General features: G+C 73.1%; 112 protein-coding genes, 1 tRNA gene and 1 riboswitch (2 of these 114 only partly in view). Of the genes, 57 read left to right on the forward strand and 56 right to left on the reverse strand.

Annotated features, from left to right (window positions below):
• Positions 1-73, reverse strand: the beginning of a protein-coding gene (locus GA0070609_RS26265; protein ID WP_088996268.1) for an FUSC family protein. 1,208 nt of this gene lie to the left of the window's left edge; the window shows 73 of its 1,281 coding nt (coding positions 1-73); the start codon lies at positions 71-73; its stop codon lies off the left edge, out of view.
• A 49-nt stretch (positions 74-122) separates the two neighbouring features.
• Here GA0070609_RS26265 and GA0070609_RS33710 point away from each other — a divergent pair, with 49 nt between their 5' ends.
• Positions 123-785, forward strand: a complete 663-nt coding sequence (locus tag GA0070609_RS33710) for an HD domain-containing protein (protein WP_172899408.1) — start codon at positions 123-125, stop codon at positions 783-785.
• On the opposite strand, the gene GA0070609_RS33715 is transcribed toward GA0070609_RS33710, so the two are convergent.
• The gene (locus GA0070609_RS33715) at positions 730-1,041 is read right to left on the reverse strand and encodes a DUF4031 domain-containing protein (RefSeq protein ID WP_172899409.1); all 312 of its coding nucleotides are present in this window, start codon (positions 1,039-1,041) and stop codon (positions 730-732) included. The two genes, GA0070609_RS33710 and GA0070609_RS33715, sit on opposite strands and share 56 nt — an antisense overlap.
• 66 nt (positions 1,042-1,107) lie before the next feature.
• Between GA0070609_RS33715 and GA0070609_RS26275 the strand changes: the two genes are divergently transcribed.
• Positions 1,108-2,508 (forward strand): FAD-binding oxidoreductase, encoded by a 1,401-nt coding sequence (locus tag GA0070609_RS26275; protein ID WP_088996269.1) that lies wholly within the window; start codon positions 1,108-1,110, stop codon positions 2,506-2,508.
• Between the two features lie 60 nt (positions 2,509-2,568).
• On the opposite strand, the gene GA0070609_RS26280 is transcribed toward GA0070609_RS26275, so the two are convergent.
• Both GA0070609_RS26280 and GA0070609_RS26285 read right to left on the reverse strand, forming a co-directional pair.
• Positions 2,569-3,099: a hypothetical protein gene (locus GA0070609_RS26280; RefSeq protein ID WP_088996270.1), complete on the reverse strand. Its 531-nt coding sequence runs from the start codon at positions 3,097-3,099 to the stop codon at positions 2,569-2,571.
• 84 nt (positions 3,100-3,183) lie between these two features.
• Positions 3,184-5,004, reverse strand: coding sequence for a glycerol-3-phosphate dehydrogenase/oxidase (locus GA0070609_RS26285; RefSeq protein WP_088997977.1), 1,821 nt, complete (start codon positions 5,002-5,004; stop codon positions 3,184-3,186).
• 79 nt (positions 5,005-5,083) lie between these two features.
• On the opposite strand from GA0070609_RS26285, the gene GA0070609_RS26290 reads away from it, so the two are divergent.
• From GA0070609_RS26290 to GA0070609_RS26300, 3 genes are all read left to right on the forward strand, one after another.
• On the forward strand, positions 5,084-7,546 hold the full coding sequence (locus tag GA0070609_RS26290) for a S8 family serine peptidase (RefSeq protein WP_088996271.1): 2,463 nt from the start codon (positions 5,084-5,086) through the stop codon (positions 7,544-7,546).
• 74 nt (positions 7,547-7,620) lie between these two features.
• The gene (locus tag GA0070609_RS26295; protein ID WP_088996272.1) at positions 7,621-8,544 is read left to right on the forward strand and encodes a GNAT family N-acetyltransferase; all 924 of its coding nucleotides are present in this window, start codon (positions 7,621-7,623) and stop codon (positions 8,542-8,544) included.
• Between the two features lie 88 nt (positions 8,545-8,632).
• Positions 8,633-8,878: a hypothetical protein gene (locus GA0070609_RS26300; protein WP_088996273.1), complete on the forward strand. Its 246-nt coding sequence runs from the start codon at positions 8,633-8,635 to the stop codon at positions 8,876-8,878.
• A 58-nt stretch (positions 8,879-8,936) separates the two neighbouring features.
• Here the strand turns inward: GA0070609_RS26300 and groL are convergent, their stop codons facing one another.
• The 3 genes from groL to GA0070609_RS26315 form a co-directional block, all read right to left on the reverse strand.
• Positions 8,937-10,559, reverse strand: a complete 1,623-nt coding sequence (groL, locus tag GA0070609_RS26305) for a chaperonin GroEL (protein WP_088996274.1) — start codon at positions 10,557-10,559, stop codon at positions 8,937-8,939.
• Between the two features lie 274 nt (positions 10,560-10,833).
• Positions 10,834-11,739, reverse strand: coding sequence for a hypothetical protein (locus GA0070609_RS26310; RefSeq protein ID WP_157748301.1), 906 nt, complete (start codon positions 11,737-11,739; stop codon positions 10,834-10,836).
• Between the two features lie 499 nt (positions 11,740-12,238).
• A complete protein-coding gene (locus tag GA0070609_RS26315; RefSeq protein ID WP_013288855.1) occupies positions 12,239-12,442 on the reverse strand; it encodes a cold-shock protein in 204 nt (67 codons plus the stop codon).
• 219 nt (positions 12,443-12,661) lie between these two features.
• Between GA0070609_RS26315 and GA0070609_RS26320 the strand changes: the two genes are divergently transcribed.
• Positions 12,662-13,192: a GNAT family N-acetyltransferase gene (locus GA0070609_RS26320; protein ID WP_088996276.1), complete on the forward strand. Its 531-nt coding sequence runs from the start codon at positions 12,662-12,664 to the stop codon at positions 13,190-13,192.
• Between the two features lie 238 nt (positions 13,193-13,430).
• Here the strand turns inward: GA0070609_RS26320 and paaN are convergent, their stop codons facing one another.
• The 4 genes from paaN to GA0070609_RS26340 all read right to left on the reverse strand — a co-directional run bounded on the left by paaN (position 13,431) and on the right by GA0070609_RS26340 (position 19,154).
• Positions 13,431-15,104, reverse strand: coding sequence for a phenylacetic acid degradation protein PaaN (gene paaN / locus GA0070609_RS26325; RefSeq protein WP_172899410.1), 1,674 nt, complete (start codon positions 15,102-15,104; stop codon positions 13,431-13,433).
• A gap of 52 nt (positions 15,105-15,156) precedes the next feature.
• Complete coding sequence (locus tag GA0070609_RS26330; RefSeq protein ID WP_088996278.1) at positions 15,157-16,176, reverse strand: GNAT family N-acetyltransferase; 1,020 nt, start codon at positions 16,174-16,176, stop codon at positions 15,157-15,159.
• Between the two features lie 488 nt (positions 16,177-16,664).
• Positions 16,665-17,951 (reverse strand): threonine synthase, encoded by a 1,287-nt coding sequence (thrC, locus tag GA0070609_RS26335; RefSeq protein WP_088996279.1) that lies wholly within the window; start codon positions 17,949-17,951, stop codon positions 16,665-16,667.
• Positions 17,952-17,962: 11 nt separating this feature from the next.
• Positions 17,963-18,098: riboswitch (SAM riboswitch) on the reverse strand.
• A 75-nt stretch (positions 18,099-18,173) separates the two neighbouring features.
• Entirely contained in the window at positions 18,174-19,154 is a 981-nt protein-coding gene (locus GA0070609_RS26340; protein ID WP_088996280.1) for a DMT family transporter, read from the reverse strand.
• A 91-nt stretch (positions 19,155-19,245) separates the two neighbouring features.
• Between GA0070609_RS26340 and GA0070609_RS26345 the strand changes: the two genes are divergently transcribed.
• Together GA0070609_RS26345 and GA0070609_RS26350 are read left to right on the forward strand one after the other, a co-directional pair.
• Positions 19,246-19,572 carry an ArsR/SmtB family transcription factor gene (locus tag GA0070609_RS26345; protein WP_088996281.1) on the forward strand — a complete coding sequence of 109 codons (327 nt, stop codon included), beginning with the start codon at positions 19,246-19,248 and terminating at the stop codon, positions 19,570-19,572.
• A 345-nt stretch (positions 19,573-19,917) separates the two neighbouring features.
• Complete coding sequence (locus GA0070609_RS26350) at positions 19,918-20,586, forward strand: DUF4232 domain-containing protein (RefSeq protein WP_088996282.1); 669 nt, start codon at positions 19,918-19,920, stop codon at positions 20,584-20,586.
• Positions 20,587-20,681: 95 nt separating this feature from the next.
• Here GA0070609_RS26350 and GA0070609_RS26355 read toward each other — a convergent pair whose 3' ends face one another.
• The 3 genes from GA0070609_RS26355 to GA0070609_RS26365 all read right to left on the reverse strand — a co-directional run bounded on the left by GA0070609_RS26355 (position 20,682) and on the right by GA0070609_RS26365 (position 27,044).
• The gene (locus GA0070609_RS26355; protein ID WP_088996283.1) at positions 20,682-23,114 is read right to left on the reverse strand and encodes a choice-of-anchor D domain-containing protein; all 2,433 of its coding nucleotides are present in this window, start codon (positions 23,112-23,114) and stop codon (positions 20,682-20,684) included.
• 154 nt (positions 23,115-23,268) lie between these two features.
• A complete protein-coding gene (locus GA0070609_RS26360; RefSeq protein WP_088996284.1) occupies positions 23,269-24,174 on the reverse strand; it encodes an ABC transporter permease in 906 nt (301 codons plus the stop codon).
• Positions 24,174-27,044 carry an alpha/beta fold hydrolase gene (locus tag GA0070609_RS26365; RefSeq protein WP_088997978.1) on the reverse strand — a complete coding sequence of 957 codons (2,871 nt, stop codon included), beginning with the start codon at positions 27,042-27,044 and terminating at the stop codon, positions 24,174-24,176. The genes GA0070609_RS26360 and GA0070609_RS26365 overlap by 1 nt, the downstream gene beginning before the upstream one ends.
• Positions 27,045-27,426: 382 nt before the next feature.
• On the opposite strand from GA0070609_RS26365, the gene GA0070609_RS26370 reads away from it, so the two are divergent.
• From GA0070609_RS26370 to GA0070609_RS26415, 10 genes are all read left to right on the forward strand, one after another.
• Positions 27,427-28,617, forward strand: a complete 1,191-nt coding sequence (locus GA0070609_RS26370; protein WP_088996285.1) for a hypothetical protein — start codon at positions 27,427-27,429, stop codon at positions 28,615-28,617.
• The gene (locus GA0070609_RS26375; protein WP_088996286.1) at positions 28,604-31,546 is read left to right on the forward strand and encodes a sensor histidine kinase; all 2,943 of its coding nucleotides are present in this window, start codon (positions 28,604-28,606) and stop codon (positions 31,544-31,546) included. The genes GA0070609_RS26370 and GA0070609_RS26375 overlap by 14 nt, the downstream gene beginning before the upstream one ends.
• Positions 31,543-32,019 (forward strand): roadblock/LC7 domain-containing protein, encoded by a 477-nt coding sequence (locus GA0070609_RS26380; protein ID WP_088996287.1) that lies wholly within the window; start codon positions 31,543-31,545, stop codon positions 32,017-32,019. Before GA0070609_RS26375 ends, GA0070609_RS26380 begins: the two co-directional genes overlap by 4 nt.
• Positions 32,016-32,489 carry a DUF742 domain-containing protein gene (locus tag GA0070609_RS26385; RefSeq protein WP_088996288.1) on the forward strand — a complete coding sequence of 158 codons (474 nt, stop codon included), beginning with the start codon at positions 32,016-32,018 and terminating at the stop codon, positions 32,487-32,489. Before GA0070609_RS26380 ends, GA0070609_RS26385 begins: the two co-directional genes overlap by 4 nt.
• Before the next feature lie 175 nt (positions 32,490-32,664).
• Entirely contained in the window at positions 32,665-33,216 is a 552-nt protein-coding gene (locus GA0070609_RS26390; RefSeq protein ID WP_088997979.1) for a GTP-binding protein, read from the forward strand.
• Between the two features lie 43 nt (positions 33,217-33,259).
• Positions 33,260-33,865 carry a hypothetical protein gene (locus GA0070609_RS26395; RefSeq protein ID WP_088997980.1) on the forward strand — a complete coding sequence of 202 codons (606 nt, stop codon included), beginning with the start codon at positions 33,260-33,262 and terminating at the stop codon, positions 33,863-33,865.
• A 38-nt stretch (positions 33,866-33,903) separates the two neighbouring features.
• Complete coding sequence (locus GA0070609_RS26400) at positions 33,904-36,252, forward strand: AAA family ATPase (protein WP_088996289.1); 2,349 nt, start codon at positions 33,904-33,906, stop codon at positions 36,250-36,252.
• Positions 36,253-36,392: 140 nt separating this feature from the next.
• Entirely contained in the window at positions 36,393-37,784 is a 1,392-nt protein-coding gene (locus tag GA0070609_RS34630) for an N-acetylmuramoyl-L-alanine amidase (RefSeq protein WP_231928422.1), read from the forward strand.
• Between the two features lie 165 nt (positions 37,785-37,949).
• Positions 37,950-38,894 carry an NAD-dependent epimerase/dehydratase family protein gene (locus GA0070609_RS26410; protein ID WP_088996290.1) on the forward strand — a complete coding sequence of 315 codons (945 nt, stop codon included), beginning with the start codon at positions 37,950-37,952 and terminating at the stop codon, positions 38,892-38,894.
• Positions 38,895-38,899: 5 nt separating this feature from the next.
• Complete coding sequence (locus GA0070609_RS26415; protein ID WP_088996291.1) at positions 38,900-39,823, forward strand: RNA polymerase sigma-70 factor; 924 nt, start codon at positions 38,900-38,902, stop codon at positions 39,821-39,823.
• 223 nt (positions 39,824-40,046) lie between these two features.
• On the opposite strand, the gene GA0070609_RS26420 is transcribed toward GA0070609_RS26415, so the two are convergent.
• The 11 genes from GA0070609_RS26420 to GA0070609_RS26470 form a co-directional block, all read right to left on the reverse strand.
• The gene (locus GA0070609_RS26420) at positions 40,047-40,460 is read right to left on the reverse strand and encodes a gas vesicle protein K (RefSeq protein WP_088996292.1); all 414 of its coding nucleotides are present in this window, start codon (positions 40,458-40,460) and stop codon (positions 40,047-40,049) included.
• The gene (locus tag GA0070609_RS26425; RefSeq protein ID WP_088996293.1) at positions 40,457-40,702 is read right to left on the reverse strand and encodes a gas vesicle protein; all 246 of its coding nucleotides are present in this window, start codon (positions 40,700-40,702) and stop codon (positions 40,457-40,459) included. The genes GA0070609_RS26420 and GA0070609_RS26425 overlap by 4 nt, the downstream gene beginning before the upstream one ends.
• 40 nt (positions 40,703-40,742) lie before the next feature.
• A complete protein-coding gene (locus GA0070609_RS26430; RefSeq protein WP_088996294.1) occupies positions 40,743-41,582 on the reverse strand; it encodes a GvpL/GvpF family gas vesicle protein in 840 nt (279 codons plus the stop codon).
• Positions 41,566-41,934 (reverse strand): gas vesicle protein GvpJ, encoded by a 369-nt coding sequence (gene gvpJ / locus GA0070609_RS35355; RefSeq protein ID WP_088996295.1) that lies wholly within the window; start codon positions 41,932-41,934, stop codon positions 41,566-41,568. Before gvpJ (GA0070609_RS35355) ends, GA0070609_RS26430 begins: the two co-directional genes overlap by 17 nt.
• A 1-nt stretch (position 41,935) precedes the next feature.
• Positions 41,936-42,307: a gas vesicle protein GvpO gene (gvpO, locus tag GA0070609_RS26440; RefSeq protein ID WP_197700190.1), complete on the reverse strand. Its 372-nt coding sequence runs from the start codon at positions 42,305-42,307 to the stop codon at positions 41,936-41,938.
• Positions 42,267-42,746, reverse strand: coding sequence for a gas vesicle protein GvpG (locus GA0070609_RS26445; RefSeq protein WP_088996296.1), 480 nt, complete (start codon positions 42,744-42,746; stop codon positions 42,267-42,269). Before GA0070609_RS26445 ends, gvpO begins: the two co-directional genes overlap by 41 nt.
• A gap of 3 nt (positions 42,747-42,749) precedes the next feature.
• Positions 42,750-43,505, reverse strand: a complete 756-nt coding sequence (locus GA0070609_RS26450; protein WP_088996297.1) for a GvpL/GvpF family gas vesicle protein — start codon at positions 43,503-43,505, stop codon at positions 42,750-42,752.
• Between the two features lies 1 nt (position 43,506).
• Complete coding sequence (gene gvpJ, locus GA0070609_RS35360) at positions 43,507-43,929, reverse strand: gas vesicle protein GvpJ (RefSeq protein WP_088996298.1); 423 nt, start codon at positions 43,927-43,929, stop codon at positions 43,507-43,509.
• Entirely contained in the window at positions 43,926-45,215 is a 1,290-nt protein-coding gene (locus GA0070609_RS34960; protein ID WP_088996299.1) for an SRPBCC family protein, read from the reverse strand. The genes gvpJ (GA0070609_RS35360) and GA0070609_RS34960 overlap by 4 nt, the downstream gene beginning before the upstream one ends.
• A 2-nt stretch (positions 45,216-45,217) precedes the next feature.
• Positions 45,218-45,652, reverse strand: a complete 435-nt coding sequence (locus GA0070609_RS26465) for a hypothetical protein (protein ID WP_157748302.1) — start codon at positions 45,650-45,652, stop codon at positions 45,218-45,220.
• A 276-nt stretch (positions 45,653-45,928) separates the two neighbouring features.
• Positions 45,929-46,438 carry a GNAT family N-acetyltransferase gene (locus GA0070609_RS26470; protein ID WP_088996301.1) on the reverse strand — a complete coding sequence of 170 codons (510 nt, stop codon included), beginning with the start codon at positions 46,436-46,438 and terminating at the stop codon, positions 45,929-45,931.
• A 207-nt stretch (positions 46,439-46,645) separates the two neighbouring features.
• Between GA0070609_RS26470 and GA0070609_RS26475 the strand changes: the two genes are divergently transcribed.
• From GA0070609_RS26475 to GA0070609_RS26485, 3 genes are all read left to right on the forward strand, one after another.
• A complete protein-coding gene (locus tag GA0070609_RS26475) occupies positions 46,646-47,629 on the forward strand; it encodes a methionine ABC transporter ATP-binding protein (RefSeq protein ID WP_088996302.1) in 984 nt (327 codons plus the stop codon).
• Positions 47,626-48,282, forward strand: a complete 657-nt coding sequence (locus GA0070609_RS26480) for a methionine ABC transporter permease (RefSeq protein ID WP_088996303.1) — start codon at positions 47,626-47,628, stop codon at positions 48,280-48,282. The genes GA0070609_RS26475 and GA0070609_RS26480 overlap by 4 nt, the downstream gene beginning before the upstream one ends.
• A 133-nt stretch (positions 48,283-48,415) precedes the next feature.
• Positions 48,416-49,231 (forward strand): MetQ/NlpA family ABC transporter substrate-binding protein, encoded by an 816-nt coding sequence (locus tag GA0070609_RS26485; RefSeq protein WP_088996304.1) that lies wholly within the window; start codon positions 48,416-48,418, stop codon positions 49,229-49,231.
• A 64-nt stretch (positions 49,232-49,295) separates the two neighbouring features.
• Here GA0070609_RS26485 and GA0070609_RS26490 read toward each other — a convergent pair whose 3' ends face one another.
• The 5 genes from GA0070609_RS26490 to GA0070609_RS26510 all read right to left on the reverse strand — a co-directional run bounded on the left by GA0070609_RS26490 (position 49,296) and on the right by GA0070609_RS26510 (position 52,670).
• On the reverse strand, positions 49,296-50,195 hold the full coding sequence (locus tag GA0070609_RS26490; RefSeq protein ID WP_088996305.1) for a hypothetical protein: 900 nt from the start codon (positions 50,193-50,195) through the stop codon (positions 49,296-49,298).
• Positions 50,164-50,898 carry a DUF3618 domain-containing protein gene (locus tag GA0070609_RS26495; RefSeq protein ID WP_088997982.1) on the reverse strand — a complete coding sequence of 245 codons (735 nt, stop codon included), beginning with the start codon at positions 50,896-50,898 and terminating at the stop codon, positions 50,164-50,166. The genes GA0070609_RS26490 and GA0070609_RS26495 overlap by 32 nt, the downstream gene beginning before the upstream one ends.
• 22 nt (positions 50,899-50,920) lie before the next feature.
• The gene (locus GA0070609_RS26500; RefSeq protein WP_088996306.1) at positions 50,921-51,316 is read right to left on the reverse strand and encodes a phage holin family protein; all 396 of its coding nucleotides are present in this window, start codon (positions 51,314-51,316) and stop codon (positions 50,921-50,923) included.
• Complete coding sequence (locus GA0070609_RS26505; RefSeq protein ID WP_088996307.1) at positions 51,313-52,017, reverse strand: hypothetical protein; 705 nt, start codon at positions 52,015-52,017, stop codon at positions 51,313-51,315. Before GA0070609_RS26505 ends, GA0070609_RS26500 begins: the two co-directional genes overlap by 4 nt.
• Before the next feature lie 260 nt (positions 52,018-52,277).
• Positions 52,278-52,670, reverse strand: coding sequence for a winged helix-turn-helix transcriptional regulator (locus GA0070609_RS26510; protein WP_088996308.1), 393 nt, complete (start codon positions 52,668-52,670; stop codon positions 52,278-52,280).
• 142 nt (positions 52,671-52,812) lie between these two features.
• On the opposite strand from GA0070609_RS26510, the gene GA0070609_RS26515 reads away from it, so the two are divergent.
• A complete protein-coding gene (locus GA0070609_RS26515; protein WP_088997983.1) occupies positions 52,813-53,652 on the forward strand; it encodes an NAD(P)H-binding protein in 840 nt (279 codons plus the stop codon).
• 22 nt (positions 53,653-53,674) lie between these two features.
• Here GA0070609_RS26515 and GA0070609_RS26520 read toward each other — a convergent pair whose 3' ends face one another.
• The 4 genes from GA0070609_RS26520 to GA0070609_RS26535 all read right to left on the reverse strand — a co-directional run bounded on the left by GA0070609_RS26520 (position 53,675) and on the right by GA0070609_RS26535 (position 57,298).
• A complete protein-coding gene (locus GA0070609_RS26520; RefSeq protein WP_088996309.1) occupies positions 53,675-54,226 on the reverse strand; it encodes a DUF3263 domain-containing protein in 552 nt (183 codons plus the stop codon).
• Between the two features lie 141 nt (positions 54,227-54,367).
• Positions 54,368-55,384: an ABC transporter permease subunit gene (locus GA0070609_RS26525; protein WP_088996310.1), complete on the reverse strand. Its 1,017-nt coding sequence runs from the start codon at positions 55,382-55,384 to the stop codon at positions 54,368-54,370.
• Positions 55,381-56,391 (reverse strand): ABC transporter ATP-binding protein, encoded by a 1,011-nt coding sequence (locus GA0070609_RS26530; RefSeq protein ID WP_088996311.1) that lies wholly within the window; start codon positions 56,389-56,391, stop codon positions 55,381-55,383. The genes GA0070609_RS26525 and GA0070609_RS26530 overlap by 4 nt, the downstream gene beginning before the upstream one ends.
• 121 nt (positions 56,392-56,512) lie before the next feature.
• A complete protein-coding gene (locus GA0070609_RS26535; RefSeq protein ID WP_088996312.1) occupies positions 56,513-57,298 on the reverse strand; it encodes a DeoR/GlpR family DNA-binding transcription regulator in 786 nt (261 codons plus the stop codon).
• Positions 57,299-57,494: 196 nt separating this feature from the next.
• Between GA0070609_RS26535 and GA0070609_RS26540 the strand changes: the two genes are divergently transcribed.
• Genes GA0070609_RS26540 through nagA form a run of 3 tightly spaced genes read left to right on the forward strand, consistent with a single transcriptional unit; the run spans position 57,495 to position 60,450 of the window.
• On the forward strand, positions 57,495-58,424 hold the full coding sequence (locus GA0070609_RS26540; RefSeq protein ID WP_088996313.1) for an SIS domain-containing protein: 930 nt from the start codon (positions 57,495-57,497) through the stop codon (positions 58,422-58,424).
• Positions 58,421-59,344 (forward strand): ROK family protein, encoded by a 924-nt coding sequence (locus tag GA0070609_RS26545; protein WP_088996314.1) that lies wholly within the window; start codon positions 58,421-58,423, stop codon positions 59,342-59,344. The genes GA0070609_RS26540 and GA0070609_RS26545 overlap by 4 nt, the downstream gene beginning before the upstream one ends.
• Positions 59,341-60,450, forward strand: coding sequence for an N-acetylglucosamine-6-phosphate deacetylase (nagA, locus tag GA0070609_RS26550; protein WP_088996315.1), 1,110 nt, complete (start codon positions 59,341-59,343; stop codon positions 60,448-60,450). Before GA0070609_RS26545 ends, nagA begins: the two co-directional genes overlap by 4 nt.
• A 343-nt stretch (positions 60,451-60,793) precedes the next feature.
• Here the strand turns inward: nagA and GA0070609_RS26555 are convergent, their stop codons facing one another.
• Positions 60,794-62,005 carry a DUF4032 domain-containing protein gene (locus GA0070609_RS26555; protein WP_088996316.1) on the reverse strand — a complete coding sequence of 404 codons (1,212 nt, stop codon included), beginning with the start codon at positions 62,003-62,005 and terminating at the stop codon, positions 60,794-60,796.
• Between the two features lie 173 nt (positions 62,006-62,178).
• Here GA0070609_RS26555 and GA0070609_RS26560 point away from each other — a divergent pair, with 173 nt between their 5' ends.
• Together GA0070609_RS26560 and GA0070609_RS26565 are read left to right on the forward strand one after the other, a co-directional pair.
• Positions 62,179-62,916 (forward strand): phosphatase PAP2 family protein, encoded by a 738-nt coding sequence (locus tag GA0070609_RS26560; RefSeq protein ID WP_172899554.1) that lies wholly within the window; start codon positions 62,179-62,181, stop codon positions 62,914-62,916.
• A 10-nt stretch (positions 62,917-62,926) separates the two neighbouring features.
• Positions 62,927-64,156 carry an APC family permease gene (locus GA0070609_RS26565; RefSeq protein WP_088996318.1) on the forward strand — a complete coding sequence of 410 codons (1,230 nt, stop codon included), beginning with the start codon at positions 62,927-62,929 and terminating at the stop codon, positions 64,154-64,156.
• Between the two features lie 58 nt (positions 64,157-64,214).
• Here GA0070609_RS26565 and GA0070609_RS26570 read toward each other — a convergent pair whose 3' ends face one another.
• Entirely contained in the window at positions 64,215-66,206 is a 1,992-nt protein-coding gene (locus tag GA0070609_RS26570) for a potassium channel family protein (RefSeq protein ID WP_088996319.1), read from the reverse strand.
• A 94-nt stretch (positions 66,207-66,300) separates the two neighbouring features.
• Between GA0070609_RS26570 and GA0070609_RS26575 the strand changes: the two genes are divergently transcribed.
• The 3 genes from GA0070609_RS26575 to GA0070609_RS26585 all read left to right on the forward strand — a co-directional run bounded on the left by GA0070609_RS26575 (position 66,301) and on the right by GA0070609_RS26585 (position 69,075).
• Positions 66,301-66,792 carry an MSMEG_6728 family protein gene (locus GA0070609_RS26575; protein WP_088996320.1) on the forward strand — a complete coding sequence of 164 codons (492 nt, stop codon included), beginning with the start codon at positions 66,301-66,303 and terminating at the stop codon, positions 66,790-66,792.
• 39 nt (positions 66,793-66,831) lie between these two features.
• Positions 66,832-68,361, forward strand: a complete 1,530-nt coding sequence (locus tag GA0070609_RS26580; protein WP_088997984.1) for an FAD-dependent oxidoreductase — start codon at positions 66,832-66,834, stop codon at positions 68,359-68,361.
• Positions 68,362-68,631: 270 nt separating this feature from the next.
• Positions 68,632-69,075 carry an HNH endonuclease gene (locus tag GA0070609_RS26585; RefSeq protein ID WP_088996321.1) on the forward strand — a complete coding sequence of 148 codons (444 nt, stop codon included), beginning with the start codon at positions 68,632-68,634 and terminating at the stop codon, positions 69,073-69,075.
• A gap of 91 nt (positions 69,076-69,166) precedes the next feature.
• Here GA0070609_RS26585 and GA0070609_RS33720 read toward each other — a convergent pair whose 3' ends face one another.
• From GA0070609_RS33720 to GA0070609_RS26600, 3 genes are all read right to left on the reverse strand, one after another.
• Positions 69,167-70,687 (reverse strand): serine/threonine-protein kinase, encoded by a 1,521-nt coding sequence (locus GA0070609_RS33720; RefSeq protein WP_088997985.1) that lies wholly within the window; start codon positions 70,685-70,687, stop codon positions 69,167-69,169.
• A gap of 128 nt (positions 70,688-70,815) precedes the next feature.
• Entirely contained in the window at positions 70,816-71,583 is a 768-nt protein-coding gene (locus GA0070609_RS26595; RefSeq protein ID WP_088996322.1) for an enoyl-CoA hydratase/isomerase family protein, read from the reverse strand.
• Between the two features lie 114 nt (positions 71,584-71,697).
• Positions 71,698-74,091 carry a M4 family metallopeptidase gene (locus GA0070609_RS26600; RefSeq protein WP_088996323.1) on the reverse strand — a complete coding sequence of 798 codons (2,394 nt, stop codon included), beginning with the start codon at positions 74,089-74,091 and terminating at the stop codon, positions 71,698-71,700.
• Positions 74,092-74,268: 177 nt separating this feature from the next.
• On the opposite strand from GA0070609_RS26600, the gene GA0070609_RS26605 reads away from it, so the two are divergent.
• On the forward strand, positions 74,269-74,814 hold the full coding sequence (locus GA0070609_RS26605) for a protealysin inhibitor emfourin (RefSeq protein WP_088996324.1): 546 nt from the start codon (positions 74,269-74,271) through the stop codon (positions 74,812-74,814).
• 176 nt (positions 74,815-74,990) lie between these two features.
• Here GA0070609_RS26605 and GA0070609_RS26610 read toward each other — a convergent pair whose 3' ends face one another.
• The 6 genes from GA0070609_RS26610 to GA0070609_RS26635 form a co-directional block, all read right to left on the reverse strand.
• Positions 74,991-75,620: a histidine phosphatase family protein gene (locus tag GA0070609_RS26610; RefSeq protein WP_088996325.1), complete on the reverse strand. Its 630-nt coding sequence runs from the start codon at positions 75,618-75,620 to the stop codon at positions 74,991-74,993.
• Positions 75,621-75,686: 66 nt separating this feature from the next.
• Complete coding sequence (locus GA0070609_RS26615) at positions 75,687-76,352, reverse strand: DUF998 domain-containing protein (RefSeq protein ID WP_088996326.1); 666 nt, start codon at positions 76,350-76,352, stop codon at positions 75,687-75,689.
• Positions 76,353-76,355: 3 nt separating this feature from the next.
• Complete coding sequence (locus GA0070609_RS26620; protein WP_088996327.1) at positions 76,356-76,775, reverse strand: VOC family protein; 420 nt, start codon at positions 76,773-76,775, stop codon at positions 76,356-76,358.
• Between the two features lie 35 nt (positions 76,776-76,810).
• Positions 76,811-77,212 carry a helix-turn-helix domain-containing protein gene (locus GA0070609_RS26625; protein WP_172899412.1) on the reverse strand — a complete coding sequence of 134 codons (402 nt, stop codon included), beginning with the start codon at positions 77,210-77,212 and terminating at the stop codon, positions 76,811-76,813.
• A 188-nt stretch (positions 77,213-77,400) separates the two neighbouring features.
• Positions 77,401-77,859 (reverse strand): GNAT family N-acetyltransferase, encoded by a 459-nt coding sequence (locus GA0070609_RS26630; protein WP_088996328.1) that lies wholly within the window; start codon positions 77,857-77,859, stop codon positions 77,401-77,403.
• A gap of 262 nt (positions 77,860-78,121) precedes the next feature.
• Positions 78,122-78,526 (reverse strand): nuclear transport factor 2 family protein, encoded by a 405-nt coding sequence (locus GA0070609_RS26635; protein ID WP_088996329.1) that lies wholly within the window; start codon positions 78,524-78,526, stop codon positions 78,122-78,124.
• 129 nt (positions 78,527-78,655) lie between these two features.
• On the opposite strand from GA0070609_RS26635, the gene GA0070609_RS26640 reads away from it, so the two are divergent.
• Entirely contained in the window at positions 78,656-79,474 is an 819-nt protein-coding gene (locus GA0070609_RS26640) for a helix-turn-helix transcriptional regulator (RefSeq protein WP_088996330.1), read from the forward strand.
• A gap of 65 nt (positions 79,475-79,539) precedes the next feature.
• Here the strand turns inward: GA0070609_RS26640 and GA0070609_RS26645 are convergent, their stop codons facing one another.
• From GA0070609_RS26645 to GA0070609_RS26655, 3 genes are all read right to left on the reverse strand, one after another.
• On the reverse strand, positions 79,540-79,809 hold the full coding sequence (locus tag GA0070609_RS26645) for an RNA polymerase sigma factor (RefSeq protein ID WP_231928423.1): 270 nt from the start codon (positions 79,807-79,809) through the stop codon (positions 79,540-79,542).
• Between the two features lie 81 nt (positions 79,810-79,890).
• Positions 79,891-80,838, reverse strand: coding sequence for a CU044_5270 family protein (locus GA0070609_RS26650; RefSeq protein ID WP_088996332.1), 948 nt, complete (start codon positions 80,836-80,838; stop codon positions 79,891-79,893).
• A complete protein-coding gene (locus GA0070609_RS26655; RefSeq protein ID WP_172899413.1) occupies positions 80,831-81,427 on the reverse strand; it encodes an RNA polymerase sigma factor in 597 nt (198 codons plus the stop codon). The genes GA0070609_RS26650 and GA0070609_RS26655 overlap by 8 nt, the downstream gene beginning before the upstream one ends.
• A 598-nt stretch (positions 81,428-82,025) precedes the next feature.
• On the opposite strand from GA0070609_RS26655, the gene GA0070609_RS26660 reads away from it, so the two are divergent.
• On the forward strand, positions 82,026-82,523 hold the full coding sequence (locus GA0070609_RS26660; protein WP_157748303.1) for an Eco57I restriction-modification methylase domain-containing protein: 498 nt from the start codon (positions 82,026-82,028) through the stop codon (positions 82,521-82,523).
• A 254-nt stretch (positions 82,524-82,777) separates the two neighbouring features.
• On the opposite strand, the gene GA0070609_RS26665 is transcribed toward GA0070609_RS26660, so the two are convergent.
• Complete coding sequence (locus GA0070609_RS26665; protein WP_231928424.1) at positions 82,778-83,161, reverse strand: transposase; 384 nt, start codon at positions 83,159-83,161, stop codon at positions 82,778-82,780.
• 182 nt (positions 83,162-83,343) lie between these two features.
• Between GA0070609_RS26665 and GA0070609_RS26670 the strand changes: the two genes are divergently transcribed.
• The 3 genes from GA0070609_RS26670 to GA0070609_RS26680 all read left to right on the forward strand — a co-directional run bounded on the left by GA0070609_RS26670 (position 83,344) and on the right by GA0070609_RS26680 (position 88,530).
• Positions 83,344-83,835 (forward strand): SigE family RNA polymerase sigma factor, encoded by a 492-nt coding sequence (locus tag GA0070609_RS26670; RefSeq protein WP_088996334.1) that lies wholly within the window; start codon positions 83,344-83,346, stop codon positions 83,833-83,835.
• On the forward strand, positions 83,832-84,851 hold the full coding sequence (locus GA0070609_RS33425) for a hypothetical protein (protein ID WP_157748304.1): 1,020 nt from the start codon (positions 83,832-83,834) through the stop codon (positions 84,849-84,851). The genes GA0070609_RS26670 and GA0070609_RS33425 overlap by 4 nt, the downstream gene beginning before the upstream one ends.
• 478 nt (positions 84,852-85,329) lie before the next feature.
• Positions 85,330-88,530, forward strand: a complete 3,201-nt coding sequence (locus tag GA0070609_RS26680; RefSeq protein ID WP_172899414.1) for a S8 family serine peptidase — start codon at positions 85,330-85,332, stop codon at positions 88,528-88,530.
• A 274-nt stretch (positions 88,531-88,804) separates the two neighbouring features.
• On the opposite strand, the gene GA0070609_RS26685 is transcribed toward GA0070609_RS26680, so the two are convergent.
• Complete coding sequence (locus GA0070609_RS26685; protein ID WP_157748305.1) at positions 88,805-89,023, reverse strand: e9imm peptide; 219 nt, start codon at positions 89,021-89,023, stop codon at positions 88,805-88,807.
• Positions 89,024-89,783: 760 nt separating this feature from the next.
• On the opposite strand from GA0070609_RS26685, the gene GA0070609_RS26690 reads away from it, so the two are divergent.
• The 16 genes from GA0070609_RS26690 to GA0070609_RS26765 all read left to right on the forward strand — a co-directional run bounded on the left by GA0070609_RS26690 (position 89,784) and on the right by GA0070609_RS26765 (position 100,696).
• On the forward strand, positions 89,784-90,557 hold the full coding sequence (locus tag GA0070609_RS26690) for a helix-turn-helix domain-containing protein (RefSeq protein ID WP_231928425.1): 774 nt from the start codon (positions 89,784-89,786) through the stop codon (positions 90,555-90,557).
• A gap of 19 nt (positions 90,558-90,576) precedes the next feature.
• Positions 90,577-90,786: a DUF397 domain-containing protein gene (locus GA0070609_RS26695; protein ID WP_408630610.1), complete on the forward strand. Its 210-nt coding sequence runs from the start codon at positions 90,577-90,579 to the stop codon at positions 90,784-90,786.
• A gap of 36 nt (positions 90,787-90,822) precedes the next feature.
• A complete protein-coding gene (locus GA0070609_RS26700; protein WP_088996339.1) occupies positions 90,823-92,046 on the forward strand; it encodes an MFS transporter in 1,224 nt (407 codons plus the stop codon).
• A 139-nt stretch (positions 92,047-92,185) separates the two neighbouring features.
• Positions 92,186-92,506, forward strand: a complete 321-nt coding sequence (locus tag GA0070609_RS26705; RefSeq protein WP_088996340.1) for a hypothetical protein — start codon at positions 92,186-92,188, stop codon at positions 92,504-92,506.
• 294 nt (positions 92,507-92,800) lie between these two features.
• Positions 92,801-93,688: a hypothetical protein gene (locus tag GA0070609_RS26710; protein WP_088996341.1), complete on the forward strand. Its 888-nt coding sequence runs from the start codon at positions 92,801-92,803 to the stop codon at positions 93,686-93,688.
• A gap of 86 nt (positions 93,689-93,774) precedes the next feature.
• Entirely contained in the window at positions 93,775-94,632 is an 858-nt protein-coding gene (locus tag GA0070609_RS26715; RefSeq protein ID WP_088996342.1) for an FtsK/SpoIIIE domain-containing protein, read from the forward strand.
• The gene (locus tag GA0070609_RS26720; RefSeq protein WP_088996343.1) at positions 94,629-94,838 is read left to right on the forward strand and encodes a hypothetical protein; all 210 of its coding nucleotides are present in this window, start codon (positions 94,629-94,631) and stop codon (positions 94,836-94,838) included. The genes GA0070609_RS26715 and GA0070609_RS26720 overlap by 4 nt, the downstream gene beginning before the upstream one ends.
• A gap of 84 nt (positions 94,839-94,922) precedes the next feature.
• Positions 94,923-95,360, forward strand: a complete 438-nt coding sequence (locus tag GA0070609_RS26725) for a DUF6197 family protein (protein ID WP_088996344.1) — start codon at positions 94,923-94,925, stop codon at positions 95,358-95,360.
• Entirely contained in the window at positions 95,360-95,659 is a 300-nt protein-coding gene (locus tag GA0070609_RS26730; RefSeq protein WP_088997988.1) for a hypothetical protein, read from the forward strand. The genes GA0070609_RS26725 and GA0070609_RS26730 overlap by 1 nt, the downstream gene beginning before the upstream one ends.
• On the forward strand, positions 95,656-96,060 hold the full coding sequence (locus GA0070609_RS26735; protein WP_088996345.1) for an RRQRL motif-containing zinc-binding protein: 405 nt from the start codon (positions 95,656-95,658) through the stop codon (positions 96,058-96,060). The genes GA0070609_RS26730 and GA0070609_RS26735 overlap by 4 nt, the downstream gene beginning before the upstream one ends.
• On the forward strand, positions 96,057-96,353 hold the full coding sequence (locus tag GA0070609_RS26740) for a hypothetical protein (protein WP_088996346.1): 297 nt from the start codon (positions 96,057-96,059) through the stop codon (positions 96,351-96,353). The genes GA0070609_RS26735 and GA0070609_RS26740 overlap by 4 nt, the downstream gene beginning before the upstream one ends.
• A complete protein-coding gene (locus tag GA0070609_RS26745; protein ID WP_088996347.1) occupies positions 96,340-97,179 on the forward strand; it encodes a DUF2637 domain-containing protein in 840 nt (279 codons plus the stop codon). Before GA0070609_RS26740 ends, GA0070609_RS26745 begins: the two co-directional genes overlap by 14 nt.
• Positions 97,176-97,439 carry a hypothetical protein gene (locus GA0070609_RS26750; RefSeq protein ID WP_088996348.1) on the forward strand — a complete coding sequence of 88 codons (264 nt, stop codon included), beginning with the start codon at positions 97,176-97,178 and terminating at the stop codon, positions 97,437-97,439. The genes GA0070609_RS26745 and GA0070609_RS26750 overlap by 4 nt, the downstream gene beginning before the upstream one ends.
• A complete protein-coding gene (locus tag GA0070609_RS26755) occupies positions 97,439-99,223 on the forward strand; it encodes a replication initiator (protein ID WP_088996349.1) in 1,785 nt (594 codons plus the stop codon). The genes GA0070609_RS26750 and GA0070609_RS26755 overlap by 1 nt, the downstream gene beginning before the upstream one ends.
• A 31-nt stretch (positions 99,224-99,254) precedes the next feature.
• Positions 99,255-99,455, forward strand: coding sequence for an excisionase family DNA-binding protein (locus GA0070609_RS26760; RefSeq protein ID WP_231928426.1), 201 nt, complete (start codon positions 99,255-99,257; stop codon positions 99,453-99,455).
• Positions 99,455-100,696, forward strand: a complete 1,242-nt coding sequence (locus tag GA0070609_RS26765) for a tyrosine-type recombinase/integrase (RefSeq protein WP_088996350.1) — start codon at positions 99,455-99,457, stop codon at positions 100,694-100,696. The genes GA0070609_RS26760 and GA0070609_RS26765 overlap by 1 nt, the downstream gene beginning before the upstream one ends.
• A 73-nt stretch (positions 100,697-100,769) precedes the next feature.
• Here the strand turns inward: GA0070609_RS26765 and GA0070609_RS26770 are convergent.
• A tRNA-Thr gene (locus tag GA0070609_RS26770) sits at positions 100,770-100,846 on the reverse strand.
• 342 nt (positions 100,847-101,188) lie between these two features.
• Between GA0070609_RS26770 and GA0070609_RS26775 the strand changes: the two genes are divergently transcribed.
• Positions 101,189-102,280 carry an ABC transporter ATP-binding protein gene (locus GA0070609_RS26775; RefSeq protein ID WP_109901243.1) on the forward strand — a complete coding sequence of 364 codons (1,092 nt, stop codon included), beginning with the start codon at positions 101,189-101,191 and terminating at the stop codon, positions 102,278-102,280.
• 60 nt (positions 102,281-102,340) lie between these two features.
• Here GA0070609_RS26775 and rlmB read toward each other — a convergent pair whose 3' ends face one another.
• Both rlmB and cysS read right to left on the reverse strand, forming a co-directional pair.
• Positions 102,341-103,471, reverse strand: coding sequence for a 23S rRNA (guanosine(2251)-2'-O)-methyltransferase RlmB (gene rlmB, locus GA0070609_RS26780; RefSeq protein WP_088996352.1), 1,131 nt, complete (start codon positions 103,469-103,471; stop codon positions 102,341-102,343).
• Positions 103,471-104,886, reverse strand: coding sequence for a cysteine--tRNA ligase (gene cysS, locus GA0070609_RS26785; RefSeq protein ID WP_088996353.1), 1,416 nt, complete (start codon positions 104,884-104,886; stop codon positions 103,471-103,473). The genes rlmB and cysS overlap by 1 nt, the downstream gene beginning before the upstream one ends.
• 259 nt (positions 104,887-105,145) lie before the next feature.
• Here cysS and GA0070609_RS26790 point away from each other — a divergent pair, with 259 nt between their 5' ends.
• The 3 genes from GA0070609_RS26790 (at position 105,146) to GA0070609_RS26800 (ending at position 108,523) form a co-directional block, all read left to right on the forward strand.
• Complete coding sequence (locus tag GA0070609_RS26790; protein ID WP_088997990.1) at positions 105,146-105,826, forward strand: IclR family transcriptional regulator; 681 nt, start codon at positions 105,146-105,148, stop codon at positions 105,824-105,826.
• Positions 105,827-106,077: 251 nt separating this feature from the next.
• Entirely contained in the window at positions 106,078-107,136 is a 1,059-nt protein-coding gene (locus GA0070609_RS26795) for an IS110 family RNA-guided transposase (RefSeq protein ID WP_088996354.1), read from the forward strand.
• A gap of 241 nt (positions 107,137-107,377) precedes the next feature.
• Positions 107,378-108,523: a hypothetical protein gene (locus GA0070609_RS26800; protein ID WP_088996355.1), complete on the forward strand. Its 1,146-nt coding sequence runs from the start codon at positions 107,378-107,380 to the stop codon at positions 108,521-108,523.
• A gap of 67 nt (positions 108,524-108,590) precedes the next feature.
• Here the strand turns inward: GA0070609_RS26800 and GA0070609_RS26805 are convergent, their stop codons facing one another.
• Both GA0070609_RS26805 and GA0070609_RS26810 read right to left on the reverse strand, forming a co-directional pair.
• Positions 108,591-109,301 (reverse strand): HAD family hydrolase, encoded by a 711-nt coding sequence (locus GA0070609_RS26805; protein WP_088996356.1) that lies wholly within the window; start codon positions 109,299-109,301, stop codon positions 108,591-108,593.
• A 74-nt stretch (positions 109,302-109,375) separates the two neighbouring features.
• Positions 109,376-110,350 (reverse strand): EamA family transporter, encoded by a 975-nt coding sequence (locus tag GA0070609_RS26810; RefSeq protein ID WP_088996357.1) that lies wholly within the window; start codon positions 110,348-110,350, stop codon positions 109,376-109,378.
• Between the two features lie 85 nt (positions 110,351-110,435).
• On the opposite strand from GA0070609_RS26810, the gene GA0070609_RS26815 reads away from it, so the two are divergent.
• Positions 110,436-110,984 carry a CGNR zinc finger domain-containing protein gene (locus GA0070609_RS26815; protein WP_088996358.1) on the forward strand — a complete coding sequence of 183 codons (549 nt, stop codon included), beginning with the start codon at positions 110,436-110,438 and terminating at the stop codon, positions 110,982-110,984.
• Between the two features lie 95 nt (positions 110,985-111,079).
• Here the strand turns inward: GA0070609_RS26815 and GA0070609_RS26820 are convergent, their stop codons facing one another.
• Positions 111,080-111,931, reverse strand: the 3' portion of a protein-coding gene (locus tag GA0070609_RS26820) for a class II fumarate hydratase (RefSeq protein WP_088996359.1). Its footprint extends 549 nt past the window's final position; the window shows 852 of its 1,401 coding nt (coding positions 550-1,401); its start codon lies beyond the right edge, outside the window — the gene reads right to left on this strand; its stop codon occupies positions 111,080-111,082.

Below are 111,931 nucleotides of genomic sequence, written 5' to 3' on the forward strand. Positions count from 1 at the left end.
GGTGCAGCACGACCCGGCGCAGCAGCGAACGGGTCCGGTACCGGGACAACGGCATGGCCGGGACTACCCGCATCACCGCGGGTGAATCCTCACCTTCGGCGATCTGCGGCAGACTCGTCCAGATGGCGGAGCTGATCGACCGGTGGCGGCGGGCGGCGCGGGGCGCCGGGGCGCCCGACGGGGCGGCCCTGACGGCGGCCGGCCAGGAGTTGCTGGCCCGGTGGCGGGAGCCGCACCGGCACTACCACACGCCCCGGCACCTGACCGCGGTGCTGGGCGTGGTGGACGCGTACGCGACGTCGGCCGGACGGCCGGACCTGGTCCGGCTGGCGGCCTGGTGCCACGACGCGGTCTACGACCCCCGCGCCCCGGGTGACGCCAACGAACGGGACAGCGCCGCGCTGGCCGGGGAGCTGCTCACCGGGTTGGGGCTGCCGGCCGACGCGGTGGCCGAGGTCCGCCGGCTGGTGCTGCTCACCGCCGGGCACGCGGTGGACCCGGCCGACCCCGACGGGGCCCTGCTCTGCGACGCCGACCTGGCCGTGCTGGCCGCGCCCCGGCCGGCGTACGACCGGTACGTCGCCGCCGTCCGCCGGGAGTACGGGCACGTGCCCGAACCGGCCTTCCGGGCCGGACGGGCCCGGGTGCTGACCGGCCTGCTGGCTCTGCCGGCGCTGTTCCGGCTGCCCCCGCTGGCCCGGCGCTGGGAGGCCGCCGCCCGGGCGAACCTCACCCGGGAGCTGAACGCGCTGACCGGGCCGGCGCCCGCTCGGGAGCCGACCTGACCAGGTGCTTCGGCCGGCGCAGGCCGGCCGCGCGGAGCAGCCGGACCAGTTCCCGGCTCGGCACCACCCGGGCGCCCAGCCAGACCGCCGCCGCGAACCGCTCGGCCGGGATGTCGTAGTGGTCCCGGTCGAAGCCCCGGCGCGGCACGCCCAGCATCTCGGCGAAGGCGTGCAGCTCGGCGAGGGAGACGTCGCTGATCAGATGCGACCAGAGCCGCCCCCGCCACGGCCAGCCGGGCCGGTCCAGATACAGCATGGCGGCAAATCTAGCCCGCCCCGGTGCGGTTGATGATCGCCTGACGGCGACCGTAGCCTTCCCCGCATGGCCGGATCCCCCCTGCTCGACGACCTGCGGGCCGCGCTCGGCGACGACGCGGTGCTGACCGACCCGGACCTGCTCCGGATGCACGAGCGGGACGAGGCGGACCTCTGCGCCGCCGGCACCCCGCTGGTGGTCACCCGGCCGCGCGGCACCGAGGAGGTGGCCGCGGTGGTCCGGGCGGCCGCCCGGCACGGCGTACCGGTGGTGCCGCAGGGCGCACGGACCGGCCTGGCCGGCGCGGCGAACGCGGTGGACGGCGCGGTGGTGCTGAGCACGGTCGCGATGAACGCCATCCGGGAGATCGACCCGGTGAGCCGGCTCGCCGTGGTCCAGCCCGGGGTGGTCAACGCGGCGCTCGCCGCCGCGGTGGCCGAGCAGGGGCTGTGGTACCCGCCCGACCCGGGCTCCTGGGAGTCCTCCACCATCGGCGGCAACGTCGCCACCAACGCGGGCGGCATGTGCTGCGTCAAGTACGGCGTCACCACCGAGTACGTGCTCGGCCTGGAGGTGGTGCTCGCCTCCGGCGAGGTGCTGCGCACCGGCCGGCGGACCCCCAAGGGGGTCGCCGGCTACGACCTCACCCGGCTCTTCGTCGGCTCGGAGGGCACGCTCGGAATCATCACCGAGGTGACCGTGGCGCTGCGCCCCGCCCCGGCGGAGTCGCTGACCCTGGTCGCGGTCTTCCCGTCCACCGCGGCGGCCGGCGACGCGGTGGCCGGGATCGCCGCCCGGGGCCTCTCCCCCAGCCTGCTGGAACTGCTCGACCAGACGCACCTGCGGGCGATCGAGGCGTACCGGCCGATGGGGCTGCGCACGGACGCCCAGGCGCTGCTGCTGGCCGCCGCCGACACCGGCTCCCGGGCCGCCGACGACCTGGCCGTGCTGGCCGAGGTCTGCACCGCGGCCGGTGCCGACGAGGTGTACGCGGCCACCGACGCGGTCGAGGCGGCGGCGCTGCTGCAGGCCCGCCGGCTGGCCCACCCGGCGATGGAGAAGTTCGCCGCGGACGCCTTCCCGGGCGGCAACGGCGGGCTGGTCATCGACGACGTGGCGGTGCCCCGCGGGTCGCTGGCCGCGCTGCTCGACGGGGTGGCCCGGATCGCTGCCGAGTGCGACGTGCCGATCGGCGTGGTCGGGCACGCCGGGGACGGCAACATGCACCCGAACATCGTGGTCGACCGGGCCGACCCGGCGAGCCTGGACCGGGGCCGGCGCGCCTTCGACGAGATCATGCGGCTCGGCCTGGCGCTGGGCGGCACCTGCACCGGCGAGCACGGGGTGGGCCTGCTCAAGCGGGACTGGCTGGCCCGCGAGATCGGCCCGGTCGGGGTCCGGGTGCACCAGGCGGTCAAGGCCGCGCTGGACCCGACGGGCCTGCTGAACCCCGGCAAGGTGCTCTGACCCGCCGCCATCGGCGCCCCCGGTTCTGGCGAGCCGCGCCGACGTCCGGCCCCGCTCGCGTCAGGCGGTGGGCTCGGCGGGGGTGGCCTGGGTGAGCAGCAGCAGGATCTCGTACGCCACCAGCGGCTGCTCCTCGCCCGGGCAGTCCTGGGTGGTGATCATGCCGACCGAGGTGAGCAGGCTGGAAGTGAGCGCGTCGATGCAGGTCACCCGGTACTGCCGGGCCTGATCGGTCTCCTGCGGCAGCCGCGGGTCGTCGAGCAGCACCTGGAGCCGCTGCACCTGCTCGGCGCCGAGCGCGCCGGACGAGGTCACCCCGTCGCCGGCGCAGTCGATGCACTCCCACCGGCCGTCCGGCTCCACGTTCAGCGTGCGCAGCGGGCCGTTCGAGCCGAGCTTCTGCAGCAGGCTGACCTTGCCCTTCCCGACGGTCGCCGCGCCGCCCAGCCCCGGCTGCACCGCCATCGACTCGGCCGGTCGCGGTGTCGGTTCGTCGTCGGCGTTGCCGGGGCTTGTGCAGCCGGCGAGGCTGACGGCCAGCAGGGCAGCGACGGAGAACGAAACCAGACGGAACCGGAAAGCGGGGACCACGCGCCGCAACCTACCCCACCGTAGGTAGCGCCGGAACCCGTCGCGCGTACCGAGATCGTTGCGTAACGTTACCGGCCGGTTAGGTTACCGTGACGAGGAGGGAAGTTCGGCCGCGTCGCCGTCGGAGCCCCGGTCCCGGACGAAGCCGCCCCGTACGTCGGGCGCGCCCAGCCGGGCCGCGTCGGCCGCCACGTCGTCCGGCATCTGCTGCGACTGCCGCTCGGCCGCCACCCGGGCCCGGTAGTTCTCCACCTCGCGGGCGCGGGTCGCCGCGTCCCAGCCGAGCACCGCGCCCATCAGTTCGGCGGCGTGCTCGGCCGACTCCAGTCCCCGGTGACTGGTCTCGAAGGAGATCCGGGTACGGCGGGTGAGCACGTCCTCCAGGTGCAGCGCCCCCTCGGCCCGGGCCGCGTAGGTCACCTCGGCGGCCAGGTACTCGGGCGCGCCGGCCAGCGGGGAGGCGAGCAGCGGATCGGCGTCGATCAGCGCGAGCAGGTCGAGGGTGAGGGTCCCGTAGCGCTCCAGCAGGTGCTCGGCCACCCCGACCGGCACCCCGTGCCGGCGGGCCAGGTCGGCCCGGTCCCGCCACATCGCGGCGTAGCCGTCCGCCCCGAGCAGCGGCAGGTCGGCGGTGCGCGACGGGCGTACGCCGCCGAGCCGGCGGGCGGCGCGGTCGACCACGTCCGAGGCCATCACCCGGTACGTCGTGTACTTGCCCCCGGCGACCAGCAGCAGCCCGAGCATCGGCTCGAAGACCGCGTGCTCGCGGGACAGCTTGGAGGTGGAGTCGGCCTCGCCGGCCAGCAGCGGCCGGAGCCCGGCGTAGACGCCCTCGATGTCGTCCCGGGTGAGCGGCCGGTCCAGCACCGTGTTGACCTGCTGGAGCAGGTAGTCGATGTCGCGGGCGGAAGCGGCCGGGTGGGACCGGTCGAGCCGCCAGTCGGTGTCCGTGGTGCCGATGATCCAGTGCCCGCCCCAGGGGATGACGAAGAGCACGCTGGTCGCGGTGCGCAGGATCAGCCCGGTCTCGCCGGTGATCGCCGAGCGGGGCACCACCAGGTGCACCCCCTTGGAGGCGCGGACCCGGATGCCGGGGCGCAGCCCGACGTCGTTGAGCATCCGGGACATGTCGTCGCTCCACACCCCGGTGGCGGCGATGACGGTGCGGGCCTGCACCTCGAACTCGGCGTCCGGCGAACCGGCGGGCGCCTCCAGGTCGCGCACCCGGACCCCGGTCACCTCGCGGGCCTGCCGGATCAACCCGACCGCCCGGGCGCTGCTCACCACGGTCGCGCCCAGGCTGGCCGCGGTGCGGGCCAGGGTGACCACCAGCCGGGCGTCGTCGACCTGGCCGTCGTAGTAGCGGATCGCGCCGGCCAGCCCCTCGGCCTTCAGGCTGGGGAAGACCCGCCGCGCGCCCTCGCGGGTCAGGTGCCGGTGCAGCGGCATGCCCCGGCCGCCGCCGAAGACGCCCGCGAAGGCGTCGTAGGTGGCCACCCCGGCGCCGTAGTAGGAGCGGCGGAAGAGCCGACCCGGCACGTCGCGTACGCCCCGACCGGCGGGCAGCGGGACGAGGAACGGCACCGGCCGGACCAGGTGCGGCGCCAGCCGGGTGGCGAGCAGGCCGCGCTCGGTGAGCGCCTCGTGAACCAGGTGGAACTCCAACTGCTCCAGGTAACGCAGCCCGCCGTGGATCAGCTTGCTGGAGCGGCTGGAGGTGCCGGCGGCGTGGTCGCGCGCCTCCACCAGGGCCACCTTCAGCCCGCGCGAGGCGGCGTCCAGGGCGGCGCCGGCGCCGGTCACGCCACCGCCGATGACCAGCACGTCGAACCGCTCGGCCCGGAGCCGGCGCAGGTCGTCGGCGCGGCGCTCCGGGGAGAGCTGACCGGCGACTGATCGGGACACGTTCGGGTCGCGCACCCGTCCACCGTAACCGTCGCGGGCACTCCGGCGGCAGGCGGCGCTCGGGCCGTACTGTCTGGGGATGCAGGTCGGTCCCCCGTCACCCACCGGTCCGTACGTGCCGCAGCCCCCGCCCGGCCCGGCCCGGCCCAGCCCGTGGGCGGTGGTGGCGGCCGCGCTGGCCGGCGGCTGGATCGTCGGGTGCACCGTGCTCACCCAGGCCGGTGGATGGCTGACCGACCAGGTGCTGCTGGCCAGCGGGCTGGACCGGCTGCCATGGCTCTGGCCGGCGCTCGGCCTGCCGGCCGTCCTGCTGGCCGGCATGCCCGCGCTGCTGCTGGCGCTGCTGCCCCGCTCGGCGGCGGTCCGGGCCACCGGCCGCGCCTGGCTGGCCGGGGTGCTGGTGCTCGCCACGCTCGGGCTGCTCCGCGCCATCCCGCCGGTGCACCACGAGGCGTACCTCGCGGCACTGGCCGGCACCGCCGCGCTGGCCGCCACCGTCCTGGCCCGGCTGGCCCGCCGTCGCGCGGTAGGCGCCCCGCCCCCGGCGGGTCAACCGGCGGGGGCCGCCGGGGGCCGCCGGCCGGGCGGTCTCACCCTGCTCGGCGTGGCCGCCGGGCTGGTGCTGCTGCTGCCCTGGGTCTGGTTGGGCGCGCTCGGCGGGCCGCTGGAGACCGGGCTCGCCGCGCTGGCGGCGGCCGCCCTCGGCGCGCTGGCCGGGGCGCTGCTGGACGCCGGCTTCTGGGCCCCGTTCGCGGTCGGCGAGCCGCCCCGGCCGGCCCGGCTGGTGCTGGTCGGCGGGCTGGTCGCCGGGGTGGCACTGCTGCTGCTGGCCGCCGGGATCGGCCAGTCCGGGGCACAGCTGCCGCTACTGCTGACCCTGCCGCCGGCCGGCTTCGCGCTGGCCGCTCTCCAGGCGGCGGCCCGCCGCCCCGGCGCCGGCCGGGCCGCCGACCGTGCCCCGGCCGGCTGGCTGGTGGGGCTCGCCGTGCTCGGCCCGCTGGCCTTCACCGACCCGGAAGAGATCAGCCTGGTCCTCACCAACACCCGCGACGTGCCGTTCTGGGTGGCGGCCGCCGCCGGCGCGGGGTTCGCCGTCGCGGCGCTGCTGGCCGTCGCGTACGGGGTGCTGCTGGCCCGGCCGCGCGGCCGCACGCCGAGCCGGCGGGTGGCCGCGGTGACCGCCGCGACCCTGCTGGTGGCGACCGGGGTGATCGCGGCCGGCCCCGGCCAGCCCGGCCTGCACGGCGAGCGGCTGCTGGTGGTGCTGCGCGAGCAGGCCGACCTGACCGGGCTGCCGGCCGGCGCGCCGGGGCGGGCCGGCCGGGACGCCCGCGCGGCCGAGGTCTACCGCCGACTGGTGGCCACCGCCGACCGCAGCCAGGCCGGGCTGCGCCGCGACCTGCGCCGGCTCCGGCTGCCGTACACCCCGTACTACCTCGTCAACGCGGTGGAGGTGGCCGGCGGCCCGGGGATGCGCGCCTGGCTCGCCGGCCGGCCGGAGGTGGACCGGGTGCTGGTCAGCCAGCGGCTGCGGCCACTGCCGGCGCCCGCCGGGGTCAGCCGGGGCACCGCCCCCGCCCCGACCGGTCCGGAGTGGAACATCCGGCTGATCGGCGCGGACCGGGTCTGGTCGCAGCTCGGCGTGGACGGCTCCGGCGTCGTGGTGGGAAGTTCCGACTCCGGGGTGGACGGCGGGCACCCGGCACTCGCCGGCGGCTTCCGGGGCGGCGACGACTCCTGGTACGACCCGTGGAACGGCACCCGCGCGCCGGCCGACCGGGGCGGGCACGGCACCCACACGGTGGGCAGCGCCGTGGGTCGGGGCGGCCTCGGGGTGGCCCCCGGCGCGCAGTGGGTGGGCTGCGTCAACCTGGACCGCAACCTCGGCAACCCGGCATACTACCTGGACTGCCTCCAGTTCATGCTGGCGCCCTTCCCGCCCGGCGGGGACCCGTTCACCGACGGCCGGCCGTCCCGGGCGCCGGACATCCTCACCAACTCGTGGGGCTGCCCGTCGATCGAGGGCTGCGACCCCCGGGTGCTCCGCCCGGCCACCGCCGCGCTGGACGCCGCCGGCATCCTGGTGGTGGCCGCCGCCGGCAACACCGGGCCGTACTGCGGGTCGATCGACGACCCGCCCGCGCCGTACCCGGACGTGCTGACCGTGGGGGCGGTGGACCGGCAGCGCCGGGTCACCAGCTTCTCCTCGCGCGGGCCGGCGCCGGGTGGCGCGGCCAAACCGGACCTGGTGGCGCCGGGCGCCGAGGTGGTCTCCGCGATGCCCGGCGGCGGGTACGCCCGGCTCGACGGCACCTCGATGGCCACCCCGCAGGTGGCCGGCGTGGTGGCGTTGATGTGGTCGGCGAACCCGGCGCTGGTCGGCGACCTGGCCCGGACCCGGCAGCTGCTGCGGGAGACGGCCACTCCGGCGATCGCCAGCTACCGCTCCCGCGACCCGGCCGACGCCTGCGGGGGCGACCGGAACATCACCGGCGCCGGTCTGGTCGACGCGTACGCCGCCGTCCGGGCCGCCCGCTCCTGACCGGCCAGGGAGCCCCGGTGGTCGCTGCGCGGCCCTTGCGCACCCCGGTACCCGGTGATCTAGGGTCGGCCACCATGGACGCGGAGATCGTCGAGCTGAGCGCCGACCGGGCGCCGGCCGTGGTGCAGCTGTGCCGGCGGGCACTGGACCTGCCGGAGGACGCGGCCGAGGCCGCCGAGATCGTGGCCACCCTGTGGACCCGGGCTGGCGCGGACCGGCCGGTGGTCGCGCTGGGCGCGTACCGGGACGGAGACCTGGTCGGGGCGCTGATCTGCTCGGTCGCCACCGACCCCCGGCTCGGGCACGTGGACCTGGTGGCGGTCGACCCGGGCGTGCGGCGCCGGGGTGTCGGGCGGGCGCTGCTCGGGCACGCCGAGCGGCGGCTCGCCGGGCTGGGCGTGGCCGAGGTGCTGCTGGCCGGGAACCCGCCCCACTACGCCTGGCCCGGCGTCGACGTGCGGTACACCCCGGCGGTCTGCGCCGCGCTGGCGCTCGGCTACCGGCAGGACCGGACGGCCTGGAACATGACCGCCGACCTGTCGTACGAGGGATCGCCGGCGCTGCGGTCCACCGAGGACGCCGAGCGGCGGCTGGCCGGGCAGGGCATCACCGTCCGCCGGGCCGAGCCCGCCGACCTGCCGGCGCTGACCGCGTTCGCCCGGTCCACCTTCGGCGGCTCCTGGGATGCCGAGCTGCTCGGCTCGGTCGGCCGGGACGGGGCGGGCTGCCACCTGGCGGAGCGGGACGGCGAGGTGCTCGGCTTCGCCGCGTACGGGTCGAGCCGGCCGAGCTGGTTCGGGCCGATGGGCACCGCCCCGGCGGCCGAGGGCTCCGGCATCGGCGGGGTGCTGCTGCGCCGCTGCCTGCGCGACCAGCACACGGCCGGGCTGGCCGCGGCGCAGATCGGCTGGGTCGGGCCGGTGCGGTTCTACTCGGGCAGCGCGGGTGCCCGGATCGAGCGGGTCTTCTTCCTGTACCGCAGGACGCTCGACAGGTGACAGGGGCGAACAGGACATAGATCCCGATAACGCCGTTCAGCCACCGCGCCGACCGCCGCCTCCTACGGTTTCGGTAGAGGAGGCAGCCATGACCACGGACGACGAACATACCGACGACGTCCAGCCCGTCACCTGGACCCCGGTCGGCGAACTCCCCGGGCAACTGCCGTTCGACCGGCTCGACTACGGCGACGCCGAACAACTGGCGGAGATGGCCGGCGCCGAGGAGGCCGAGGCCGAGGAGCCGCTGGAGATGGTCGACGCGCCGATCCAGCTCCGGCCGCCGTACGACCGGGCACAGAAGCGGCGTAACCAGCGCCCGCTGCCCACCTGACGACGAAAACGGGGCGGACCGCGTCAGCGGCCCGCCCCGTTTCCGGTCGGAACTGGACTCAGAAGTCCATGTCCCCGCCACCCGGGCCAGCCGGGGCGGCCGGGGTCTTCTCCGGCTTGTCCGCCACGACGGCCTCGGTGGTGAGGAACAGCGCCGCGATCGACGACGCGTTCTGCAGCGCCGAGCGGGTCACCTTGGCCGGGTCGATGATGCCCGCGGCCAGCAGGTCGACGTACTCGCCGTTGGCGGCGTTGAGGCCGTGGCCCGCCTCCAGGTTGCGGACGTGCTCGACGACCACGCCGCCCTCGAGGCCGGCGTTGACGGCGATCTGCCGCAGCGGGGCGTCCAGCGCGATCTTGACGATCTGCGCGCCGGTCGCCTCGTCGCCGGTCAGGTCCAGCTTGTCGAAGGCGGTCTTGCCGGCCTGCACCAGCGCGACGCCACCACCCGGGACGATGCCCTCCTCGACGGCGGCCTTCGCGTTGCGGACGGCGTCCTCGATGCGGTGCTTGCGCTCCTTCAGCTCGACCTCGGTGGCCGCGCCGACCTTGATCACCGCAACACCGCCGGCCAGCTTGGCCAGGCGCTCCTGCAGCTTCTCCCGGTCGTAGTCGGAGTCGCTCTTGTCGATCTCGGCCCGGATCTGGTTCACCCGGCCCTGGATCTGCTCGGCGTCACCGGCGCCGTCGACGATGGTGGTCTCGTCCTTGGTCACCACGACCTTGCGGGCGCGGCCCAGCATGTCGAGGCCGACGGCGTCGAGCTTGAGGCCGACCTCCTCGCTGATGACCTGGCCACCGGTGAGGATGGCGATGTCGGTGAGCATGGCCTTGCGGCGGTCACCGAAGCCCGGCGCCTTGACGGCGACCGACTTGAAGGTGCCGCGGACCTTGTTGACCACCAGGGTGGCCAGGGCCTCGCCCTCCAGGTCCTCGGCGATGATCAGCAGCGGCTTGCCGCCCTGCATGACCTTCTCGAGGATCGGGAGCAGGTCCTTCACCGACGAGATCTTGCTGTTGACGATCAGGATGTACGGGTCGTCGAAGACGGCCTCCATACGCTCCGGGTCGGTCATGAAGTACGCGGAGATGTAGCCCTTGTCGAAGCGCATACCCTCGGTGAGCTCCAGCTCCAGGCCGAAGGTGTTGCTCTCCTCGACGGTGATGACGCCTTCCTTGCCGACCTTGTCCATCGCCTCGGCGATGATCTCGCCGACACTGGTGTCACCAGCCGAGATGGAGGCGGTGGAAGCAATCTGCTCCTTGGTCTCCACGTCCTTGGCGAGCTTGAGCAGCTCCTCCGAGACGCTGGCCACGGCGGCCTCGATGCCCCGCTTCAGGGCCATCGGGTTGGCGCCGGCGGCCACGTTGCGCAGGCCCTCACGAACCAGGGCCTGGGCCAGGACGGTCGCCGTCGTCGTGCCGTCACCGGCCACGTCGTCGGTCTTCTTGGCGACCTCCTTGACCAGCTCGGCGCCGATCTTCTCGTACGGGTCCTCGAGCTCGATCTCCTTGGCGATGCTCACACCATCGTTGGTGATGGTGGGGGCACCCCACTTCTTCTCGAGCACGACGTTGCGGCCCTTGGGGCCGAGCGTCACCTTCACGGCGTCGGCGAGCTGGTTCATGCCCCGCTCGAGGCCGCGGCGCGCCTCTTCGTCGAACGCGATCATCTTGGCCATACGGCGTTGTCCTCCTGGACACTCACGGGCCACCCGAGTGTGTGTCCCGGATGGGCCGCCTGGTGTACGCACCTTGGGACGTCGCCACCGGATGACGGCGACGCCTCCTCGGCCGGGCCGGATAGCCCGCGACGACCGGCCACGCGCCTCGCCCGCGGTTGTCCCGCTGGCGTGGCCGCGGCCCCACCGCCCCGACCATTGGCACTCACAGGTTGCGAGTGCCAATGACTTGTTTAGCACTCTCCCTGGGCGAGTGCAAGCACGACCGCCCCGGTCAGCCGAGTTCGCCGGCCAGCCGGGCCGCGTTCACCGGGCCCTCGTGGGCCCGCTGCTCGGCGTAGGTGACCACCAGGCCGACGAGCTGCACGACGTGCGCCGGCAGGGCCAGCACCGCGGCCGCCAGGATGACCATGGTCACGCCGACCGCCGAGCCCGCGGAGTCGAACGGGGTGGTGCCGAACGGCACCGTCCCGGCCGCCTCGACCACGCCGGCCACCATCGACCCGACGATCACCGCGGCGACCACCATCGCCACCCGGCCGAGCAGCAGGCCCAGCCGGTCGTGGAACATCCGCCAGGCCCGGCCGATCGGTGCCTGGCGCTCGAAGAGCCAGACCGGGCCGGCCATGCTCAGCGCGAACGCGAAGTAGATGCCGGGAATCACGCAGAGGCAGACACCGAGCGCCACGATCAGGCCGGTCAGCAGGGTCCAGCCCCAGAGCCCGAACGCCCGGCGCAGGCCGTACCGCAGCGCCGCGCCCAGCCCGACCGGCTCGCCGGCCGCCTGCCGGGCGACCACCCAGCTGCCGGCGGCCCAGCCCACGCTCTGCACCAGGCCGAAGAGCAGGCTGCCGCCGATCAGCACGCCGAGCAGGGTGGCCAGGTCGGTCAGGAAGGTGTCCGGCAGCGCGTTCGGGTCCTGGCTGGCCGTGGCGTCCCACTCGGCCGACGGATCGACCAGCAGGCTGATCACCGACAGCGCCGCCGCCGGCAGCACCTGGGTGAGCAGCAGGATCGGCAGCAGCAGCCGCCAGCCCCGGCGTACCGCGCCGACGCACCGGTCGAACCAGCCGGACACCCCCGCCCCGGGCGGGGTGACCAGTTGGTCGGTCGGGTCGAAGCCGTAGCCGGGTGGATACCAGCCCGGCTGGCCGAGCGCCGGCTGCGGATACCAGGGCACGCCATACCCGCCGGGCGGAAACCCGCCGGTGGGCGGCGTCGGCCAGCCCGGCCCGCCGGCGGCCGGCGGCCAGCCCCGCGGACCGTACGGGGTGACGCCACCCGGCCACGCCTGCGGCGCGGCGGGATCCCACGCCTGGGGTTGCTGCGCTCCGGGTGGTTGCGGCGCGGCCGGGTCCCACGGTTGGGCCGGCTGGGCGGCCGGGCCGATCGCTCCGGGCGGTTGCGACGCCGTGGGGTCCCCCGGCTGGTCGGCCGGAGGCAGCGGGGCGGTCGGGCCCCCGGACTGACCGGCACCGGACGGCTCCGCCGGCTGGTTGGCGCCCGGAGCAGGGTCGCCCGCTCCGGAGACTCCCGGGGTAGGGGACGACGCGTCCGGGGGCGGCTGGTCGGACATGAACCCTCCTCAGCGACAGCTGGAACGGCTCACGATCTTTCCTGGTGCGGTGGTCGCACCGCAGCCCCGCCGACCCGGCGCGTCGGAAAGTGGGGGCGCCGGATCAGGCGATGACGCGCACCCGCTCGGCCTGCGGCCCCTTCTGGCCCTGGGCGATCTCGAACTCGACCCGCTGGCCGTCGTCCAGCGCCTTGTAGCCGTCCATCTCGATCGCGGAGAAGTGGACGAAGACGTCCTGCCCGCCGTCGACGGCGATGAAGCCGTAGCCCTTTTCGGCGTTGAACCACTTCACGGTGCCCTGTGCCACGGTGCACTTCCTCACTCTGCGCGGCGTACCACAACCCGGAGGCCGGCACGCCGGCATCCCGGGGCCACCGTTCGGCGATCGGCGACGACCGCTGAAAGGGTGACCGAAATCGCACGCTACACGAGGCGTGACCACGGTGCACGACCACAAATCGGGCGTATTCCGTTTGATCGCCGGCTCGTCGGGATCGTCGTACGTCGTTGTGGTAGGCATGCGGGCATGACCAGCGATCCGGGCGGGCCGGGCCGCCGGGTGGCGGAGGTCCGGCGGGTCCGGCCGCGGGACGCCGCCCGGATGCGGGCGCTGCGCCTGGAGATGCTCGCCGACGCGCCGCTGGCGTTCCTGGAGACCCTGGCCGACGCGGCGGCCCGGCCGCACGCCGAATTCGCCGCACGGGTCGCGTACACCTCGACCGGCACCGACACCGCGCAGTTCGTGGCCGACCCCGGTGGCCGGTTCGTCGGGCACGCCGGGGGCACGACGATCCCGGCCGAGCCCGGCCTCACCGTGATCTACGCGGTCTACGTGACCCCGACCTGGCGCGGCAGTGGACTGCTCGCCGAACTGGTCGAGGCGGTGGCGCAGTGGTCAAGGGCGTGCGGCCGGCCCGAGCTGATGCTGGAGGTGGTGGTCGGCAACGACCGCGCCTACCGGGCCTACCAGCGGCTGGGCTTCGTCGACACCGGCGTCCGGGTGCCCCACCCCACCATCCCCGCCCTGACCGAACTCCAAATGCGCCGCCCCGCCTAACCCCGCTGACGGTAGACCCAACCCAAGGCAGCACCCCGAAAGATCAACACCCCCAGGGCGCAGGGTCCCGACGCAGGCCGACCCGGAAGGGTTTCCGGGGCAGTCCGCCCCGCGTCGGGATCAAGCCTGACCGCCCAGAGCGGGGCGGGCTGCCCCGGAAACCCCCAACCGCAACCCACGTGGCTGCCCCGGAAACCCCAACCGCAACCCAGGTGGCTGCCCCGGAAACCCCTCAACCTCAGGAATGCCGACGAGACTGCACGATCCGGAACCGGTTAGCCACGTAAGCCCCGTCCGTCAGCGCCGCGTTCGCCGCCGGGTTGGCGCCGCTGCCGTGGAAGTCGGAGAAGGCCGCCGACTGGTTCACGAACACCCCGCCGGTCAGGTTGCAGGACAGGTGCACCCCGACCTCGATGGCCGCCGCCTCGGCGGCGTCCAGCACCGCCTCGTCGGTGGAGTAGACGCCGGCGGTGAGCGCGCCCTTCTCGCCGACGGTCTTCCGCATGATCTCCAGGCTGTGCGCTGTCGAGTCGGTGGGGATGACGAACGAGATCGGCCCGAACCACTCCCGGCCGTAGGTCGCGGTGTCGTCCGCGCCGACCTTGACCACCGTCGGGGTGCGGACCACCGCGCCGGGGAAGGCCGGGTGCTCGACGGTACGCGACTCCAGCACCGGCTCACCGACCTTGGTCACCTCGTCCAGCCGTTCCAGCACGCCGTCGTTGACGACCGCCCCGGTCAGCTCCACCCCGCGGGCCGGGTCGGCGGTGAGCTTGCCGACCGCGGCGGCGATCCCGCCGGCCACCTCGTCGAAGCTCTTGTGCCCCTGGTCGGTCTCGATGCCGCCGGCGGGGATCAGGATGTTCTGCGAGGTGGTGCACATCTGGCCGCTGTAGAGGGTCAGCGTGAAGCCGAGGTTGCGGCACATCCCGGCGAAGTCGTCGGTGGAGTCGATGACCACCGTGTTCAGGCCGGCCTTCTCGGTGTAGACAGCGGCCTGCCGGGCGTTGGCCTCCAGCCAGTCGCCGTACTCGGTGGAGCCGGTGAAGTCGACGATCTTCACGGCCGGGTGCAGGGCCAGTGTCGAGGCGAGCTTCTCGCCCGGGGCCTCGGCGGCCAGCAGCACCAGGTTGGGGTCGAAGCCGGCCTCGGCGAGCACCTCGCGGGCGTACCTGATGGTGATCGCGAGCGGCAGGACGGCGCGGGGGTGCGGCTTGACGATCACCGGGTTGCCGGTGACCAGGGAGGCGAACAGCCCCGGGTAGGAGTTCCAGGTCGGGAAGGTGTTGCAGCCGATGACCAGGCTCACTCCGCGGGGCACCACGTGGAAGGTCTTGGTCATCCGCAGCGGGTCGCCCTTGCCGGCCGCCTTCTCCCAGCCGGCCGTCCCCGGGTGCCGGGTCATCTCCGCGTACGCGTAGGCGAGCGCCTCCAGCGCCCGGTCCAGGGCGTGCGCGCCGCCGGCCTGGAAGGCCATCACGAACGCCTGCCCGCTGGTGAACTGCACAGCGTTGGCCAGCTCGAAGATGTGCTTGTGCAGCCGGTCGAGGATCTCCAGGCAGACGCCCACCCGGGCCCGCGGGCCGGCGTCGCGCCACGCGGGCAGCGCGGCGGTCGCGGCGGCGACCAGCTCGTCGGCGCCCGCGTGCGGGTAGCGGACGTCCAGCGGCACGCCGAACGGGCTGGTCTCGGTGGCGACCCGGTCGCCGGTGCCCGGCTGGTCGAGGGGGAAGTCGCCGCCCAGGTACGCCTCGAAGGCGGCCTTGCCGTCGGCGGCGGCGGTCTCGCCGTACACCCGGGGGCTGGGGGACTCGGGGTAGGCGGACCAGTACCCGCGCTCCGTGATCGCGGTCAGCGCCCGGTCGAGGGTGTCGGCGTGCCTGTCGTACAGGGGGTGCGGGGTCTCCGTCATGCCCGCCATCATGCAACAGGTGACACCAAAATCAGTAGGCCCGTGTCACAACTCAGATCGTCAGCTGCCAGTCGGTCCAGCCGTCGACCGGGCGGAAGCCGAGCTGCTCGTTGATCCGCACCATGTGCGCGTTCTCGGCCGCGTTGAAGGTGTCGATCACGCGTACCGCCGGCTCGTGGGCCAGCAGGTGGCGCAGATTCTCGATCTTGGTGAGCAGGCCGAGCCGGTGACCGCGGTGCTCCGGGTCGACGATGGTGATCTGCTGGAACGCGTGCCAGTCGGCGGACGCGCCGACGTCGAGCAGCGTCCAGGCGACCAGCCGTCCGGACTCCTCGTGGCGTACCGCGGTGTGGTAGCGCCGCCGGCCGCGGGCGTCCAGCGCCCGTTCGGTGCCCCGGACCCGTTCGGCGTCCACCCGCTCCGCCTCCCAGTGCAGGTCGCCGGTGGGTGAGTCGGTCATCAGCCGGCCGTCCAGATAGGCGATGTCGGCGAGGTGCTCCTCCGGCGTCCCGCCGCGCCACTGGACCGTCCGGTAGCCCGTGGCGCCGCCCCGGGCCTCGGCGAGCAGCGCGTCCAGCCCCGCCTGGTCCAGCCGGGTGACGTCGAGCCGGCGCCGGACCTCGAGGAGCGCCGGGTGCGCGCCCAGCGCGGCGGCGAACGCCGCACCGGCCGCCGGGCGGGACGGGCCGCCGGGCAGCGCGGAGACCGCCATCCCGACCACCCGCTTGCGGCCCCGCCCGCGCAGCAGCCGTACGCCGTGCTCGTGCAACGCCCGGCCGACGCCACGCCGCCGATGGGCCGGGTGCACGATCAGGTCGGCGGTGGCGTTGTCGGTGTTGTCCAGTTCAGGCAGGTCGAGGGCGAGATAGCCGGCCGGTTCGCCGTCCAGCCGGGCCAGCGCCCAGAGCGCGGCGGTGCCCGGCATCGGGTGCCGGACGGCGGCCTCGAACCGGCGCCGGCAGAACGGCGGGAAGTCGGGCAGGTCGGCGTCGTTGGCCGCGGCGCCGACCCGGTAGGCCGCGTCGATCGCGGCCTGGTCGGTGGCCTCGATCGGCGCGATCGTGATGCTCATGCAGCGAGGGTGCGCCCCGGAACGACGATCGGGCCAGCGAATTTCGCCGGCCCGATCGGAGGTTGGTCGGGAGGGACGCTCGCACAACGCCGCCGGCGTTGGGTCGTAAGGACTCGCAAGTCTTTCGGCGATACGCCCTCCCGCACGGAGCATCTTGCGCCGTCCGGTTCCTACCGTCAAGTCCTCGACGGCGGGTTTTCCGCACCCAGAGCGAAAAGCCCGTTACCCGGCGGATCGGCCGCATCCCCCGTCCGGGTGATCCGGGACCTCCGGCGAGCGGTCGGGAGCCCGCTCGGTTGGTTCACGCCGTGTCCCGGAAATCGCGGTATCCGACCGGGCCGGACCACCGCGACTTCCGGGACATCGTGTCGATCTTGCTGCCCGCCCCGCCGCCGGTCGAGGCGGGAGAGTCAGTTGAGCAGGCTCGCGTCACCGGACGGCGCGGGACAGCCCGTGATCTTGCTGTCAGCCCCGCCGCGCCGGGCGAGTCAGCCGAGCAGGCCGGCGTCGCGGGCGGCGCGCAGCGACGGCTTGATCCGGTGGGTCGGGCCGACCTGGCCGGCCACCGCGTCGAGGGTCTTGAGCCCCTCGCCGGTGTTGAACACCACGGTCTCCGCGGCCGGGTCGAGCCGGCCCGACTCGACCAGCTTGCGCAGCACCGCCACCGTCACTCCGCCGGCGGTCTCGGCGAACACCCCGGTGGTCCGGGCGAGCAGCCGGATGCCGGCGCGAATCTCGTCGTCGTCGACGTACTCCATCCAGCCGCCGGTACGCCGCACCGCCTCCAGCGCGTAGAGGCCGGCGGCCGGGTCACCGATGTTCAGCGACTTGGCGATGCCGGTCGGCTTGACCGGAGTGATGGTGTCGGTGCCGGCGTGCAGCGCGGTGGCGATCGGGTTGCAGCCGGCCGACTGGGCGCCGAACACCTTCCAGCCGCCGGCCGGGGCCTCGACCAGGCCGATCTCGACCAGTTCGGCGAACGCCTTGTCGATCTTGGTGAGCAGCTCGCCGCTGGCCATCGGGATCACCACCTGGGCGGGGATCCGCCAGCCGAGCTGCTCGGCCACCTCGTAGCCGAGCGTCTTGGAACCCTCGGCGTAGTAGGGGCGCACGTTCACGTTGACGAACGCGGTGTCCTCGAACTCGTCGGTCTCCACCAGCTCCCCGCAGAGCCGGTTCACGTCGTCGTACGAGCCGTCGATGGCGACCAGGTCGCCACCGTAGACGGCGGTGGTGACCACCTTGCCCTGCTCCAGGTCGCTGGGAATGAAGACCACCGACGGCGCGCCGACCCGGGCCGCGTGCGCGGCGACCGAGTTGGCCAGGTTGCCGGTCGAGGCGCAGGCGAACCGGCTGAACCCGAGCGCCCGGGCGGCGGTCAGCGCCACCGACACCACCCGGTCCTTGAACGAGTGGGTCGGGTTGGCGCTGTCGTCCTTGACCCACAGCGGCGCGGTGATGCCCAGCTCGGCGGCGAGGTGCGGGGCGGCGACCAGCGGGGTGAGCCCCGGGTCGAGGGTCACCCGGGTCGCCGGGTCCTGGCCGGCGGGCAGCAGGGCCGCGTACCGCCAGAGGTTGGCCGGGCCGGCCTCGATCTGCTCGCGGGTGACCTTGGCCAGCTCGGCGGTGTCGTAGTCGACCTCCAGCGGGCCGAAGCAGTCGTAACAGGCGTGCTGGGCGGCGAGCGGGTAGCGGGCCGAGCAGGCGCGGCAGACCAGGGCGCGGGCCGGGCTGGCGGAGGTGTCGATGCCGGAGGCGGCGAGCGTCGACGTCATGTCGAGGAGTCCTCTCATCTTTCCCCGCATCGCACTCTGCGGCGGGGACGGAATTGGCACCTGCCCCGCCGGTCGCTCAGCGGTGAGCGCGCGGGGTGGTTGCCGGGGCGTCGTCGGGCCGTATCCCTCAGCCCCTCTGGATGAGGTATGCAGTTGTGCCGCCGAGTCTATGCACTCTCCCCCGCGTACCTCTGCCGGGTTCCCACGGTGTGAGCGGGCCCGCTACCGGCCGACCACGGCGACCGGGTCGACCACCGCCACCGGGTCGGCGACGGCCACCGCCTCGGCGTGGCTGGTCCGGCGAGGCCGGGTGGCGCGGCGCGGACGGGTGACCAGGTTGGCGGCGACCAGGGCGGCGATGGTGAGCGCCACGCCGACCAGTTCCACCGCGCCGGGCTGGTAGCCGCGGGCGATCTGCACCGCGAACGTGGTCACCGGCACCAGGTTCATGAACAGCGCCGCGTTGGCCGCGCCGAGCCGCTGCACGCCGGTGTTCCAGGCCAGCACCGCGACCACCGCGGCCACGATGACGGCGTACGCCAGCTGCGGGGCGACCGCGACGAGGTCGGCGGCGGCCGGCGCGTGCTGCCAGCCGACCAGGTCGGCCAGCACGCTCGCGGCCAGCATGGCGAGGGTGCCGGCGAGCGAGGTGAGCGTGGTGTAGCGCAGCGGCGACCAGTCGCCGAACCGGCTCCCGCCGTGCGTGTAGACCGCCCAGCCGAGCACCGCTCCGGTCGTCAACAGCGCGCCCACGCCGAACTCGCCCAGACCGTCCAGCCGGCCGCGGGTGAGCACCAGACCGATGCCGACCAGCGCCACCAGGGAGAGCGCGAAGAGCGCCGGGCGCGGGCGTACGCCGTCGCGCGCCCAGCGGACCAGCTGGGTGACCAGCGGGATGGTGGCGGCAAAGAGCGCGATCTGCTGCGGGGCGGCCTGCCCGAGCGCCAGGTTGATCAGCAGGTTGAAGCCGGCGAACCCGAGGACGCCGAGCGCCACGAGCTCGGTGGCTCGGCCGGCGGGCCGCAGTGCGCCGCCGCCCTCCCGGAACAGCAGCAGGGCGACCAGGATCGCGGTGGCCAGGACGTACCGGGCGGTGGTCAGGTTGAGCGCGTCGACCCGGACCAGCGCGCTGGCCAGGACGGGGAACATCACCCCCCAGCTCAGCACGGCGAGCAGGGGGAAGGCGGCGGCCCGAGAGCGCATCCACAACTCCTATGTTCGAGTATCTTCGAACCAACGCCCCCGACCCTAGGAGGTTGTTCGACGAATGTCGAACAAGGGTTACACTGGTCACATGGAGCTGCACGAGCCCGAGTTGCGCGACGTGCCGGTCACCGCCGTGCTGGCCGCGTTGGCCGACGATGTCCGGCTCCAGATCGTCCGCGCGCTCGCCGAGGGCGGCGGCGAGTACGCCTGCGGCACCTTCGAGTTCGGCGTCTCCAAGGCCACCCGCAGCCACCACCTCAAGGTGCTCCGCGAGGCCGGACTCACCCGCACCCGGGTCGCCGGCACCAGCCGCTTCGTCCGGCTGCGCCGCGAGGAGCTGGACCGCCTCTACCCCGGCCTGCTGGACGCGGTCCTCACCGCCCCGACCCTCATCACCCCGCCACCCCGCGACTGAGCGCCCGCCTCGCGGCCCTGTCGAGCTGCCCCGCCCGCGGGATGCCCCCTCGATCCGTTCTTTGGGTGCAGCTGTTGTCGTCATGGCAACCACAACTGCACCCAAAGGCAGCCCCACCCCTCGGCTGCACGCCGTCAGGCGGACACCGCGCCGGCAGGGCCGGCGGGTGCCGATGTTCGGGGCAGTTCGACGGTGCCGCCTTCGCCGTGGCCGCCGCCCTGGTCGCCGCCAGCGCTGGTCGCGGCGGCCACCGGGTACCTACTGGCAACCTCGCCGGTGGTTGCGAAGGAGCCCCGGGCGGAGGCGGGTGCCGGGGCCGCTGGAAGGCGGTGGAAGGATGGGTCGATGGCTTCCCGGACATCCCGCCGCCGACTCCTGCTCGCCGCCGTACCGCTCGCGGCGATGCTGCCGCTGGCCGCCTGCACGCCCGGCGACCACGCCGGGATGGGTGGGGACGGGCCGGCCGCGTCCGGCGCGGTCGGGGCGAGCCCGCCGGCGGCCGGGGACGGCCCGGCCGCATGCCCGGAGTCGGGCGTCCGGATCCGGGCCCTGGGGACCGACGCCGCGATGGGTCTGCGCGCGCTCGGCGTGGAGCTGGTCAACTGCGGTACCGCGGCATACCCGGTGCACGGCTACCCGTCCCTGCGGCTGTTCGACGGCGACGGCGCGCCGATCCCGATCCAGCTGGTCGAGGGGGCGAAGGGCATCACCTCGGGCTTCGACGATCCGCCCCGGCCGCTGATCCTGCAACCGGGCGAGCGCGCCGGTGCCGCCCTGCTCTGGCGCAACCTGGTCACCGACTCCACGGTGGTCGCGACCAACGGCGAGCGCCTGGAGGTGGCCCCGGCCACCGGCCAGCCGCCGCAGGCCGTCGAGCTGGACGGCCCGATCGACCTGGGCAACACCGGCCGGGTCGGGGTCAGCGCCTGGAAGAAGGTCACCGACTCGGCGCCCACGCCGACCCCGCCGGCCCCGGAAACACCGGAGCCCACCCGGTCGGCGCCGCTGCTGTAGCCCAAGGCAAGACGACCGCCCCGAGCAAGACGGCGGCGGTGGCCTTCGCCTGCGCGAAGGCCACCGCCGGTCGGTGCTGCTACCGGGTCAGCCGGTCACTTGCGGACCTTGTCCGGCGTGGGCAGGTCCCCGAGCCGGTACGGCGACCGCGAGGTGTCACCGGAGACGCCCTGCCCGGCGGAACCGCTGGCGGTGCCGGGGTAGAGCCAGTACGTGCCGACGACGTCGGCCACCACACCGGTGGTGCCGGAGTGGTTGTAGACGTTGAACCGGTCGGTCGGGCCGATCAGGGTGACGGCGGCGTTCGCCACCGTCTGTCCCGCCGCGGCGTTCAGGTTGCTCACGTCCGGCTGGTCGATGCCGGTGATGCCGTTCGGCCACAGCTTCAGGTAGGTGCTGGCGGTGGGGCTGACCGCGGTGACGTTGAGCGCCAGCGCCCGGGTGTTGTCGGCCACCACCGAGCCGGGCGCGGTGACCGTGCCGATCACGGCCGGGCCGGGGTTGGTGGGCAGGCCCTGACCGATCCGGCTGTCCACGATCCGGGTCGGCGTCTTCGGGTCGAAGCGCAGACCGTTGGCGAGGCTGCCGTCGTCGATGAAGCCGACGATGTCGACGATCACGTGGGTGTCCTTGTGCGTGTAGACGCCGAAGGTCGGCAGATCCACCCCCCATGGGCAGTCGGTGCAGTGCCGGATCGGCACGACCGCCAGGTTCGGCGTGACCGACCCGGCCCCGTAGTTGACGGTGGACGTCGTCGGTTCCGGCCACTCGCCGTTCCACGCGGTGAGGAACCCGCTGGCCGACGGCGACACCGCGGTGATGTTGACCACCACGGCCCGCATCCGCCAGTTGGCGTCGGGGCCGTAGTTCACGGCGAGGCGGACCTGGTTCCCGGCCGGCAGCTTGCTGCCCCAGTCGCTCCGGCTGTCGAACAGCCGCAGCGGCACGACCGGCTGCAACTGCCCACCGACGCCGACGCCGCTGATGATCGGCGTGTTGTCGCTGGCGTAGTAGCCCACCACGTCGACGATCGCGTGGGTCGAGCCGGCGTAGTTGGTGATGGCGACCCTGCCGCCGGCGCCGACGGCCACCGTCACCGAGTTCGAGCGGATCCAGCCCTTGCCGAAGTTCAGCGACGAGGCCGTGGGCCTCGCCTGCCCGGCCGGGTACACGGTCAGGTAGCTCGACGCCGTCGGCTCGGCGACGGTCACGTTGAGCACCACCGCGCCCACCCCGGCCGGCGGCACCCCACCCCGCCCGGTCACCTGCAGGTTCACCGTGCCGTTGGGGCCCAGCTTGGCCTTCGGGGCGCCGTTGCCGGTGCGCGTGTCCATGATCCGTACCGGCGTCAGCGGGTAGTAGGTGCCCCGCGCGCCCACCACGCCGTTGAGGGTCAGCGGCACGGTACGCGGGTTGGTGAGGCTGTCGTTCGGCAGCTGGAGGGTGGCGCTCCGCGCTCCCCCGCCGGCGGCCTTGGCGACCACGTCGACCCGGCAGGTCTGGTTCTTCGCCAGGGTGGCGCCCTTGCAGGTGTCGGCCTTGACGCCGAACGACGCGGCGTCGGTGCCGCCGATGGTGGCGGCGCCGAAGGTGATCGGCGTGTCGCCGGTGCCGGTCACGGTCACCGACTGGGTCCCGCCCGTCTCGGCGATGTACTGGTCACCGAAGGCCAGCGACGCCGGCGCGACGGTGACCGTACGCGGGTCGACGCCGTTGACGCCCAGCTGCACCAACCGCTCGCCGATGACGGTGTTGTCGGGCAGCCGCAGGAAGGTCCACTCGCCACCCAGCTTGGTCGGCTGCACGCTCACCGTGACGGTGCACGTCTCGCCGGCCGCCCGGGTGGTGCCGGAGCAGGTGTCGGCCGTGATCGAATAGGCGCCCGGGGTGTCGAACCCGGCCGTGCCGTACTCCACCGGGTCCGAGCCCATCGACCGTACGGTGATGGTCCGGCTCGCCGCCGCACCGCCGACGGTGCGGTCGCCGAAGTTGTGCGACATCGTGTCGGTGCCGGCGGCGGCGTAGCCGACGGTCGAATTCCAGCGGATCTCGCCGAACAGGTCGTGGCGGCTGGAGCCGCACGAGATCACGTAGAAGGCGGCGAACGAGGTGAGCCGTTCGGTTCCCGCCTCCCGGGTGGCCTCGCTGACGGAGAGGTAGCCCGGCGCCTCGTCGCAGGTGGCACCGTTGTGCGCGACGTCGATGAAGGCGAAGTCCTCGGCGGGGTTGACCGCGGTCAGCTCGTAGGTGGTCCCGACGGTCCAGGTCTCACCGCTCGGCGGCGCCATCCGGAACGTCCAGGCATCGCCGGCCTGCTCGGCGCGGAAGGTCAGCTCGTCACCGGCGCCCGGAGTGACCGTGAAGGCGGCACCGCCGGCCTGGTCGTAGACCCGCGACCCCTGGTGCCACCAGGAGAGCGGATTGCCGTCGACGGTCAACGCGGTGTACGGCGCGGCCGGCGCTGCGGCGGCGCTGACCGGAGCGGCCACCGCCGTCACCGCGACCATCGCGGTGATGGTGCCGATCACGGCACCACGAAAGGTACGCAAGAAGACCCCCGTCTCGTTGTGCAGAGCGAAATGCCAGCGGACCGTAGATCATCGATCCGTCGGCGGGCAAGCCGGGCCGGGCAGATCTGTCCGAAGGGGCCGGGAGATCATCCGGTCGACGCGGTGGCGACCGCTACGACACGACGTCCTTGCGGGTGAACCGCCAGAACGCCAGCCCCCAGAAGAGCGTCGCGTAGCTGATCGCCGAGATCGAGCCGCGCACCACGTCGTCGGTCTGCACCGGCGTGGAGAGCAGCCCCAGCCACGCGGTGCTGTAGTGGGTGGGCAGGAAGGCGCGCAGCGCGCCGAGCGCGGTGATCTGGTCCAGGATGCTGGAGAGGATCCAGAGCAGCACCGCGCCGCCGACCGCGCCGAGCGCGGCGTCGGTGGTGACCGACAGCAGGAACGCCAGTCCGGCCACCACCAGCAGGACGACCGCCAGGTAGCCGAGGACCGCCAGCAGCCGCAGCAGCCCCTCCCCCGGCTCCAGTTGCGCGGCGACCGTGCTGCGCAGCGGCTCCCAGCCGTAGCGCAACGTGCCGATCAGCAGGGCGGTGCCGGCGAGCAGCAGCAGCGCCAGCGCCGAGTACGCGAGCGCCACCAGCAGCTTCACCGCCAGCAGCCGGGCCCGGGGCACCGGGATCGCCAGCAGGTAGCGCAGGCTACCCCAGCTCGCCTCGCTGGCCACCGTGTCACCGCAGAACAGCGCCACCACCACGACCAGCAGGAACGACGCGGAGACGAAGATGGTGAACAGGGTGAAGTTCAGCCCGCCGCTGGTGGCGAGCTCGATCAGGCTGCCGAACTCGCCGCGCCCGTTGTCGTCGTCGTCGCCGGAGTCGAACTGGAACGCGATCAGGATGATCAGCGGCAGCAGCACCATGAACCCCAGCGCGAGCTGGGTACGCCGCCGCGCCGCCTGGCGGCGGAACTCCGCCGCGAACGGCAGGGTGGCCGAGGGCCGGTAGCCCGACGCCGCGCCGATCGAGCCGGTCCCGCCCGCGCCGTCCGACCGCGCCTCGACCTGAGAGCCCGCCATCACCGGTCCCCGCTTCCCCGAGAGTTCTCGCCCACCAGGGCGAGGAACGCGTCCTCCAGGCGACGCCGCGGCACCACCCGGTCCACCCCGATCCCGGCCCGGACCAGCTCGGCCACCACCTCGCTGCGGGCGGTGCCGTTGGTGTCCACGACCAGTTGCCCCTCGCCGTCGGGCAGCACCCGCACCCCGTCCAGCCGGTCCAGCACGGTACGGGCGGCGTCCGGGTCGGTCACCTCGAACAGCACGCTCGGCGACTCGCCGACGATCTCCTCGACCGGGCCGGCGGCCACGATCCGGCCCTTGTTCACCACCACGGCGTGGGTGCAGGTCTGCTCCACCTCGGCCAGCAGGTGGCTGGAGACCAGCACCGCCCGGCCGTCGGTGGCGTAGCGCTGGAGCACCCGGCGCATCTCGGCGATCTGCGGCGGGTCGAGCCCGTCGGTCGGCTCGTCGAGCACCAGCAGCTCCGGCAGGCCGAGCATGGCCTGGGCGATGGCCAACCGCTGCTTCATGCCGTGGCTGTAGTTCTTGATCTTGCGGTGCACCGAGTCGCCCAGCCCGGCGATCTCCAGCGCCTCGTCGAAGTGCGCGTCCGCCGCCGGCCGGCCGGTCGCCCGCCAGTACGCCTTCAGGTTCGCCAGGCCCGACAGGTGCGGCAGGAAGCCGGGCCCCTCCACCAGCGCGCCGATCCGGGACAGCACCGGGGAGCCGGGCACCAGCCGGTGCCCGAAGACGTAGATCTCGCCGGCCGTCGGCTGGGTCAGCCCCATCAGCACCCGCAGGGTGGTGGTCTTGCCGGCGCCGTTCGGGCCGAGCAGGCCGACCACCTGACCGGGGTGCACCTCGAAGTCGACGTTGGACACCGCGACGAAGCCGTCCGCGTACTCCTTACGGAGCTGGCGCACGGCCAGCGGGGTGTCCGCGTACCCGGGATGGACGGAGCTGTCCTGGCGGCGGTGCCGGCGGCGGACCACGGCGACGACCACGACGAGCCCCACCGCGATCGCGGCGAGCAGCCCGGCCAGCACCCAGCGCCAGATCGTGGCCGTGGTGGGGATCGGCTCGCCGGTCACCGTGGGCAGCGTCACCGGCCCGTCGCCGGGGGCCACCGTGTAGACGGTCGGCTCGACCGGCGTGGCGTACGCCTGGTCGGAGGTGGCCACCACCACCCGGAGCCGGTGCCCGGCCTCGATCCGCCGGACGATCGCCGGCAAGGTGACCGTGACCGGCCGCGCCGCGTCGATCTGACTCGGCAGGCCGGTGAGCCGGACCGGGGCGACCAGCCCGTTCGGCAGCGTGGCCGCACCGCCCGGCTCGACGTCGTAGAGCTTGACGAAGAGCACCGCCTCCCCGGTCGGCGACGCGACCCGGACCGACACGGTCGGTGTGCCGACCACGTCCACCGCCTCGGCCAGCGGCGCGGACTCGAACCGGGCGTGCTGGCCGGGCACGTCCCCGGCCACCCCGCCGAGCAGCGCGGAGAGCTCCCCGGCGAAGGGCACCGAGGAGAGGGCGGCCGGGTTGCCGGCCGGCGGGTTGGCGATCGGCTGCGCCGGGCCGGCCACCGCGATCTCCCGGCGGGCGTCGCCGGCGGTGCCCGGGTAGTCGGCGGTGCGGTAGCCGGTGGCCACCAGGCCCCGGTCGAGGGCGTCGAAACCGGCGATCCGGGACCAGGTGAAGTCGTCGCCCGGGGCGTCGCCCGCGCCCTTGACGTAGTGGTCCAGCCACTGGATGGTCAGGTACCGCACCCGGTCGGAGTCGGTCTTCGGGCCTTCGCCGCCGTCGTGGCCGCCGGTGAACCAGGCGACCCGGACGGGGGTGCCGGCGGCCGCGATGCCCCGGGCGTTGGCGTCCGCCTCGGTCAGCGGGAAGAGGGTGTCCGCCTCGCCCTGCACCAGCAACGTCGGCGCGCTGATCCGGTCCAGCACGCCGGCCGGGCTGGACCGGCGCAGCAGGTCCACGGCGGCCTGGTCGGCCCGGCCGGTGGTGGCGATCCGCAGGTACGCGGCGCAGACGTCGGCGGCGAACCGGCCGCAGGACGGGTCGGCGGCCCCGGCCGGGGCACCGCCCGGACCGGTCCCCGGCCCGGCACCCGGCCCGGGAGCGGGCGGGCCGGCGGACGCCGGAGCACCCTCCGGCTGGGCGGCGGCCGTCCCGGAGAGCCCGGCCGGCCCGGTGCCGACATTGCCGCCGCCACCGAAGAAGAGCCCGGCCCAGCCCTTCTTGAACACCCCGTCGACCGGCTCCCGGCCGGTGCTCTCCGGCAGGAACGCCCGGGACAGGTCGTGCCAGGTGATCATCGGGACGATCGCGTCGACCCGCCGGTCCTGCGCGGCGAGCAGCAGCGCCAGGCCGCCGCCGTACGAGCCGCCGACCACGCCGACCCGGGGGTCCCCGGTGGCGTCGGTGCGGATCTCCGGCCGGGCGGCCAGCCAGTCCAGCAGGCGCTCGGCGTCGCGGACCTCGTAGTCCGGGTGGTCCAGGTGGATCTGGCCGCCGCTGCGACCGAAGCCGCGGGCGGTCCAGGTCAGCACGGCGTAGCCCCGCCCGGCGAACTCCTCGGCGTCGGCGCGCACCGAGTCCTTGGTGCCGCCGAAGCCGTGCGCCAGCAGCACCGCCGGCACCTTCCGGCTGGCCGAGGCCTCCTGGGGCAGGTAGAGCGTGGTGTCCAGGTCGACCGGCTGGTCGCCGGCCGGTCCGGAGCGGACGGTGAGCATCGCGGCCTCGGCGCGTACCGGCGGCTGCTGCGGCCACACCGCCCAGGTGACGGCGGCGGCGAGCAGCACGACGGCCGCCGCCGCGGCGACCACGCGACGGCGGCGGGTGGGCAGGGCACGCCGGATCCGCGCGACCGACAACGGCGATCTCATGCGGCACACGGTACGGGCCGGAGGCTGAGCGTTGGCTGAGATCCTCCGTACGTCCGTCCGGTTGCCCCGATCGGCGTCCGGTGCGGTGCGTCCGCGCACGGTCCAGCCCCGTCCCAGCGTGGCGAATTCGGATCACGTGAATTCGGATCTTCGGCGGAAACCTCGCCGATCCATCCATGTCACTCCGTGAATCGCACGGAGCGTACTCGTCGCCTCCGTGTCAGGTGACATGGCGCGAAGTGACGCGAAGCCGACTGATTGACGGGGGGCAACTGTGCGGGGAGGTTCGGTTACGTTTCCGGTCCGGCGGACGGGACTCCACCCACGACACTCCCGCACCGGCCGTTTCCCCTTCCCGCGAACCCGCCGGAGGAAATCGACCATGACCGTCCCCGCCCCGCGGGCCCGTCGCCGACCCTCCGCACCGGCCCGCCTGCTGCCGCCGCTGCTCGTGGTGGCCCTGCTGGCGCCGGTCGCGCTGCTGTTCGGCCTGACCTGGCGGCACACCGACGACGACCGGGCGCTGGCCGCCCGGGAGCGGCTGGGCGTGACCTACCTGTCGGCCCTGGCTCCGGTCACCGACGCGCTGGTCGACGCCCAGTCCGCCGCGGTCGCCGGCCGGCCGGTGCCCGGGGAACCGCTGACCCGCGCGGTCGAGGCCGCCGCCACCGTCGACGCCCGGATCGGGCGCGAGCTGCGCAGCCAGGAACGCTGGGCCGGGCTGCGGGCGAAGCTGGAGGCGCTGCGCGACCGGCCGCCCGCCGAGCCCGAGGCCGCGTTCGCGGCGTACGGCGAGGTCACCGACCTGCTGCTCGACCTGTACCGCAAGGTACGGGAGAGCTCCGGCCTGGTCCGCGACCCGGGGCCGGACTCCTTCTTCCTCCAGGACGGGGCGGGTCAGGAACTGCCCGAGGCGGTGGTCGCCACCGGGCGGCTGGCCGACCTGACCACGCTCGCCGCCCGCCGGCCGGCCGCCGACCGACTGCGCACCGCCACCGACCTCGCCGCCCTCCGGGTGGCCGCCCTGACCCCGGCCGGCGATCTGGTCACCGACCTGCGGGCGGCGGTCGACAGCACGGAGAGCACCGACCTGGGCACCAACGTGCTCACCCCGCTCGACACCTACCAGCGCGCGGTCGAGGCGCTGGCCGCCGCCTCCAACCCGGCCGCCCGCACCGGAGTGGTCGACCCGGCGCAGGTCGCCGCGGCCCGGCTGAACGCGCAGGCGGCGGCCACCCAGCTCCAGCCGGTCATCCTCGCCGAACTCGACGCCCTGCTCGCCGAGCGCGTCGACGCGCTGGACCAGGACCGCCGGCTCGCGCTCGGTGCCGTCGGGCTCGCCGTCCTGCTGCTGGCCGCGCTGGGCGGGGTGCTGCTCGCCGCGGCCCGCCGGGCCCGGCGCCGGGCGGCCGAGGCACGGCGCGCCCGGGCGGAGCCCGGCGCCGCGCCGGAGAGCGACGCGTGGCGACCGCCGGCCGGCTCGCGCCCCGACGAGCCCCGGCCGCTCCAACCGGTCGGCCCGGCCGGCGACCCGGTCGCCGCGCAGTGGGGGTCGGTCGATGCTGCTCGGTAGGCTCCGGATCCGCGGCAAGCTCGCGCTGCTCGTGGTCATCCCGCTGATCAGCACCGTCGGTCTCGCCGTACCCGTGGTGATCGACCGGGTGGCCGCCGCGCAGCGGGCCGGCGACATCGCCGAGCGGGTCCGGCTGGCCAGCCGGATCGGCACCCTGGTGCAGGACCTGCAGCAGGAACGCATCCTCTCGGTCGGCCTGCTGCTCGGCCGGGTCAGCCGCACCGAACTGGTGCGCAAGAGCGCCACCGTGGACGACCGGGTGGCCGACCTGCGGGCCGAGCAGGGCGATGCGCTGCCGGCGCCGGTCGCCGACGCGCTGGACGGGGTGCGGTCGCTGACCGACCTGCGCCGCGCGGTGCTCGCCGGCACCGCAACCCCGAGCCAGATCATGGACGCGTACGGGCCGGTCGACCTGGCGCTGATCGAGTCCCTGCGACTGCCGTTCAGTGTGGACACCGAGACCGCGGCCGGGCGGCAGGGGCTCGCCCTGGACGCGCTGCTGCGGGCCGACGAGGGGCTGGGCGCCTGCGCCACGCTGATCGTGCTGGTCAAGGCGAGCAACGATCCGACGACCAACGCGGCCTTCGTCGCCTGCATGTCCGCGCTCACCGTGGACAACCGCCGGTTCCGCCGCCTGATCACTCCCGAGCAGCTCAAGCTGGCCGTGCTGAACGACGCGGCGGTGGCCGCCCGGACCAGCGCCGACTTCCTGACCACCAGCGTGATCGACCCGTCCGGCGCGGTTCGGAACGTGACGCTGGACGCGCTCTTCCCGTCGGCCCGCTCGATGATCACCCTGGGCCAGTTCATCGAGAAGAAGATCGTGGCGGACGTACTCGCCGAGGTGACCGGCGAGCAGCGCCGGGCGCTGACCGCCGCCTACCTGGTGGGCGGACTGGCCGCGCTGATCCTCGCGGTGGTGCTGCTGCTCAGCGTCGCGGTCGCCCGGACGGTGGCCCGGCCGCTGACCCGGCTCACCCGCTCCGCCGACCGGGTGGCCCGGCTCGCCGAGGCCGAGCTGGTCCGGGTCGTCGACGACGACGCCGAGAACGTCCCGCCGGTACGGCTCGATCCGGTCGACGTACGGGCCCGGGACGAGATCGGCGACCTGGCCCGGGCGTTCGACCGGGTGCAGGCCACCGCGGCCGGGCTGGTGGAGCGGCAGGTGGCCGGCCGGCGCAACGTGGCGCAGATGTTCGGCCACGTCGGCCGGCGTACCCAGAACCTGGTCGGCCGGCAGCTCGCGCTGATCGACCGGCTGGAACGGCAGGAGACCGACCCGGCCCGGCTGGAGCACCTGTACCGGCTCGACCACATCTCCAGCCGGCTGCGCCGCAACGCCGGCAGCCTGGTGGTGCTCTCCGGGTCGACCGGCGCCGACGCCCACGTGGCGCCGGTGCCGCTCGGCGACGTGGTGCGGTTGGCGCTCGGCGAGATCGAGGACTACACCCGGGTGGACGTCCGGGTGCCGCCCGGTGTCTCGGCCGCCCCCGGCACGGTCGGCGACCTGGTGCTGGCGCTGGCCGAGCTGATGGAGAACGCCACCGCCTTCTCTCCGCCGCACACCCGGGTGGTGGTGACCGGTGAGCTGATCGGCGCCGGCGCCCGGCTGGCCGTGGTGGACCAGGGGATCGGCATGACCGCGGAGCGGCTGGCCGAGGAGAACACCCGGCTCACCCGCCGGGAGCGGCTCGACCTCGCCCCCACCGAGGTGCTCGGCCTCTTCGTGGTGGGCCGGCTGGCCCGGCGGCACGGGTGGGCGGTACGGCTGACCCCGACCATCGGCGGCGGGGTGACGGTCCTGCTGGACGTACCGCTGGCCGCGCTGGTGGTGCCGCCCACCGAGCGGGCCGGTGCCACGGTGGCGCGGGCCACCGTGCCGGCCCGGGAGCGGCGGCTGCCGCCCCGGGTGGTCGACGCGACGGGCGGGCGGGCGCTGGCCGCGGCGGTCGCGGGACGGCCGGCGGCCGCGCCCTCCCCGGCGGCGGACGCGCCGGCCGGCTTCGACCCGGGGCTGCTCGGCCGGGCCACCCGCAGCCTGGAGTCCGGCGAGTCCTGGGACGCCTTCGGCGCCGGCGGCCCGCCCGGGGAGTCCGGGCAGTTCGCCGGCGAGGTGGCCGGCGGGTCCGATCGGTTCGGCGCCGGTGACGTGGCCGCCGCGCCGGCCGGGGCCACCGCGTTCCTGGAGATCAGCGCACCGGACGGGTTCGGAGTCGCCGGCCGCCCGCCCGCCGACCTCGCGCCCACCGGGTCGCCCGCCGGCCCCGCCCCCACCGGGGCGTCCGCCGGCCCCGCCGTGACCGGGTCGCCCGCGAGCCTCGCCCCGACCGGCCCGCCCGCCGGTCTCGCGCCCACCGGCCCGGTCGCGCCGGGCGAGCCCGGGACGACCCCGGCCGGGCTGCCCCGGCGGGCGCGCCGGAACCCGCCGCCCCCCGACGCAACCGGAGCGCCGGCGAGCACGGTCGCGCCGGACGGGCCGGACGGGCCGGCCCGTCCCGGGGTCGGCATCCGGCAGCGGGTGCCCGGTGCCAGCCTGCCCCCGGCCGCCGCACCGACCCGGCCGGTGGACGCCACCGGCACCGACCCGGCCGCCGCCCGGGCGTTGCTGGAGTCGTTCGAGTCCGGCGTACGCCGGGCCGAGCTGACCCTCCCCGCCGGTGTGCCGGGGCCGGTCGAGCCCGCCCGGCCCGCCGGCCCGCCCCACCACGTCGGCCCGGCCGACCATCCCGGTACGCCCGCCGGGCCGGCGCTGAACCGGCGGGTGCCCGGGGCGAACCTGACCACCTCCCCGGCCCAGCAGCCGGTCAGCCACCACCCCGGTGACCCGGCCGAGGTCCGCGACCTCATCACCGCGTTCGAGGCGGGCGTCGCCCGCGCTCTGCACGAAGTCCGCCCAGACCGGCCCGACGAAGAGGGAACATCACGGTGACCAGCACCTTCCCGCACGACAGCCTCGACCACCAGAACCAGCCCGACTCCGGCGGTGACCTCAGCCCGGAGGCCCGCACCTTCAACTGGCTGCTGGACTCCTTCACCTCCGGCACGGCCGGCGTGCTGGAGGCGATCGCGGTCTCCTCGGACGGGCTGCTGATGGCGATGTCCGCGATCAAGGACCGGTCCAACGCGGAGCGGCTCGCCGCCGTGGTCTCCGGCATGACCAGTCTGGCCGGCGGTGCCGCGAGCTGGTACGCGCTCGGCGGGTTGAACCGGGTGGTCGTCGACATGGCCGAGGGCTACCTGCTGATCACCGCGATCAGCAGCGGGTCGGTGCTCGGCGTGGTCGCCGACCGGACGGCCAACCTGGGCACCGTCGCGTACGAGATGACGCTCTTCGCCGGCCGGGCCGGCGGCGCGCTCACCCCCCGCCTGATCGCCGAGTTGAAGAACGCCGCCCAGCAATGATCCCGGACGCCCCCGGCGAGCCCGATCCGGAACCGCTGGTCCGGATCCGGCCCTACCTGCGGGCGTCCGCCGAGGACCCGGGCGTACCCGCGACGGTGGACGAGCCGGAGCCCGAGCCGGCCGGGCCGGCCGGGCCGCGCCCGTTCGTGCTCACCGCCGGCCGGGTGACCGGCGCCGACCCGGCGATCGGGCTGGAGACCCAGGTGACCGCCCGGCCGGACACCAACCTGTGGACGGTCCCGCCGGCCCGGCTCGCCCCGGAACTGGCGGCGATCGTCGCGCTCTGCGCCGAACCGATCTCGGTCGCGGAGATCTCCGCCCGGACCCGGCTGCACTTCGGCGTGACCCGGGTGCTGGTCGGCGACCTGCGCGCCGCCGGCCACCTGGACGTGCACGTCACCGACGCCGACGACGCCCACGACCCCGACCTCATCCTGCGAGTGATTGATGGACTTCGTGCGATCTCCTGACTGGCCGGGCGCCCCGCAGGGCGCGGTCGCTACCAACAGCGCCGCCGCCCGGTACGGCGCCCCGAGCGGCACGCCGCCACCGGTCGGCCGGGCGACGCCGCCGCGACCGCCGGCCCCGTCCGCCGGACGTGTCCCGGCGCCCCGCGCGGCCCCGACCGGACGCGCCGCGCCGCCGATCCCGGTGAAGATCCTGATCGCCGGCGGCTTCGGGGTCGGCAAGACCACCACGGTGGGCGCCATCTCGGAGATCGCCCCGCTGACCACCGAGGCGGAGATGACCACGGCCGGGATCGGCGTCGACGACCCGGGCGTACGCACCGCGAAGACCACCACCACCGTGGCGATGGACTTCGGCTGCGTCACCATCGACCGCAGCCTGAAGCTGTACCTGTTCGGCACGCCGGGGCAGGCCCGGTTCGGCTTCATGTGGGACGACCTGGCCCGTGGCGCGCTGGGCGCGCTGGTCGTGGTGGACAGCAGCCGGCTGGACGACTGCTACCCGGCCATCGACTTCTTCGAGCGCGCCGGGCTGCCCTTCGCGGTCGGGGTGAACGCCTTCGACGGGCGGCTGGCGCACGACCTCGGCGCGATCCGGTGGGCGCTGGCCATCGGCGACCACGTGCCGCTGGTGCAGTTCGACGCCCGGGACCGGCTCTCGGTGCGGGACGCCCTGCTGGTCGTCCTGGACCGGGCGCTGGACCGGGCCACCCGGGAGCGGGGGGACTGAACTCCCGGGCGCTCAGACCCGTTTCATCGAAGGGGTGGTCGTGATGAGGGGTGGTTTGGACGAGACACTGGCCCGGTTGGCGCGGCGCGAGGAGGCGTTGCGGCGGCGGGCCGCCGAGCCGGCCGGCGCGTCGGATCCGACCGAGCGGCCGGAGCCCGGCCCGGGTCGGACCGAGACCGGCCGCAACGCCGGGCCGGGCTGGGCCGACCCCCCGGTGCCGCGCCGGACGGACGGCCCGGACCCGGGCCCGCGCCGCGCGGACGGCCGGGAACGCGGCGGCGGCGGGGTGGCCGGCCGGGAACGCGGCGGCGGGGTGGGCAGTCACCGCGCCGCCGACACCGCCGGGCGGGACCCGGTCGAGGAGGTGGCCGAGGCGGTACGTCGGGTGGTCGCCGGCCACCCGGGGTTGGCGGTCAGCGTCCGGGTCGAGCAGGACGGGCAGGCGTACCCGCTGCGGGTGGCCTGGTCCGGGCCGGACGTGGCGGTCCACGCGGAGCCGGCTCCGCCGCCGGCCTGGCCGCTGTCGGTCAACACCGTGCCCGACCTGCCCTCCGGCCGGGACGGGGTACGCCCTGACCCGGCGGCCCGGCTCGCCGAACTGATCCGCCGGGACCCCACCCTGCTGGCCGACGGCGACCCTCCCCGGTGACCGGGCGCGGGGGTGACGCCGGCGGCTAGGGTCGGGCGGTGGATCGACCCGACCTGACCCTGACCGCGAGCCTGCGGCCGGCGGCGTTGGACGCCCGGCGGGGCGTCGTCCGGCTGCACCCGGAGGTGCTCACCGCGCTCGGGCTGCGCCCGGGCGACCCGGTGCGGCTGGCCGGCCGGCGGGTGACCGCCGGCATCGTGGCGGCGGCCGAGCCGACCGCGAGCACCGCCCTGCTCTACGCCGACGACCTGACCCTGGGCAACCTCGGCGTCCGGGACGGCGGCCAGGTCACGGTCAGCCCCGCCCCGGTCATCCCGGCCCGCCGGGTGCTGCTCGCCGGGCCGGCCGAGATCGCCGCCGTGGTCTCCCCGGAGATGCTCCGGCTCGCCCTGCTCGGCAAGGTGGTGACCACCGGCGACGACGTGTCGCTGCTGCCGCAGGACGTGCTGCCGGACGCCGCGACCCGCGGCCTGGTCGAGGCGGCCCGGCGCAGCCTGTCCAACCGGGTCGGCTACGCCTGGACCAGCACCCTGCTCGGGGTGGTCGCCGCCGAGCCGGAGGGTGCGCTGGTCACCATGGACACCCTGGTCGGCTGGGAGCACGGCCCGGTCACCCACGGCTCCGCCGGCACGTCGGCGGTGGGCCCGGCCACCGGCGCGCCCGGCGGCCCGCCAACCGGCACCGGCGCTCCGGCCGCCGCGGGTCCACGCGGGGGCGGGACCCGAGCGGCGACCCGGCCCGGCCCGGCCACCGGTGGCGCCTGGTCACCGGCCGAGCCGGCGGCCCGTGCCGGCACCGGCGACGCCGCGGCGGAAGCGGAGAGCGCCCCGTCGGTGGACGAGCTGCCCGGGTTGCGGGCGCAGGCCGAGGAGCTGACCGAACTGCTCGACCTCGGCTTCCACCACCGGGAGGTGCTCGGCCGGCTGGGCACCACGGTCTCGCTCGGGGTGCTGCTCAGCGGGCCGGCCGGCTCGGGCAAGTCGGCGCTGGTGCGCGCGGTGGCCGCCCGGGTCGGCGCCCGGGTCTGCCCGCTCTGGGCCCCGGAGGTGGCCGCGCTGACCAACCAGGCCGCCGCCGAACGGCTGCGCGCCGCCGCCGCCGAGGTACGCGCGGCCGGACCGGCGGTGCTGCTGGTCACCGACGTGGAGGCGCTCGCCCCGGCCGACGAACCGGGCCCGGTGGCCACCGTGTTCCGCCAGGTGCTCGCCGAGACCGTCCGGGCCGGGGCGGCGGTGGTCTGCACCACCGGCCGCCCCGAGGCGGTCGACCCGGCGCTGCGCGCGCCGGACCTGCTCTCGCTGCGGATCACCGTTCCGCTGCCGGATCCGGCGCTGCGCCGCGAGCAGTTGACCGTGCTCACCCGGCAGGTGCCGCTGGCCGACGACGTCCGGCTGGACGAGGTCGCCGGGCGTACCCCCGGGTTCGTCGCCGCCGACCTGGCCGCGCTGGTCCGCGAGGCCGGGATCCGGGCGGCGCTGCGGCAGAAGTCGGCCGAGACGCCGACGGTGGCGATGGCCGACTTCACCGCCGCGCTGGAGGTGGTCCGGCCGACCACGATGGCGGCGTCCACGCTGGAGCTGGCCACGGTGACCCTGGACGACGTGGGCGACCTGGTCGAGGTGAAGGAGCGGCTCACCGAGTCCGTGCTCTGGCCGCTGACCTACCCGGACACCTTCGCCCGGCTGGGCGTGCAACCGCCGCGCGGCGTGCTGCTCTACGGCCCGCCCGGCTGCGGCAAGACCTACCTGGTCACCGCGTTGGCCGGGTCGGGACGGGCGAACGTGCTCTCGGTCAAGGGCGCGGAGCTGCTCTCCAAGTGGGTCGGCGAGAGCGAGCGGGCGGTCCGTGAGCTGTTCCGCCGGGCCCGGGAGGCGGCGCCCACGCTGGTCTTCCTGGACGAGGTGGACGCGCTGGCCCCGGTACGCGGCCAGGCCACCGACGGGGGCACCACCGATCGGGTGGTGGCCGCCCTGCTCACCGAGCTGGACGGGGTGGAGGCGCTGCGCAACGTGGTGGTCGTCGGCGCGACCAACCGGCCGGACCTGGTCGACCCGGCGCTGCTGCGACCCGGGCGGCTGGAACGGCTGGTCTACGTGCCACCACCGGACGGGCCGGCCCGGGCCGAGATCCTGCGGGCCGCCGCCCGGAACGTGCCGCTGGCTGCGGAGGTGGACCTGGCCGGGCTGGGCGAGGAGCTGGACGGTTTCTCGGCGGCGGACTGCGCGGCGCTGGTGCGGGAGGCGGCGCTGGCCGCGATGCGGGAGTCGCTGACCGCCTCCACGGTCACCGCCGCGCACGTCGCGGCTGCCCGCGCCCGGGTCCGCCCGTCGCTGGACCCGGCCCAGGTCGCCTGGCTCGCCGCGTACGCCGAGCAGCGGGCCGGCTGACCGCCCGGCGGAACCGGCCGGCCCGACGCCGAAGGAAAACTTCGCAGAGACAGCACAGGCTGTAGACAACTTTTGAAACGCTGCCTATCGTCACTCCTCATCCATAGAGACATCTCCATGAGTCGATCAAAGGAGTGGCAGTGAGCGTTCGATCTCGCGTACCACGACCTCGGCGCCTGCTCGGCGCCGTGCTGGTCGCCACCCTCGGCCTGGCCGGCGCGGTCGGCACGGCCGCCGCACCGGCCGCGGCCCGGACGGCGTCGACGCCCGGCGCCCTGGCCGCCGCCTTCGACGGCGCGGCCGCCCGTTACGACGTCCCCCGCGACCTGCTGGTGGCCCTCGGCCAGGCGGAGACCCGGCTGGACGGGCACGCCGGCGAGGCCAGCGCGTCCGGCGGGTACGGCGTCATGCACCTGGTGAGCAACCCTCGGGTGCACACCCTGGAGGAGGCGGCCCGGCTGACCGGGCTCGACCTGCCGGCGTTGCGCACCGACCCGGCCGCGAACGTCACCGGCGCGGCGGCGGTGCTGCGCTCCTACGCCGACCAGGCCGGCCTCGGCCGGGCCGAGCGCGCGGACGTCGACCGCTGGTACGAGCCGATCGCCCGGTACGGCGGCGCGAGCGACCCGGCCGTCGCCCGGCTCTACGCCGACGCCGTCTACGACCTGCTGCGTACCGGCTTCACCGCCGGCGCCGAGGCGGCGGTGACGGTCGCCGGCCGCCCGGTCGCGCCGCACCGGGGAGCCCTCGGCCAGGTGTCGCCGACCGGCGGAATCGGCACCCTCAGCACCGACTACGGGCCGGCCGCCTGGGCGCCGGCCAGCACCAGCAACTACACAGTGGCCAGCCGGCCCACCAGCCACCCGGTCAGGTACGTCGTCATCCACGTGACCCAGGGCTCCTACGCCGGTTCGATCAGCTGGTTCCAGAACCCGGCCGCCAAGGTCAGCGCGCACTACACGTTCCGCTCCTCGGACGGGGCGGTCACCCAGTCCGTCCGGGAGAAGGACATCGCGTGGCACGCCGGCAACTGGACGTACAACACCCAGTCCATCGGCATCGAGCACGAGGGGTACGTGGACAACCCCAGCTGGTTCACGGACGCGATGTACCGCGCCTCGGCGGCGCTCACCCGCAACCTCACCAGCAGGTACGGCATCCCTCGGGACCGGACGCACATCATCGGCCACCGCGAGGTGCCCGGCGCCACCCACACCGATCCCGGCCCGAACTGGAACTGGACCTACTACCTGCAGCTGGTCAACGGGATCACCGGCATCGGCTCCGGCACGGTGGGGACCAGCGGGTCGAGCCTCAACGTCCGCTCCGGTCCCGGCACCGGCTACGCCGTCGTCGGCTCGGTGGCCGACGGGGCCGGCGTCAGCATCTACTGCCAGGCCACCGGCACCACGGTCACCGGCACCTACGGCACCAGCAACGTCTGGAACCGGATCGGCACCAACCGCTACATCTCCGACGCCTACGTGCTGACCGGCCACGACGGTTTCATCCCCGGCGTGCCCCGCTGCTGACCCGCCGTCCCGTCCGCGCGTTGACCGGCGGTGAGCGCCCGTCCCCGCCGAGGGCGGGCGCTCGCGTCTGCCGCCCCGGACCTGTGAGCTGGGTAACTGCCGTTCATGGGCGGCGGTGTCGTCCCGTCTTGAGTTGGTGAGCAGCACCGAACGAACGGAGACGCCATGAAGATCTTCATCGCCGGCGCGTCGGGCGCGATCGGCAGCCACCTCGTTTCCCAGCTCGTGGCGCGCGGCCACGAGGTGGTCGGCACGACCCGCTCGGCCGCCAAGACCGGCGCGCTGCGGGCGCTCGGGGCCGAACCGGTGGTCGTCGACGCGCTCGACCCCGACTCGGTGGCCGACGTCGTGGCCAAGGCCGAACCCGAGGTGATCGTGCACCAGCTCACCGCGCTGGGCGGACCGCCGGACTTCCGGCACGCGAAGCGGATGGCGGCCGCCACCAACCGGTTGCGCACCGAGGGCACCGACCATCTGCTGGCCGCCGCGCGCGCCGTCGGCGTCCGCCGGTTCGTGGCGCAGAGCAACGCCATGTGGATGGAACGCGCTGGCGCGCCGGTCGCCGACGAGAACGGCCGGATCGAGCCGAACCCGCCGGCGGACGCCGCCGAGGCGGTGGCCGCGCTGCGCCACCTGGAGGCGGCGGTCACCGGCATCAGCTGGGCCGACGGCATCGCCCTTCGCTACGGTGGCTTCTATGGCCCAGGGACCGGCCTCAGCGCCGCGCCGGACGCCGTCATGACCGAGCAGGTCCGCCGGCGGAAGTTCCCGATCGTCGGCGGCGGTGGTGGGGTGTGGTCGCTGGTCCACATCACCGACGCCGCGTCGGCCACGGTCGCGGCCATCGAACGCGGCAGGCGCGGGATCTACCACGTCGCCGACGACGACCCGGCGCCGGTGCGCGAGTGGCTGCCGGTACTGGCCCGCGCGGTCGGCGCCAAGCCGCCGCGCCGGGTGCCCGCCTGGCTGGTGCGCCTGGTGGCCGGCGAGGGCCCGGTGGACCTGATGACCCGGACCCCGGGGATCTCCAGCGAGAAGATCAAGCGCGAGCTGGGCTGGACGCCGCGCTACCCGACCTGGCGTACGGGTTTCGTCGAGGGATTGAAGTAGTCGGGATGTCCGCCTCGGACCTGTACGGCGAGCTCCGGCCCCGGGCGTTCGCCATCGCCTACCAGATGCTCGGCAGCGTCAGCGAAGCCGAGGACGTGGTGCAGGAGGCGTTCCTGCGGATGCACCAGACCCTGCAACGCGACGAGCCGATCACCTCGCCGCGCGCGTACATCGCCACGCTGGCCACCCGGCTGGCCATCGACCAGCTCCGCTCGGCGCGGGTCCGGCGGGAGCGGTACGTGGGCGAATGGCTGCCGGAGCCGCTGGTCACCGACCCGTCCCCGGCCGAGCACGCGGAGACCGCCGACTCGCTGTCGCTGGCGTTCCTGGTGCTGCTGGAGAGCCTGTCGCCGCAGCAGCGGGCCGCGTTCCTGCTCCGGGAGGTGTTCGAGTACCCCTACCCGGAGGTCGCCGAGATCATCGGTACCGACGTGGACAGCACCCGGCACCTGGTCGCGCGGGCCCGCCACCACGTCCGGGAACGCCGACCGCGCTACCACGCCTCCCGACGGCAGCGGGAGGAGCTGGCGCAGCGCTTCTTCGCCGCCGCCGGGCAGGGCGACCTGCGGGCGCTGGAGGCGCTGCTGGCGCAGGACGTGGCGCTGCACGTCGACGGCGGCGGCAAGGTGCCGGCGATGGCACGGCCGGCGTACGGCCGGGAGCGCGTGGCCCGGACCCTGTCGGCCGGGATGTCCACCCTGGCGCGTCGGGGCTACCGGATCCAGCTCGGCGAGGTCAACGGCAACCCCGGCATCATGGCCTTCGACGCGCAGGACCGGCTGGTGGGGGTCATGGGCCTCAGCATCGCCGACGGCCAGATCCAGACCATCCACTCGATCGTCAATCCGGACAAGTTGCGGAACGTCGACCGGGTCGGCGACGTCGGCGCGCTGCTGCGGGCGAGCCGCCGGCCCGGCGACGCCGGCTGAGCGCTCGCCACGCCGCGAGGCGGGTGCGGAGGTCAGCACCGGCCGCACGTCTTCACCGGCCCTTTGGAGCTGATGTCACAAACGATTCAGCGGCCCATCGCCGACGCCAGCCCGGCCTGATGTCGTCAGTGACTCAGCTCCAAAGGGCGTCCGGCAGCCCTCCAGATCGGGCGGGAACGACGGCGGTGGCCCCGCCCCTGGCCCGCCGGCCACCGGCGCGCGGTCAGTCGGTGGGCAGCAGCGGGCCGAGCGGGCCGAGGTCGAGGTTGAGGTCCTCCGGGGCCAGCCCGAAGTACTCGCGCAGCCCGGCCATCTGCTCCTCCAGCGCCATCAGGGTCACGCCGATCCGCTCGACCTGCTCCTCGGAGAGGTCGCCGAGGTCGACCCGGCGCAGCGCCTGGCGTTCCACCAGCTGCCGGAGCAGCTCGATCACGGTGAGCACGAGGCTGGCCAGTCCCCGCTCGACGGAGTCCCGGTCGACGGCGAGCCGACGGTCCAGCGGGGTGACCCGGGGCTGCTGCCACGGCTGCGGCTCGCCGAGCGCCGCGGCCAGCTCGGCCGCCTCGTCCAGGCCGGGCCGGGCCGACCGGGCCGGGCGGGCCGGGTCGCGACGGCCCGCGTCCGGTCCGCCGGTCATGATCCCGCCGCCGGCGGCGGCCCCTCGTCGCCCGTCAGCTCCGGCGGGGCGAGCGCGCCGACCGAGGCGACCAGCGCCCGCAGCGAGACCCGGACCAGGTCCACGTCGGCGATCGCGATGGTGATGTCGCCGCTGATCACCACGCCGGTGGCGAGCACCCGGTCGAGCAGGTCGACCAGGGCCACCGGCCGGTAGGCCAGCGGGTCGTCGGCGCTGTTCGGCGCGAGCGCGGTGGTCACCATGCCGGCCCCCGGGCGCCGTCCGATCGGGCGCGGGGTCCGGTCAGCACGCCGGCTCCCGGACGGTCAGCGCCGGGCCGGCCGGGCGCTCCTCCGCGAACGAGTACGGCGGCCACGGGCCGGTCAGCTCCAGCCGCAGCTCCGGATGCCGCTCGCCGAGCGCGGCGACCAGGGCGGTGAAGCCGGCCAGCCGGGCGCTCTCCACCAGGTACGCGCCGTTGAGCACCATCGGGGTGGGCGCGCCGGAGAGCCGGCGGTCCTGCGGGGCGTGCCGCCGCGCGGCGACCGCGTACCCGGCCAGCGTGTCGTGCACCGCCGCGGCGACCTCGGCCGCGATCCGCTGCCCCTGCTCGCGAGCGGTCAGCTGGGCCCGCCGCCGCCGCAGGTACGCCGCGCCGGCCCCGCCCGTGCCGGTTTCCTCGGCCGCCCGGGGCAGGGCGCCCGGCACCTGGTAGCCCTTGACGCCCCACTCGCCCCGGTCGGTGAGCCGGTCCAGCAGGCCGGTCAGCTCGGTCCGCCGCGCGGCCAGCTGGCCGGCCACCCGGGCGTCGTCGTGGTGCACGGTGGCCAGCCGGGCCGGCACCACCGGCCCCCGGCGGGCCAGCGCGTCGACCACCGCGTGATGCGCCCGGGCGGCCCGTTCCAGCCAGGCCAGGTCCTCCAGGTTGCGGCGCAGCGCCTGCTCGCCGTACTCGGTCAGCGGGGCGGTGCTGACCACGGCCGACAGGCCGGCGGCGCGCACCGCCCGGACCGGCGCGCCGGCCATCCCCGGGATGGCGGCGAGCACCGCCGGATCGACGTCGCGGACCACGCCGTGCAGCCAGACGCCGGTGCCGACCTCGGGTCGGTCGGCGTCGGCGGCCAGGTCAGGCGTCGAACTCATCGAACTCCTCCCTCCGGGCGGCCCGCCGGGCCACCCGCGGCCGGCGTTCCGCCTCGACCTGTTCCGGATCCCGGGGGCCCGGCTCCACCGGCGGGCGGGCTCGCGAGCTGAGCCAGGGATCGTGCTCCCACCAGTCGATGCCGATCTGCCGGGCGGTGTCGACCGAGGCGATCACCAGTCGCAGCTTGAGGGTGAGCAGCTCGATGTCGAGCAGGCTGACCCGGATGTCGCCGGCGATCACGATGCCCCGGTCCAGCACCCGTTCCAGGATGTCGCCGAGGTTGGCCGGCTCGTGGCCGGCGGGCAGCACCTGCCCGGAGTTCTGCACCACCGACGGGGGTTGCATGCTCATCTCAGCCCACCTCGCCCTTTCCGCGCTGGTAGCGCCGCACCCGCCGGTAGCCGAGCAGGCCGCCTTCCAGGTCGAGTTCCACCTCGTAGAGGCCGAGCAGGTCGGTGGAGGCGGGGATCCGGTGGTCCTCGATCACCTCCACCCCGACCAGCCAACCGTCCCGGACGGACTTCAGCGAGGTGGTGCCCACCGCGTCCCGACCGGTCAGCGCCACGATCTGCCGCAGCCCCTCCCGGGCCGCCTCGGCCGCCGAGATCGGTTCGTACTCCTCCTCCTCGTCCTCGTACTCGTCGTCGTACTCGTCGTCGTACGGCTGCTCGGCCGGCTCGTTGCTACGGGCCCGGCCGTCGTCGCCGCGGATCCGCTCCGCCACCGCGCTCACCTCCCTCGCCGCCGTCGCGCGGCGCGCCCGGCCCGGCGCGCCGCACCCGTTCCACCACCGGGCGGGCCCGCCCGTTCCCCCGCCGGACCGGCTGCCGGCCGCCGCCCTGCCCCGGGTCCTGGCCGGCGGCGCCGCGCCGGACGGCGGGGCGGCCCCGGGCCGCGCTGCGGGTGTCCGCCTCGCCGCCCGGAGCCGACTGCCGTCCAACGGTGCCGGTCAGCCGGTCCAGCACCTGCTGCTGCCCGCGGTCCCGCTCCTCCGGCGTGATGTCGCCGGCGGCGGCCGCCGCGTCCAGCTCCTCCAGCTCGCGCCGGATGCTGGTCGGGCTGTACTGCTGCGCCTCCGCCTCCCGGGCGATCACCTTGACCACCGCGGTCAGCCCGCGCACCGGCGCGTACGGCAGGGTCAGCAGCGTCCAGAGGATGTCCACCGGTCACTCCACCAGCTGGTGTGCGCTGACGAAGTCGTACGGCGCCAGCGGGCCCAGCAGCCGGGTCCGGATCAGCTCCCGGCGCTGCTCGGCGTACGCCTCAACCGCGTCCACGAACTCGTCCTCGCGGTCCCGGTCGACCAGGAACGCGGCGGCGCCCGCGTCCAGCTCGTTGCTCGGTGGCCGGGGCGCGGTGGCCACCGCGAGCTGGCCCAACTCGTCGAGGAGCTGCCGGTTCTCCGCCTCCCGGCGCAGCTCCACCGCCTGGCTGATCATCTCGCCGAGCCGGATGCGCTGCGGCCGGGTGGCCTCGGCCGGCTGCCCGCGCACCTGGTCGGCCAGCTCAGCGGCGGCCGGGTTGTCGGCCAGCACCTCGCCGATCAGCGCCGGCTCCTCGTAGCGGCCGTGCACGATGTACTGGATCCGGCCCTCGAACTCGTCGAGGGCCGCGGCGAACCTGTCCTGGTGCGCCTCCAGCAGGTCGGCCACCGCGTCCGCCCCGGTCACCACCGTGCCGAACCGCACCGGCAGCACCGGCGCCACCGCCGCCGTGCCGTCCAGCAGCTCCTGGTACGCGGTCAGGTCCGCCGGGCGGCCCAGCGGACCCTCCAGCGGCACCTCGCTGACCAGCGCGGCCAGCTCGCCGTGCCGGATCGCGTCCACCTCCCCCGGCGGTTCGCCCACGCCGACCGCGTCCGCGGTCGGCTCCACGTCGCCGGGCACGATGCCGTAGATGAACAATCCGATCTCCTCGGCCATCTCAGCGCTCCTCGTCCCGGCGCCGCCGGCGGGGGCGCTCCCGGTCCCGGTCGGTGTCCCGATCGCCCAGCGAGTCGGCGACCGCGCCGCTGATCTCCTTGGCCGCCTTGCCGAGGCCGGACATGGCCTTGCCCTTGCCGACCGCGCCGGAGGCGCCCTCGACCAGGTCGGGCAGGCCCTTCTGGTTCTTCGGGGTGATGTCGAACCGGTCGACCGCCTCGGCGAAGCGCAGGTACGTCTCGACGCTGGCGATGACGATCCGGGCGTTGATCTCCAGCAGCTGGATGCCGACCACGGCGACCGACACCTGGGCGTCGATCACCACGCCCTTGTCCAGCACGGTCTCCACCACGTCGGCCAGGCTGGTGCCACCGCGCTCCAGCGCACCGCCGGTCTGATCTCCACCTGTTGTCGCTACGGTCACTCGTCCCGCTCCTCCCGACGACGGCGCACCACCGGCCGGCGCGGCGCCTCCGGGGCCCGGCGTGCGGCCGGACGACGGCGGGGCGTCTCCTCCCGCGGCTCCTCCCGGCGGGCCGGCGCGCGGCGGCGCGGCTTGGGCTGTTCCTCGGGCGCCTCGTCCGGCTCGCCCTCCCGGTAGGACTCGTACTCGTCGTCGTACTCGTCCTCGTACTCGTCGTACTCCTCCTCGGCCGGGGGACGACGGCGCGCGGGCGGGCGGCGGCGCCCACGGGCGGCGGGTCGCTCCTCGCGCGGCTCCTCCTCGGCCTCTTCCGGCTCCTCCTCGGCCTCTTCCGGCTCCGGCTCCGGGCGGCCACGCCGCCCGCGCGGCTCCCGCTCGGGCCGCTCCCGCTCCTCGGGCTCGGCGCGCTCCTCGCGCCGCCCCTGCTCCTCGCGCCGTTCCTGCTCCTCGCGCCGCTCCTGCTCCTCTCGGAGGGCGGTGTCGTGGTCCTTGACCACCTGGGAGTCCTGGATCTCGCCGCGCCAGCCCTGCACCGCGTCCGGGTCGAGGACGGTCCGCGTCATCACGTGCCGGACGAAGTGCTTGAGTTCCAGCCGGACCCGGCGGCCCTGAGCCCGCCACAGGTTGCCGGTGTGCTCGAAGAGGCCCTGCGGGTGGTACTCCAGCACGACCAGGATGCGGGTCAGGTCGGGCGTCAGCTCGTGGAAGCTGACGGTGCCGTCCACCGAGCCCTTCTCGCCCTTGGAGCGCCAGTGGATCAACTTGTCCGGGATCTGCCGGACGATGGTGGACTCCCACGTCCGGTGCGACCAGAAGACCTGCGCCTTCCAGGTGAGCTTCTCGTCCGAGTCGGTGTCGACGTTCTCGACCTTCTTGATGAAGCTCGGGAAGTCGCCGAACTGCGTCCACTGGTTGTAGGCGACCCGGACCGGCACACCGACCTCGATGGTCTCCACGATGTTGGTGACCTTCTGCTTCCGGCCACCCTTGCCACCCCGGCCGACGGCCGACATCACCTTCTCCTTACCGCCGGCCAGCCCGGCATGGAACATCGCCTTCACCGGTGAGCTGCCCTCGGCCAGCTTCTGCGCACCGGTGGCGGCGGCGATCAGGCCCGGCCCGCCACCCTGCTTCGCGTACTCGCTGAGCCGGCCGGTCGCGCCGGTGATCCGCTCGGTGACCGCGGCGACCGCGCGCTCGCCGATGGCGCTGGCCAGGTCCTTGACGTCGTCAACGAGCTGGCCGCGGACCTTCCCGGCGAGGGCGCCCGGATTCGTCTCCGCCATGCTCACCGCCCCCGTCGACCGGACCCGGCGGTCTCCCGCTGCGGCCGGTCCTCGTCGTCCTCGGGCCGGTCGGCGTCGTCCAACCGGTCGCCGTCGTCGGTCTGGTCGCCGTCGTCGGTCTGGCCGGCGGCCCGGCGGCGCAGCGCGTCGGCCGAGCCGCGCAGCTTCCCGCTGATCGCGTCGATGCCACTGCCGGCGGCGGCGGTCGCGGCCGCCTTGCCCGCCGAGGCGAGCGGCTTGCCGAGGTGGCTGAGGTTGCTCAAGTGGGGGGACGACTGCAACAGGTCGGTGGCCCGACCCAGCAGCCCGCCCGGGTCCCGGCTGGCCCGGCCGATCGCTACCGCGGCGGCCAGGGTCAGCGCGGTACGCAGCTTGCGTCGGCGACCCAGCAGGTAGCCGAAGCCGACCGCCAACCCGATTCGTGCTCCGCTGTTCATCAACTCTCCTTCGCTCCCCGGCGCGGAGACACCTGATCGGCAGCGGCCGAATGAGCTACCGGGGAAACAGCGCGAGCCGGGCCGCAAAAATCAGGTGTCCCATTTAGCGGACCCGGCGGGCAGTACCCGGTGGCCAATCCGCAAAACATTCACGACCAGTGAACCCGGCCAGCGGCGGAGGCTCGGACAGCCCGTTTCACCAAACCGGCATTACGGACAGAGATGCCCGGACGAGCAGCGCCAACGCCAAGGCGGCAGTAAGTGACTAAAGCGGAATCAGAAAGTCGGCGGCGTCGAATCGAGGCATATCTCGGCGTGCACCCGATCGCCGTCCTCGCGCAATTTAGCGCCGCATTTCTCAAGCACCGCGATCGCCCCGGAATTGTCCCGGGTGGTCTCCGCCACGACGAGTCGCATACCGGCCGCCGCCGCCTCGTTCAGCAGTTCACGCAGCGCCGCCGCGCCCACCCCCTGGCCGCGCGCGGACCGGCCCAGCCACATCCCGGTCTCGACCGCGCCCGGCTCGTCCCGGCGGGCCATCCGGATCATGCCGACCACCTCGCCGCCGACCAGGATCGCGTACATCTGGGTACGGGTGGGGCCGGCCAGCCCGCCGAAACTGGCCCGGTGGAACCCCCGGAACGCCTCCCGGCGGGCGTGCGACCACCCCGCCGGCGCCTCCACCGGCGGCATGACGTCGCCGGGCTCCGCCTCGGCCGCCGCTACGGAGAGCAACGGCTCAAGGTTTCGCTCGTCCACCGGCTCCAGCCGGACCGTTCCCGCCACGTGCCGCAGTCTGCCGCCCCCACCGGCCCAAGTCCACCCCGTTCGGCACCGACTGCCGGTACGTCGGAGGGTATCGGCCGGTCGGGCCGGATCGTGTTCCGCCTCACGCTCCGCTGTCAAACGCGGATCTGCGGATTAACCTACTGAGCCGGTAGACAATCCGGGAGCGACCGCTCCCGCCGCGAGGCGACGAGGACGGGATCAGCTGTGATCGAGCTCGACGGGCTGCGCCGCACGTACCGCGCTCGGGGGCGGTCGGTGGTGGCCGTCGACGGCGTCAGCCTCTCGGTACGCCCCGGCGAGGTGTTCGGCGTGGTGGGGCGCAGCGGTGCCGGCAAGAGCACCCTGCTGCGCTGCGTCAACCTGCTGGAGCGCCCGGACGAGGGCACCGTCACGGTGGACGGGGTGGAGCTGACCGCGCTCGGCGGGGACCGACTGCGCGCCGCCCGGCAGCGGATCGGCATGGTCCACCAGCACTTCGCCCTGCTCAGCTCCCGCACCGCGGCGGGCAACGTCGCCTTCGCCCTGGAGGTGATGGGTGTGCCCCGCCGGGAACGGGCGCGGCGGGTCGCCGAACTGCTCGACCTGGTCGGGCTCACCGACCGGGCCGACGCCTACCCGGCCCAGCTCTCCGGCGGGCAGAAGCAGCGGGTCGGCATCGCCCGGGCGCTGGCCGGACGGCCGAAGGTGCTGCTCTGCGACGAGGCCACCTCGGCGCTCGACCCGGAGACCACCCGCTCGATCCTCGGCCTGCTCCGCGACCTCAACCAGCGGCTCGGGCTGACCATCCTGCTGATCACCCACGAGATGGACGTGGTCAAGCGGCTCTGCGACTCGGCGGCGGTGATGCGCGACGGCCGGTTCACCGAGTCCGGTCGGGTCACCGAACTGATCGCCCGGCCCGGCTCGGAACTCGCGGCCGAGGTCTTCCCGCTCGGGACGCCCCCGGCGCTGCCCGGCAGCACGGTCGTCGACGTCACGGTGGCCGGCCCGGACGCGGACGCCGCCTTCGTCGCCGAGCTGACCCGCCGCTTCGACCTCGACGCCCGGATCCTCGGCGGCACCGTCGAGCAGCTCGCCGGCGGGCGCGCCGGCCGGCTGCGGCTGGCCCTGCCCGGCGACGCCGAGCGGACCGCCCCGGCGGTGGCCCACCTGCGCGCCGCCGGGCTCGCCGTGGAGGTGGCCGCGTGATCGCCGACGACCTCGTGCCGCTGCTGACCCAGGGGCTGCGCGAGACCGCGTACATGGTCGCCGTGGCGGCGCTGCTCTCGGCGCTGGGCGGGCTGCTGGTCGGCGTCCTGCTGGTGCTCACCGGACGCGACGGCCTGCTGCCCGCGCGGCCGGTGAACGCGCTGCTCGGGCTGGTCGTCAACGTCGGCCGCTCGCTGCCCTTCATCATCCTGCTGGTGGCGATCATTCCGGTCACCCGGGCGGTGGTCGGCACCACCATCGGCACCACCGCCGCCATCGTCCCGCTCACGGTCAGCGCGATCCCGTTCTACGCCCGGATCGTGGAGACCGCGCTCCGGGAGGTCGACCGGGACGTCATCGCGGCGGCCCGGGCGATGGGCGCGAACCGCCGGCAGATCGTCGGCAAGGTGCTGCTCCGCGAGGCCCGGCCCGGCCTGGTCGCCGGCTTCACGCTCACCGTGGTGGCGCTGATCGGCTACTCGGCGATGGCCGGGGTGATCGGCGGCGGGGGCCTGGGCGACCTGGCCCTGCGCTACGGCTACCAGCGGTTCGAGAACGACGTCATGATCGCCACCGTGGTGCTGCTGGTCGCCTTCGTCCAGCTGGTCCAGGTGGTCGGCGACGTGATCACCCGAAGACTCTCCCACCGGTGACCCCGGACGAGTGAACCCGGCGCAGGCCCACCCGGCCGGCCGGAACCGGCCCGCGCCCACCAGCGCGGCCGACCCGACCACCCGGCCCCGCCCTCGACGGGCGAGCCGGTCAGATCCGAAGAAAGGCAAAACCGTGCGACGCATCACCGCAACCCTCGCCGCGGCCGCGCTCGCCCTGGGCCTCGCCGCGTGCGGGGCCGACGGCGGCGACGCGAGCGACCCGAACGCAGCGCTGAAGGTCGGCGTCAGCCCCGTACCGCACGGGGAGATCCTCACCTACATCAAGGACAACCTCGCCGAGCAGGCCGGGCTGAAGCTGGAGATCGTCGAGTTCACCGACTACGTCCAGCCGAACCGCGCGCTCCAGGAGAAGCAGCTCGACGCCAACTACTTCCAGACGGTGCCCTACCTGGAGACCGAGAAGAAGTCCAAGGGCTACGCGTTCACCGCGCTGAAGCCGGTGCACATCGAGCCGCTGGGCCTCTACTCGAAGAAGGTGGACAGCCTCGCCAACCTGCCGACCGGGGCGGTGGTGGCGATCCCCAACGACCCGACCAACTCCGGCCGGGCGCTCAACCTGCTCGCCCAGCACGGCGTGATCACGCTGAAGGACGGCGCCGGCGTTGCCGCCACCCAGCGGGACATCGCCGACAACCCGAAGCGGCTGGAGTTCAAGGAGCTGGAGGCGGCCCAGCTGCCGCGCAGCCTGGACGACACCGACGCCTCGGTGATCAACGGCAACTACGCGATCGAGAGCGGCCTGAAGCCGGCCACCGACGCGCTGGCGCTGGAGAAGGCCGAGAACAACCCGAACGCGAACCTGGTGGTGGTCCGCGACGGCGACGAGGACGACCCGCGCGTGGTCAAGCTGGAGCAGCTGCTGCACTCCGCCGAGGTGAAGGCGTTCATCGCGGAGAAGTACCAGGGCTCGGTGCTGGCCGCGTACTGAGCCGGACGTTCGTCGAGCCCGGTCCCGTCCGGCGGGGCCGGGCTCGCGTCGTGTCCGGCGGCGGTCAGGAAGCCCCGGTGTCGAACTCGCAGAGCACCACCGAGGCGTCGTCGGCCGGCTTGTGCCGGCGCGACCGGTCCGGGTGGTCGCGCTCGGCCGCCCGCACCCGGTCGACCAGCCCGCCCGGACCCTCGGCGGTCACCACGTCCAGCAGCCCCGCCCAGTCGAGCAGCCCGAACTGCTCCACCACCGCCGAGGCGCCGTCGCTGAGCAGCACCGCCCGGCGTACCGCGCCCTGGCCGCGTAACGGCAGCGTGCCGGCCACCGCGTGGAACGCGGCGTCCGGGTCGGCGGCGGCCACCCAGTAGCCGTGGGTACGGTTCATCCGCTCCCGCTGCACCGCGACGGCCTGCCGGAACCGGGTGGTCCGGTCGGCCGGGCCGGCCGGCATCGCGGCCACGGTCTCGCGCAACTCGCCCATCGCGACGTCCAGCCGCTCGTCGGAGACCACGCTCACCTGCCCACCCGCGTCGAGCACCAGCGGGCTGTCACAGAGCACCAGGTAGTCGACATGGTGGCCACCGTCGCGCAGCAGGCAGACGGTGCTGGACGGGGTGCCCGGATGGTCCAGGTCGCACCGGTCGCCGTGGTCGGACCGGACGGCCAGGATCGCCGCCGCGAGGTTGCTCATCAGGGTGGCGGTCGGCCGGGCCGCCTCGGCCAGCCCGAGCCGGGCGGCCAGGTGCTGGACGTACCAGGACGGCCCGTGCACGCAGCCGGTGTCGAAGCCCTCCGGCACGGTCGCGCCGTCCAGCACCCCGACCAGCGGCCCGAACCGGAAGACGAGGTCCTCGTTGAGCGCACGGCCGGGGGGCGGCGCGGACGCGGAGCTTACCCGCATCGTCCGCGCCGCCCCGACGACCCGGGTGGCCTCAGCGGCGGCGGAGCTCGTCGGCTGTCTCATGCGCCTGCTCCCGCACCTGGTGGGCGGCCGACCGGCCCTCGTGCGCCACCGAGGACGCGCCGTGCATCGCGGTCGAGCCCACCGACGACGCGCCGTGCATAGCGGTCGAGCCCACCGACGACGCGGCGTGCCGCACCGGCTCGCGCATGTTGTCGCGCATGCCGTCGCGGACCTGGTGACCCAGCTGGCTGGCCTGCTGCCGCAGCATGTCCGAGTGGTCGCTGACCTTGCCACGGGCCTGCCCGGCCCACTGCCGCTCGGGGCGGCTCGGCGGGATCAGGGACGACACCAGCAGCCCGGCGCCGAAAGCGATCAGGCCGGCGGCCAGTGGATTGCCCTGCGCCTGCTCGCGGTACTGCTGCCCGAGATGACGGGCCGAATCCGTCGCGTGCGACATCTGCTCACGCGACTGCTGCCCGAACTGCCGGGCCGAACCCGCCGCGTGCGACATCTGCTCACGCGACTGCTGCCCGAACTGCCGGGCCGCGCCCGTGGCCTGGGACATCCGCTGACTGGCGCCGTGCCCGTCCGACTGTGCACCCATCACCTTCTCCTTCACCCTGGTCAGCGCGCCGCGGGCCTGCCCGAAACGCTCACCGGCCATTCGTCGCGGGTTGACCCGGTCGGCCAACGCGTCGATGTCACTGCTCAACTCGTTCCGGGTGTTCTCGATCTCCCACCGGATCCGGTCCGGATCGGACATCGTCTGCTCCCTCCCGGTCGGTTCACCGGCCACGTATCGCGTTCGGCAGTTGCCGTGCGGTCTCCTGCGTACGGGGTAGCACGCCGCGCATCTCGCGCAGTCTGGCGCGCGCGTTGGCGAGCAGGACACCCCCGATCACGGCCCAGGCGATCGCCACGAGCAGCGCGGCCCAGCCCTGGTCCATCACGTTGGACAGGCCCCACCACACCGCGTACGACACGAACAGCACGGCCAGGAAGCCGGCCAGACCGGCGCCGCCGAACAGTCCACCGGCCTTGCCGGCCTGGCTCGCCTCCTCGCGGAGCTCCGCCTTGGCCAGCTCGACCTCCTTACGCATCAGCGTGGAGAAGTCCCGGGTCACGTCGCCGAACAGTTCGCCGACGGACGCCTGGGTCCGCTCCTTCTCGGGGGCGCTCATGGCGCCACCCCGCCGGGAATCTCGCCCTCCGGCCGGCCCGGCGGCGTCGAGCTGCGCACCCGGGACGCACCCACGTAGGGCGACTCGGCCTCGTACGGCGCGGTGACCGTCCGCTCGTAGGGCCGCTGTCCGGCCTGCATCTCACCGGGCTGGACACCGGCGGCACCCGGTTGCGGCGCCTCGCTCGGCGCGCCCCGGCCGTCGCCGCCCCCGGTCAGGCTCCGCGTGAGCCGCCCGAACAGCAGCCCGGCCACCGCCGCGCCGGCCAGGAAGGTGCCCGGATGCCGGCGCGCGTACGCCCGCACGTCGTCCATCATCGCCGCCGGCTCGTTGTGCTCGATCCAGCCGGCCGCCTGCTCGGCGGCGTGGGCCGCCCGACGGACCGCTTGGGCGGCCATCCCGGAGTCCTGGCTGCATTCCGCCATCGAACTGAGTTCGCGGCCGAACCCGCGCAGGCCGTCCGCGGCCCGCTGCTTCTGCGCATGGGCCTGGCCGCGCAACTGGGTGTTGGCCTCGCCGGTCAGGTTCCGCATCTGTTGCCGGGCCTCGTGGGCGATGTGGCCGCCCTGTTCGGCCGCGGCGTGGGCCATCTGCCCGCCGGCCTGGGTCGCCTGGTGCCCGACCCGCGACGCCTGCTGCCGGGCCTGCTGCCCGGCGCCGGTAGCACCGTCCGGTGGCCGGCTCGGGTTGATCCCCGTCATTAGCCCGCTCCCTCCGTCGGCCCCGGGGCGGCGGTCGCGCCCCGGAACGTGGACCGGCCGCGACACTCGCGGCCCGGAACGCCATCCGCCTACCCGCACGGCTCGCCGGCATTCCGTCCCGGGCGTCGGGGCAGGATCGAAATCCGGACCAACGGTCGGTGGGCGGGGTGGACGGCTCGGCGGGTGCGACGGCGGTCGACGAGGACGGCCGGGCACGCGCCGATCAGGTCAGCACGATCCGCCGGCCGCAGACCGGGAACTTACCGCTGCGTCGTGTCGTAGGCGCGCCGTGCGCGTTCCACGTCGTCGAGGTGGCTGGTGGCCCATTCGGCCAGGTGGGCGAAGAGCGGGGCGAGGCTGCGACCGAGGTCGCTGATCTCGTACTCGACCCGGGGCGGAACCTCCGGGTGGTAGGTACGCACGACGAGCCCGTCGCGTTCGAGCTGCCGCAGTCGCTGGGTCAGCACCTTCGGCGTGATGGTGGTGATCCGCCGCTGCAACTCGACGAAACGTTGCCGCCCCTGGTAGTTGAGCGTCCACAGGATCGGTGTCGTCCACCGGCTGAAGACGATGTCCACGACCGGGGCGACCGGACAGGCCTGCTCGGGGTCGGCCGACGCCGAGGGCGCCCAGGTTGCTTGGTCGCGCTGCACACGCCCTCCAGATAGTCACTTTCCTGTAGGTACCTACTATACCGGCGATGCTAGCTTCTCCGGGTCGCGCCGAGGAGACCGGACCGGCGCGAAATCGCACCCAGCGACGGCATGGGTGGCAATCGACGCAGAGGAGCCGATGATGATCGTGGTGACGGGGGCGACCGGCAACGTCGGTCGGGTACTCGTGGAAGCACTGACCAGCGCCGGTGAGCAGGTGACCGCGGTGTCCCGGGGAACGTCGCCGGTGTCCATTCCGGACGGAACGCGGCACCACCGGGCCGATCTGGCCGAACCGGAGAGCCTGCGCTCCGCCGTGGACGGAGCCCGGGCACTGTTCCTGCTGGTCGCCGGCGCTGGCGCGGATCTGAACCCCGACGACATCCTCGATGTCGCGAAAGCCGGTGGGGTCGAGCGCATCGTCCTGCTGTCCTCGCAGGCCGCCGGGACGCGCCCCCGGTCCGTCTCGCACGCGCCGCTGCGCGGCATCGAGGAGGTCGTACAGCGATCCGGCATGTCCTGGACCATCCTGCGGCCGGGCGGCTTCGCGTCCAACGCGTACGCCTGGGCGGATTCGGTGCGGACCCGACGCACGGTGGCGGCGCCGTTCGGCGACGTCGGCCTGCCGGTCGTCGACCCGGCCGACATCGCGGAGGTCGCCGCCACGGTCCTGCGTCAGGAGCGGCACGGCGGCCGGATCTACGAGCTGACGGGGCCGGCGCTGACCACGCCGCGGCAGCGGGTCCGGGACATCGCCGAGGCGCTGGGGCAGCCGGTCCGGTTCGTCGAACAGACGCCGGCGGAGGCTCGCGCGCAGCTGCTGGGGTTCATGCCCGAGCCGGTGGTCGACGGGACCCTGGCGATCCTCGGCGAGCCGACGCCGGCGGAGCAGCGGATCAGCCCGGACACGGAGCGGATCCTGGGCCGCGCCCCGCGTACCTTCGCCGACTGGGTCCGGCGCCACCTCCACGCGTTCCGCTAGGCGCCGAGCGGGGCGCCGGCGGTCAGCGACGGCGGTTGCGGGCCCGGGAGGAGCGCAGCCGGCGCAACCGCCCGATCAGCACGGGCTCGGCGGCCAGCGCGGCCGGGTGGTCGAGCAGCGCGTTCAGCAACTGGTAGTAGCGGGTGGCGGAGAGGCCGAAGGTGTCCCGGATGGCCTGTTCCTTGGCACCGGCGTGCCGCCACCACTGCTGTTCGAAGGCGATGATCGCGCGTTCCCGCTCGGTGAGCGCGGTGGCCGGGGCGGGCGGGTCACCGGCGGCGGGCAGCGCCGCGTCGGCCGGGCCCGGTGGGTCGGTGACGCCGCCGGCCAGGGCCTCCGGACCGGGCGTCGCGTCCGCCGCCGCGGCGCGACCCGCCGGCTCCGCCCGGGGCGCCGGCGCCGGGGAGCGGGGCGCGGCCTCTGCCTCCGGGGCGGTGCGCGGCGGTGGGACCGGGGCGGCCTCCGGGGCCGGTGCCGGGCGCGGTGTCGGTACGCCGGCGCGGGAGCCACCCGTCCGCCCACCCTGGCCGGCCGCGGCGGTCTCGCTGGCCGGGGCGGCGTCGGCGGGCTGCATGGGGCTCCTCGCGGGCGACGGGCGGCCGACGCGACGGGGCCGACCGGGGGACCCTCAGCCTAACCAGGGTCGACTCGGACCGCACAGACGCCGTGGCGCGGCCCGGGTCGGGGAGGACCCGGGCCGCGTCACCGCCGTACGTCAGGAGATGTCCCGCCGGCGCATCACCCAGAGCGCCGCGCCGAGGATCACCACCAGCCCGACGCCCAGCAGCACCGAGGACTGCTGCCAGGTGACGTCGAAGGTCTCCGGCCGGCATTCCCCGGTGAAGGTGGCGTTGCACGCCTCCCAGTCCTCCAGGGTCACCTTCTTCTGCATCCACGCCACCGCGTACGTGGGCAGCAGCCAGGCCTCGGCGAACCGCACCCCGGCCATGTCGAGCAGGATGGCCAGGCCGAACTGGCCGACCACCATCACCGCGATCGCCCCGCCGAGTGCCATCGCGGTGTGCCGGCCCAGCGAGGCCAGCGCGAACCCGACGGTCGCCATGAGCAGCGCCAGCACGATGCCGCGGAGCCCGGTCAGCGCGAAGGACTGCCAGACGCCCGAGGTCACCTTCTCGGTGCTGCCCCGGTACACGGCCACCAGCCAGAACCCGCCGAACCACGCCACCGCGGCCGGCAACGCCACCGCCAGTACGCCGGTGAGCAGCGCCGCCAGCTTGGTGAGCAGCACTGTCAACCGCTTCGGCCGCCACAGCAGCAGGTTCATCATGCCGCCGGTGCTCCACTCCGCCCCGACGAACGAGGCGCCGACCACGAACCCGACCAGCGCCAGGATCGCCGCGAACGGCAACAGGGTGAAGCCGAAGCTCTCCCGGAAGTCGAAGGTGGACGGCAGGAACCACTGCGCCTCGATCGCCTCCGGCGGCGGCGGGGTGATCACCGAGCAGTCCGCCGGGAAGCGGTTGGGGTCCGCCGTACCCTCGGTCTTCGACCGCTCGCAGGCGAGGCGTTCCTGCTCGCTCCAGCGGACCTGCTCCTGGTACTGCTGCTCGGCCTGGCGCTCGGCCTTGGCCAGCGCGGCGGCGTCGATCTTCTGGTTGCTGAAGAAGACGCCGATCATCACGGTGGCCAGCACCAGCAGGCCGAGCAGCGTCATCCAGCGGGTGAAGCGCCGCTTGGTGAGCCGGCGCAGCTCGGTACGGTAGAGACTCACGCGCCCCAACCTCCTCCGGTGGCGCCGGGCTGCCCCGCCCCACCGACCTTCGTGGACTGGTCGACCTGCCGGTGCTGGCCGGGTACCGGCGCGGTGGCGGTCAGTTCGAGGAAGACGCTCTCCAGGTCGACGGCGACCGGGGCCAGTTCGCTCACGTACAGGCCCCGCTCGGCGAGCAGCCGGGTCACCGTGGCCGGCTTGTCGACCCCGGTGAGCATCAGGTGGTCCGGGTGGCCGGTCACCCGGATCCCGGCGCCGGTGAGCGCCTCGGTGGCCATCGGCAGGTCGGTGACCGCCTCCAGCCGTACCCGCACCGCGCCGGAGGAGTGCTGCGCCAGCACCTGCTCGACCGGGCCGAAGGCCACCCGCCGCCCCAGCGAGATGATGGTGACCGAGTCGCAGATCAGCTGGATCTCGCCGAGGATGTGGCTGGAGAGCACCACGGTCATGCCCGACTCGGCGAGGTTGCGCATCAGCGTGCGCATCTCCCGGATGCCGCCCGGGTCCAGACCGTTCGCCGGCTCGTCGAGGATCAGCAGCTTCGGATTCTTCAGCAGGGCGGAGGCGACCGCGAGCCGCTGCTTCATGCCGAGCGAGTACGTCTTGACCCGCTCGCCGGCCCGGTCGCGCAGGCCGACCAGCTCCAGCACCTCGTCGATCCGGGTGGCCGGGACGCCCCCCGCGCCGGCCAGCAGGGAGAGCGTGTCCCGGGCGGAGAAGTGCGGGAAGAACTGCGGGCTCTCCACGATGGCGCCGACCTGGCCGGCGACCGTGGGCAGCGCCGCGGGCACCTCGTGCCCGAGGATGGCCATCCGCCCGCCGTTCGGCCGGATCAGGCCGAGCAGCGTACGCAGCGTGGTGGTCTTGCCGGAGCCGTTCGGGCCCAGGAAGCCGTGCACCTGCCCCGCCTCGACGCGCATGTCGAAGCCGTCCAGGGCGTTGCGGGTGCCGCGCCGGCGACTCTTGTACGTCTTACGTAGACCTTCTATCTCCAGGACAGCTGGCAAGCTGCACCTCCCCCGATACGGGCGCTATGACAGCCGACACCATACGCGGTATGCAGCGCACCGCAATACCCGGTATGCATCGCCGCGCCGGATGACTACCGACAGTAAGGAAACGAGTGGATCAGGCGCAGATGACGCTGACCCCGGCGGCCCGGAACGCCTCGACCACCTCCGGGTTGGCGCCGGAGTCGGTGACCAGCGTCTCCACCCGGTCCACCGGGCAGATCCGGGCGAAGGCGTGCCCGCCCAGCTTGGACGAGTCGGCGATGATGACGACGCGCTTGGCCCGGGCGACCATGAGATTGTTCATCGCCGCCTCCCCCTCGTGGTGGGCGGCGGCGCCGAGCTGTGGGTCGATGGCGTCCACGCCGAGCAGCGCGACGTCCAGGGTGACCTCGCGCAGCAGCGCCCCGCCGAGCGGCCCGACCAGCTCGAACGACTTCGGGCGCACCACACCGCCAGCCACCACCACCTTCATCCGGGAGCGGACCAGCAGCTCGTTGGCGATGTTCAGCGCGTTGGTGACCACGGTGAGCTGGGCGCCCTCGGCACTGGTGTTCAGGTCCGGCCGGACGGCCAGCGCGCGGGCCACCTCGGTGCTGGTGGTGCCGCCGTTCAGGCCGACCACGGTGCCCGGCGAGACCAGCGCCGCCGCGGCCGCGCCGATCCGCTGCTTCTCGGCCGAGTGCTTGGCCGTCTTGTAGCGCAGCGGCAGGTCGTAGGAGACCCCGTTGGCGACCGCGCCGCCCCGGGTCCGGGTGATCATCTGCTGCTGGGCCAGCTGGTCGAAGTCGCGCCGGATGGTGGCCTGCGAGACGTCCAACCGCTCGGCGGCCTCCTCGACGGTGACCCGCCCGCTGTCGGTCAGCATTTCGAGCAGGGCGTTCCAGCGGGCGTAGCGGTCCACCCCGGGGCCTCCAGTTACTGCGCGGTCGGTGATTGATTGCGTGCACACTAGTGCGCGAAACTACGAGGGCGCAAAACCCTGGCCTGCTCGATCGCGCCACCGGTTGCCACGGCCCACCGGGTTCACGCAGAATGACGCGCGAAAGACGGGTCAAACGAGCCGTATTGCGCACCGTTCTCCCCTGCGAGGAGTTCTCATGGCGTACGTGGACGCGGAGATTGCCAGCCAGCCCGAATGCTGGCGGGAGGCGGCGCAACTGGTGGGCACGGTCGCCGGGCACCTGCCCCGCCCCGGCGAGCGGGTCGCCGTGGTCGGTTGCGGCACGTCCTGGTTCATGGCGATGGCGTACGCGGCCCGCCGCGAGGCCGCCGGCCAGGGCGAGACCGACGCCTTCCAGGCGTCCGAGTTCCCCGCCGGCCGCCGCTACGACCGGCTCGTCGCGATCACCCGCTCCGGCACCACCACCGAGGTGCTCGAACTGCTCACCGCGCTGCGTGGGCAGGTGCCCAGCACGGTGCTGGTCGGCGACCCCGACTCCCCGGCGGTCGGGCTGGCCGACGCCGCGGTGACCATGCCCTTCGCCGACGAACGCTCGGTGGTGCAGACCCGCTTCGCGACCACCGCGCTGGCGCTGCTCCGCGCCCACCTGGGCGACAACGTCGGCACGCTGGCCGCCGACGCCGAGGTGGCGGTCCGCGCCCCGCTGCCGATCGACCCGGCCCGGATCGAGCAGGTCACCTTCCTCGGTCGCGGCTGGACGGTCGGGCTGGCCCAGGAGGCCGCGCTGAAGTGCCGCGAGGCGGCCACCTTCTGGGCCGAGGCGTACCCGGCGATGGACTACCGGCACGGCCCCATCTCGATCGCCGCGCCCGGCCGGCTGGTCTGGGCGTTCGGCGAACTGCCCGACGGGCTGGCGGAGGACGTCGCGGCCACCGGCGCCACCTTCGTGCACAGCCGCACGCACGGCTGCCGCACCGTGCTGAGCAGCTGGGCGGCCGGTCGTACGCCGGTCGATCCGATGGCCGACCTGATCCTGGCCCAGCGGTTCGCCGTCACGCTGGCCACCAGCCGGGGCCTCGACCCGGACGCCCCGCGCCACCTGACCCGCTCCGTGGTGCTGGCGTGACTTCAGCCGACGCCGTCGTCGCGCTGGACGTCGGCGGCACCGGGATGAAGTGCGCCCTGGTGGACCCGGACGGCACCGTGCTGCACACCGAACGGCACCCGACCGGCGCCGAGCGGGGTCCGGCGGCCGTGGTCGACACGGTCCTGGAGGTCGCCGAGGGGCTGGCCGGCAAGGCCCGCGCCGACGGGCGAACGCCGGTGGCCGTCGGCATCGCCGTGCCGGGGGTGGTCGACGAGGCGCGCGGGGTGGCGGTCTGGTCGGCGAACGTGGGCTTCCGGGACGTACCGCTGCGAGAGCTGGCGCAGGCGCGGCTCGGGCTGCCCGCGGCGCTCGGCCACGACGTGCGGGCCGGCGGCCTCGCCGAGGCCCGGATCGGTGCCGGCCGGGGCGCCGGGCACGTGCTCTTCGTCGCGATCGGCACCGGCATCGCCGCGGCCCACGTGGTCGACGGCGCGGCCGCGGTCGGCGCGCACGGTGCGGCCGGCGAGATCGGGCACATCCTGGTCCGCCCGGGCGGCCCCCGCTGCGGCTGCGGCCGCCCCGGCTGCCTGGAGGCGGTGGCCTCGGCGTCCGCGGTCGGCCGCCGGTACGCGGAGCTGGCCGGAGAACCGGCGACCGCGGCCGAGGTGGCGGCTCGGGCGGCGGCCGGCGAGGCGCTGGCCGGGCAGGTCTGGCGGGAGACCGTCGAGGCCCTCGCCGACGGCCTCGCCAGCGGTCAGGCGCTCTTCGACGTGGCGACCATCGTGCTCGGCGGCGGGCTGGCCCAGGCCGGTGCCCAACTGCTCGACCCGCTGCGCGCGGCGCTGCACGAACGGATGACCTTCCACCGGGAGCCGCGCCTGGTCGCGGCCGCCCTCGGCGACGAGGCCGGCTGCCTCGGCGCCGCCCTGCTCGCCCTCGACGACCTGGAGAAACGATGACCGTGCGGGTCAACGGCAAGGTGGTGACCCCGACCGGCGTGATCCGGCAGGGCTGCGTGGAAATCAACGGCGACCGGATCACCGCGGTGGCCGAGTACCCCTCGGTACGTGACGGGCACTGGATCCTGCCCGGCTTCGTCGACATGCACACCCACGGCGGCGGCGGGCACACCTTCACCACCGGCGACGCCGAGCAGGCCCGGCAGGCCGCCGCGTTCCACCTGCGGCACGGCACCACCACCCTGCTGGCCAGCCTGGTCAGCTCGCCGTTCGAGCTGATGCGGTCGGCCACCGCCGCCTACCGGCCGCTGGTCACCGAGGGCGTGCTGGCCGGCATCCACTTCGAGGGGCCGTACCTCTCCGCGGCCCGCTGCGGCGCGCAGAACCCGGAGTTCCTCCGCGACCCCTCGACGGAGGAACTGGCCGAGCTGATCGAGTTGGGCGGCGACGCGATCCGGATGGTGACGCTGGCCCCGGAGCGCGACGGCGCGCTGGAGGCGGTCAAGCTGCTCACCGCCCACCGGGTGGTCGCCGCGGTCGGCCACACCGACGCGACGTACGACGAGACCCGCGCGGCGGTGGCGGCCGGCGCGAGCGTCGGCACCCACCTGTTCAACGGGATGCGACCGGTGCACCACCGCGAACCCGGCCCGGTGGTGGCCCTGCTGGACGCCCCGAACGTGGTCTGCGAGCTGGTCGCCGACGGCGTGCACCTGCACGACGGCATGCTCACCTTCGCGTCCTCGGTCGCCGGCCCGGAACGCTCCGCGCTGGTCACCGACGCGATGGCCGCCGCCGGGATGCCCGACGGCGAGTACGAGCTGGGTGGCCAGGCGGTCACCGTGGCCGACGGGGTGGCCCGGCTGTCCCGCGACGGCGCGATCGCCGGCAGCACGCTCACCATGGACGCCGCGCTGCGGCACGCCCTGGCGGCGGGCATCCCGATGGCCGACGCGGCCCGGATGGTGGCCACCACCCCGGCAAGGGCGATCGGCCTCGGCGACCGGCTGGGCGCCCTCCAGGTCGGGCTCCGCGCCGACCTGGTGGTGCTCGACGACGACCTGAACGTGGTCCGGGTGATGCGCGGCGGCGCCTGGCAGGACTGATGCGCGGCGGCGCGGCGGCGCCGCTTCCCAGCGGCGCATGGGCCAGCCGCTTCCCAGCGGCGCATGGGCCAGCCGCTGCGCCGAAAGTGCCAAAGCCGAGCCGTCGCCCTTGCTCCCGCGCGGCTGGCGCTGAGCTGCGACGCCCTTTGGAGCTGATTCACCAACGACATCAGCCTGGCTGGCCGCCCGCGGTTGGCGGCTGAATCGTTTGTGACATCAGCTCCAAAGGGCCCACGGGAGGTGTGCCCCGGCCGCCCCCGCGGACGCCGTGGTTCAGGCCGGCAACCGCCCAGGGAATGCTCGCGGTGCGGCGCCGCGGGCCGAGACTCGGACCGCGGACGGGTCAGCCGGCGGTCGGGACCTCGACGCCGAGCACGGCCTGCTCGTCGGGGCGGTGCACCAGCACGTCCGACAGGAACGACTGCACGGCCGGGGCCATCCCGACGTCCCGGCCGGCCCGCTCGGAGAGCAGCCACTTGTGCTCGATGATCTGCGCGAACAGCTCCTGCGGCTCCAGCTTGCGGCGCAGGTGCGCGGGGACCGCCCGGACCACCGGCTCGAAGACCTCGGTCAGCCAACGGTGGGCGGCCTGCTGCTCGTCGGTCAGGTAGCTCTCCGCCCGGTACGCGTCCAGGTCGTTGAGCAGCCGGCGGGCCTGGTTCTCCTCGGCGTCCAGACCGGTGAGCCGGAGCAGCCGGCGGGTGTGGTAGCCGGCGTCGACCACCTTCGGCCGGATCAGGTAGCGGCCGTCGTCGATGGTGGACATGGCCACCTCGGCCACGTCGAAGCCCAGCTCGTTGAGGCGCCGGATCCGCCCCTCGATGTCGTGCCGGGCGTCCCGCTCGACCTGCTGCTCGTAGGTGATCTCGTGCCAGAGCCGCTCGTAGCGCTGCACGACCTCCTCGCAGACCACCTCGGGGTCGATCGACTCGTGCAGCAGCCCGGCGGCCTGCAGGTCCAGCGCCTCGCCGAAGATGTTGACCCGGGCGATCTCCAGGTCCTCGCCGCGCTGGCCGTTGGAGAGCGAGTGGTGCAGCGCCCCGGTCTCGGCATCCACCAGGTACGCGGCGAACGCGCCCGCGTCCCGCCGGAACAACGTGTTGGACAGCGAGCAGTCGCCCCAGAAGAAGCCGGTCAGGTGCATCCGGACCAGCAGCGCGGCCAGCGCGTCGAGCAGCCGGCCCATCGTCTCCGGCCGGAGGGTGTGCGAGAAGAGCGCCCGGTAGGGCAGCGAGAACTGCAGGTGCCGGGTGATCAGCACGGGGTCGAGCGGCTCGCCATCGTCGCGCTGCCGGTCGGCGACGATCGCCACCGCCTCGACCGACGGGAAGTCGATCCGCTCCAGCGCGCGGAGCAGGTCGTACTCGCGCTCGGCCACCCGCTCGCCGGTTTCCTTCACCGCGTAGACGTAGCCGCCGAGCCGGACGAAACGGACGACGTGCCGCGAGATGCCCTGCGGCAGCGCGACCAGGTGCTGGGCAGGCCACTCCTCCAGCGGGGTCGACCAGGGAAGGTCGAGCAGCGCCGGGTCGACGAGGGCCGAGGTGATCCGCACGGGGACAAGTCTGACGCCTCGCCCCGCCCGAGCGCTCCCCCACGTGGCTCGGCACACAGCCACCGCCGGCCCGCGCGGACCGGCCAGGGCACCGGGCCGGGCCGGACGGGCCGGCCCGCGCGCCCGGCCGGTAGCGTGGTCGCGTGCGGGAGACCACGACGGTACGGCGGACGGTGCGGCTGCGACCGGTCCGCCCGGCCGGCTGGTGGTTCGACGCCGCGCTGCTGGTCGCGCTCGTCGGGCTGACCGTGGCGCTCGCCACCGACCGGCTCTTCGGAATCGACCGGGCGGTCGCCGACTGGTCGGCCGCGCACCGGCCGGCGGTCGCGCACTGGACCGCGGTGGTGCTCAACTACCTCGGTCAGGGCACGCCGTTGACGCTGATCGCGCTGGGGCTCGGGGTGCTGCTGGCGGTCCGGCTCAGATCGGTGCGGCCGGTGCTGCCGCCGGTGCTCGCGTTCGTGTTCACCTACCTGACCATCGGCCCGCTCAAGGTGTGGACGGCCCGACCGGCGCCGAGCGCCAGCGTCAAGGAACCGTTCCTGCCGCCGGAGCGGACGCTGCCGCTCTTCCAGGACGACCTGCCGGTCCGGTTCGCCCAGTCGTATCCGTCCGGGCACGTCGCCAACGCCATCGTCTGGTACGGCGTGATCGCCCTGCTGCTCGCCCCGCTGCTGCGCGGCTACGGGCGTGCCATGCCGCCCCGGCTGGTCACCGTGATCCGGGTGGTGCCGCCGCTGGTCGTGCTCTGCACCACCACGTACCTGGGTTGGCACTGGCTGACCGACTCGGTGGCCGGGCTGCTGCTGGGCCTGCTGCTGGACCGGCTGCTGCACCGGGTGCCCTGGGACGACCTGCCGTTGCCCGGCGCGCTGCGCGCCTGGGACCGTCCGTTCACCTCCGTCACCTAACCTGCCCGACGTGAACCAACTGGCACGCCGGCTGGGCGTACCCGACGCGGTGGTGATCGGGCTGGGCTCGATGCTCGGCGCGGGCGTCTTCGTGGTCTTCGCACCCGCCGCGGCCGCCGCCGGCGGGGCCGGGCTGCTGGCGGCGCTGGCGCTGGCCGGCTTCATCGCGTTCTGCAACGCGACCAGTTCGGCCCGGCTGGCCGCCCGCTACCCCGAGTCCGGCGGCACCTACGTCTACGGGCGGGAGCGGCTCGGCCCGTTCGCCGGCTTCCTCGCCGGCTGGGGGTTCGTGGTCGGCAAGACGGCGAGCTGCGCGGCGATGGCGCTGACCATCGGGGCGTATCTCTGGCCGGGGCAGGCCCGGCCGGTGGCGGTCGCGGCGGTGCTGGCGGTGACCGCTGTCAACCTGCGCGGCATCGGCAAGACCGCGACCGCGACGAAGGTCCTGGTCGGGCTGGTGCTGGCGGTGCTGGCCCTGGTCGCGGTCACCGGCGTGCCCGACGTCTCGGCGGACCGGCTCGGCGCGGCCGGCGGCTCGGCCGGGGGCGTGCTCACCGCCGCCGGTCTGCTCTTCTTCGCCTTCGCCGGGTACGCCCGGATCGCCACCCTCGGCGAGGAGGTCCGCGAACCGGAGCGGACCATCCCCCGGGCCGTGCCGCTCGCCCTCGGCCTGGTGCTGGCGATCTACCTGGTGCTGGCCGTGGTCGCGGTCGGCGTGCTCGGCGCCGACCGGCTGGCCGCCTCCGCCGCGCCGCTGGCCGACGTGGTGACCGCCGCCGGGCTGCCCGGCCTGGCCTGGGTGGTCCGGGCCGGGGCGACGGTCGCGGTGACCGGCGTGCTGCTCTCCCTGCTCGCCGGGGTGGGCCGTACCGCGCTGGCGATGGCCCGCCGCCACGACCTGCCCGGCGCGCTGGCCACCGTGCACCCGGTACGCCAGGTGCCGCACCGCGCCGAGCTGGCGGTGGCCGCGGTGGTGATCCTGGTCGTCGCGCTCGGCGACGTACGCGACGCGATCGGCTTCTCCAGCTGCACCGTGCTCGTCTACTACGCGATCACCAACGCCGCCGCGCTGACCCTGGGCCGCGACCCGGCCCGCAGGCTGCCGGTCCAGGTGCTGGCGGCGCTGGGGCTGATCGGCTGCCTGCTGCTCGCGGTCAACCTGCCGCTGTCCAGCGTGCTGGCCGGCTTCGCCGTGCTCGCCGTCGGCGCCGCCTGGTACGCCCTCCGCCCCCGCCGCTGAGCCCGACGACTCCGCGGGTTGGACGTCGGGTCGCCACTGCTCGCGGCACCGGGCTGGGTCAGGCCGGCTGGCCGGTGCCGTCCGGGTGCCGGGCCGACCCGCCGTCGTCCGGCACCGGACCGGTCGGCGGGCCACCGTTGCCGGCCGGCGGCGCCGAGACCGGCCCGGGCCGATCCGCGGGCTGCCCGGGCAGGACACCGCCACCGCTCGGTGGGACGTTCGGCGCACCGGGCGTCGGCGGGCTGGCGGCGCGGGGCAGGGCAGCCGACCGGGACGTCGGCACCGGCCGGGCCGGCGGGGCCGGGGGTGCGCACTGCCGGGTCAGCCAGTCCAGGCCGGCCCGGCGGGCCACCACGGTGAGCCGGTCGCCGGCGAAGATCACCTGGCGGGGGTCGAGGTCCCGCCAGCTCGTCCGACCACCACCGGCCGGGGTACGGGCGATCAACCGCACCTGCCCGTCCCGCGAGGCGGCGCTGAGCGGCCGGCCGTCCAACTCGGACCCGGCGGCGACCGGCACCTCGGCCACCGGCAGAGCGTGCCGGCCGACCGGGATGGTGACGATCACCGCGCGTTCGGTCAGCGCGCCGGTGAACGCCGGGGCGGCCAGGTAGGAGACCGAGCGGGAGACGCCGATGCCGAACGCCTCCTCCACCCGCTCGGCGAAGTCGCCGTCGAAGAGCCGCAGCACCACCCGCAGATCCTCGCGGACGTCCCGGGCGGCGAGCGCCGCCTCCAGGTTGGCCACGTCGTCGGTGGAGACCACCACCAGCGCCTGGCAGTCGCGGATCGCCGCGGCCTCCAGCGTCTCCGGCAGCGCGGCGTCGCCGACGATCAGCGGCACCTCGAGCTGCCGGGCCAGGGTGGCCCCGCGCGGCTCCGGGTTCTTGTCGATCGCCACCACCTCGACGTCGTACTCGCGCAGCTGCGCCATCACCCGGGTGCCCACGTTGCCGAGGCCGACCACCACCACGTGCTCGGAGTGCTCGCTCTGCAACCGGCCGGTGTGCAGGGCCAGCCGGGCGTTGACGATCCCGTCCACCACCACGGCCGTGATCAGCGGGATCAACGCCAGGCCGGCGAGGTTCAGCACCACCTGCATGACCTGGGCGTCCGGCGGCTTGGTGGTGTCCGGGTCGGCGCCGCTGAGCGTGGTGACCAGGGTGAGGTAGATCGCCTCCAACTGCGACACGTCCTCGGCCCGGGAGATCAACGCGCCGAGCACCGCGATCAACCCGAGCACCAGCATCACCGCGATACCGATCTTGCGGGTGGCGAAGCCGCGGATCGCGCGGACGGTGACCGCTACCGGCCGCCGCCGGCGGCGGGCCCGGACCAGCCGCCGGGCGGCCACCTCGGTGCCGGGCGGCTGCCCGGTGGCCTCGGCGAGCACCAGGTCGGCGGTGGTCTGGTCGGCGGGGAGCAGCCGGACCCGCTGTGGATCGCTCAGGTCGGCCAGCCCGCAGACCACGTCCTGCTCGCGTACGTCGGCGCGGCGGGCCACCCGCAGCGTGCGGTCGCGGTGCTGGAAGTGGGTGGGGTCGACCTCGCCGAGCGCCGCGGCGACGAACGCCGGGGCGGCCATCTCGGCGTCGGAGAGCACCTCGACCCGGGCCTTGAGCAGGGTACGGACCCCGTCGGCCAGGGTGTTGTTGAACATCCGCAGCACCTGGCGGACCTCGTCGTCGACCGCCTGGGCGCAGAGTGCCGCGTGCAGGTTGCCGACGTCGTCCTGGTGCAGCAGGGCCAGCCCGCTCGCCCCGGCCAGGCCGGCGGCCTGGAACGTCGGCACGTCGAGCCGGTCGGAGCGGACCACCCGCACCCCGCGCAGGCCGGCCACGTCGGGCCCGTCCACCCGGTAGCGCTCCGGCACCACCACGGTGACCCGGGCGCCACCGGCCGGCAGTTCCGTCTCCAGCAACGCCTTGGCGACGTAGTAGGCCAGTGCGTCCCGCCCGCAGATCACGTAGTGCGGTCGGGCATCACCGGTGGACCGGAGCCGCCAGTTCCACTCGACCGCCCGTCGCGCCCGATCCCGCCACGGCTCCCCCATGCCCGAATCGTAGTCAGCACCACCACACTGGGCGACCCCGTCCGGTTCGTACCGGCCAGGCATGCCGGTCCGGCCGGCGGGTAGAGCAGGCGGCATGCAGACGTTCCTCCCGTACCCGGACTTCCTGGCGAGCGCCCGCACGCTGGACCAGAAACGGCTGGGCAAGCAGCGGGTGGAGACGATCCAGGTGCTGCGCGGGCTGACCTGGCCGACGTACGGCTGGCGCAACCATCCCGCGGTGAAGATGTGGGCCGGGTACGAGGAGGCGCTGACCCGGTACGGGCTGGACATGTGCGCGGTCTGGTCCGAGCCGGGGCGGGCGGACACCTGCGCCGCCACCATGACCCGCGACCTCGCCGCCGCCTGCGGCATCGAGACGGTCCGGGCCCAGCCGGAGTTGGCCGCCGCCGGCGAGCTGCCGCCCTGGCTGGGTCGGGAGGACCTGCACCTGAGCCACCGCTCGTCGCTGGTCCGCAAGGATCCGGAGCACTACCGGCCGATCTTCGGCGACGTCCCGCCCGACCTGGAGTACGTCTGGCCGGCGTCGGACCGTCAGCGGCGCTGTCTGCTGCCGACCGAGCGCTGACCGGGCAGACTGGACACACCCACCGGCCGGGAGGTGTCCGTGTCGTTGTCGCAGTTGCTCGGCCGGTTCGTCGGCGTACGCCAGCACGTGGTGGACCCGGGCGGCGGTGGCGCCCCCCGCGTGCCGCAACCGGTGGACACCGTGGTGGTGGGCGGCGGCATCGCCGGCATGTCGGCGGCCGTGGTGCTCGCCGAGCGCGGCGTCACGGTGACCGTGCTGGAGGCGGCGCCGAACCTCGGCGGACGGCTCGGGGCCTGGCCGGAGGCGCTCGCCGACGGCGTCCAGCGGGTGGAGCACGGTTTCCACGCGTTCTTCCGGCAGTACTACAACTGGCGGGCCATCCTGCGCCGGGTCGATCCCGGTCTGAGCCTGCTCAAGCCGATCCCGGGCTATCCGATCCTGAGCCGGCGGTGGCCGACCGAGGAGTTCGGCGACCTGCCGCCCGCGCCGCCGCTGAACCTGCTGGCGCTGCTGCTGCGCAGCCCCAGCGTGCGCCTGGCCGACCTGCGCGGGATGGACCGGGACGCGGCGCTGCCGCTGCTCAGCTACGACCGGGCGGGCACCTACGCCGAGCTGGACACCACCACCGCCGACGACCTGCTCACCTCGCTGCGGCTGCCGGACCGGGCCCGGGCCATGCTCTTCGAGGTCTTCTCGCACTCGTTCTTCAACCACGAGGCGGAGATGTCCGCCGCCGAACTGGTCGCCCAGTTCCACTTCTACCTGCTCGGCAACCCGGAAGGGCTGGCCTTCGACTGCCCCGACGAGGACTACGCCACGGCGATCTGGGACCCGCTGACCCGGCACGTCGAGCGGCACGGCGGGCGGGTACGCACCGGCGTGGCGGCCACCGCGCTGCACCGGGAGGCCGACGGCTGGCGGGTGTCCACCGGCGATGGAGCGTCCTACCGCGCCGGGCACGTGGTGCTCGCGGTCGACCCGCCGGCGCTCGCCGCGCTGGTGGCGGCCTCCCCCGACCTGGCCCGGGTCGCGCCGGAACTGGTGGCCCGGATGCCCGGTTACGGCCGGCCCGGTCCGCCGTACGCGGTGGCCCGCTACTGGTGCGACGGGGACGTCGACGCCGGTCGGGCGGTGTTCAGCGGGGTGTCCCGGCAGCCCACGCTGGACTCGGTGACCCTCTACCACCGGCTGGAGAACGAGTCCCGGCGCTGGGCCGCGCGCACCGGCGGCTCGGTGCTGGAACTGCACGCGTACGCCTGCGAGCCGGACGTGCCGGCGGAGGTGCTGGCCGAGCGGATGCGCGGCGAACTGGCCGAGCTCTGGCCGGAGGCGGCCCGGTTGCGGGTCCGTGAGCTGCGGGCCCGGGTGGAGGCCCGGGCGCCGGCGTTCACCCCGGGCAGCAACGCCGGCCGGCCCGGCGTGCGCACCGACGCGGCCGGGCTCTACCTGGCCGGGGACGGGATCGCCACGGACTTCCCCAGCGCGCTGATGGAACGCGCCGCCGCGACCGGCATCGTCGCCGCGAACCACATCCTGCGGGCGGCGGGCGGCGCGGCCGAGCCGGTGTACTCGGTCCGCCCGCGCGGCCTGCTGGCCAGGCGCCGCTAGATCGAAATGCGTTGCCGCCCGCCACCGGGCGCGCCTACCGTGATCCGCGCAAGGTCAACCACCGCCACGGGAGCCCGTCATGTCGATGTCGCACGTCACGCGCGTGCGGTCGGTGCTGCCCGGCGGCGGTTGCCGAGCCGAAGACCACCGGGGCGGCCGGCCCGACTGACGCGTGCCCGACGTCGAGCCGCCCGTTCCGCAGCAACCGGACCGGGCGGCTCTGTCGTCGTCCGGGCCAGATGTCCGTCACCGTCTCGGAGGGAGATCCCGGTGGACGCCGTCCTCGTCATCAACGCCGACCTCGGCCCGCTGCACCGGGTCACCGTCCAGCACGCGATCCGGATGCTCTGCCGCCGGGTCGCCGAGATCCACGAGGCCGAGCCGGACCGGGTGATCGGGGTCTTCCCGGTTCCCCGGGTGGTGCGGCTGGTCCGGTACGTGGTGACCCGCTGGCGGTTCAGCGCCGGGCCGGCCTGGTCCCGCGCCGGGGTGTTACGCCGGGACGGCCGGTGCTGCGCGTACTGCGGCGGGCCGGCGAGCACCATCGACCACATCCTGCCCCGCTCCCGCGGCGGCCGGAACACCTGGAAGAACACCACCGCCGCCTGCTACCCGTGCAACCAGCGCAAGGGCGACCGGACGCCGGCCGAGGCGGGCATGCCGCTGCGGCGGGAGCCCGTGACGCCGAGCTGGGCGGCACTGGCCGTCCGCTGAGGGACCGGCCGGCGGGAACGGGGGGCCACGTCGGGAACGCCCCGGCGTGGCGCCCGCCGGCCCCGCCTCAGCGGCAGCGGCGCGCCCGCGGTCAGTGCCCGGGCCGTCGCCGATCGGGGGCGACGGCCGGCATGGCCGCCTCGCGGGCCCGCTCCTTCACCCGGGGCACCGGCCGGCCGTTGGCACAGCGAACAGTCACCACGCTCCGGTTCTCGGCGGAGACGAACTCGACCCGGATCTCCCGCGCCGGCCCCGGCTCGTACGCCTCGACCTGGTAGCCGGCGGCCGCCGTCACGCTGACCACCTCGATCATCTGACGGTCACAGGCGACCCTGACCACTCCGCCGCGCGCCGACACCGGCACCCCGGGTCTCCCGGTCGGCGACGGTCGGTCGGTGGTCGGGGCCGGCCGGCTCCGGGTCGGGGCGGGCGGGGCCGGCACGGCGGTGGTTGCCGGGGCGGAGGTCGCCCGGCCGGTCGGCGGCCTCGGCTCGGCTTCCTCCGGGGCGTCGGCGGTGACCGGCAACCCGACGGCGGCCGTACCGCTGGTGGTCGCGCCGCTCTGCGGTTGGCCGTCCGGTGCCGGCCGCACGGACGGGTCGCCGAGGGTGCCCGCGAGACCCACCGCGGCCACCACCGCGGTGCCCACGGCCAGTACGAGCCGCCCGCCGAGCCGGGTGGCCCGCCGACCGGGCTGACCGGTGCCCGCGGCGGGGGCACCCGGCGGGCGCAGCGTGGGCCGGTCCGCCCCGGACCGCTCCGGTGCCGGCTGGTCGGCAGCGACCGGGTCCGGCTCGGCCATCCGGACCACCGCCGCGGCGAGCACCCGGGCCACCTCGGCGGCCGGCGGCCGGTCCAGCGGGTCCTTGGCCACGCACCGCCGGTACAGCCGGTCCACCTCGGCCGGCACCCCGGCCACCGCCGGCAGCGGGCCCGGCTCGGCGTACGCGTGCGCGCGCAGCGTCCCGGTGTGGGTCGCCATCTGCCAGGGCAGCCGGCCGACGAGCACCCGGTGCAGGAGCAGCCCGAGCGCGTAGACGTCGGAGGCCGGCAGCACCTCGCCGGCGTCGAGCCGCTCCGGGGCGAGGTAGGCCGGGGTGCCGAGCAGCCGGCCCTCGAAGTCGATCTCCGGCGCGCCGGCGACCGCCGCGATGCCGAAGTCGAGCACCTTCGCCCCGGTCGGGGTGAGCATCACGTTGCCCGGCTTGACGTCCCGGTGCACCAGGCCGAGGGCGTGCGCGGCCGCGAGGGCGGCCGCCACCTCGGCGCAGACCCGTAGGGCGGCCCGGGGCGGCAGCGGCCCGTCGGCGAGCCGCTGTTCGAGCGTACGGCCGGTGAGCAGCTCCATGACCACGAACGGGACCTGCTCGCCCGCCAGCGACGACTCGCCGTAGTCGTAGACGTTGGTGACGTTCGGGTGGGACATCCGGGCCGCCGCCTTCGCCTCCGCCCGGATCCGCCGTCTGGCGACCGCGTCGGAGCCGACCAGCACCTTGACCGCCACGTCGCGCTCCAGCACCTCGTCGTGCGCCCGGTGGACCACGGACATGCCGCCCTCGCCGAGACGCTCACCGAGCCGGTAACGCCCGGCGAGCAACTGATCACGCTGCACGACGGACAGCCTGCCGTACCCGGCCGCCGGACACCAGCGGCCCACGAAACGTGTCCGATCGGCAGTGGCCACAAGGGGATTGGCCGTCCTCTGTGGACCGGCGCGGCCGGCCGGAGCGGCCGAGGGGGTCAGGTCCGGCCCGGTGGCGTCCAGCCGAAGCGCGGCGGGCGGCGCTCGACGAAGGCCGCCACGCCCTCGCGGGCCTCGCCGCTGTCCAGCACCTGCCGGTGCCACCAGGCGATCCGGTCCGCGTCCGCCCGGCCGTCGACGATCTCCTTGGCGGCGGTGACGGTGAGCCGCGAGCGGTCGGCGATCGCCGCGGTGAGCTCGTCCACCCGGCCGGTCAGCCGGTCGACCGGCAGCACCTCGTCGACCAGGCCGATCCGCAGCGCCCGTTCGGCGTCCACCAGCTCGGCGGTGAAGAGCAGGTGCTTGGCGGCGGACGGGCCGACCAGCCCGGCCAGCCGGCGGGTGGTCGGAGTCGGGTAGACCAGGCCGAGCCGGGCGGGCGGCACGCCGAACCGGGCGTCGGCGGCGGCGATCCGCAGGTCGCAGGCGACGGCGAGCTGGCAGCCGCCGCCCACACAGGCGCCCCGCACCGCCGCCACGGTCGGCTTGGCGAACGCCGCCAGCCGCTCCTCGGCGCGCACCGCGATGCTGGCGTCCCCGGCGGCCAGCAGCTCGTCCAGGTCGCCCAGGTCGGCACCGGCGCAGAAGGTGCCGTCGGCCCCGGTGAGCACCAGCGCCCGGACCGCCGGGTCGGCCTCCAGGTCGTCGAGGAGCACCGGCAGCTGCCGCCACATCGCCGGGGTCATCGCGTTGCGCCGCCCCGGGTTGTGGATCACCACGGTCGCCACCGGCCCGGTCACCTGGACCACGAGTTCCGCGTCCGCCACGTCCTGCCTCCCTCGTCCCGGTCCGGCTGACCATAACGGCGCGGGCCCGGCCGCCACCCGCGTGGGGTGGCCGCCGGGCCCGCCGTGGTCAGCCGGGCTGGCGTCGTCGCCGGGTCAGCTGACGTCGACCGCGGTGTCGTCGAGCACGAAGGAGGTCTGCAGCGACGCGTCCTCGGTGCCGGTGAACTTCAGGGTGACCGTCTGGCCGGCGTACGGGGCCAGTGAGAAGCTCTTCCGGTCGTACCCGGTGGCCCGGTCCAGGTTCGAGTACGTGGCCAGCGTCGCCAGCACCGTCCCGGTGGAGCCGATCACCTGCACCCGCAGCGTGTCGTACGCGGTGCCGATGTTGGTCTCCGCCGAGTCGATGTGCAGCCAGAAGCTGAAGTTGTACGACGTGCAGCCCGCCGGCAGGCTCACCGTCTGGGTGAGCGTGTCGGCGTGCGTGCTGCCGTAGCCACCCAGCCAGGCGCTCCAGCTGCCGCTGTGCGCGGGCTGCCGGGTGCCGTGCTGGCCGATCACGCCGGTGGTCTGGGCCCAGCCGGTGACGCCGGACTCGAAGCCCGGGTTGCCGAGCTGCTGCCCGGGGCTGGTGCAGCTGCCACCGGAACCGCGCACGGTCAGCGTGTAGCTGGTGCTCCGGGTGACCGAGCCGGCCCCGTTCACCCGCACGGTGTAGACGCCGGGCGGGGTCGCGGCCGTGGTGGTGATGGTGAGGGTGGACGAGCCGCCGGAGGTCACCGTGGCCGGGCTGAACGAGGCGGTCGCCCCGCTCGGCAGGCCGGTCGCCGACAGCGTCACGGGCTGCGCCGAGCCGCTGGTGGTCGTGGTGGCGACGGTGGTGGCGACGGAGCCGCCCGGGTCGACCGCGCCGGCGGTCGGCGACAGCGTGACGCCGAAGTCGCTGCCGGTGGAGCAGGTCGCGTCGTTGCCGGCCACGTTCACCGCGGTCCAGGCCGCCTGGACGGCCCGGTACTCGGTGGAGCAGCTGCCGTACAGGTCGGTCGCCGCCCGCAGGGTGTACGCCCGCGCGGTGTTCGCCGGGTTGGTGGGGTTGACGTACGACGTGTTGGAGGTGAAGTACACGTCCAGCGCCCGGAACCAGATCTTCGCCGCCTTGTCCCGGCCGATGCCGACCATCCCGGGCGCGCTGCCGCAGATCGGCGAGAAGCCGTACGCGGTGCTGCCGGTGCGCTCGGCCAGGTTGAAGAAGAAGTGGTTGGCCACCCCGGACGAGAAGTGCACGTCCTTGTTCTTGGTGGCGGTGGACCAGCAGCGGTCGGACCAGCCGTCCTGCGCCGGGTCGTACATGTACCGCAGCGGGGTGCCGTCGAGGTTGATGTTGATCTTCTCGCCGATCAGGTAGTCACCCGGGTCGGCCGTGGTGTTGGCGTAGAACTCCACCATGGTGCCGAAGATGTCGCTGCTGGCCTCGTTGAGGCCGCCGGACTCGCCGGCGTAGGTCAGGCCGCCGGGCACCACGTTGTCGGTCACACCGTGGGTCATCTCGTGCGCGGCCACGTCCAGTGAGACCAGCGGCGAGACGTTGGCGTAGCCGTCGCCGTACGTCATCCGGGCGCCGTCCCAGAAGGCGTTGTCGTAGTTCTGGCCGTAGTGCACCCGGCTGGGCACGCCGCGCCCGTCACCGAAGATGCCGTTGCGGCCGTGCACGTTCTTGAAGTAGTCGAACGTCTTCGCGGCGCCGAAGTGGGCGTCGATCGCGGCCGACTGCCGGTTGGCGTTGGCGCCGCTGCCCCAGGTGTTGTCCGCGTCGACGAACGCGGTGCACGTCGACGTGCCGTTGTTCATGTCGCACGTGGAGCCGTTGCCGTGCGCCGGGTCGATGAGCTGGTACACGCTGCCGGTCTGGGTGGTCTCAACGCTCACCGAGCCGGCGTAGAGGCTGTGGCCGGTGCCGGAGACCGACTCGATCTCGTCGTACGTGCCGATCAGCTTGCCGGTGGTGGCGTCGGTGACGACGTGCAGCCGGGACGGGGTCTGCCCGTCCGCGGCCCAGCCGCTGACCACGGTCTCCCAGGCCAGCCGGCCGGTACCGGAGCTGGCATCCACGAAGAGTTCCGGGGCGCCGACCGTGGTGACCTTCCCGGTGAACTGGGCACGGGCGGCCTTCTTCGCGGTCGCCGCGGAGACCTTGGCGGTGGTGCCGAGGGTCAGCGGGGCGGTCAGGCCGACCGAGGAGCCGGCGTAGCCGCCACCCGGGGCGGTGTGGATGACGAAGTCACCGCCGTGCACCCGCAGCCCCCGGTAGGTCCGGGTGTAGCGGACGTGCGCGCTGCCGTCGGCGTCCACCTTGGTGCGGTACACCTGGTAGGACTCGGCGCTGCCGCCCTGGACGGCACCCGGGTTCGCGCGCAGCGCGGCCGCCGCGCGAGCGGCCGGGTTCGGCACGGGCACGGGCGCGGGGGTGGGTGCCGCCGTCGCCGGGGTGGCGACGGTCAGCAGACCGCCGGCGAGCAGAGCCGCGCCGATGGCGGCAAGGGGTCTTCTCACGTGCCCTCCTGGGCGGGGGTGGTGTGACGTGCGTGGTCGCGGATGTGGACGCGGCGACGAGTAGATCAGAAAAGGGGCAGGCCGCGCCGCCCCGGACTCCGGCCGTGCCCGGGGAAACCCGGGTGATGGGAACCGCGCCGCGCCGCCACCCGTCCGACTGGCATGAGATCAGCCCCGTTGACCGGTGTCAAGATCGCGTTGGTCACCGTGCTGCTCACCGGCTGCTCGGCCGCCGAGCCCTCCCGCACCGACCAGACCCGCACCGGTGCCGCCACCCCGTCGGCCGTACCCACCACACCGGTCGCCCCGACCGGGACGGTCGCGCCGGCTCCGAGCGGGACGGTCGCGCCGGCTCCGACCGGGACGGTCGCCGCACCGACCGCCGGCCGGATCGTGCTCACCCGCAGCGGCGGCTTCGCGGGCCGGGGCGACACCGTCACGGTCGAGCCCGACGGCCGGTGGACGGCCGTCGACCGGGCCGGATCGCGGCGTACCGGGCGGCTGGACCAGGCCGACCTCGACCGGCTGCGCCGGCTGGTCGCCGACCCGCGGCTGCCCGCCGAAGCTGGCCGGGCCAACGTCGACACGGCGTGCCAGGACGCGTTCAGCTACCGGCTGACCGTCGACACCGTCGAGACCGGATACGTCGACTGCCCCGCCGACGGCGCCCTCCCCGAGGTCACCAGCGCCGTGGTGGCGTTGCTGACGCGGGCCACCGGCTGACCGGTGGTGGCATTGCTGACGCGGGCTACCGGCTGACCGGTGGTGGCATTGCTGACGCGGGCTACCGGCTGACCCGGCGGACCGCCACCGGCCTCGGCGGCGGTCGCCGCCCGGCGTGCGGGCCGGGTCCGCCGGTCGGTGTGCCTGGCCGGCGCCCTGTCGGCGCCGGCCAAGGCTCAGAACACGTAGTCGGCGGGCAGGCCGGTGGCGCGCAGGTCCGGCGGCAGGTGGGCGACGTCGTTGACCGCGATCAGGGTCGGCGGCACGCCGTCCCGGTAGCGGATCACCGTCAACCCGCAGTTGTGCGCGTTGAAGCCCAGCCAGCGCCGCTCCGGCGCGTCCAGTGCGTGCCGGACGAACCAGGCGATCAGGAACGTGTGGGTGACGATCAGGTCGCGTCGGTCGCCGTCGGCCGGCGCGGTGGCGAACCGGCGGAGGGCCGCCGCGGTCAGTCGCGGCCCGTCGGCCCGCTCGGCCGCGCTGAAGCCGGCCAGGAACCGGGCGTACGCCTCGGGCAGCCCGGCCGGGTCGGTGTCGTCCGGCAGGTGGTCGCCGACCTCGTCCGACGCGTGCACCCGGATCCCGGGCAGGGCGGCGGCGATCAGTTCGGCCGTCTGCGCGGCCCGGGGCAGCGGGCCGTGGTGCACGGCGTCGAACGGTACGCCGCGCAGCCGCTCGCCGAGCAGCGTCGCCTGCCGGCGGCCGCGGGCGGAGAGCCCGGTCTCCGGCGGGTCGACGCCCGGTGGGGTCTGCGGAGGGCGATCCTGCTCGCCGTGCCGGGCCAGGTAGAGCAGGCGGGTCGCCATCGCGGTCACCTCACACGGGTCGGGAGGCGCGACGGGCGCCGCGCCTCCCGATCATGACTGACACGGTCAGCCCGTCCGCAGGGCGCGTACCAGGGTCGCCGACATCCAGGCCCAGCCAACCACCGCGGCCGCCCCGAACCCGAGCATCGCCACCGGGTTGCCGGCGGAGACCATCAACGCCACCCAGGCCACCGCGAAGTACCCCCCGCTGGCGACGCTGTACGCCGCCCAGCCCCGCTCGCCCCGGCGGGCGAACCGGCGCCCGGCGACCAGGCAGGCCCCGATCAGCGCGGTGAAGGCCAGCACACCGGCGCCGAGGTGTGCCAGGCCGTGCCAACTCACCTCGCCCGGGCCGGCCGGCGTACCGGTCGGGAAGCCGTCCAGCGGGTCCGCCACGAAGACACCGGCGAGCACCATGCCCAGGCCGTACTGACCGACGAGCCAGGGCGCGGTACGCGGCCCGAGGCCGGGATGCGGCACCCGGCGCAGCGCGGCCGCCGCGCCCAGGCAGAGCAGGCCGGCGAGGACGAAGCTGCCGATCTGGATCCAGCCCAGGTCGCCGGTGCTCAGCACGCTCACCGGGTGCCGCCGGAAGTCGAAGCCGTCCCGGGTCAGGCCCTGCGCCAGGGCGGCGACCACCCAGAGCGGCCCGGCCAGCGCGCCGCCGGCCAGCAGCGCCCGGTCCCAGGTTGCCCGGTCCACCGGCCGGGCGCCGACGGTCAGCTCGCTCATCGGTCAGCCCTGCTCGTGCATCTGGCCGATGCGGATGTGGTTGCCGAACGGGTCACGGATGCCGAAGTCGATCCCGTACGGGCGGTCGGTCGGCTCGTCGGTGATGTCCACGCCCTTGGCGACCAGGTCCGCGTACGTCTTGTGGGCGTCGTCGGTGGTGAGGAAGAGGGAGCCGCCCATCGCGCCCTTGGTGAGCAGTTCCCGGACCTGCTCGGCGGTCTTCGGGTCCAGCCGCGGCGGGCCGGGGGTCTCCAGCAGGATCTCCCGCTGCCGGTCACCGGGGACGTTGACCGTCAGCCAGCGCATGAAGCCGAGGTCCGCGTCGGTGTGCACCTCCATGCCGAGCTTGCCGACGTAGAAGTCGAGGGCCTCGTTCTGGTCGAGGACGTAGATCTGGGAGCGGGTCAGTGCGTTCATCGTCATGCCAACGACCCTAGAAGACCGTCCTGACCTGCCGCTTATCCAAAACTGCTGGGTCTGGTCCAGGCCTTGGTGAAGCAGGTCGGCACCGCCGCCGCGGGCGCCACCCGCTTGCGGTACTCGGTGGGCGACTCGCCGACGATCTGTCGGAACGTCCGGCTGAACGTGCCCAGGCTGCCGAAGCCCACCGCGTAGCAGATGTCGGTGACGTCCCGGTCGGTCTGCAGCAGCAGGTACATCGCCCGCTCGACCCGCCGGCGCTGGAGGTAGCGGTGCGGGGTCTCGCCGAAGGTGGCCCGGAAGGTCCGGATGAAGTGCGCCTCCGACACGTGCGCGATCCGGGCCAGCGCGGGGATGTCCAGCGGCTTGTCGTACGACCGGTCCATGGCGTCCCGGGCGCGCAGCATCGCCCGGTTCGACTCCTCGACCGCGCGACTCACCGGACTCCCCTCGACGGGAGCCAGGATATGCCGCCGCCGCGCGGGTTTCCCGAGGTCGCCGCCGCCTTTCCGGGCCCACCGGCATTCGGCGAGGCGACAGCCGCTGCCGCGCGAGAACGCGGCCACGGTAGCGGCCGGGCTGGCACGGGCCGGCGGCGCGCGCGCTCGGGGTCAGCGCGGGTCGGCCGTCACTCCGGCTGCCAGCGGAGCCACCGCTGGTCGTGCTGGAAGCCCACCCGCTGGTAGAAGGGAATGGCCCGCTCCGTCGAGTGGACCGTGACCTGCTCCAACTCCAGCTTCGCCGCCTCGGCCAGCACGGCCTCCAGCAGGATCGCGCCGACCCCGGCGTCCCGCAGCTCCGGCACCACGTACACCGACTGGACGTCGCCACTGCGCCGGTGCCGCCGCACCGGCGTCGGCACCCGGTCGGCCACCATCAGCCAGGCCATGCCGACCACCTCGTTGTCCACCTCGGCGAGGAAGGACAGGTGGCTGGAGCTGTGCTCGGCCGCCCAGGCGGCGAACATCGCCAGGAAGTCGGCGCGGTCCGTCCCGGTGTAGCCGCGTTCCTCGGTGACCCTCCGCCACCGGAGGCCGGCCAACGCCGCGGCGTCCGCCGCGGTCCCGCTACGTACCGTCACCCGCATCCGACGTCCCCCATCCACCTCGACCGGTCGGGTCGCACCGTACCCGTTCCCGATCCGCGACCGTTGCCCTGGCCCGAGCGGCGGCTCCGGGCAATGCGGGCCGGGCACCCGTCGCGAACGGGTGCCCGGCCGGCTTGCGGGTGGCCCCCGCCGGCCCCTGACCGGCGGCTCAGGCGCACCTCCGGAGACGGACCGGTTGGCGTCGGTCGCCACGGTGCGCCGGGCGGACCGGCGGCGGGCGCGGAGCCGGCCCTGACCGGCGTCAGTCGTGCGCGTGCGGGTCGAAGCCCTCGGGTGCCCGGTCCAGGAAGGCACTGACCGAGCTGATCCGGCCGTCCGGGTCGAACGCCAGCACGTCGGTGCCGGCCGCGAAGGACTCCGCGCCGACCTGGATCTCCCAGCGCAGCCGGGCGCGGTCGTGGTGGATCTGGGGCTCCTCCCGGCCGCGGAACGCCACCGTGCCCATGTGCTGGGCGAACCGGTCCCGGAAGTCGATCAGCGCCTGCCGGCCGGCGAGGACGCCGACCGGGGCGTGGTACTCGATGTCGTCGGTGAAGGTCGTCGCGGCGAGGCGCTGCTGCTCCTCCGGCGTCCCGGCGTTCCAGAACCGCAGGTAGCGCTCGACGGTCGCCTCGTGCTGCCGCGACGGTGCGGTGGTCTCGGTCATGGCTGTTCCTTTCGTCCCGGTGGGTGGCACGGCGTCGGCCACACCTGAGACCCTGCGGCCGGGGACCGGTCCGCGTCGATTACCTGCGAGATCATTGCCCCGGGTACGCCGGCAGGTCAGGCTTGCCACATGACCAACACCGAACCGGTCGGGGTGCTGGTACGGCGCTGGCGGGAGCGCCGGGGCCGCTCACAGCTCGACGTGTCGCTCTCGGCCGAGCTGTCCGCCCGGCATCTGAGCTTCATCGAGACCGGGCGCGCCAACCCGAGCCGGAGCATGATCGAGCGGCTCTGCGACGAGCTCGACGTGCCGCTGCGCGAGCGCAACGCCTTCTACCTGGCCGCCGGGTTCGCGCCCGTGCACACCGAACGCGCGCTCACCGATCTCGGCGCGGCCCGGGCGGCCATCGACGCCGTACTCGCCGGCCACGAGCCCAACCCGGCGCTCGCCGTCAACGTCCGCTGGGAGCTGCTGACCGCCAACCGGGCCATGATGGCGTTCCTGCACGGCGTCCCGGAGGAGCTGCGCACACCCCCGGTCAACGTGCTGCGCGCGACACTGCACCCGGACGGCCTGTCCCGGCAGATCCGGAACCTCGCCCAGTGGCGTATCCAGTTGCTGCGCCGGGTGCGCCGGCAGCTCGCCCGCACCGCGGCGGAGGGCCTGGCGGAGCTGCTGGCCGAGCTGGCGGCGTACCCGGTGCCGCGGGAGCCCGCCGCGAGCACCGGCACCCGCCTGGTGGACGACCTGGTGATCCCGATGCGGCTGGCCACCGAGCACGGCGAGCTGGCCCTGCTCTACACGACGACGGTGTTCGGCTCGCCGCGGGACGTGACGCTCGACGAGATCTCCATCGAGACGTTCTTCCCGGCGAACCGCCAGACGGCGGAGATCCTCCGGAGCATGTCCGCGGCCTCGGGCGGATCGATGGCGGGCAGTCGGGCCTGACGGGCAGGTGTCGCCGGCCGGCCTTCCTAATGCGGTGCGGCCCCCACCGCGCACCGACCACCAACTCATCGTTCGGCCTTCCCTGCCGCCCGGTACTGGTTGGCCAGCTCGGTAGCGAGCCCGTCGAGCCAGGGCCGAGCGTCGGACCGGTTGATGTCGAACCGATGCCGAAGACGGAACGCCGCGAGGAAGGTCTCGGCGACGAGTACGTCCGCGGCCGGCACGCCGAGGCGTCGCACCAGGTGACGATGGACGCCCCGGGCGTGCCGGTCGATGATTGTCGAGAAGATGTCGGGATCCTGCGCGGACCAGGCGATTATTTCGGCGTCCGTCAATGCTCCGCCGTCGGCATCCTTCGTTCGCCCTCGCCGAAGTCGCATGGTAGGCCCCTCACCACAGCCGGGCTGGTACGGACGTCAAGCCGTCTGGCCGACTCGGTCGACGACGGCGACGGCCAACACGGCCGAGCCTCCCGCCGGCCCGCCCACACCGAGGAAGGTGTAGGTCTCGGGGTGGAAGACGAGCACGAGTTCGCCCGAGCCGTTCGTCGAGGGCCAGGTGATGCCGATGCCCGGCCGGCCCGCGGCGTCCTTGGCGGACGGCACGGCCTGCAGGTCCGGCATCGTCGCCGCGGCCTCGTAGAGCGCGGCCAGCGTCCGGGGGCGCAGGTAGCTGTCGGTGAGGTAGTAGAGGACGTCCTTGCCGAGGGCATTGGCGTCGCCGGTTTCCCCGCTGGCATTCTTCGCCAGGAAGGCCCGCATCGCGGCGGCGTCGGTGGGCAGGTCGGCGCGGTGGGCGGGCTCCGGGGTGCACCTCTCGGTCTCGCCCGGCACCACCAGGTTGCCCTTCACCGCCACCGCCCGCCCGTTCCGGCAGCCGGGAACGACCCACTTCGTACGGCCGGCGGCAGCGGTCTCGACGATCAGACCGTCCCGCGTCCCGTCCACCGACCTCCAGCTCTCCCGCAGCTCACTCCCCTCCTGGGAGCGGATGTAGACGAACTGGTCCGGCCGGGGATCGACATCGGGCGCCCGCAGCGCGGCGGTCGCCGCGTTCCGCAGCACCTGGGGGGCGTCGGCCCGGGCGGGTGGCGTGCTGCCACCGAGCTGGTCCGGTGCGAGCACCAGTACCGAAGCGATCGCCGCAGCCAGACCTGCCGCCGCCACCCCGCCGAGCACCAGCCGCCAGGCCGGCCGTCGCGAGCGGGGCGGCGTCGCCGGCAGGGTGGACGCCGCGGGTGCCGAAGGTTCCGCAGCCGTGGCGGCCATGGCGGCCGCCAGCCGGCCGCGGGCCGGCTTCAACCGCTCGGCTGCCGGCAGCCCGGTCTCGTCGCCGAGCTGCTGGAGAAGTCGCATCTCATCCATGTCCCAGTACCTCCTCGATCGCGCTGGCGGGTGCGCCGCCCAGCCGCTCACGGAGCAGCCTGCGGGCTCGGTTGAGTCGTGACCGCACGGTGCCGACCGGAATCGACAGTGCGGCGGCGACGTCCTCGTACCTGAGTTCCTCCCAGGCGATCAGCAGCAACACGTCGCGATCTCCGTCGGAGAGTTCGGCCAACGCCTCGAGAAGGGGCCGGCGTAGTGATTGCGCCGTCACCACGGTGGCGACCCGGTTGGCGTGCGACGCCTCGCTCGTCGCGGGCACGTACGCCTGCCGCAGCCGGTACTCGCGCTCCTCATCCCGCCGGTGCTGGCCGACGATCCTGGTGGCGATCCCGTACAGCCACGGCCGCGCGTCCGGATGGGTGGTGTCGAATCGGTCCCGGCGGCGGAAGGCCGCGAGGAACGTCTCCGCGACCAGGTCGTCCGCGGCCGGCACACCGAGGCGCCGCGCCAGGTAACGGTGGATGTGGGGCGCGTGCCGGTCGAAGATCGTCGAGAACGCCTCCGGGTCCCGCACGGAGCGATCGATGATCGCGGCGTCCGTCACCGCACCGACATCGGCATCCAACATGGGTCTGAGTTCTCTCACACAAGGCCCCTCGCGGAGTAGGGAAGCGACACCTGTTATCCGCACCCCGCGGCAGGACGGTTCACGGGAGGCCGCAACGATCACCTGACCGTCCTGGTCCGGCACCCGTGAGGTCCACGCCAACCTCGACGCGAAGCGTCAGGCGTTCGGCAGGCTCGACGGGTGGTCCTCGTGCCCCCCGAAGCCGTCGGCGTACTGTCAACCGGCGGGCAGGCGGCAGCGCCGTCGGGGACGTGCCTGGTGGAATTGGAGCCCCCGGCCGGGATCGAACCGGCGACATCTCGCTTACAAGCTCTGTGCATCGCGTCCGCACACGTCCGGGAACGGCTACACACTCGGAGCTTCGTCCGCGCCAGCGCTCATCAGCCTGCCGCCGTCCGGCGTCGTTGCTGTCAGCGTTGCTGTCGACAGCTATTCGGCCGGCAACCAAGGCCGCCCCCGGCCGGGGGGAGCTGGTCCTGGTCCCGACCGTCGCGGTCGCCCTACGGCGCGGCTCCCGCCTGTGGGGGTTCAGAGCTGCGAAGATCTATGGGGGGATCTGCGTTTCGGGGTGTCGGTGGCTTAGGGAAGGATGACGACCATGATCCTTCCTTCCGCCGCGATCGACACTGGCGCGCTGCGGAAGGCTCGCGGCGCCTTCTTCACCCCGGAGCCACTGGCGAGGCACATCACGGACTGGGCAGTCCGGTCGCCAGACGATCGGGTGTTGGAACCCTCATGCGGCGAAGCGGCATTCCTGCTCGCAGCCGTCGACCGGCTCGCCGCACTGCGCGGTCCCGGCACCCTCGCGCAGGGTACTGGCAGCCTTGACGGTGTCGAACTTCACGAGGCGTCCGCGCAGGCCGCCCGAGACTTGCTTCAACAGGCGGGCGTTACGTCAACCATACTGACGGCAGACTTTTTCACCGTCACCCCGAAGCCGCACTATGACGTCGTCATCGGCAATCCCCCTTACATTCGCTACCAGGACTTTGCGGGTGAGGCACGGAGGCGGTCGCGAGAGGTGTACTTGACGGCGGAGCGGAACTTCGATCTCTACGAGGCTGCCGACGGCCAGATCCGCCGCACCAGGAGCTAACAGTAGGCGAGCTCGGCATGGTCTTTGCCTTTCGAGCACGGTCCTTTCATCCCGATGTTTTGACGGAAGCCAAGCTCCGCCGACTGCCTCACTGGCGGAGCTTGACCCGTTCGTCCCGAAGGAATTACCGGCCGTCGATGAGCTGCGCCAACAGCACCGTGAGCTGTCTGCACGGTCCATCGGATTCTGTGGGCGTCCGGCGCTATCCGCACCCGTCGTCACCCAATTGGTCACCCAGGGCCCCGGCAAAGTCGTCAGGTGATGCCGAGTAGGGCGAGAGGGCGTGTGCTGTCGCGGGCGTGGTGGCGGTTGGCGGCGGCGATGTTGGTTATGCCGGCGGTGCGCAGGGCGCCGATCGCGGCGTTGCGTAGGGCAGCCATGACCTGAGGGCCAGTGCCGATGCGGGTCTGGGAACGGTCCTCGTCGTAGGTGACGTCCCGCACCCAGTGGATTTTGTTCTCGATGTTCCAGTGGCTGCGGATCCATGCGGCCAGTTGTGCGGGCTTGGCCTGGTGCAGGCGCAGGCTGGTGATCGCGTAGACGGTCTCGGTGGTGAAGCATCTGGGCTGGTCGAGACGTCGTCGGTGACGGCGGATCTGCAGCGCCTGCGCGGCGTACGGGAACTCTGAAGCAGTCATGCCCGCCCTGCTACCACCAGCAAGGGCGCGTCTACTCCAACCACCTCAAGCCAGACAGCCCACGACTTTGCCGGGCCCTGGCACCGCGGTTTCCGCGGCTCGTGGAGATTTTTTGCGGGTGCGGGCAACCTTTCGCCGGGGCTGGCCTGTATCTCCCGTGTGACCGGGTCGGAGGAGATGGAGTGCCGAGACAGCAGGAGTTCGATGAGTTTGTGGTGGCGCGCTCGCCTCGGTTGTTGCGTGTCGCGTTTCTGCTTACGCGGGATTGGGTGGCGGCTGAGGATCTGCTGCAGACTGCGCTATCGAAGGCATGGTTTGTGTGGAGCCGGATTGAGCCGAATCCGGAGCCTTACGTGCGGAAGATCATCGCGAATACGTATGTGTCGTGGTGGCGGCGTAGATGGAACGTCGAGGAGCCTATTGCGGAGCTGCCAGAGCGAACGGCTGTTGCATCGGATCAGTTCGCGGCCGTTGATGTTCGGGATGAGCTGTGGCAGTCCCTGGGACGATTACCGAAGCGGCAACGCCTTGTGCTGGTATTGCGGTATTTCGAGGATCTAAGTGAGGCCGAGACCGCGGAGGTTATGGGCTGCTCCGTTGGAACCGTCAAAAGTCAGGCATCCAGGGCGTTGGCGAAATTGCGCCTGGATGAATCGTTGGGAGTGATAGCATGAGTAGTTTACTGAGGGAAGTGTTCGAAGGCCGATCCGCTGGCGAACCCGTCGGGGTTAGCCGCCAGGCGCGGTCAGCCGCGGTGCAGCGCAGGATTGCCCGTGCCCGTGCTCGTCGTGCGGTTTCTGGTGGTGCGATGCTAGCAATTGCCGCGATGGCGGTGGGATCCCTGATCGTCAACGTCGGTGAGGCGCGGCCGGAACCTGATCGCCCTGCCGACGGTGGTGTCACCACCGCTTCCAGCCCAAACGGGAAGACGATCGAGGGCTTCCCGGAATATGTTAATGGCACGCGGGTGTTAGCCGCGGCGTCGGCCTCGCTTCCCGAGACGACGGCGAGTCTGACATTCGTGCCGACGACGCATGATTTGGTATTCATCTCCCGCTGCGATTCATCGGACATGTGGATCTATCTAACGTTTCCTAGCGGGGCTGAATCGCGTCCTTGCGGGTCCCCCAGTGAGGTGCCTTCCGAGGAGTCGCTATCATCCCTTGGTATTAAGGTGGGCGAATCGGTGACCGTCGTGTTCAAAGCGGATGGTGTTGGGCGTCCCAGCAAGGGGGAAGCGCCCGCCTCGTTGCCGGCGAGTGGAAGCATGGCGGTCGCTGTCGCCGAACAAGTCCCCTTTGACAAGTACCCGCTGCCTCCGAAACCTGCGACATTGCCGCCGCTGGTAACCGTGCCCGACGCCGACAACACCGTGCGGAATACGCCAGGGAACCCGCTCGCCCCACGCACTGTGAAGGTTGACTGGCAGCAAAAGCTAACCTTCTTCGCGCAGATGCAAACTCCTGGCATCCTCCGCGTCCTCGTTAACGGCCGCGAGGTTACCAAGTGCATGAAGTGGGACTACAGCGAAACATCCCCGAAGCCGAGCCAGACCGAGATCAACAATCAGTGCGTCGAAGAAATGATCCTCGGTGACACCGACAATCCGGGCAAGCCCGGAGATCACGTTGACGTCACCATCGAACCCCAGCATGTGACTGGTGACTGGGCTGTGAATATCACCGGCTAGCGGAGCCTCACTCATTCAGGCAGGTCACCTGCCGATGGATCGTCGCCGGCAAGGTACCCGTTTCCCCGCGAGCGAGCTAGCGCGCGATCGCACCGATTCCGCGACTTCATCGACCTGTTGAGCCCGGGTTATCTGCGGCATTTGTGTCGGCAACGGCTCGGGCTCAGCGGCAATCAAGGTTGAGCCTCGCAGGACCGATGCGTGCTGGAGTAACGAGAGGTGACGGCCGTAGCTGAGCAGTCTATGCGCATCTTAACGGCAACGAGCGCGGGCACCATCAACTGACGGTGCCGCACCTTATTTTAGGAGGTTCTGAGTGGAGTTATTGCAACGTCGCCGGTCGCTGCTGTTAGCAGCGGCGTTGATGGTTGGCCTACCACTGTTTGGGGTTGGGCCTGTGGTTCCTTCCTTGGCGGCGACCGAGGCTGCGCCTCCGTCGCCAGCGGCGAAGGTGAAGCCGGGTAGTGGGAGTCTTCGGATGGTGACCCTGGTCACTGGCGACACCGTCGAGGTCAGTGAGCAGGGTGGCCAGCAAGTCCCGAACGTGCGTCATGGTAAGGGTCGTGAGGCTGTTCGGTTCATGGTGTCTCAGGCGGGTGGTCGACTGTCTGTGGTGCCCAGTGATGCGATGGGTTTGCTGAGGCAGGGCAAGCTGGACCCGCGGTTGTTCGACGTGTCCACCCTGCTGGAATACGGCCACGACGATGGGAAGCGTCCGGATCTGCCGCTGCTGGTACAGGGTGTCAGCGCCGACAGTGTCGCGCCGCTGACCGATGATGCGGGTGGCCGGGTGACTCGAAAGCTGCCGAGTGTCGAAGCGGCGGCAGTGCGACAGCCGAAGAGATCGGCGGGCGCGTTTTGGGATTCCATGAGAAGCGGAAACGCCTTGCGGTCTGGCGTTAAGCGGATCTGGCTGGACGGTAAGCGTAAGGCGCTGCTGGACGCCAGTGTGCCGCAGGTCGGAGCGCCGCACGCGTGGCAGTCTGGGTTCACCGGTCGCGGTGTGAAGGTCGCAGTGCTCGACACTGGCATCGACGCTACTCACCCAGATTTCGCCGGCCGGCTCGGCGAGGTGCGCAACTTCAGCGACGCTCCTGACGCGAACGACACGGTTGGCCACGGGACGCATGTCGCCTCGACGATCGCTGGCACGGGGGCGGCGAGTGGCGGCCGATACAAGGGTGTTGCGCCGGAGGTCACCCTGCTGGTCGGCAAGGTGTGCGGCGGCGCGTGGTGTGACGAGTCGGCGATCCTGGCGGGTATGCAATGGGCCGCCGAGTCCGGTGCCGCGGTAGCGAACCTGTCTCTCGGTGGTGAAGACACGCCAGAGGTGGACCCGCTGGAGCAGGCGGTCAACGATCTCACCGCACAGTACGGCACCTTGTTCGTGGTCGCCGCCGGCAACGACGGCGAGAGCGGTGACGAGACCGTGGGCTCGCCCGGCAGCGCCGACGCGGCGTTGACCGTGGGTGCCGTCGACAAGTCTGACCAACTCGCGGCGTTTTCCAGTCGTGGCCCGCGGATCGGTGACGCCGCGTTGAAGCCGGAGATCACTGCCCCAGGGGTCGGTATCGTCGCCGCCAACGCTAAAGACGGCTACCTGGGTGAGCCGGGCGAAAGCTACACCATGCTCCAGGGCACCTCGATGGCCACCCCGCACGTCGCCGGCGCCGTCGCGATTCTCGCCCAGCAGCACCCAGACTGGGATGCCGACCAACTCAAGGCCGTCATGATCGGTACTGCGAAGACGCACCCCACCGTCGGTGCCTACGCCCAAGGCGGCGGACGAGTGGACGTCGCGCGGGCCGTCAGCCAGAACGGGTACGCCACACCGCCAACCATCTCCGCCGGGCTCGCCGCTTACCCCCACCACGACGACCCGCCCATCAACAAGACCATCACCTACCACAATCCCGGCAGCCAGCAGGTCACCTACCAGCTGAGCCTGCGCAGCCAGGCCCCAGACGGCCAGCCGGCACCAGCAGGCATGTTCACCACGTCCACCCAGACGGTCACCGTACCGGCGGGCGGGACCGCCACGGTCGACGTCACCGTGGACACCCGGGCGCAAACCCAGTACGGCCACCACTCGGCATGGCTGACCGCCACCGCCGGCGAAACCCAGGTAACCACACCGATCGCCGTCACCGTGGAGGAGGAGCGCTACAACCTCACCGTCAACCTCACCGACCGCAACGGAGCCCCCGCCACTAATTATTTCCTCAGATTCGTCGATATCGACGAGGTCAAGGACCGGGCAACGTTTTACGGCGGCAACGGGTCGGTAACGGTGCGGCTTCCCAGAGGTCGATACCAAGTGAGTGCTGCCGTGGAAACTGGGGATGACGAGCACACCAGCCTGCTAACCTGGCCGGACTATAACCTGACCGCAGGCGGCACGGTGGCCTTCGACGCCCGCGCCGCCAAAATCAACTCCATCACGCTTCCCGATCCTGAGGCCAAACTGGCAGTTGGCAGTGTCGGTTACAGCCAGGTCAGCGGAACCGGTCGAATGGATATCGGCGACTCCGTGCAAACGTCTAATCTGTCGAGGATGAGTAGCGCACAATTCGGTCCCGATGTTCCCGAGAACCGGATGTCCTCCTGGATTGCGGGGATGTGGGGCACCCCCGACAACAACGGCGACATGCGACATGGCCCTCGGGCGTACTACCTGACCTACTACGAATATGGCCACTTGCTGGGTGGGTTCTCCAAGAACGTACAGGCGGGGGAACTCGCCGCAATCAGGGTCGACTACCACAATGACAGCACCGCCAAATCGGGAGCCAAGGCCTGGTACTCCCAGCCCGCCGAGATGCTTATGGAATTCCCCGTCCTGCTAGGACGCGGAGATCTGCCAATGCAACTACCGTTCTCAAGGACCGAGTACCTGAACACCGACGGAGTCCGCTGGTTTGCTAGTCTCCACTACCCCGACGGTGCATACCTGGTGAGTGACGAGGCCACCTATCAGCCAGGCCGCGACTACCACGAGACCTGGAACGGCTCCGTGTTTGCCCCCAGATTCCCGTCCCCCGGCTATGTTCGGCACATGACTGGCCACACGGGTCCGGTTCGGGCGCACAACAATATCTGGATCCAAATTCCTATGCGATCTGATGGGGCCGGGCATGCCGGCGTTCCGGCAAAAACGAACACCGGGTGGACTCGCCTCTACCGCAACGGCGAGCAAGTCGGCGAGTACCACCTCCCAGGGTACGGATTATTCGAGGTGCCCCCGGACGAGGCCGACTACCGGTTGACGGTAAACGCCCGCGACAGCGGATCACACTACTCTACCGACGTGTCATGCATCTGGACCTTCCGCTCCAGCCACACCACCGAGCGGCAAGCGCTGCCGCTGATCACCGTAAGCTTCACTCCGAAAGTCGATCTAGAAAACCGGGCGGAAAGCGGACACTCCCAGATGGTGCCCGTAACTGTTCGCAACACTAACAATGAGCTCGTGTCGACCCAAAGCCTCACCGTCGAGGCCTCGTTCGACGACGGCCACAGTTGGAACCCAGTAGAGGTCGAATTGCAATCTACCGGTCAATGGCTGGCCAAAATCGACCACCCAACCGGCAAGGAATACGTCTCACTACGCACCACTGCCGAGGACAAACAAGGCAACACCGTCACACAGACAGTCATCCGGGCCTACGGCCTGACCTAGACTAGTCGCACCAAATGCGTCCATGATGAGGCGTCCCCGGCTGCAGCCGGGGACGCCTCACGCCAACAGATACCACAATTGGTGACCAATATTTTCGTCACCCCTAGCCCTACGCAACGCCGCGATCGGCGCCCTGCGCACCGCCGGCATAACCAACATCGCCGCCGCCAACCGCCACCACGCCCGCGACAGCACACGCCCTCTCGCCCTACTCGGCATCACCTGACGACTTTGCCGGGCCCTGATTGGTCACCCAGCCCGGCTACTCAGGCACCTAGAGGGCAAATGGCTGGTACTTGAGAGCTTCTTCGATTACTTCCTCGTCACTCAACTCGGGTTCTCTGAAGAACATGAGGGAGATGACGTGCGGGCAACACAGGATGCGTTCCAGCTCATCAACTCGCACCCCGGTCTCCTCGTCGGGAATGGCGGGATCGCGCAGTTCACGAACAAGGGCCAGCGCTCTGCTTCGCGTCGGGTCGTCCAGCTCCACAGCCACGCAGAATACGTGGCCCAAACTGCCATCCCGTCTGCCGTCGACCCGCCCTCCTGGGGAGCGGGCCGCCGCCCGGCCCGCCATGTCAAGCGGACCTTGACGGAGGTTCGGACGCTGGCGGGTCGGGCGGTGGTCTGCTCGGCTTGCCCGGGTCGGTGGCTGGCGGGATGGCCCTGCGTCACCACCCACGGACCGTGACCCGTCGACGGAGCCCCGGCCATCCTGGAGCCGTTGCGCCCCCGCCGGAGGCGCAGTAGCCGCAATCCCGTGACCGCCGCCAGCTCGCCGACGTGGCCGGCGTGCGCTCCCCTACGCCGCGCGGACTGCTGGCCGCGCGGCCCGGCCGGCTGCCGGCCCACCACACCACCCGGTCAACAGTCTGTCGTTCTGCGGCGGCCCTCCGGGCTCCCCGCCCTTCGCGCCAGCCGCCGGGCATCCGGCGTGTCGGCCGCAGAGCGACAGCGGCAGCGGCCGGCGCGCGCCCAGGCGGCGGCGCGTGCGGCCCGTTCAGGGCCGCCTTGAAGACGTACAGAAAGTTTGAACCAGGTCGCCGGCAGCTGGCCGGCAGCTGGCCGGCCATGATGGCATATTCCGGTCGGACCGGCCGTGCGTCCTGGCGCTTTTGCAGGTCAAACGGTAGGATCGTGCATATACACGGAGGGTCGGGGTATCAGTGCCAGGATCAGCGGAGCCTGAGCAGGTTGCTGCTCGGCATCAGCTCGGGCTGGAACTGCGTCGCCTGCGAGAACGCGCGGGATTGACCGGGCAGGACCTCGCTGCTCAACTCGGTTGGTCCCAGTCCAAGGTGAGCCGCATCGAGCAGGCGCGCACTCGCGCCCCCGTCAGCGACATCCAGGCGCTTCTAGGCTTGCTAGACGTTCCGGTATCGGCCCGCGATCAGGTCATTGCCTTAGCTGAACGTGCGGCCGCTGGGTCCTGGCGCAACTCCACCGGCGTCGGTCTGACTCGGCGTCAGCAGGACTTCATCGCTCTGGAAGCCTCTGCCTCGGAGATCTACCACTACAACCCGGTTCTGCTCCCTGGTTACATGCAGTCCGAAGAGTACGCCCGCAGGGTGATCGACATGGCGGGAGCCTCGAACGAGGAGCGGGCGGTGGAGTATCGGCTGGCTCGACGACTCACGATGCTGGGCCGAAGCGCCCCCCGGTATCGGGTTGTACTACTGGAGACTGCTCTGCGCTGGCGGCCTGTTCCGCCCGACATCATGGCGCGGCAATTGGGCAACCTCGCCGAGTATGCAGCGCGCGACAATGTCGACCTCCGCATCCTGGCCTTCGACCAAGAGCAGTCCTCGTTCATGCAGCATCCGCTCATGGTCTTCCGGTTCGATCCTCCTGCTCCCGCCCGGGGACTACTTGAGACCACGGCGGCTGACTATCACCTGACGGACACGCCGACCGTGGAGCGTCTCATCGATAACTTTGAGCAACTGTCTTCCTCCGCACTGTCACCAAGTGATTCACTTGCGTTGATCCGCAAGGCCGCTCGCGACCTTGTGGACAGTCGGTAGTCAGTCGAAGGAGGTAGACGTGCAGGAGCCCTCAACCCTGGAAGCGGTCATCTGGCGTAAGAGCAGCCTCAGTGGCGACGGAAACTGCATCGAGGTCGCGACAGTCAAGGGCGAGGTAGTCGGGGTGCGTGACAGCAAGGATGCCGCCGGCCCGGTCCTGGCCTTCTCTCCGACCGCCTGGACTGGCTTCGTAAGTGGGTTGAAGACGAGGCAGCTCGACCGACGGTAGCTGTAGGCAAGGGACGTGGTCTGGGGAGGCGAGTAGATGTCCGGCACCATCACCGAGGTGGAGTGCGAGACATCGAAGGCGAGGCGCGGCTTCGGAGCCCTCTGGGGCTCTACTGCCGTGTCAAGCGTCGGCGATGGCGCATACGTCGCTGCTGCGCCTCTCCTGGCCGCGTTCCTGACCCGAGACCCTATCGGCGTCGCCGTCGTGAGCGCTGCCGCTGCTGCTCCCTGGTTCCTTGTGGGCTTCTGGTCCGGCGCCATCGTCGACCGCTTCCCTCGCCGGTCAGTAATGGTTGCCTCGGAACTCGTTCGTGCAGTGGCCCTCGCTGCACTTGTTGCCCTCATCCTTGCAGACCGTGCCTCGATCCCGTTCCTCGCCGCCACGTCATTCCTCGTCGTGACCGGCCAGTGCTTCTCAGATGCCGCTGCTCAAGCGATGCTTCCGCATGTCGTTGGGCGGTCGCAGGACGGGTTGGCCAAGGCAAACGGACGCCTGTTCGCAAGTGACACGGTCGGCAAAAGCCTGGTTGGTCCTCCGCTGGGCGGCCTCGCCTTTTCCGCTGCCCCATGGGCACCCTTCGCACTTGACTCGGCGTCGTTCGTCGCCTCGGCCGCCCTGGTTGCCAAGGTTCCGTCACCGCCACCACCCAAGTCGGCTCGAACTCAGACGGTCACCGCCGCGGTCAAGGAGGGCTTCCGTTACCTCCTGAGCAACCGAACGCTCCTCCTACTGGCATTCTGTTTGACGGTCTACAACCTGGCCTACAACCTGGCGGCGGCAACGCTGGTGCTGTTCGCGACCAGCATCCTGCACGTCAGCGACTTCGGATTCGGGTTACTCATCGCATCGGCTGCGGTAGGTGCGGCGGTGACGGGCTGGGTTTCGGCTCCACTCGTTCGGTTTCTGACACTCAAGGGCGCGGTTGTCGCGGCCTGCCTTGTCCAGGGGATGGCATGGCTGGGCATAGCTGCCACCACCTCTCCCTGGATCGCCGGAGGGGCGTTCGTACTCCTCGGCGCTACATCAACCCTCGTAACCGTCGCCGTGGTATCTGCACGGCAGCAGCTCGCACCAGACCACCTGCTCGGGCGAGTGGTGTCAGCCTTCCGGCTCATCGGCAACGGGGCTGCCCCAATCGGCTCGATGCTGGGCGGCTTGGTTGCAACCTCCGCAGGCCTACGCGCACCCATGGTGGCTGCTGCCGCCTTCACTGCCGCAGCCGTTGCCGTACTAGCAGCTCTCCTCTTCGGACGCCGGTAGGCATCGCACGATCTGAAATTCGCCTGCGTCTACGCGTTGCATCGTGCATAGTCACGCACTAGCATCGTGCATATGCGAGATTCCTCGCAGCCAAGGGCAGTCGTCCACAGGGGACGCGCTCAGACACAGGAGGTCTGTTGTGAAGCTGTACGTGGACACCACGCGCAAGCAGGTGACGGCGTCGAAGGACCCGGAGCCGAAGAACGACCAGAACGGCAACCAGAAGTCCGAGAAGAACACGGGCCGGCCGATGTGGTCCACCCAGGTCTTCGTGCTCGACGAGACGGGCGGCGAGGTCATCACCATCACCACGGCGGGTGAGAAGCCGAGCGTGAAGGTGGGCGACTTCGTCGAGGTCGAGCAGTTGGAGGCCATTCCGTGGGCGACCAACGGGCGTAACGGCGTCGCGTTCCGGGCGGTGTCGCTGAAGCCGAAGACTGGCACGTCGGCTGGCAAGTAGGTCTCTTCGCACGTCGTGCTGTGTGAGCCACTGGTGTCCGTGGTTCGCGAAGCGGCCTGGCTGGTCCGCTGACCCAACCTGAAGATGCGGTCCGGGAGTGTTCCTGACTCCTACATTCCCGGCCTGGTCGCCACCGATGGTGGTGACGAAAGGAAATGGCCCGGGGTCGGTACTGACTCCTACATCTGCCGACCCCGGTGCCGCCAACTCATCCGACCCAACTCGTGATTGGGAGGACTCGTCGTGTCCAAGTCTAGCCCCCGCCGCCCTTTCGGCGGGAAGTCCAGCGGAACGGTGACGGTCATCGAGGCCAAGGTTCACCGCTCCTCCGCGCGCAACGCCCGGCTGGCGTTCATCCTGACGGCGGTCATCGTCGGCCTGCTCGCGGCCGTGGTGGCCGCGTCCTCCATGCACCCGATCCTCGCCCTGATCGTCGGCGCGCTCATCGGCGTGCCGGCCGGCGGGATCGTGTGGGTGCTGGTCCGCATCTGGCCGGTCCTGCGGCTGCTGTGGTGGTGGCTCCCGGAAATCGGGATCACCACGCTGCTCGGCATCGGGTGGACGCAGCTCGCCAACCACACCTCCGGTCCGGTGACGTTCCTGGTGGTCGCCCTGGTCGTCGGCGTCCCCGCCGCGATCCCGGCGTCCCGCCGGTTCATCCTCGCCTGGGCCATGTGCCTGTTCGTGCGGCACCGGCTGCGCGTCTGCTTCGCGCAGTTCATCATCGCCAACCAGTCCGGCAGCCTCCCGCTGATCCTCTGGGCTCGCCCCACGCCGGTCGGTGAGCGGGTCTGGATCTACCTGCGGCCCGGCCTGTCGGCCAAGGACCTGGAAGGCCGCCTCAACAAGATCGCCGTGGCCTGCCACGCCTCCACCGTGCTCGTCGAGCGCGCTTCGGAGAGCAACGCCGCGTATCTGCGGTTCGACATCAAGCGCCGCGAGGTGCTGACCGCCAATGTCGCCTCGCCGCTGGTCGACGTCATCGACCCGACCACCCCGACCGTGGAGCAGGCACCGCTGACGGTGCCGACGGCCCTGGACCTGCCGGACGTCGACGTACCGACGATCACCCTCCCGGCACAGGGCAAGCCGGCGACGAAGAAGCCGGCCAGCACCGCCAACGGCGGCAAGCCCGCGGCTTCGTCCTCAACGCCGGAGGACGACCTCTCCGACTGGATCTGATCCCAACCCCACCACGGACGCGGGGAGCCCTACGGGCTCGTTCGTGTGGCTCCTCGCGCCCACCAACCGCCCAAGGAGGGCACACGATGACCACCACAGCCACCGCCCCCACCAGAGGCGTGCCGGTGGGTCCTGGCCTGTCGATGTTCGACCCCATCTTCATCGGCATCGACGAGTTCGGCCAACCCGTCTACATCACCCTCGCCTACCGCAACCTCCTCGCCGGCGGTGAGCCCGGCGGCGGTAAGTCCGGCCTGCTCAACTGCATCGCCGCCCACGCCGCCCTCTCCGTCGACTCCCGCTTGGTCCTGCTGGACGGCAAGCTCGTCGAACTCGGGCAGTGGGAAGACTGCGCCGACGCCTTCATCGGCCCCGACATCACCGAAGCCCTGGCCGTCCTGCGACGGCTCCAAATGGTGATGAACAACCGCTACGCCTGGCTGCGCGCCCACGGGCGCCGCAAGCTCACCGCAGCCGACGGGCTGACGGTCATCACCGTCCTCGTCGACGAGATCGCCTTCTACTCCGCGACCGTCGGCAGCAAGCAGGAGCAGGAAGAGTTCGTCGCCCTGCTCCGCGACCTGGTCGCCCGTGGCCGGGCCGCCGGCATCCCGGTCGTGGCCGCCACCCAGCGGCCGAGCTTCGACATCATCCCCACGTCGCTGCGGGACCTGTTCGGCTACCGGGCCGCGTTCCGGTGCACCACCCCGAACTCGTCGAACATCGTCCTGGGCCACGGGTGGGCCGAGCAGGGCTACTCCGCTACCGACATCGCCCCGACCAACCAGGGCGCGGCCTACCTCATCGCCGAAGGCGGCGTTCCCCGCCGCATCAAGGTCGCCTACCTCACCGACGCCCAAATCTCGGGCATCGCCGACTACGCCGCCTGGATCCGCCGACCCACCCCGACCGGCACCCCGGATGAATGGGAGGCCGTGGCATGACCACCCGCGAACGCGCCTACGCCCGCGCCAGCAACCAACGCGCCGCCCAATACACCGAAATGTGGATCGTCGGCTCACCGGACGACCTGGCCGTGATGCTCCAGGCCGCCAGCCGTACCGGCCGGCTCGTCTTCGTCTCCGCCCCGCATCAGATGGGGCCGGAGGACACCCGTCACCGTCGCTACCTGCGGCTCCGCTCCTCGTAACCGGTCGACAGGACCAGTCAACGCCTGCCAGCAACCGCTGGTCCTGCCGACCTCCACCAACGGCCCCGAAAGGACGTGGCTGCCATGAAGGCTACCCAGAAACCGCCCACCGCCGCGCAGGTCACCACTGCTGATCTGCTGCGGATGGCTGCCCTTTACCTGCGCCGGCATGGCTGGCACCAGGGCACCTACTACGACACCACCATCGACACCCCGACCCCGCCGGCGTGTGCCGCCGGGGCCATCGGCATCGCCTGCGCCGGCCACACCGTGGAGCACTTCTCCCAGCTCGACGGCGACGCCCTGGCCGACTACCTCGCCGCGCTCGCCGCATTCGTCGACTACCTCGACATCCACTACCCGCTGTTCCTCGTCGACGAGGACGGCTACGTCATCGACGACCACACCTCCCCCTACTCCTGGAACGACGACCCGCTGTGCACGGCAGAGACGGTGATCGCGGCCCTTGAGGGTGCCGCGAAGGAGTGGGACCGCCTCCACACGCAGGGAGGCGAGAGGTGATGTTCACCGTCAAGGCGTCCTTGACGCATACCCCTACCCGGCGCAAGCGGCGTGAGGTCGTCGAGAACGACGAGTTCGCCGCTTTCGCTCGCCGGATCATCCGCGCCCACGGCCGCCGCGTCGCCGCCGGTGACGTGGAAGCCCTCCGCGACCTGGTCGCCCTGTCCGCCCAGCTCGATGAGGCGATCGGTGAGGCCGTCATGGGCCTGCGGGCCTTCGGCTACTCGTGGGCGGAGATCGGCCAGCGGCTCGGCATCAGCAAGCAGGCCGCCCAGCAGCGCTGGGGAGGCCAGTCATGACCGACCTTCGCAGCGTCGACCTCGACGCACTCGCCAAGCGCACCGGCATCCGGGTCGAGTTCTACGACCCGGCCGGCACCCGCTACGGGTTCCCCACCTTCCCCTACCAGGCCGCGCCCAACGGGCTGGCCACCCGCCGGCAGCTGCGCGCCGCCGGCCTTCGTCCCGGCGGTCACGACCCGGTCGCCCAGATCCTCTGGCGGCGCGGCAAGCGCGTCGCCTACCTCTACCGCCTCGACCTCGCCGCACCCAAACGCACCGCCACCCCGGCCCAGCGCGAGGCCATCGCCAAAGCCCTTCGGGCTCGCCGTACCTGCCGCCTCTGCGGCCTGGTGCAGCCCTACTACATCCCCCGCCGCTACGGCTGCTGCCTCGACTGCCACGACGGAGGCACCCGATGACCTTCCACCTGTCCGACCCGTGCCTGTGGTGCATCGAGGGCAGCACCCCCGCCGGCATTCACGACGTCCTCGGCCCCGTCTACAAGCCCTGCCCGGTCTGCCTCGGCCGCTGCATCCTCTGCGAGGGCGAGGGCTTGTTCCCGGCCGACTTCACCTGCCTGCCCTGCTTCCGGCAGCAACTTGCCGCCCGTGGGCTGGCCCCGATCATGTGCGCCCACTGCTCCGGCGTGGTCGACCTCATCCCCCTCGACACGGTTCCGGCTCCGGAGGTGACTCCCCATGCCCACCACTGACCCGACCACTGTCACTGAACAGTTCGCCGCCGAGTACGTCCGCAACGCGGTGCCCACCATGCTGAAGGCGATTGCATCCATCAAGCGGTACAACCGGTTCGTCCTGCTCGGCGCGCTGGCGACCAGCTACCTGCACCAGGCCCACTACCTGTGGACCCAGAACGCCGGCTACTTCGCCTACCTGGTGCCGCTGATCTTCGACGCCGCGATGGTGTCGATGCTGACCGTCGTCCGCACCTCCGGCATCGCGAAGGATGCCAAGCGCGGAGCACTGGTTGTCTTCTCCGGTGCCGCGCTGTTGTCGGCCACCATCAACTTCGCCTCACCCGGCAGCCTCGGCCTGCGGCTGGTCTTCGCCCTGGTCGTCGTCCTCGTCATCGGCGTCGAACTCGTCGCCGGACGTATCCGACCCGACTTCGCCGCCATCGAAGCCGAAGCCTCGGCGCTGCTCACCGCCGCCCGTGACCTGGCCGCCAAGGATGACTCGGCCAGTGAACCCGCTGACAGGCCGGCAACCGCACCGGCCGTCGACACCGACCCGGCCGCGTCGCCGGCCGTCGACACCCCACCGCCGGCTACGCCGGCTGTCATCGCCGCGCCCGTCACCCCGGCACCCATCGTCCGGCCGGAAGTGCCGGCGCACCTGGTGCCCACCGCCCGCTTCGTCATCGGCCGTCACGAGCAGAGCCACGGCCGCCCGATCACCGTCGACGAACTCGCCGGCCTGCTCTCGGTCGGCCCGGACATCGCCCGGGAACTGCTGCACGCCCTCGCCGGCCACACCTCGGCCGTCAACGGCACCTCGGTCGCTGGTGGTGCCCGATGACCATTCACGTCGTCGACATCGAGCAGGTCACCCACTCCTGCCCGGCCTGGCCCGGCGAGCCGCACCCCTTCGACACCCGACGCACGGTCATCCATGTCATCCCCGGTGGCCCCTGCCGGACCCCGGTCACCATCCGCTGTGGCCAGGTGACCGCCACCATTCCCTGCTATCGGCACGAGCCGGTCGACCGCCAGTGCGGCGCCTGCCGGCTCATCGTCACCCAACACACCATCACCACCCGGCCCGAGGTGGCCGCCTGATGGCGTCGACGCTGGACCTCACACCCCGGACCACGGCCCGGGGTGTGGGCTCGAACGCCGACACCATCCCCGTCTACGCCTACACCGCCGCCGGCTCCGCGTTCATCCGCGCGACCCAGCCGGACTACTTCGGCTGGCTGGACCACGTCCGCGCCGCCGCCGGCTGCACCCGGCCTATCCGTCTCGCCGGCAGCCTCTTGACCGTTGAGGCGTCGACCGGGCGGGTTCTCGGCCAGCGGCACACCGACGCCATGCCCGACTCGGCCATCTACACCGCGTGCGGGAACCGCCGCGCCACCGTTTGCCCGTCGTGTGCACAGACCTACCAGCGCGACGCGTTCCAGCTCCTGCGCGCCGGCCTGGTCGGCGGCAAGGGCGTGCCAGAGACGGTCGCCTCGCATCCGGCGGTGTTTCCGACGTTCACGGCTCCGTCGTTTGGCCCCGTGCATGCTCGGGTTGTCAAGCGGCACACCTGTGGCAGTCGCCGCCGCTGCGACTGCCGCGCCGAACCTTGCCACGCCCGCCGCGACGTTGGCGGCTGCGCCCACGGCCGGCCCGCCGTCTGCTGGGCACGCCATGAGGCCGGGGACGCGGTGCTCGGGCAGCCGTTGTGCCTGGACTGCTACGACCACGATCACCAGGTCGTCTGGAACATCTTCTCCGGCGAGCTGTGGCACCGCACCAAACAAGCCGCGGAACGATGGCTCGCCAAACTCGCCCGCCAACGCGGCATCCCTCGCGTCGAGGTCATCACCGAGTCCGGCAACATCCGCAAGGTCCCGCCCGTGCGGCTCTCGCCCGGCAAGGTCGCCGAACTGCAAGCCCGGGGAGCCGTGCACTTCCACGCCATCGCCCGCCTCGACGGCGTCAACGGCCAGGACCCCGATGCCATCGTTCCCCCACCGGCCGGGTTCACCGTCGACGACCTGGTCGACGCGTTCCGGCACGCCGCCGCCCAGGTCGCTTTCCACACCCCGCCGCACCCCGACCGGCCAGACGGGTGGCTCATCGGATGGGGCGAGCAGCTCGACATCCGCCCCATCAGCACCGGGATCGACGGTGACGTCACCGAGGGCATGGTCGCCGGCTACCTTGCCAAGTACGCCACCAAGAGCACCGAGGCCACCGGGCACACCAGCACCCGCCTAACCGCCGACACCATCGGCGACTACGCCGACCCCGACGGCGACCACACCGCCCGCCTCATCGACGCCTGTTGGCGCATCGGCCGACCCACCCACACACCCCGGCCCCTGCTCGACCGGCCCCGCGACCACCGGCCCACACCCGGCTTCGTCCAGCCATGGCAGTGCCCCGACTGCGGCACCCACACCCGCTACGCCGCCTGCCCCACCTGCACCGCCACCCGTCAAGCCGCCCTTGACGCCCAACCGGCGAAACCGGCCAGCACAAACCCGTACGCCCGCCTGCGGCGCTGGGCGCACATGCTCGGCTACGGCGGCCACTTCCTCACCAAAGGCCGCCGCTACTCCGTCACCTTCCAACTCCTGCGCGACACCCGCATCGCCTACCGCCGGCACGAACACCACCACCAGGCCGACGAACACAGCAGCGAGCTTCGCGCCGTCGACCACCTCGACGACGACACCACCCTCATCGTCGGCACCCTCACCTTCGCCGGCGTCGGCTGGCACACCACCGGAGACGCACTCCTCGCCAACACCGCCGCCGCCCTCGCCCGCGAACGACGAACCACCGGCCGCGAAGAACTCGCCCACGAACACGCCACCACCCCGGCCGGCACCACGCCGGCTGCCGCTTGATCCTGTCCCGCCGCACGAGGAAGGCCACCAGTTGGACAACACCTCCACCCCGATCACTCCTCGCGTGCTGCGCGTGGAGGAAGCCGCCCGAGCGCTCGGCATTGGCCGCTCGCTCGTCTACGACCTGATCCGCTCCGGCCGGCTGCGCTCCTTCAAGGTCGGCAGCCGCCGCCTCATCCCCGCCGCCGCCATCGACGAAACGATCGCCACGCTCACGGAAGAAGCCGCCTGATGCCCAAACAGCCGAAGCAACGCCAGTCCACCGCCCGCCGCAACCCCAACGGCGAAGGCTCCATCTACCAGCGCTCCAGCGACGGCCGCTGGGTCGGGCAGGCATACGTCCTCACCACCGACGGCACCCGCAAACGCAAGTTCGTCTACGGGGCCACCTGGGAGGAAGCCCACGCCAAGCTCGTCGAGCTGAAATCACGATCACAACGCGGCATACCGGTTCCCGACCGGGCCTGGAAACTCGCCGACTACCTGCCCTACTGGCTGGCCGCCTACGTCACCGACCTCAAGCCCACCACGGCGCGGGGCTACGAAAGCGCCGTCCGGCTTCACCTGATCCCGGCACTCGGCAGCAAGCGCCTCGACGGATTGCAGGTACAACACGTCAAGGCATTCATGGACGACTTCCGGCGCAAGTGCCTCTGCTGCACCAACGGTCTCGACCAGATCCGTCCGGCCGACCGTCGATGCTGCTCCGTCGGCCGATGCTGCGAGCGTTACCCGAGCGCCCGACAGATTCAGTTTGTCCATGCCGTGCTGCGTAACGCCCTCCAACACGCGATGCGGGAGGAGCTGGTGTCGCGCAACGTCGCCAAGCTCGTCCGGGTTCCCTCGCCCCGCTACAAGGTCGGCAAGGGCTTGTCGGTCGACCAGGTGCGCAAGATCCTCGCCGCCTCCGCCGGTCACCGGCTCCACGCCCTCTACGTCGTGGCGGCCACGATGGGTCTTCGGCGCGGCGAGCTGGTCGGGCTCCGCTGGTCGGACGTCGACCTGGACGAAGGCACCCTGCGCGTCCAGCAGACCGTCCAGCGGGTGGCGGGGAAGCTCCACGTTCTGGACGCCAAGACCGAGGACTCCGAAGCGGTGTTGCCGCTGCCCGAGGTCACCTGGCTCACTCTCCTTGAGCACCAGGAGCGCCAGCAGACCGAGCGGGCGGCGCTGGCCGAGGTCTGGCAGGACCACGACCTGGTCTTCCCCTCCGAGCGAGGCACCCCGATGGAGCCGACCAACCTCAGCCGCTCGTTCGCTCGGCTTCGGCACGTCGCCGGCCTGCCCGGTGTTCGCCTGCACGACCTCCGGCACACCGTCGTGTCCCTGCTCATGGAGCTGGGTGTTCCGCCGCACGTCGTCCAAGCCATCGCCCGGCACGCCGACGTCAAGGTCACGCTGAAGGTCTACGCTCACGCCAACCTCGACGCGATGCGTCAGGCCCTTGGCAAGCTCGACGGGCGGCTGTCGTGAGCGCGGTTGCTGTCAGCGTTGCTGTCAACCGGCCCTCGCCCACGGATGCCCGCCGCGAATTGCCTGGTGGATTTGGAGCCCCCGGCCGGGATCGAACCGGCGACATCTCGCTTACAAGGCGAGTGCTCTGGCCAGCTGAGCTACAGGGGCGTGTCGCGTCGTGGTCAGCATAGCGACCGACGCCCGAATATCCCGCTCGGCAGGCCTTGCGAGCACGGGAAACGTCAACATCCCGACGGTCTCCGGCCACCCTCGCGGCGATTGATGTCCGGACGTGCCCGACTGACCGTAATGCGGTATGTCGTCGATCCCATCCGCCGACGCGCGCCTTGGCAGCGCCGCCAAGACCGTTTACCGTGCAGTGACACGGACGACACCCCGACCACCCCCGGTGACCGGCACGTCGCCCGTTGGCCGGCACGGCATCGTGCCGGTCGCTCCTTCACTCGGATCGTCCGGCACGTTCCTGCCGGTGAAAGGAAGCACTCCACCATGGCTACGGTCACCTATTCGAAGGCGTCCCGGATCTACCCGGGCACCGAGCGCCCCGCCGTCAACGCCCTGGACCTGGAGATCGGCGACGGCGAGTTCCTCGTCCTGGTCGGCCCCTCCGGTTGCGGCAAGTCCACCAGCCTGCGCATGCTCGCCGGCCTCGAGGACGTCGACGAGGGCTCGATCTACATCGACGACCGCGACGTCACCCACCTGCCGCCGAAGGCGCGCGACATCGCGATGGTCTTCCAGAACTACGCCCTCTACCCGCACATGACGGTGTACGAGAACATGGCGTTCGCCCTGAAGCTCCGCAAGACCTCGAAGTCGGAGATCGACCGGCGGGTCAAGGAGGCGGCCGCGCTGCTCCAGCTGGAGGAGTTCCTGGGTCGCAAGCCGAAGGCGCTCTCCGGTGGTCAGCGCCAGCGGGTCGCGATGGGCCGGGCGATCGTCCGCGAGCCGCAGGTCTTCCTCATGGACGAGCCGCTGTCGAACCTCGACGCGAAGCTGCGGGTGCAGACCCGTACCCAGATCGCCTCGCTGCAGGCCAAGCTCGGCGTCACCACCGTCTACGTGACGCACGACCAGGTCGAGGCGATGACCATGGGTCACCGGGTCGCGGTGCTGCTTGACGGTGAGCTCCAGCAGGTGGACACCCCGCGGGCGCTCTACGACACCCCGGCCAACGTCTTCGTCGCCGGCTTCATGGGCTCCCCGGCCATGAACATCAAGACCGTGCCGCTGAGCGACTCGGGCGCCGCGTTCGCCGAGATGAACATCCCGCTCACCCGGGAGCAGGTCGAGGCGGCCCGGGCCGAGGGTGGCGACGGCAAGGTGACCGTCGGCTTCCGTCCGGAGGACTGCGACCTGGTCAGCCCGACCGAGGGCGGCATGCCGGTCGTGGTCGAGCTGGTCGAGGACCTGGGCTCGGACGCGAACGTCTACGGCCACGCCGCGCTGGGTGGCGCTTCCGAGCGCTTCGTCGTCCGCACCGACCGGCGGACGATGCCGAACATGGGCGACACCGTGTTCGTCAAGCCGCGCGAGGGCCGTAGCCACGTGTTCAACGCCGCCACCGGCAAGCGGATCTGACGTACGACCGAAAAGGGGCGGCCCGCCGATCGGCGGGCCGCCCCTTTCGTCTGTCGTGGCTCAGCTGGCCGCGCGGCGGCGCGACACCTCGGCGAGGGTGACGGCCGCGGCGACGCTGGCGTTGAGCGACTCGACCTCGGAGACCATCGGGATGCTCACGGTCAGGTCGCAGGTCTCCCCGACCAGCCGGGACAGCCCGCGGCCCTCGGAGCCGACCACGACGACCAGCGGGCCGACGGCCGCCTCCAGGTCGTAGAGATCGGTCTCGCCGTCGGCGTCCAGCCCGACCACCACGAACCCGGCGTCCTGGCAGGCCTTCAGCGACCGGGTCAGGTTGGTCACCTGGGCGACCGGAACCCGGGCGGCCGCGCCGGCGCTGGTCCGCCAGGCGGTCGCGGTGATCCCGGCGGCCCGCCGCTCCGGTACGAACACCCCCTGCGCGCCGAAGGCGGCGGCGGACCGGATCACCGCACCGAGGTTGCGCGGGTCGGTCACCCCGTCCAGCGCCACCAGCAGCGGGGCGGTCTGCTCCAGGGCCGCGGCGACCAGGTCGTCGAACGGCTCGTACGCGAACGGCGGGACCTGGAGCCCGACGCCCTGGTGCAGCACGCCACCGGTCATCCGGTCCAGTTCGGCTCGGCTGACCTCCAGGATCGCGATGCCCCGGTCGGCGGCGGTGCGGACGATCTCGTTGACCCGGTCGTCGATGTCGATGCCCTGGGCGGTGTAGAGGGCGGTCGCCGGCACCTGGGCGCGCAGCGACTCCAGCACCGGGTTCCGGCCGACCAGCAGCTCGGGGCTGTCCTTGGCCGGGTTGAACTTGCGCCCGGGCGCGACCCGCGGCCCACCCCGGCCGCCGCCGGCCTTGCCACCCCGGCCGGCCGCCCCGCGACCGCCCGCCGGCACGCCCCGGCCACCACCCTTGCCCCAGGTGGTGTCCTTCGTGCCGGGCTGACCGATCTTCGGGGCGCGCCCCTCCTCGGCGGCCGACCGGCGCTCCTTCTCCTGCTTCCAGGCGGTGCGCTGGGGCAGCTTCTCGGTGCCCGAGTACGCCTTGTGCCAGGGCCGCTCGTCGGCGGGCAGGGTACGCCCGCGCCCGGCGAGGGCTTCCCGGTTCTTGCCGCCGGAGCCCTTGGGGGCGCCCGCCTTCGGCGTCAGTCGCCGGCCACGGCGCTGGGAATTGCCGGCCATCAGTCCTGCTCTCCAATAGTCCAACGGGGGCCCTGGGGGGTGTCCTCGACCACCACGCCGGCCTGCTTGAGCTGGTCGCGTACCGCGTCGGCGGCGGCCCAGTCCTTGCGGCCGCGGGCCTGCGCGCGCTGCTCAAGCGCGAGCGCGACCAGCGAATCCACCACGCCGCGCAGGTCGTCGGACCGGCCATCACCGGTCCACGCCGGGTCCAGGGGGTCGACGCCGAGGATATCCAGCATGGCGCGGACGGTGGCGAGCGTCGTGCGGACGGTCACATCGTCGCCGGCGGTCAGCGCGGTGTTGCCGTCGCGGAGCACGGCCTGGAGCACGGCCAGCGCGGCGGAGGTGTTCAGGTCGTCGTCCATGGCCGCCACGAACCCGGCCGGCAGCTCACCGAGCTGGCCGGCGCCGACCCGCTCGGCGGCCCGCTGCACGAAGCCCTCGATCCGCCGGTACGCGGTGGCCGCCTCGCGCAGCGCGTCCTCGGAGTAGTCGATGAGCGAGCGGTAGTGCGCGGCGGCGTAGTAGTAGCGCAGCTCGACCGGGCGCACCCCGAGCGAGTCGACGTACGCCAGGTCGAGGGTGTTGCCCAGCGACTTGCCCATCTTGGCCCCGCCGATGCTGAGCAGGCCGTGATGCACCCAGTAGCGGGCGAACGGCAGCCCGGCCGCCTGGGACTGGGCCAGCTCGTTCTCGTGGTGCGGGAAGATCAGGTCGAGCCCGCCGCCGTGGATGTCGAACTCGGCGCCGAGGTAGCGCCAGCACATCGCCGAGCACTCGATGTGCCAGCCCGGCCGACCCCGCCCCCACGGCGACGGCCAGTAGGCGTCGGCCGGCTCGTCGGGCTTGACGCCCTTCCAGAGCGCGAAGTCCCGCGGGTCGCGCTTGCCCCGGTCGGGGGCGTCGCCGGCGGACTGCATGGCGTCCGGCGACTGGCCGGACAGCGAACCGTACGCCGGCCAGGAGCTGACGTCGAAGTAGACGTCACCGGAGCCGTCGAGCGCCGGGTAGGCGTGCCCGTCGGCGATCAGCGTGGCGATCAGCTCGTGCATCTCCGGGATATGCCCGGTGGCCCGCGGCTCGTACGTCGGCGGCAGCACGTTGAGCTCGCGGTACGCCGCGGCCAGGGTCAGCTCGTTGACGTACGCGATCGACCAGAACGGCCGTTCCCGCTCCGTCGCCTTGACCAGGATCTTGTCGTCGATGTCGGTCAGGTTGCGGATGAAGGTGACCTCGTAGCCGGAGGCCAGCAGCCAGCGGCGCAGCACGTCGTAGCTGACCCCGGAACGAAGGTGGCCGATGTGCGGCGGCGCCTGGAGGGTGAGACCACACAGGTAGACCCCCACCTTGCCGGCTTCCCGCGGGACGAAGTCCCGCACCGATCGGGTGGCGGTGTCATACAGGCGTAGCGTCACCGTACAAGGGTAGCCGTCCGGGCGGTTCCCGGGTTGACGGGAGCCGGGCCGTACGCTGCGTGCTGTGGACACGGCGGCGCGACCCGGCGAGCCCGGCGACCTGACCACCCGGCCGGGCGGCCGGGCGGGCGGCCGACCGGCGCCGGGCTCGACGCCCGGAACCGGTCAGCCCGGCGACCGTCCCGCCCCGCCACCCGGCGACCACCCCGCCCCGGCACCCGTCGACCGTTCCGCCCTGGCACCCGTCGACCGTTCCGCCCTGGCACCCGGCGACCGTTCCGCCCAGGCACCCGGCGACCGGGCGTCCGGTGGCGGCGAGACCGCGCAGACCCTGGACCGGGGGCTGCGGCTGCTGCACCTCGTCGCCGACGCGCCGGGTGGGCTGACCGTCACCGAGGCGGCGAACCGGCTGGGCATCGGCCGGGCCGCGGTCTACCGGCTGGTCGGCGCGCTGACCGGGCACGGCATGCTGCGCCGCGACGGGGAGGGCCGGCTGCGCCTCGGCGCCGGGGTGCTGCACCTGGCCCGGCGGGCCCAGCCGCTGCTCGCCGAGGGGGCGCTGCCCGCGCTGCGCCGGCTCGCCGAGCAGGCCGGCGCCACCGCCCACCTGACCGTCGTCGAGGGCGGCGAGGGGGTCGCCATCGCGGTGGTCGAGCCGAGCTGGACGTCGTTCCACGTCGCGTACCGGACCGGGGCCCGGCATCCGCTGGAGCGCGGGGCGGCCGGGCGGGCCATCCTCGCCGGCCGGTCGGGCGCCGCCGGCCCGGTGAGCAGCGCCGGCGAACTCCAGTCCGGGGCGTACGGGGTGGCCGCCCCGGTGCTCGGGGTGCCCGGCCTGGAGGCGAGCGTCGGAGTGGTGGCGCTGGCCCCGCTGGACACCGGCGCGGTCGGCGCCCAGGTCCTCGCCGCCGCCGAGGCCATCGCCACCGCCCTCGCCTGACTGTGAGGCTGGCTTGGTCGGTCCGCTGGTGATGGGCTGATGGTCGGCAGCAGTGGGCGTGACTCTTCGTCTGACTGGCTTGGTGCCTTTGGCGGGACTTGTCCGTCTGCTGCTGCCGACGCCGGCCCGGCGGGAGACGTTTGGCCTGATCAGGAGCTTGACCGCCAGTTAGCGGCTGGCGTGTCTCATCACAGTCCTGCCATCTCCGCACCGGACCGGACCCTTGCGTCCCCACGGTGAGGAGAGAACGCATGTCCATGCTGGCAGATCTGGTCGAGGTCGTCGTCGGCGTCGACACCCACAAAGACACTCACACCGCCGCGCTGCTCGACACCCGCACTGGCGGTGTTCTGGCCAGGGCCACGGTGAACACCGACCCGGACGGCTATGCCGAGTTGGTGGCTCTGGCCGAGCAGCACTCAGGGCTGCGGGCCTGGGCGTTGGAAGGCTCCGGCGGTTACGGCGCCGGCCTGGCCCGGCACCTGGCCGATGCCGGTGAGCTGGTCGTGGAACTGGACCGGCCGGTGCGACCGGCGCGCCGTGCCGGGGCGAAGTCCGATGCGATCGACGCCGAACGGGCTGCCCGCGACGCCCTGGCCCGCACCCGCCTGGCGCAGCCCAAGACCGGACCCGAACGGGCCGCGCTGCAGGCACGACTGACCGCACGCCGGGCAGCCGTGGAAGCCAGCGCCGATGCCCAGCGGCAGCTGCACGCGTTGGTGATCACCGCCCCGGAGGTCGTGCGGGCCCGTTTCCGTGGCCAGAGCACCCGCCTCATGCTCACCACCGCCACCCGACTACGTCCCACCACCAGCGCGGAGGTGGACGTGTTCACGAGCTTGACCGTGTTGCGGGACCTCGCCCGCCGCGTCCGCTTCCTCGAAGCCGAAGCCCTCGAGCACGAGAAAGCCATCCGGACGATCGTGCGTTCCTGGCGACCGGACCTGCTGCAGCTGACCGGCGTCGGACCGATCGTCGCGGCCACCGTGCTCACCGCCTGGTCCCACCCCGGGCGCTGCCGCAACGACGCCGCGTTCGCCATGCTCGCCGGCGCCGCACCCATCCCCGCCTCCTCCGGCAAGACCATCCGCTACCGCCTCAACCGCTCAGGAGACCGCCAACTCAACCGCGCCCTACACACCATCGCCCTGACCCGCCTCCAACGCGACGAACCCACCCGCGCCTACGCCGACCGCCGCCGCGCCCAAGGCAAAACCGACCGCGAAATCAAACGCTGCCTCAAGCGCTACATCGCCCGAGAGCTCTACCGACGCCTCGAAACCCCACCCCAACCACTTGACGCGGCATAGGAGCGTCCTGCCCGCCACCGGCCCGGCGCGCCGGCAGGTTCACGCCGGCTTGATCGACTCCACAACCCCGGCATGGGGGCATGCCGTGGCCCGGACACCGCCACTCCGGCGACTCGGAGTCGATCATCCATACCACGACGACGTGCGGCCGACGTGGTTGTCCACAGGCTCCCGCCGACCGGCACCCGCCCGTTGTCCACAGGGGTGCCGACGGGCGGACCGCAGCCACCAGGCTCGGGACATGCCCCCTCACCCTTACCGGCCGGATTCTCTCGCCTGGCAGGTCTTCCGCGGGTCCGACGCCATCCGCCGCGGCCTGCTCACCAGACATCAGCTCCGCAGCGCCTCCTGGATCCGGCTGCTGCACGACGTGTACGCCGACGCCCGGCTCGACCGGGATCACGGTCTGACCTGCCGGGCCGCCCTCCTGCGCCTACCGCCCGACGCGGCAATCGCCGGCCCGTCCGCCGCATACCTGCACGGCATCGAACACGCGGCGTCGTTCACCGACGAGGTGCACGTGCTGGTACCGCGGACGATCCGGGTCGACTCGCAGCGTGGCATCCGGGTGCATTCCGTCGGACCGCTCCCGCCCACCGCCGACGTCGCCGGAGGCCGCGGTGCCGGCGACCGTTCCGGCGACCGCGATCGGCCCGCCGTCGACAACCGGCCCGGCATCGGCAACCGACCCGCCGCTGGCGACCGGCCCGGCGTCCGCACTCGGCCCGCCGCTGGCGACCGGCCCGGCGTTGGCGACTCCGCCGCCGGCCGCCTCGCTGCGACGGCGGGTGCCGCTGGGCAGGTCGGCACCCACCGAGGGTCCGAGCCAGTCGCTCACCGCCCACCGGTGAGCGTCGGCATGCTGCAGCGGTCCGATCCGGGGGCGGCAGCGTGGGAGACGGCCGTCTGGCTCGACCCGGTCCGCGCGGTGGGCATCGTCGACAGCCTGCTGGCACGCGGGCTGACCACCCGCGCCGCGCTGGCGGACGTCGCCACCCACAACGCCGAGCGACCCGGCGGACGGCGGGCGAGCTGGGTGTTCGGCCTGGCGGATCCGGGGGCACAGTCGCCGCCGGAGTCCCACCTGCGGGTCCGGCTGGTGCTGGCCGGGCTGCCCCGGCCGGTCGTGCAGCACCCCGTCCGCCTGCCGAACGGCCTCGTGCTTCACCCCGATCTCGCCTGGCCAGAGTGCCGGGCCGCCGTGGAGTACGACGGACACTGGCACGCCGACGCCGACCAGTTGCACGCCGACCGCCGGCGGCTCAACCAGCTCGTGAGCGCCGGTTGGCTGGTGCTGCACGTGACCAGCCGCCGGCTGCACCGCGACTTTCCGGGAGTGCTGCGGGAGGTCCGGTCCGCCCTGGCCGCACGCGGCCGGCGACGCTGACCTCGGCCGCGGGCCGCACGCCGCGCGAGGTGATCGACTCCGTATCGCCGATGTGGCGGTATCCGCGTCAGCGGGATGCCCCCAGATCGCCGATCCGGAGTTGTTCAAGCTCCACCAGGGCGTGCGGCAGGTCGGCCAGGGTGGCCAGCTCGGCGTCCGGGTGGACGTCGGGCGGTCGGGGCAGGCCGAGCCGGTTGAGCCAGATCGCCCGCAGGCCGGCCCGCTGCGGTCCGGCCACGTCGTGCGCCAGCGAGTCGCCGACGTACACCACCTGCGCGGCCGGCACCCCGGCCGCCTCGACCACCGCCGCGTAGAAGTCCGGCGCGGGCTTCTTCGGCAGGCCGTTCTCGTGCGCGTACAGCTCGAAGGAGAACTCGCCGGCGAGCCCGCAGCGTTCGGCGCGGCTGTTGCCGTTCGTGGCGAAGCCGAGCGTCCAGCGTTCCCGCAGGGCGGCGAGCGCCGGCCGCACATCCGGGAACGGCCGGGTGAGCGCGAACCGGTGGGCGAAGAAGAGCGCCGCCAGCTCGTCCAGGTGGTCACCGAGCCCGGCGCGGGCCAACGACCGGGCCAGCGCCGCCCGGCGGATTTCCTGCACCGGCTCCGCGCTGTGCGCGCCGAAGACCGCGTCCCAGTCCGACTCCAGGTCGGCGAGGGACACGCCGGCCGCCGCCGGGGTCAGCCGCCGCATCTCCTCGAGTACGGCGACCAGCCCGCCCGTCACCGCGGGGCGCAGGTCCAGCAGGGTCTCGTCCGCGTCGAACACCACGGTGGTCAGCACGCGACCACTGTGGCAGCCCCTGGGCGGGACGGCGACCCCGCCGGGGGGGCGCCACGACCACCAGATCGGGAGGATCAGCGGTCGGCGGCGAGGACCGGTCGGGCCGGATCGGTGTCCGCCGCCGGCACCAGGTCTGTCCCGCGCAGCTCGTCGAGGCGGACCAGGGCGACGCCGGCGACGATCAGCGCACCGCCGAACAGCTGCACCAGCGTCGGCAGCTCGGCCAGCACCAGCCAGGCGATGAGCACCGCGAACATCACCTCGGTCAACCCGACGAAGGACGACAGCCGGGGGCCGAGGATCCGGGCGCCGGCGATCCCGCTCAGGTACGCGACCACGGCGGCCACCAGGGAGAGGCCGGCGATCGGCACCAGCCAGCTGGTGACCTGCCCGGCGAAGGTGACGTCGCCGAAGGTGGCGTGCAGCGGCAGCGCGCCGGTGAGCCCGACCGCGAGCAGGATGGCGCCGCCGACGGCCATCCCGCCGCTGGCCATCACCACCGAGGGCAGCTCGGCGTCGACCCGGCCGGCCAGGACGAAGTAGCCGGCCAGGCCGACCGCCGCGCCGAGGCCCCAGAGCACGCCCACCGGGTCGAGCCGGCCGGCGCCGGTGAGGTCGAGGACGAAGACCAGCCCGGCCAGGGCGGCCACCGAACCGCCCACGGTCAACCGGCGGGGACGCTGCCCGTGGACCAGCCACGTCCAGCCGACGACCAGGATGATGCCGAGGTACTCCAGCAGCAGCGCGACGCCGACCGGCAGGTAGCGGACCGCGTTGAAGAAGCAGACCTGGGCGAGCGCCACCCCGAGCAGCCCGAAGACGCCGAGCACGCCGAGGTTACGACGCAGCACGTGCCACTTTCCGCGCAACGAGATCACCGCCGGCACGGCCACCACCAGCGCGGCGATGCCGACCCGGGCGATCACGGCGGAGGGAGCCGACCAACCGGCCTCGATCAGCGAGCGGGCGAACGTGCCGGAGGTGGCGAAGGTGACCGCGGAGAGCAGGGCCAGGCCGAGGCCGACCCCGGCGGCGGGTGGTTGACGCATGAGCTCTCCTTGGCACGAGCGGGCCGTCATGGGCAAACTATGGTTATGCCGATGACGCTAGGCCGGCACCCCGACAGGAGTCAAGTTGCTCTTCGCTCATGACACCGAATGTTCCCTGATCGCCGCCGCGGCACTCGTCAACACCGACGGCACCGACGGCGAGGGCCTGCCCGACGTCGCCGCGCTGGACGCCTTCTTCGTGGCCCACTCCTACAGCGGACGGCACGAGCACACCGAGGCCGAGTTGGAGTCGGTACGCGAGCTACGCCCCCGGCTCCGCCGGATCTGGCACGCCGACACCGACGAGATCGTCCGGATCGTCAACGGCCTGCTCCGCGAGCACAACGCGCTGCCGCAGCTCATCACGCACGACGACGAGCCGTACCACATCCACGCCGTGCCCCGGGACGCGCCGCTGGCGACCCGGATGGCGGTCGAGGCGGCGATGGCGATCGCCGACCTGGTCCGCAGCGGCGAGCTGAGCCGGCTGCGGACCTGCGAGCGTCCCGGCTGCGACGACGTGCTGGTCGACCTGTCGAAGAACCGCTCCCGCCGGTTCTGCGACGCCAGCTGCGGCAACCGGGCCGCGGTCAGCGCCTACCGGGCCCGCAAGGCGGCCGCCGCCCAGCGCTGACGCCGCGACACCCGCCCCGCCGTCGGGCCGGACTCAAGGCCGCCGCCCGACGCTGACCCCTGGGTGCCACCGCCCCGCCGGCGTGCGGGCCGGACTCAGGGGTGGGTCATCCGGAGCAGGTCGAGCGCCTCCTCCAGCTGGGTCTCGCTGAGCTTGCCGGAGTCCACGTGCCCGCGGGCGATCACCACCTCGCGGATGGAGATCTGCTTGGCCAGCGCCTCCTTGGCGATCGAGGCGGCCTCGTCATAGCCCACGTACCGGTTCAGCGGGGTGACGATCGACGGCGAGCCCTCCGCGTACGCCAGGCAGACCTCGGCGTCCGCGACCAGGCCGACCACGCAGCGGTCGGCGAGCAGGCGGCTCGACGCGGCCAGCAGCCGGATCGACTCCAGGATGTTGCGGGCCATCACCGGCAGCATGACGTTCAGCTCGAAGTCGCCCTGCGAGCCGGCGAACCCGACCGCCGCGTCGTTGCCGATCACCTGGGCGCAGACCTGCCGGACCGCCTCGCAGACCACCGGGTTGACCTTGCCCGGCATGATCGACGAGCCCGGCTGGAGGTCGGGAATGCGCAGCTCGCGCAGGCCGGCCCGGGGGCCGGAACCCATCCAGCGGATGTCGTTGGCCATCTTGTAGAGCCCGACCGCGACGGTACGCAGCTGGCCGGAGGTCTCCACCAGGGCGTCCCGGGCGCCCTGCGCCTCGAAGTGGTTGCGGGCCTCGGTGAGCGGCAGCCCGGTCGACTCGCGCAGCTTGGCGATCACGGCGGCGGCGAAGCCGAGCGGGGTGTTGATGCCGGTGCCCACCGCAGTGCCGCCGAGCGGCAGTTCGGCCAGCCGGGGCAGCGCCGCCTCCAGCCGTTCGATGCCGTAGCGGACCTGGGCGGCGTAACCGCCGAACTCCTGCCCGAGGGTCACCGGCGTGGCGTCCATCAGGTGGGTACGCCC

This window comes from Micromonospora echinaurantiaca (assembly GCF_900090235.1).
Lineage (GTDB): Bacteria > Actinomycetota > Actinomycetes > Mycobacteriales > Micromonosporaceae > Micromonospora > Micromonospora echinaurantiaca.

Excerpts from the sequence above, each read along its gene's own strand:
- GA0070609_RS33710 (WP_172899408.1), top strand. The coding sequence starts at position 123 with ATGGCGGAGCTGATCGACCGGTGGCGGCGGGCGGCGCGGGGCGCCGGG.
- GA0070609_RS33715 (WP_172899409.1), bottom strand. The coding sequence starts at position 1,041 with ATGCTGTATCTGGACCGGCCCGGCTGGCCGTGGCGGGGGCGGCTCTGG.
- GA0070609_RS26275 (WP_088996269.1), top strand. The coding sequence starts at position 1,108 with ATGGCCGGATCCCCCCTGCTCGACGACCTGCGGGCCGCGCTCGGCGAC.
- GA0070609_RS26290 (WP_088996271.1), top strand. The coding sequence starts at position 5,084 with ATGCAGGTCGGTCCCCCGTCACCCACCGGTCCGTACGTGCCGCAGCCC.
- GA0070609_RS26295 (WP_088996272.1), top strand. The coding sequence starts at position 7,621 with ATGGACGCGGAGATCGTCGAGCTGAGCGCCGACCGGGCGCCGGCCGTG.
- GA0070609_RS26300 (WP_088996273.1), top strand. The coding sequence starts at position 8,633 with ATGACCACGGACGACGAACATACCGACGACGTCCAGCCCGTCACCTGG.
- groL (WP_088996274.1), bottom strand. The coding sequence starts at position 10,559 with ATGGCCAAGATGATCGCGTTCGACGAAGAGGCGCGCCGCGGCCTCGAG.
- GA0070609_RS26320 (WP_088996276.1), top strand. The coding sequence starts at position 12,662 with ATGACCAGCGATCCGGGCGGGCCGGGCCGCCGGGTGGCGGAGGTCCGG.
- paaN (WP_172899410.1), bottom strand. The coding sequence starts at position 15,104 with ATGACGGAGACCCCGCACCCCCTGTACGACAGGCACGCCGACACCCTC.
- GA0070609_RS26330 (WP_088996278.1), bottom strand. The coding sequence starts at position 16,176 with ATGAGCATCACGATCGCGCCGATCGAGGCCACCGACCAGGCCGCGATC.
- thrC (WP_088996279.1), bottom strand. The coding sequence starts at position 17,951 with ATGACGTCGACGCTCGCCGCCTCCGGCATCGACACCTCCGCCAGCCCG.
- GA0070609_RS26340 (WP_088996280.1), bottom strand. The coding sequence starts at position 19,154 with ATGCGCTCTCGGGCCGCCGCCTTCCCCCTGCTCGCCGTGCTGAGCTGG.
- GA0070609_RS26345 (WP_088996281.1), top strand. The coding sequence starts at position 19,246 with ATGGAGCTGCACGAGCCCGAGTTGCGCGACGTGCCGGTCACCGCCGTG.
- GA0070609_RS26350 (WP_088996282.1), top strand. The coding sequence starts at position 19,918 with ATGGCTTCCCGGACATCCCGCCGCCGACTCCTGCTCGCCGCCGTACCG.
- GA0070609_RS26360 (WP_088996284.1), bottom strand. The coding sequence starts at position 24,174 with ATGGCGGGCTCTCAGGTCGAGGCGCGGTCGGACGGCGCGGGCGGGACC.
- GA0070609_RS26365 (WP_088997978.1), bottom strand. The coding sequence starts at position 27,044 with ATGAGATCGCCGTTGTCGGTCGCGCGGATCCGGCGTGCCCTGCCCACC.
- GA0070609_RS26370 (WP_088996285.1), top strand. The coding sequence starts at position 27,427 with ATGACCGTCCCCGCCCCGCGGGCCCGTCGCCGACCCTCCGCACCGGCC.
- GA0070609_RS26375 (WP_088996286.1), top strand. The coding sequence starts at position 28,604 with ATGCTGCTCGGTAGGCTCCGGATCCGCGGCAAGCTCGCGCTGCTCGTG.
- GA0070609_RS26385 (WP_088996288.1), top strand. The coding sequence starts at position 32,016 with ATGATCCCGGACGCCCCCGGCGAGCCCGATCCGGAACCGCTGGTCCGG.
- GA0070609_RS26395 (WP_088997980.1), top strand. The coding sequence starts at position 33,260 with ATGAGGGGTGGTTTGGACGAGACACTGGCCCGGTTGGCGCGGCGCGAG.
- GA0070609_RS26410 (WP_088996290.1), top strand. The coding sequence starts at position 37,950 with ATGAAGATCTTCATCGCCGGCGCGTCGGGCGCGATCGGCAGCCACCTC.
- GA0070609_RS26415 (WP_088996291.1), top strand. The coding sequence starts at position 38,900 with ATGTCCGCCTCGGACCTGTACGGCGAGCTCCGGCCCCGGGCGTTCGCC.
- GA0070609_RS26420 (WP_088996292.1), bottom strand. The coding sequence starts at position 40,460 with ATGACCGGCGGACCGGACGCGGGCCGTCGCGACCCGGCCCGCCCGGCC.
- GA0070609_RS26425 (WP_088996293.1), bottom strand. The coding sequence starts at position 40,702 with ATGGTGACCACCGCGCTCGCGCCGAACAGCGCCGACGACCCGCTGGCC.
- GA0070609_RS26430 (WP_088996294.1), bottom strand. The coding sequence starts at position 41,582 with ATGAGTTCGACGCCTGACCTGGCCGCCGACGCCGACCGACCCGAGGTC.
- gvpJ (WP_088996295.1), bottom strand. The coding sequence starts at position 41,934 with ATGAGCATGCAACCCCCGTCGGTGGTGCAGAACTCCGGGCAGGTGCTG.
- GA0070609_RS26450 (WP_088996297.1), bottom strand. The coding sequence starts at position 43,505 with ATGGCCGAGGAGATCGGATTGTTCATCTACGGCATCGTGCCCGGCGAC.
- GA0070609_RS34960 (WP_088996299.1), bottom strand. The coding sequence starts at position 45,215 with ATGGCGGAGACGAATCCGGGCGCCCTCGCCGGGAAGGTCCGCGGCCAG.
- GA0070609_RS26465 (WP_157748302.1), bottom strand. The coding sequence starts at position 45,652 with ATGAACAGCGGAGCACGAATCGGGTTGGCGGTCGGCTTCGGCTACCTG.
- GA0070609_RS26490 (WP_088996305.1), bottom strand. The coding sequence starts at position 50,195 with ATGAGACAGCCGACGAGCTCCGCCGCCGCTGAGGCCACCCGGGTCGTC.
- GA0070609_RS26495 (WP_088997982.1), bottom strand. The coding sequence starts at position 50,898 with ATGTCCGATCCGGACCGGATCCGGTGGGAGATCGAGAACACCCGGAAC.
- GA0070609_RS26500 (WP_088996306.1), bottom strand. The coding sequence starts at position 51,316 with ATGAGCGCCCCCGAGAAGGAGCGGACCCAGGCGTCCGTCGGCGAACTG.
- GA0070609_RS26505 (WP_088996307.1), bottom strand. The coding sequence starts at position 52,017 with ATGACGGGGATCAACCCGAGCCGGCCACCGGACGGTGCTACCGGCGCC.
- GA0070609_RS26515 (WP_088997983.1), top strand. The coding sequence starts at position 52,813 with ATGATCGTGGTGACGGGGGCGACCGGCAACGTCGGTCGGGTACTCGTG.
- GA0070609_RS26520 (WP_088996309.1), bottom strand. The coding sequence starts at position 54,226 with ATGCAGCCCGCCGACGCCGCCCCGGCCAGCGAGACCGCCGCGGCCGGC.
- GA0070609_RS26540 (WP_088996313.1), top strand. The coding sequence starts at position 57,495 with ATGGCGTACGTGGACGCGGAGATTGCCAGCCAGCCCGAATGCTGGCGG.
- nagA (WP_088996315.1), top strand. The coding sequence starts at position 59,341 with ATGACCGTGCGGGTCAACGGCAAGGTGGTGACCCCGACCGGCGTGATC.
- GA0070609_RS26570 (WP_088996319.1), bottom strand. The coding sequence starts at position 66,206 with ATGGGGGAGCCGTGGCGGGATCGGGCGCGACGGGCGGTCGAGTGGAAC.
- GA0070609_RS26575 (WP_088996320.1), top strand. The coding sequence starts at position 66,301 with ATGCAGACGTTCCTCCCGTACCCGGACTTCCTGGCGAGCGCCCGCACG.
- GA0070609_RS26610 (WP_088996325.1), bottom strand. The coding sequence starts at position 75,620 with ATGGCGACCCGCCTGCTCTACCTGGCCCGGCACGGCGAGCAGGATCGC.
- GA0070609_RS26615 (WP_088996326.1), bottom strand. The coding sequence starts at position 76,352 with ATGAGCGAGCTGACCGTCGGCGCCCGGCCGGTGGACCGGGCAACCTGG.
- GA0070609_RS26620 (WP_088996327.1), bottom strand. The coding sequence starts at position 76,775 with ATGACGATGAACGCACTGACCCGCTCCCAGATCTACGTCCTCGACCAG.
- GA0070609_RS26630 (WP_088996328.1), bottom strand. The coding sequence starts at position 77,859 with ATGCGGGTGACGGTACGTAGCGGGACCGCGGCGGACGCCGCGGCGTTG.
- GA0070609_RS26635 (WP_088996329.1), bottom strand. The coding sequence starts at position 78,526 with ATGACCGAGACCACCGCACCGTCGCGGCAGCACGAGGCGACCGTCGAG.
- GA0070609_RS26640 (WP_088996330.1), top strand. The coding sequence starts at position 78,656 with ATGACCAACACCGAACCGGTCGGGGTGCTGGTACGGCGCTGGCGGGAG.
- GA0070609_RS26650 (WP_088996332.1), bottom strand. The coding sequence starts at position 80,838 with ATGGATGAGATGCGACTTCTCCAGCAGCTCGGCGACGAGACCGGGCTG.
- GA0070609_RS26655 (WP_172899413.1), bottom strand. The coding sequence starts at position 81,427 with ATGTTGGATGCCGATGTCGGTGCGGTGACGGACGCCGCGATCATCGAT.
- GA0070609_RS26660 (WP_157748303.1), top strand. The coding sequence starts at position 82,026 with ATGATCCTTCCTTCCGCCGCGATCGACACTGGCGCGCTGCGGAAGGCT.
- GA0070609_RS26665 (WP_231928424.1), bottom strand. The coding sequence starts at position 83,161 with ATGACTGCTTCAGAGTTCCCGTACGCCGCGCAGGCGCTGCAGATCCGC.
- GA0070609_RS33425 (WP_157748304.1), top strand. The coding sequence starts at position 83,832 with ATGAGTAGTTTACTGAGGGAAGTGTTCGAAGGCCGATCCGCTGGCGAA.
- GA0070609_RS26680 (WP_172899414.1), top strand. The coding sequence starts at position 85,330 with ATGGTGACCCTGGTCACTGGCGACACCGTCGAGGTCAGTGAGCAGGGT.
- GA0070609_RS26700 (WP_088996339.1), top strand. The coding sequence starts at position 90,823 with ATGTCCGGCACCATCACCGAGGTGGAGTGCGAGACATCGAAGGCGAGG.
- GA0070609_RS26715 (WP_088996342.1), top strand. The coding sequence starts at position 93,775 with ATGACCACCACAGCCACCGCCCCCACCAGAGGCGTGCCGGTGGGTCCT.
- GA0070609_RS26720 (WP_088996343.1), top strand. The coding sequence starts at position 94,629 with ATGACCACCCGCGAACGCGCCTACGCCCGCGCCAGCAACCAACGCGCC.
- GA0070609_RS26725 (WP_088996344.1), top strand. The coding sequence starts at position 94,923 with ATGAAGGCTACCCAGAAACCGCCCACCGCCGCGCAGGTCACCACTGCT.
- GA0070609_RS26730 (WP_088997988.1), top strand. The coding sequence starts at position 95,360 with ATGTTCACCGTCAAGGCGTCCTTGACGCATACCCCTACCCGGCGCAAG.
- GA0070609_RS26735 (WP_088996345.1), top strand. The coding sequence starts at position 95,656 with ATGACCGACCTTCGCAGCGTCGACCTCGACGCACTCGCCAAGCGCACC.
- GA0070609_RS26740 (WP_088996346.1), top strand. The coding sequence starts at position 96,057 with ATGACCTTCCACCTGTCCGACCCGTGCCTGTGGTGCATCGAGGGCAGC.
- GA0070609_RS26745 (WP_088996347.1), top strand. The coding sequence starts at position 96,340 with ATGCCCACCACTGACCCGACCACTGTCACTGAACAGTTCGCCGCCGAG.
- GA0070609_RS26750 (WP_088996348.1), top strand. The coding sequence starts at position 97,176 with ATGACCATTCACGTCGTCGACATCGAGCAGGTCACCCACTCCTGCCCG.
- GA0070609_RS26755 (WP_088996349.1), top strand. The coding sequence starts at position 97,439 with ATGGCGTCGACGCTGGACCTCACACCCCGGACCACGGCCCGGGGTGTG.
- GA0070609_RS26765 (WP_088996350.1), top strand. The coding sequence starts at position 99,455 with ATGCCCAAACAGCCGAAGCAACGCCAGTCCACCGCCCGCCGCAACCCC.
- GA0070609_RS26775 (WP_109901243.1), top strand. The coding sequence starts at position 101,189 with ATGGCTACGGTCACCTATTCGAAGGCGTCCCGGATCTACCCGGGCACC.
- rlmB (WP_088996352.1), bottom strand. The coding sequence starts at position 103,471 with ATGGCCGGCAATTCCCAGCGCCGTGGCCGGCGACTGACGCCGAAGGCG.
- GA0070609_RS26795 (WP_088996354.1), top strand. The coding sequence starts at position 106,078 with ATGTCCATGCTGGCAGATCTGGTCGAGGTCGTCGTCGGCGTCGACACC.
- GA0070609_RS26800 (WP_088996355.1), top strand. The coding sequence starts at position 107,378 with ATGCCCCCTCACCCTTACCGGCCGGATTCTCTCGCCTGGCAGGTCTTC.
- GA0070609_RS26810 (WP_088996357.1), bottom strand. The coding sequence starts at position 110,350 with ATGCGTCAACCACCCGCCGCCGGGGTCGGCCTCGGCCTGGCCCTGCTC.